Origin of the sequence: Streptomyces sp. NPDC014676, from assembly GCF_043084105.1 — a bacterium.
In the GTDB taxonomy this organism is placed as follows: domain Bacteria; phylum Actinomycetota; class Actinomycetes; order Streptomycetales; family Streptomycetaceae; genus Streptomyces.
In genome coordinates this window covers 55,529-168,741 of record NZ_JBIBZI010000009.1, presented here as the reverse complement: position 1 = coordinate 168,741, position 113,213 = coordinate 55,529, and the positions used below count along the sequence as shown (strand labels likewise).

Genomic DNA, 113,213 nt, shown 5'->3' with positions numbered 1-113,213 from the left:
GCGGCGGTGTGTGGGGGTGGACCTCGGGCCGGCTAGCGGACGGTGCCGATCCCGTCGGTGAGGGGACGGGGCGCGTCGGGGGACGCGGGGGTCCGGTCGAGGATCGAGTCCAGGATCTCGCCGACCCGGATCGCGATGTTCGACAGCAGGGACGAGGTGATGCCGTGGGTGTGTTCGGTGCCGCCCTGCAGATAGATGCCGCAGCGCACTGCGGGGCGGGTCGCCACGCGGTAGTCCCGCTCGACGCGGACGCGGCCCTCGTCGTCGCGGTGGCAGAGCCCGGCCGTCTCGCCGAGGAGGGCCAGTCCGTCGGCGGGCAGGTATCCCGTGCCGTACACGACGACGTCGGCGTCGAGGTCGGTCCGCTCGCCGGTGACCAGGGAGACGACGGTGGCGCGGACCCGCTCCGGGGTCTCGACGACTTCGGTGAGCCGGGACACGTTGTGGAAGTGGAGCCGCTCGGTGCCGAGCACCTTCTCCTGGTACACGCGCCGGTACAGGTCCTCGATGAGGTCCGTGTCGACCACGGAGTAGTTGGTGTTCCCGTGGTAGTCCATCAGCTTGCGCTTGACGTCCTCGGGGGCGGTGAAGTACTCGTCCACCGCCCCGGGGTCGAAGATGCGGTTGGCGAAGTTGCTGTCGTCGGCGGGGCTGTAGCCGTAGCGGGAGAAGACGGCGTGGACCTCGGCGCGGGGGAAGCGGCGGTGCAGGTAGGCGACGTTCTCGGCGGCGCTCTGGCCGGCGCCGACCACGACGAACCGGGAGGGATCCGTGTCCTCCAGGGCGTCCACCTTGGCCAGCAGGTCGGAGTTGTGCCAGATGCGTTCGGAGCGTTCGACCCCCTCCGGCATCCGCGGGCGCAGCCCGGTGCCGATGACCAGGTTGCGGGCCCGGTGGACCACCAGCCCGTCCCGTGAGCGGGCCGTCACGTCCAGGTACTCGACCGTCCCGTCACGCAGGACGGGTTCGACGGCGACGACCTCGTGGCCGTAGGAGACCATGTCGTCGACCTTCGCCGCCGCCCATTCGAAGTAGTCGTGGAACTCCGTCCGCAACGGGAAGAAGTTCTTGTGGTTGACGAAGTCGATCAGGCGTCCCTTGCTCTGCAGATAGCTCAGGAAGGTGTAGGCGCTGGTCGGGTTGCGGAGGGTCACCAGGTCCTTGAGGAAGGACACCTGCATCGTCGCGTCGTCGATCAGCATGCCCCGGTGCCAGCCGAACGCCGGCTGCCGCTCGAAGAAGTGGGCGGTGACCGTCTCCTGTCTGCCGACACGCGCGTTGTGCTCGCTGAGCGCGATCGCCATGGCCACATTGGACGGGCCGAAGCCGATGCCGATGAGGTCGTGGACCGGAGGTGGGTCGCCAGGAAGAACCTGAGCCATGTCACTCCCATCGTGCGGGCGGCCGGTTGTCCGGCGTCGGGATTACGGGAGGAGGGGCACGCCGGGGAACAGCGGCCCGCAAAACTTAGGGAAGCCTAAGCTTATGTTGTGAAGCTGTCGACTGGACAAAAGGGACAGTTCACGAGTTCGATTTTCTGACTGTCCATCAACCCGCTTTTCCTCAGGCGCCGTTGCAAGCTTAGGTAAGCCTTGCTTTACTGACGGCGGCCATTCCCTGCCCGAGGAGGAACCGCATGCGGGTCGTCATGTTCGGCTATCAGACCTGGGGCCACCGCACCCTTCGGGCCCTGCTGGATTCCGGGCACGACGTGGTGACGGTGGTGACCCATCCCAGGAGCGAGCACGTCTACGAGCGGATCTGGAGCGACTCGGTCGCCGAGCTCGCCGAGGAACACGGCATCCCCGTCCTCGTCCGCGACCGCCCCGACGACGAGGAACTGTTCGCACGGCTCAAGGACGCCGACCCGGACATCATCGTCGCCAACAACTGGCGCACCTGGATCCCCCCGCACCTCTACGGCCTGCCCCGGCACGGCACGCTGAACGTCCACGACTCGCTGCTGCCGAAGTACGCCGGCTTCTCCCCCCTGATCTGGGCCCTCATCAACGGCGAGTCCGAGGTCGGCGTCACCGCGCACCTGATGGACGAGGAACTCGACGCCGGGGACATCGTCCTGCAGCGGGCGGTCCCGGTCGGACCGACGGACACGGCCACCGACCTGTTCCACAAGACCGTCGACCTGATCGCCCCCGTCACCACGGGCGCCCTCGCCCTGATCGCCTCCGGCCGGACCGAGTTCACCCGGCAGGACCGCTCGCAGGCCAGCTTCTTCCACAAGCGGTCCCTCGAGGACAGCCGGATCGACTGGAACTGGCCTGCCGAGGACCTGGAGCGCCTCGTACGCGCCCAGTCGGACCCGTACCCGAGCGCCTTCACCTTCCACAAGGGCCGGCGCCTCGAGGTCCTGGCCGCCGTGGTGTCCCGGGGACGCTACGGCGGGACACCCGGCCGGATCTTCTACCGCGAGGGCGACGGCGTGGTGATCGTCGCCGGCGCCGACGCCCGTACCGGCCGCAACCACGGTCTGGCCCTCACCCGCGTACGCACCGAGGACGGCCGGGAGCTCGGCGCGACCGAGTACTTCACCTCGATGGGCGGCTACCTCACCGGCCGTCCCTGAGGATCCACGGGTGAACCGTCCCCGGGAATCCGCAGGCGGACCGTCTGCGAGAATGGGCGCCGACCGCTCGTCGCACCACGGGAGCCCGCACGGTGTCACCCCAGCACGAATCCCCCGCGCCCCCTTCGGCCCCCGGGGGCCGCGAGGACCTGCGGGCCGACTGCGCCAACTGCTTCGGCCTGTGCTGTGTGGCCCTGCCCTTCGCCCGCTCCGCCGACTTCGCCGTCGACAAGGCCGCCGGGCAGGCCTGCTCCCATCTCCGGTCGGACTTCCGCTGCGGCATCCACGAGCGGCTGCGCGACCGGGGCTACCCCGGCTGCACCGTCTTCGACTGCTTCGGGGCCGGACAGAAGGTGTCGCAGGTCACCTTCGGCGGCACCGACTGGCGTCGGGCACCGGAGACGGCGCGCGCCATGTTCGAGGTCTTCCCCGTGATGCGGCAACTGCACGAGCTGCTCCGGTACGTCGCCGAGGCCCTCGGCCTCGCGGCGGCCCGGCCCGTCCACAGGGAGCTGCGGCGGGCGCTGGCACGGATCGACGGTCTGACCCGCGGCAGCGCCGAGGAGGTCACCGCGCTGGACGTGAACGCGCTGCGCGGCGAGGTCAACCCGTTGCTGCTGCGCGCCAGTGAACTCGTCCGGGCCCGCGTCCCGGGCCGCGGGAAGGACCACCGCGGAGCCGATCTGATCGGCGCGAAGCTGTCCGGCGCCGGCCTGAGGGGAGCGAGCCTGCGCGGGGCCCTCCTCGTCGCCGCGGACCTGAGCGGGGCGGATCTGCGCGACGCCGACCTGATCGGCGCCGACCTGCGCGACGCCGACCTCGGCGGCGCCGATCTCACCGGCGTCCTCTTCCTCACCCAGGCGCAGCTCGACGCGGCCCGGGGCGACGCGGCCACCGTGCTGCCTCCCGGGCTCAGCCGCCCCGCCCACTGGTAGGCGCGGGCGGCCCCGCCAGCCCGGCGAGCACCTTGTCCGGGGTCAGCGGGAGGTCACGGAAGCGGACACCGGTGGCGTGGTGGACGGCGTTGCCGAGGGCGGCCGCACTGCCCACGTTGCCGATCTCGCCGATCCCCTTGCCGCCCGTCGGGTTGAGGTGGCCGTCCCGCTCGTCGATCCAGTGCGCCTCGACGGCGGGCACGTCGGCGTGCGCGGGCACGTGGTAGGAGGCCAGGTCGGACTCGGTGAAGTCGCCGAACGCGGCGTCCATCGTGCTGCCCTCGGTCAGCGCCATGCCCAGTCCCATGACCATGCCGCCGATGAACTGGGAGCGTGCGGTACGGGCGTTGAGGATCCGTCCGGCGGCGAAGACGCCGAGCATCCGGCGTACCCGCACCTCGCCGGTGACGGAGTCGACGGTGACCTCGGCGAAGTGCGCCCCGAAGGCGTGGCGGGCGTAGGGGCTCTCGGCGTCCGCCCGGCCCGCCGTGTCGGCGCGGGCGGCGACGCCCTCGTCGGGCAGCCGGCCGGTGAGGCCGCCCAGCCGGCCCGTGAGCCTGGCGCAGGCGTCGTGCACGGCCCATCCCCAGGAGGCGGTTCCGGAGGATCCCCCGGCCAGGGACGCGGACGGCAGGTCGCTGTCGCCGATCTCGGTCCGTACCCGGTCCAGCGGCACGCGGAGGGCGTCCGCCGCCACCTGGGCGAGCACGGTGCGGGCCCCGGTGCCGATGTCGGTGGCGTTGACGCGGACCACGAAGGTCCCGTCCGGCAGTGCGCGTGCCTCCGCGGTGGACGGCCGGACGAGGACGGGGTAGGTGGCCGCGGCGACGCCCGTGCCGACGAGCAGCGGTCCCTCCGCCCGGGAACGGGGGCGGGGGTCCCTGCGGTCCCAGCCGAAGCGGCGGGCGCCCTCGCGCAGACACTCCGTGAGATGCCTGCTGCTGAAGGGTTTGCCGCTGTCCGGTTCCCGCTCGGGTTCGTTGAGGACGCGCAGCCGTACCGGGTCCATGCCGAGGGCTGTGGCGAGTTCGTCCACCGCCGACTCCAGGGCGTACATGCCGGGGCATTCACCGGGGGCGCGCATCCAGGACGGGGTCGGCACGTCGAGCCGGACCACGCGGTGGAGCGTACGGCTGCTCGGGGTGGCGTACATGACGCGTGCGGGGACCGCCGCCTGCTCCACGAACTCCTTGACGCGGGAGGTGTGGGTGACGATCTCGTGGGTCAGGCCGGTCAGCCGGCCGTCGTCGTCGGCGCCGAGGCGGAGCCGGTGCAGGGTGGGGGCCCGGTGGCCGACGAGGGCGGGCATGTCACGGCGGGGCAGGGCGACGGTGACGGGCCGGCCGGTCTCCCGGGCGGCCATGACGGCGAGCACGACGTCGGGGCGCGGGGTGCCCTTGGAGCCGAAGCCGCCGCCCACATGGCCGGTGTCGACGGTGATCCGGTCCTCGGGCAGCCCGAACAGCGCCGCGAGCGTGGCGCGCACCGCGGTGCCGCCCTGGCTGGAGGTGTGCACGACGAGGCGGTCGTCTTCCCACCGTGCCGTACTGGTGTGGGGCTCCATGGGGTGGTTGTGCAGCGGCGGCACGCGGTAGGAGACGTCGACCCGGACGGGGGCGGAGGCGAGGGCGCCGTCGGGATCCCCGTACTCACGGCGGGCCGGGTGGCCGGCGTTGGCGGTCTCCGGCTCGTACGCCTCGGGATGGTCCGCGGCGAGCGTCACGTCGTACTCCTCCGCGGCGTACTCGATCCGGACGGCCCTGGCGGCGGCACGGGCCTCCTCCGGGGAGCGGGCGACGACGAGCGCGACGACCCAGCCGCGGTGCGGCACTCCGGGTTCCTGGAGCACGGCGAGGGTGGGGTCGTCGGGCTCGGCGAGCCGGGGGGCGTTCTCGTGGGTGAGCACGGTCAGGAAGCCGGGCGACTCCAGGGCGGCCGTGGTGTCGACGGCCGTCACCCGGCCGCGGGCGACGGTCGCGGGGACGGGCCAGGCGTGGGCTCGGTCCGGCAGGGGGTGTTCGGCGGCGTAGCGGGCGCCGCCGGTGACCTTCTGGCGTCCCTCGCGGCGTTCGGCCGGAGCGCCCAGCGCGGTACCGGTGCCGGTCATGAGTCCTCCGTGAGGTGCCAGGGGTGCCGGGCGGGTGGCGCGAGCCGGGTCAGGACGTCCACGGCGAGACCGCGGGCGAGGGGCACCTTGTGGCCGTTGTCGCGCAGCGGCCGGGCCGCCTCGAGTTCGAGGTCCACGGCGCGGGCGAAGGAGTCCGGGGTCGCCGGGGCGCCGCGCAGTGCCGCCTCGGCGCGTTCGGCCCGCCACGGCTTGTGGGCGAGCGCGCCGAAAGCGAGCCCCACATGGGCGATCGTGCCGTCGTCCGCCGTGGCCAGGACGGCGGCGACCGACGCCAGGGCGAAGGCGTACGAGGCGCGGTCGCGGGCCTTGCGGTAGGCGGAGGGCAGCGCCGCCGTGGCGGGCGGGAGCACCACGCCGGTGATCAGCTCGCCGGGCCGGATCCCGGTGTCCCGCTCCGGGTGGTCGCCGGGGAGACGGTGGAACCGGTCCGCCGGGACGTCCCGGGCGCCCTCGTCGCCGTACAGCTCCACGCGTGCGTCCAGGGCGGCCAGGGCGACGGCCATGTCGGAGGGGTGGGTGGCGACGCAGTGCTCGGAGTGGCCGAGGACCGCGTGGTCGCGGTGGGTGCCTTCCCGGGCGCCGCAGCCGCTGCCGGGCGCACGCTTGTTGCAGGGTTTGGACAGGTCCTGGAAGTGGGGGCAGCGGGTGCGCTGGAGGAGATTGCCGCCGGTGGTGGCGGCGTTGCGCAGCTGTCCGGAGGCGCCGGCGAGGAGCGCCTGGGACAGCGCGGGGTAGCGGTCGCGGACCAGGGGGTGGGCCGCGAGGTCGCTGTTGCGGACGGTGGCGCCGGCGCGCACGGAGCCGTCGGGCAGTTCCTCCACCGTGTCCAGCGGCAGCCGGCTGACGTCGACGAGGACGTCGGGGCGTTCCACGCCCAGCTTCATCAGGTCGACCAGGTTGGTGCCGCCGGCGAGGCAGCGGGCGCCGGGATGTGCGGCGAGCGCCTCGGCCGCCTCCTCGACGGTGCCGGCCCGCACGTATCCGAAGGGCTTCACTCAGATCACGTCCTCGACGGCCTCGACGATGTGCGGGTAGGCGCCGCAGCGGCACAGGTTGCCGCTGAGCCGCTCGCGGATCTCGGCGGCGTCCAGCGCGACGGGCCGGCCGGAGGGGGCGGCGGGGTCGGTGACGTGGGAGGGATGGCCCGCCTCGGCCTCGGCGAGGGCGCCGACGGCGGAGCAGATCTGTCCCGGTGTGCAGTACCCGCACTGGAAGGCGTCCCGGTCGAGGAAGGCCTGTTGCAGGGGGTGCAGACCGTCGCCGCCGTCGGTGAGGCCCTCGACCGTGGTGACGTCGCGGCCGTCCAGGGACACGGCCAGCAGCAGGCAGCCGTTGACGCGGCGGCCGTCGACCAGGACCGTGCAGGCCCCGCACTGGCCGTGGTCGCAGCCCTTCTTGGCCCCGGTGAGGCCGAGGTCCTCGCGCAGGACGTCCAGCAGGACCCGCCGGTGGTCGAGGCGGAGGGTGTGCGGCGTGCCGTTGACCCTGAGCGCGGTGTCCGAGCGGTGCTCGTGGGCGGGCTCACTGCTCATGGCGGGGTGGCCTTCCGGACGGGGCGGACGGTCAGCCGGCGGCGTTGTCGACACGGAGCCGTACCTGTTCCTCCAGGCGCCGGAGGCTGGAGTCCAGGGCGTCGCCGACGGCCTTCTCGCCCGGGTCGTGGCTGTCGTCGAAGAAGGAGAGGTGCACCGTGACCTCGCTGGCCCCGCTGCCGATGCCGGCGACCTGCAGCCAGCCGGTGTAACTTCCCTGCTCACGTGTGCCCCATTCGAGCCGCATCTGGTCCCGCTGGGCGCGGAGCAGCGCGGAGGTGTCCTCGTCGGAGCGGTCCTCGTGCACGGTGACGGCGGGCAGCTCCTCGGCGTGCACGTGCAGGGCCTCGGGCAGCCAGTCGCCCATCTGCTCGATGTTGGCGGCCTGGTCGAAGACGTGCTCGGGTGATGCGGGCATCGTGTGTGAACGCTCGTACTCGGTCATCGCGGTACCGTCTCTCGTCTCGGTTGTCCGGCGGGACCGGGGGCCGCCGTGCGGGCAGCCCCCGGACACGGCGCTATGCGTTGCCGAAGACCGCCTTCTGCACCTCGTCGGGGCCGTCGAACCGCTTGGTTCCGGTCCGGCCCAGCTTCTTGACGAGGGTGTCGTCCGCGCCGTTGCTCTTCGCCACGGAGACGAGGTCGTCCTGGCCGGCGGGGTATTCGGCGCCCTTGAGGGCCTTCTGCAGGTCGATCGGGCTGAGGTCGGCCATGGCAGCCTCCCGTGGTGGAGCGGCGCGGCGTGTCCGCGCGGGGACGGGGCGGGTACCCAGGGCGCCCGGGGGTGATTCAGCCCTGGTTCCCGGCCGCGGACCGAGTAGGGGGTGCCGCCGGTCCGAGTACGCGTACTCAGGCGCGGGGAGTCCGTCGTGCCCGAAGCTGACCGGCAGGAACCCCGTCTGCCGGAAGGACGTCCCTTGCTCAGCCGTGCCGCCGCCGTCCTGCTGCCGTTGTTCGGGCGGCTCACCGTCACCCGTGAGACCGACGGGCCGTTCCCCGCGGGCAGTGTCTTCGTCGCCAACCACGACTCGATGGCCGATCCGGCGCTCGTGCTGGCCGCCCTGCGCGGGGTGGGCGTGACACCGGTCGTCCTGGCGACGGCGGGGCTGTGGCGGGTGCCGGTGCTGGGGCGCGCCCTGTCGAAGGGCGGACACGTTCCCGTGCACCGGGGGTCGGCCCGCGCGGCGGACGCGCTTCAGGCCGCGGCGGAGGCGGTGCGGTCGGGACGCCATGTGCTCGTCTACGCGGAAGGGGGCCTGCCGTCGCGCCGGGACGCGGGGTGCGCCGCGCCCCGGCCGTTCCGTACGGGTCTGGCGCGGCTGTCGGCCGCGACCGGCGCGCCGGTCGTCCCCGTGGGCCAGGTGGGGGCCCGGCGGCTGGCCTCCGGGCCGGTCGCGAAGCAACTGGCCGGTGTGCTCACCGCCCCGGTGCGCCGTCCGCGTCTCCATGTCCACATCGGGCGTCCCGTGCACCTGCCGCCCGGCACGGCGGCCGGGACGGCGGCGGCGCACCGGGCGGTGAGTGACGCCTGGCGGCGGGCCGCCCGGGCCGTGGGCGAGCCGGCCCGCGACGGCTGACCGGGCGGCTACCGGTCGCCCGTGTCGGTGCGGCCGGCCAGGCGTTCGTAGCGCTGCCGGGCGGCCTGCGGGCTGCCCAGGCCGAGGCCGAAGGCGATCTCCGGCCAGGTCATGCCGCGTCCGCGCGCCATCTCCAGGAGTCCGGCCTCCAGTTCGTCCATCTCCGCGCGGGCACGCGGTACGAGGCTCAGCGCGGCGGTGATGTCCGCGTGGTCCACCTCGGGCTCACCGTCCTCGGGCAGCGCGGCGCCGCTGAGCAGGAAGGCCACGAGCCGGACCGCCTCGTGCGGACCGATCACGCCGGGGTGGATCTGGCGGCGGCGCTGCGCGTCCGTGGCCGCGTGCCGCTCGGCGATGCGGAACAGGGAGGCGTGCACCCGTTGGACGCGCGCCGTGTCGGGACTCGGCGGGACGAAGGGGTCGTCGGGTTGTGCGGGGGTGGTCGGCTGCATGGAACGAGCATCACAGGATGAACGGATTGTTGTCAACGAAAAACACCTTCCGACGGCCGGTGACTTCGCACGCCCCCGCACGTCCGCACCTGCGCAAGGCCCGCCCACCGAGACGCGGGGCGGAAGGGACGGCATCATGAGCGCCGGGCGGACCACCACCGACAGCGGCTTCTCGTACGGTCCGACCCGCACGCCGGACGCCCCTGTGGACCGGGGGCGGCGGGCGTGGACCACTGCCGGCCGGTACGCCCGGGAGGCCCGAGCCGTCGGTGACGGCTGTGGAACCCGGTGAGGACGGCGGCCGGACGCGGATCGCGCTCCGCCGGACGTGCGACACGGCGGAGGAACGCGACGCGGCCGAGCAGGGCGGCACATGCTCCTCGGCAGCCCGACCGCCTTCCTGGCCGAGCGCGCCCGGGCGCTCCGCCGGGGACGGCGATGTGCCGTCGGCCGTCCGCGGCGCCGTCGTGGCCGGCCGCGCCCGCACGGCGGCAGCCGCGCGTCGGCACGGTCCCGCGCCCCTTCGGACCGCTGCGGCCTCCGCCGGCCCCGCTCGGGCCACGGACCGGACTCGCGTGGTCGGACTCGCGTGGTCGGACTCGCCCGCTGGTGCGAGTCTGGGGTGGACAGGTTCCGAGGACGAGAGCCCTGGAGGGAGACCGATGGGACGGGACGTCCCGGCGCTCACCTTCACCCGCGAGGACCGCCGCCGCTACCGGATCAAGATGCAGGAGTGCCTGGAGACGTTCGCGCAGATGCTGCGCGAGTCGCGCTTCGAGGCCGAGCGGCCCCAGGTGGGGCTGGAGATCGAGCTGAACCTGGTCGACGACCGGGCCGAGCCCGCGATGCGCAACACCGATGTGCTGGAGGCGATCGCGGACCCGGCCTGGGCCACGGAGCTGGGCCGGTTCAACCTGGAGATCAACATCCCGCCGCGACGGCTCACGGCGGGCGGCCCCGACTCCTGGGAGTCCGAGATCCGCGACGCGCTGAACCACGCGGAGCGGCGCGCCGGGTCGATCGGCACCCGTCTGATCATGACGGGCATCCTCCCCACCCTGCGCCAGGAGGACGTCGGTGAGGGGGCGCTGTCGGAGAACCCGCGCTACCGGCTGCTCAACGACCAGATCTTCGCCGCGCGCGGGGAGGACCTGCACATCGAGGTGACCGGCATCGACCGGCTGCGCACCTACGCGGACACGATCACCCCGGAGGCCGCCTGCACCAGCACGCAGTTCCACCTCCAGGTGTCCCCGGAGCAGTTCGCCGGCTACTGGAACGCGGCGCAGGCGATCGCCGGCGTCCAGGTCGCGCTCGCCGCCAACTCCCCTTTCCTGTTCGGCAAGGAGTTGTGGCACGAGACCCGGATCCCGCTGTTCGAGCAGGCCACGGACACCCGCCCGCAGGAGATCAAGGTGCAGGGGGTGCGGCCCCGGGTGTGGTTCGGGGAGCGCTGGATCACCAGCGTCTTCGACCTCTTCGAGGAGAACCTGCGCTACTTCCCGGCTCTGCTCCCGCTGTGCGACGAACAGAACCCGGCGGAGACGCTGGAGCGCGGCGACATCCCCGAACTCGGGGAGCTGACCCTGCACAACGGCACCATCTACCGCTGGAACCGCCCGGTCTACGCCGTCGCCCAGGACAGACCGCACGTGCGGGTGGAGAACCGGGTGCTGCCCGCGGGACCGACCGTGGCCGACACCCTCGCCAACGGCGCCTTCTACTACGGGCTGACCCGCGCCCTGGTGGAGGAGGACCGCCCGGTGTGGTCACGGATGTCCTTCTCCGCCGCCGAGGACAATCTGCGGACGGCGGCGCGGTACGGCATCGACGCCCGGCTGTACTGGCCCGGGATGGGCGAGGTGCCCGCCTCCGAACTGGTCCTGCGGCGGCTGCTGCCGCTGGCGCACCGCGGGCTTGAGCGCTCCGGCATGGACGACGCCTGGCGGGAGCCGCTGCTCGGCGTCATCGAGCAGCGCTGTGTCACCGGCCGCAACGGGGCGGTGTGGCAGAAGGAGATGTTCCACCACATCGAGGCCTCGGCGCACTGCGGCCGGCACGAGGCGCTGCGGCGCATGACGCAGCAGTACATCGACTACATGCACCTCAACGCCCCGGTTCACACCTGGCCCGTCGACTGATCCGGGCGGGCGTCCGGACCGGACCCGGACGCCCGCTCGTCAGCCCGGCCGGCGTCCGGTGCCGGAGTCACCGGGGTCGACCCCGGTGAAGGCGGCCTCGTCCCCGGTGCCGCCGGGGCGTGCGGAGCGGCCCCGGCGGCCCGTGCCCCGCTTGCCCGCCTCACCCCGGTCCGCGTACTCCTCACCCCACCGCGCGTCGCCGCGCACGACGTCCCCCGGGACGGAGGTGCGCTCCTCCTCGACGTGCTTGCGGCCCGCTCCGCGCGACGGCACGTACTCCTCCGCGTGGAAGGAGCGGCGGGCGCTCGGGTTCTCCTCCTGCCGTGTCTCGTCGACGTCCGGGGACCAGCCGTGGTGCCCGCTCCCCCGGTGACGGCCGGCCCTGCGGCCCCGTGACGGCCTCGGCGACTTGCGATCCTCGGACATGTGTCGGCCCACCTGTCCACTCTCGTGGGGACACGCCTCTCGGTGCCCCGGCACCAAAAGCCTCCCACTCATCGTATTTCAGTTCATATCGGGTCGTCCGGGGCCGGTCGTACGGTCTGCCCTGCGGGCGGAAGCGCCACCCGCGAAGGTGAGGGACGGGATTCATGCCGACGCCCGCGGGCCGGTGCGCCCGGCCATCGCGGTCAGCCGGACCGCACCGGGTCCCGTCGCCCCTCCGGAAGGGCCGCCGCCCTGTGCGTCCTGCTCCTCGCCGGCGTCAGCGGCCGGTGGTGCGGTCCAGGAGCGCGGTCACCTCACGGCGCACCTCGTCCCGCGCCTCGGCGGGCAGTGATCCCAGGTCCGTACGGTCCAGGGCCCGCAGCACCTCCTCGGCTCCGGTGTCGCAGGGCGTGGTCCCGCTGACCACCTCGTAGCCGTCCCGGACGGCGACGAAGAGGCGGTGGGCGCCGTCGCCGTCGGTGTGCACGGCGGTGGCGACGACGAGGGGCGGCGGCCCGCCCGCCTCACCGTCCGCCTTGTGGTATCCGCTGGCCACGGGGTCGCGCCAGCGGATACCGAGCAGCAGAGGGCGCTTGGCCACCACTTCGGCCAGGTCGGTCTCGTAGGTGCCGTCCCGGTCCAGTACGGTCGCCCGCGCGTCCAGGACCAGCGCCGCGGGCAGCAGACAGCGCAGGGTGCTGCCCACGATGTTGCCGCCGACGGTGGCCGTCCGGCGTACGGCGCCGGTGCCCACGGTGGAGGCCGCTCGGCGCAGCACGTCCGGCACCCGGTCGTCCACCTGGTGCAGCAGGACGGCGGCGCCCAGCGCCTCGCGTTCTACGAGGGTGGCCTGGGGGAGCTTGCGCAGGGACATGGCCTGCTCGGGGAAGCCGTCGCGTTGCCAGAGGGCCCATACGAGGGTGGCTCCGCCGACGGGCACCGCTCCTTCGGCCAGATACCGCTGGGCTTCGGACAGGGATGTGGGAAGACGCAACAGCACGACGGTCGACCTGCTTTCCTGAACGGGGCCGGGAAACCACGGCGTTTCACGGGGTGATCACGAGCACTGCATTGTCCGTACCCATGCGGGGGCGCATACAGGGCTCACGGGTTCGCCGAGTGCGCCCGCCGGCGGTCACTGGAGCCGGCGGATCTCCCCGCGCACCCGGTAGAAGCCGCCGGCCGCCGGGTGCAGCGCGTCCACGACGTAGCGTGCGCCGGGCACCCGTATCGCCCGCGGGAACTGCACGTTCCAGGACCCGTCGTAGCCGTCGGAGACGACGTGGACGCGCAGCCGGCCGTTGTTCTGGACGCATTCGACGACAACGGCACCGGTGGGGGCCTGGGCGACGGTCGCCACCGCGGTCGCGGCCGTGGCCGGCGCGTAGGTCGGCAGGGCCGCGGCGAGCTTGACGTCCCGCGCGACCGGCACCGTGCCCTGCTGCGCCGCGGAGACGGCGGCCTCGCTCGCGTCCACGCACACCAGGGAACCGTCCGTGGTCACCAGGTAGAGCCGCTCGTTCCGGTACTGCATGGACAGCGCCGATCCGCCTCCCGTGCCGAGCTTCCACAGGCGCGTGCCGTCCCGGTCGAAGCAGTAGACGGACGACGCGGCGTCACCGGCGAAGACGAACCGTCCGCCCGGGGAGGTGGCGCAGGAGTACACGGCGCTGTCACAGGCGTAGGTGGCCTCGATGGCGCCGGTCGCCTTCGACAGCCGCTGCACCACGCGGTGTGCCGTGCCGGCGTAGACGGTGTCGTCCTCCTGCCAGCCGAACAGCACCCCGCCGCGGGTGGGGGTGTGCCACAGCTCGCCGCCGCCGTCGGGCGCGTAGGCCGTGACGCCTCTGTGGTGACCGTGGTAGACGGCCCGGTCGTCGGCGCGGACCATCCAGGCGTGCTCGCCCTGGCTGCGGCGGGTCCACTGGTGCTCGTCCTCGTGGTCGATGACGGTGAGACGGCCGTCGCGGTCCGAGACGTTCAGCACGCCCTCGTGGATGTCCAGCCAGAAGATGTCGACGTCCGCGGCGATGTCGTAGGCGGCGAACGGCAGCTTCGAGGAGAGGTCGTAGACCCGGCCGTCGTCACAGCCCGCGTAGATCCAGAAGTCGTCCGCGACCAGGCACTTCACCCCGTCCGGCAGGCTGAAGCGGGCCAGCACCTCGCCCTCGTGGTCCAGGGTGAAGACGTCACCGGACTGGTTGCCGACCCAGCAGCGGTCGTCGTCGACGTGGATGCCGAACGCCGAGGAGCCGGTGCCGAACCGCCACAGCACGGGGGCCACGGCACGCGCGGTGGACGGGGCCGAGGCCACCTGACGGCGGGTCACCGCGCGCGGGGCCCGCTGCCCCCGCACCGCCGGCTCGTAGCCCTTGCGGACCTTCTCCCCCACCTTCTTCGCCGCGGCGGCCTGCGCCTTCGCGACCGTGGGGAACGTCGTCGTCTGGGTCTGCCCCGCCGCGCCGATCCTTCCGTAGCGCACCGTCACCGTCTGGCCGTCGACCGTCACTTCGTAGAACTTGTGCGCGGCGCCGTCCTCCTGCGACAGCTCCAGATACGTCGTCGACGCCGTGGAACCAGCGGACATGGCACACCCCTCCCCAGACGGAACCCGCGGCCGTTCCGCCGGGTCCTACTGATCGAACCGTAGGCGCAGCCACTGACAATGGGGTCGGTCATCGCCGCCGACCGGCCGCCCGCGCACGAACGAACGGACCCATGAACGCCGTAACGCTGCTGGACGTCCTGCTGGACGCCGCCCGCCGTGCCCCCGACCAGGTGATCGTCCATGTCCGGGGGGACGGCGCGGAAACGCCCATCACCTTCCGGCGGCTGCTGGAGGACTCCCTGCGGGTCGCGGGCGGTTACCGTGACGCGGGAGTCGCGCCGAACACCTGCGTGCCGGTGGTCGCGGACCGCGGTGAGGACTTCCAGCCCCTGTTCTGGGGCGCGCTCGCGGCCGGTCTGGTGCCGGTGCCGCTGGCACCCGACGTGCGGCGGGTCCGTCCCGTGTGGGAGCACCTCGGGCGCCCCCCGGTCGCGGTGGACGAGGCCTGCGCGGACGTGGCCGGCCAACTCCCGGACGATGCCCGGGTCCTGCGGCTGGAGGAGCTGCGGACGTCCCGCGCCGTCGGGTCGCCCGCCACCGCCGCCCCGGACGACCTGGCGTTCCTGCAGTTCTCCTCCGGCAGCACCGGGGCGCCCAAGGGCGTGGAGCTGACCCACGCCGCCGTGCTGGCCAACCTGCGCCAGCTGACCGGGGCCGCCGCGCTCACCGACCGGGACGTGGTGGTGAGCTGGATGCCGTACTTCCACGACATGGGGCTCATCGGCACCCATCTGGCGCCGCTCGCCGCACGGGCCAGGCAGGTGCGGATCGCCCCGCTGTCGTTCGCGAAGAACCCCCGGCTGTGGTTCGAGGTGGCCGCCGCGCACCGGGCCACCCTGCTGTCCGCCGCGAACTTCGCCCTGGCGCTGACCGTCCGCCGGGTCCCCGAGGAGGTGTTCGCCGGGCTCGATCTGAGCACGGTGCGGCTGCTCCTGGTGGGCGCCGAGCCGATCTCGCCGGCGGTGTGGCGGGACTTCACCGCCCGGACCCGGCCGTCCGGGCTCGACCCCCGGGCGGCGACGCCCGTGTACGGGCTGGCCGAGGCGACCCTGGCCGTCACGTTCCCGCCGCCGGGAGAGGTGGCCGTGCCCGTCGCCCTGGAGCGTGCCGCGCTCAGCCGCGGGCTGGCGGTGGAGCGGGAACCGGGCGTCGACGCGGTGGAGTTGATGGACGTGGGGCTGCCGGTGCAGGGCTGCTCGGTGCGTGTCACCGACGACCGGGGCCGTCCGCTGGGCGACCGGCGGGTGGGGCACGTCGAGGTGCGCGGTCCGCAGGTGGCCCGCGGGTATCACGGTCTGCCGGAGGCGACGTCGGCCGCCTTCGCCGACGGCTGGCTGCGCACCGGTGACCTCGGTTTCCTGCGGGACGGCCGGCTGTGTGTCAGCGGCCGGCACAAGGACGTGCTCTTCGTCAACGGCCGTACGTTCCACGCCCCGGACATGGAGGAGGTCGCGGCGGCCACACCCGGTGTGCCGCCGGGGACGACGGTGGTGGTCGGGTCGACCGACCCGGTGACCGGCGGGGAGCGGGTGGTGGTGTTCGTGGCCTGGGCCCGGCCGCCGCGTTCGGCGGCCGGGGTGCTGGACCGGGTCGCGGGGCGGGTGCGGGCGGTGCTGGGCCACGACGACGTGCGGGTGTTCGCGCTGCCGCCGTCCTCCTTCCCGCGCACGACCAGCGGCAAGGTGCGGAGGCGGCGGATGCGGTCGCGGTTCGAGGAGGGGGCGTACCGGCCCACGGCCGCCTCCGGGACGGTCCCGGCGGGCCGGGAGCCGCTGCGGCCGTCCGGCGGCCCGGCGCCGGCGCCCCGCTCCCGCGCTCAGATGCGGCGCGTGGTGCGGGAGGTCTGGGCGAGGGTGCTGGGCATACCGGAGCCGTCGTTCGGGGACCGGGACCGGTTCGCCGAGCTGGGCGGCGGCTCGCTCAAGGCGATGGAGGCGCTCGCCGAGCTGGAACGGGCACTGGACATGACGCTCGGGCCGGCCGTGATGCGTAACGACACGGTGGCCGCCCTCACCGACCACCTCCTGGACGCGGCGGGGCGACAGGATTCCGGGCGGCGGGAGACCGGAGTCGGTACGTCGTCCCGGGGCCCGGGGACCGCCGTGGTGGGGCTGGCCTGCCGGTTCCCCGGCGCGGATGCGCCGGAGGAGTTCTGGGAGCTGCTCACCGCCGGCCGCGACGCCGTGACGGAGGTGCCCGCGGGCCGCTGGGGCACGGCCGGGGCGGCGGAGGAGGAAGGGCGGTGGGGTGCCTTCCTGGACGACCCCGCCGCCTTCGACGCCGGGCACTTCGGGATCGGCACCGAGGAGGCGCGCGCGCTCGACCCGCAGGCGCGGATCTTCCTCGAACTCGCCCACGAGGCGCTGGAACGCGCCGGATACGCCGGGCCGCGCCGCCGCGGCCTGCGGATCGGCGTCTTCGCCGCCGTCGGCGACAGCGGCTACCGGCAGGTCCTCGCCGAGGCCGCCCCCGGCGGTGCGCCGCCGGACGGGGCCACCCTGACCGGCAACCTCCCGAACCTCGTCGCCGCCCGCGTGGCGCACTGCCTCGACCTGGACGGCCCGGCACTGGCCGTGGACACCGCCTGCTCCTCGGGCCTGGTGGCCCTGCACCTGGCCCGGCGCAGCCTCGCGGACGGCGAGTGCGACCTCGCGGTCGTCGGCGGCGTCAACCTGCACCTGACCCCGGCCGCGCACCGCTCCCTGGAAGCGGCGCAGGCCCTGTCGCCGACCGGGCGCGGCCGCGCCTTCGGCTCGGCGGCCGACGGGTTCGTACCGGGCGAGGGCGGGGCGGCGCTCGTCGTACGACGCCTGGCGGAGGCCCACCGTGACGGTGACACGGTGCTCGCCGTCGTCCGCGGCACCGCCGTCAACAACGACGGCACGTCGCTGAGCCTGATGGCGCCCAATCCGCTGCGCCAGCGGGAGGTGATCACCCGGGCGTACGAGGACTGCGGCGTCGACCCGGCGTCGGTGACCTACGTCGAGGCGCACGGCACGGGCACGGCCGTCGGCGACCCGGTCGAACTGCGGTCCCTGGCCCACGCCTTCCCGCCCCGCCCGGACGGCCGGCCCCGGCTGCTCGGCTCGGTGAAGACCAACATCGGGCATCTGCTGAACGCGGCGGCGCTGCCCTCGCTGGTGAAGGTCGTCCTGGCCCTCGGCCACGGCCGGCTGCCCGCCTCGCTGCACCACACCCCGCCCTCCCCCGCGCTGGAACGGTCCGGGTTCGCCCTCGTCACCGGGGAGACCGACTGGGTGTCGGACGGGCCCCGCAGGGCGGGCGTCAACGCCTTCGGTTTCGGCGGCACCAACGCGCACGCCGTCCTGGAGGAGGCCCCGCCCGCGCCGGTGCGCCCCGCGCGCCGGGCGGGCGACGTCCCTCGTCTGCTGACTCTTTCGGCGGGCAGCGCGCAAGGGCTGGAGGCGTGGGCGTCGCGGCTCGCGGAGCATCTGCGCGCGCATCCGGAGCTCGACGAGGCCGACGTCTGCGCGACGGCCGGTGCGGCGCGGGACGAGCGGCCCCACCGGCTCGCGCTCGTCGCCGACGGCGACCTGCCGGAACGGCTCGCCACGGGGCAGGACGCGGTGACCGGGACGGTGACGCACCGGCCCCGGACCGTCTTCGTCCTGCCCGGTCAGGGCGGCCTGCGGCCGGGTCCGGGCGCGGCGCTGTACGCCACGGCGCCGGCGTACCGCGCCACGCTCGACGAGGCGTCGGCGGTCGTCGGAAGGGTGTGCGGGCGGGAGCTGACGGACTGGTGCGTCGACACGGACGTGACCGAGGACGACCTGGCCACGACGGAGGTGGCGCAGCCGTTGCTGGTCGCGCACGGGGTCGCCCTCGCCCGGCAGTTGACCGCCTGGGGCGTACGGCCCGACGCGGTCGTCGGGCACAGCGTCGGCGAACTCGCGGCCGCCTGCGTGGGCGGGACGCTGTCCCTGCGCGAGGCGGTCACGTTCGCGGCGGAACGGGGCCGGCTCATGGGCGGGTCGACCGCACCGGGCGCCATGGCGGCCGTACTGGGCGCCGGGGAGCGGGAGGTGGCCGCCCTGGTGGACGCCTCCGGGGGTGAGCTGGCGGTCGCGGCGTACAACGGGCCGGGGCGGCTGGTGATCTCCGGCGTCCCCGGCGCGGTCCGCGAGGCGTCGCGGCGGCTCACCGAACAGGGCGCGGTCGTACGTCCGTTGCGGGTGTCGCGCGCCTTCCACTCCCCGCTGATGGAGCCGGTCGCCCAGGCCCTGGCGGACGCGGCGCGCGGGCTGACGCCGACGGCGCCCACGACGCCGGTGATGAGCACGCTCACCGCCGCGTGGCAGCCCCCGATGACCCCGGACCACCTGCGCGAACACGCCCTGCGCCCGGTGCGGTTCGGCCGGGCGGTGGCACGTCTGGTGGAGGAGGGCTACGACACGTTCGTGGACCTCGGTCCGACCCGGACGGTCGCGGCGGACGGCGATGTCTTCGTGATGTCCGCGGTCGGAGCGGCGGGCGGGGCACGGGAGTTGCTGGAGACCGTGGCGCGACTGTGGACCCGGGGCGTACCGGTGGACCGCACGGCACTCGACGCGGGGCACCGACGGGTCCCGCTCCCGCCGTACCCGTACCGGCGACGCGCCTACTGGCCCGGGCCCTCAATGCAGGGCTTGCTGTACGACGTCGTGTGGAACAGCACGCCCACCGCGGGCAGTCGTGCCGCTGGGGTGGCAGGGGTGGGCGCGACCGCGCCTCGCAAGCGCCGAGCAGCGCCCCCTGACCCCCGGCCCGCCCCGAGGCACCCCGCCGTCATGGTGACCGGTGCGGATCCGGCAGCGGTACGCCGACTGGCGGACCGACTCGCCGCCCGAGGAGCGGATGACGCCGAGACCCCGGACACCGTGGTCCTGCTCGCCGAAACGGCCCGACCGCGAACGGCGGCGGACCTGACCCGGCACCAGCACAAGGCGGTCACGGCGCTACGTGAAGCACTCGCGCTGCTCGACCGAACCGGCGCCCGCCGCCTGCTGGTGGTGACCCGGGACGCACACGTCACGGGTCACGGCCCGGAGGACCCGGACCCCGCCCAGGCGATCCTCGGCGGGCTCGCCCTGGCCGTGCCCCAGGAATCCACGGGGGTGATCGCGAACTGGATCGACCTCTCCTCCCTCGACGACGAGGAACAGCACCTGCGGGCGCTGCTCGCCGAGGCGTCGGCGCCGCAGGCGGAGGGAGCCGTCGCCTGGCGGGCCGGGCAGCGCTCGGTGCGGGCCGTCGTGCCGCGCACCGGGGAACACACGGCCCGTACGGCCCCGTTGCCCGTCAACGGCACCTACCTCATCACGGGCGGCGCCGGAGGCATCGGCTCCGCACTGGCCCGGCACCTCGCGGACCGGGCCCGCCCCGTCCTCGTACTGGCAGGACGCTCCCCCCACCCGCCCCAGGGCCTGCTGGAAGAACTCACCGCGCTCGGCGCCGACGCCCGCTACGTCAGGGCCGACCTCACCGTCCCCGACGACGTCGAACGGCTCGTCGCCGGGCTGCCTCCGCTGGACGCCGTCTTCCACGCGGCCGGAGTCGCCCGGCCCGGCAGTCTGCGCGGCACGGACGTGCGGGAGACGGTCGACGCGCTGGGCGCGAAGACACTCGGCACCGTCCTGCTGGCCGAGGCGCTGGACCGGCACGGGCAGCGCCCCGGGGTGTGCGTCGCGTTCTCGTCGGTGTCGTCGGTGCTGCCCGGCCTGGCCGGCGCCCTGGGCGCGTACGCGGCGGCGAACGCCTTCCTCGACTCCTTCGCCGGCGCCGAGCGGCGGGCGGGCCGCCCGTGGCTGTCGGTGAACCTCGGTCCGTTCGGCGAGACGGGCCTCGCCGCCGGGGGCGCCGGCGGTCTCACGACCGCCGCGGGCCGGCCGCTGGCGACGGCGCCCGCACTGGCGGCCCTGCGGTCGGCCTGCGGCACGGACGTGGCGCAGCTGGTGCTCGCCGATCTGACGCCCGTGGCGCCTCCCGCCGTGCCGGTGCCGCCGCCCACGGCCGACGGGGCGGGCGGGCGGACCCCGGCCTCCTCCGGTACGGCCGCCGTGCTGCGGGAGCTGCTGGCGCGGTCCCTCGAGGTCCCGCCGACGGCGGTCGACGACGACACGCCGTTCCTGACCCTCGGCCTGGACTCGCTGGGCGCCGTCGACCTCGTCAAGCGGCTGGAGCGGGAGCTGGGGCGGTCCCTGCCCACCACGCTCTTCTTCGAGCACCGGACGGTGCGCGAACTCGCCGCCCACCTCGACGGCCGGGCCCCGGACCGCCCGGACGGCGAGCCCTTCGCGCTGACGCCCGTCCAGCTCGCGCTGCACACCAGCAGCCTGCTCCACCCGGACGTCCCGGCGCGCGGTCATCTGCGGCTGACGGTCCGCGGCCCGCTCGACACCGGCCTCCTCGGCCGGGCGCTGGCGCACCTGGCGGAGCGGCACGGCATGCTGCGGCTGCGGGTGGACGCCTCGGGCGTACGGCCGGCGCAGCGGGTGGCGGCGCCGGTTCCGGTGGCGGACTGGTACGAGGTGCTCGACTGCGCCGCCGAGGACGTGGCCGACGTCGAGTCCGCCGTGTGCAACCGGCCCTTCGACCTGACGGCGGGCCCGCCGGTGCGTGCCGTACTGCTCCGCCAGGAGCCGGAACTCGCGCATCTGCTGCTGGTCGTGCACCACGCGGCCGCCGACGGGTACAGCCTCAACGTCCTCGCCGAGGAACTGTGGGCCTCGTACACCGCGCTGTGGCACGGGGAGCCCGCACCGCGGCCGGTGCCGCCGGCGCCGGACTTCGCGCGGTACGCGGCGAGCGTCCGGCACTCCGGTGTGCCGGACGCCGTCCGGCACTACTGGGCGGAGCGTCTCGCCGCGCGCGGCGCGCCCCTGCGACTGCCCTACGACGGTGATCCCGACGCACCCGCGACCGGCCCGATCGTGCAGCACCACGGCGCGTTCGACGCGGAGTCGAGTGCCGGTCTCGAACGGCTCGCCGCCGCGCACGGTGTGTCCCTGTTCCACCTGCTCCTCGCCGCGTACGTGCGCTGCCTCGCCCGGTGGACGGGGCGCCGGGACGTCGCCGTGAACGTGGCCAGGGCGGGCCGCGACGACCGCTTCGAGGGGGTGGAGCGGCTCGTCGGTCCGCTCGCCGACACCCTGCCGCTGCTGTGCGAGGTGGACGACGGGGAGCCGGTCGTGGCGCTGGCGGAGCGGCTGCGCCGCCGGTGGCTGGAGAGCGAGCGGCACGCCGGGGTGAGCAGCCTGGACCTGGCCGGCATGCTGCCCGGCGACGGTGCCGGACCCCGCACGGTGAGCCCGGCGGGCTTCAGCTTCGCCCGGTTCCCGGCCGCGGCGGCCCCCGGCTGCCCGGTGGAGGTGGAGGCGACCGCGGCCGGCACCGGGTCGGCGACGACCCGGCTGTCCCTGCTCTGCTGGGCGGACGGTCCGGTGCTGCGCGTGTCGTGGAACTTCCCGGCGCCGCTGTTCGAGCGGGCCACCGTGGCCCGTCTGGACCGGGAGTTCCGCGGGGAGCTGGCGGCCGCCTCGCGCACTCCCGCCGCACCGGTGCCGTCCCCCCGGCCAGACGGACACGTTCCCCTGGTCACCCGGCTGCTCGACCGGTTCCGTGCGCGCTCCGGCGCGACCGCCGTCGACGCCGGGGAGGCGTCCCTCACCTACGGGGCGCTCGACCGCGCCTCCGCCGCTCTCGCGGCACGGCTGCATGCCGACGGTGTCCGTCCCGGCGACCTGGTCGGGCTGCTCACCGAACAGGGCGCGGACACGGTGGTGGGTGTGGTGGGCATCCTGCGGGCCGGGGCCGGCTGGGTCCCGCTGGATCCGGAGCACCCCCGGGCGCGGCTGGCCGATCAGCTGACCCGTACGGGTGCCTCCACGGTGGTGTGCCACTCCCCCACCCTGGGCCTCGCCCAGGTCCTGACCGGCGTACGGACGGTGGCGGTCGACCCCTCGTCCGCCGACGGCCCGTCGGACGACGACGGCCGCCCCGTCGCCGTCGCGCCGGATCCCGGGGCGGTCGCGTACGTCATCTTCACCTCCGGGTCGACGGGGCGCCCGAAGGGGGTGCCGGTCACCCACCGGGCGATGGAGAACTACCTCGACTGGGCCGTCGGCACCTTCGGCTACGGCCCCGGCGACCGTCTCGCGCAGACCGCGTCGCCGTGTTTCGACGCCTCGGTGCGCCAGTTGCTCGCGCCGCTGATGGCGGGCGGCACCGTGGTGACCGTGCCCAGGCACCTGCTGCGCGATCCCGAGCTGCTGCTGGCGCACGTGGAGCAGGCGCGGGTGACCGTGTGGAGTTCCGTTCCGACGCTGTGGGAGCAGCTGCTGTCCGCCGCCGAGGTACGGGCGGCGCGGGGCGTGGCGCCCGTGGACCTGTCGGCGCTGCGCTGGGTGCACGTCGGCGGTGAGGCGCTGCCCGTGGAGCACGTGCGGCGCTGGTTCGACCTGTTCGGCAGCGGCACGCGCATCGCGAATCTGTACGGGCCGACCGAGGCGACCGTCAACGCCACCTGTCACATCATCGAGGCACGCCCGGACGACGAGGCACGGCGGCTGCCGATCGGGCGGCCCGCGGCCGGTGCCCTGCTGGAGGTGGTCGACGACGGCGGTGCCGTGTGCGGGCCGGGTGAGGCCGGGGAGCTGCTCATCGCGGGCACCGGTCTGACCTCCGGCTATCTGGACGAACCGGAGCTGACCGCCCGGGCGTTCACGATGCGCGGGGGGCGGCGCTGGTACCGCAGCGGGGACCGGGTGCGCCGGTCGGCGGACGGCGTCCTGGAGTTCCTGGGGCGGCTCGACGACCAGGTGAAGATCCGCGGGAACCGGGTGGAGCCGGGAGAGGTGGAGGCGGCGCTGCAGACCTGTCCCGGTGTCGGGCGGGCCGTGGTGCTCGCGCACGAGGGGCGGCTGCTCGCCTTCGTCACCCCCCGGACGGGGGCCGAACCGCCGGTCGCCGGTGAGGTGCGCCGGCATGTGGCCGGGCTGCTGCCCTCGTACATGGTCCCGGCGCGGATCACGTGCGTCGACGCGCTGCCGCTGACCGGAACCGGCAAGGTGGACCGGTCGGCGCTGTCGGCGGCGGACGCCGGTCCGGGCACGCCGTCCGGTGACGGGAGGACTCCCCCGGCCACGGCGACCGAGCGGCGGCTGGCGGCGATCTGGTGCGAGGTGCTGCGGGTGAGTGCCGTGTGCCGGGAGGACGACTTCTTCGAACGGGGCGGTGATTCGCTGCTCGTCCTCCAGGTGTTCGCGCGGCTCGCGGAGCGGACGGGGCCACTGCCCCGGCCGACCGTGATCTACCGTCACCGCACCCTCGCCGCCCTGGCGGAGGCCGTGGACGCCGCCGCGGGAGGGGACTCCGTGGCCGCGAACTCCGCCACGGAAGGGAACTCCGGGGCCGCGAACTCCGCCACGGAAGAGGACTCCGGGGCCGTGAACTCCACGCCCGTCCCGGCCGGTGACCAGGACCCCGGCCCGTTCCCGGTCACTCCCGGTCAGCGCGGGTTCCTCCTCGCCGAGGCGCTCTCGCCGGGCGGCGGAACGTGGCTGGCGCGGCTCCGGCTGTCCGGGCCGCTGGATCCGGACCTCTTCCAGCGGGCGGTGGACGTGCTGGTGGAGCGCCACGGCATGCTGCGCACCGTCTTTCCCGCCGGTGCCCGGCCGCCCGTTCAGCAGGAGCTGCCCCGGTCGCTGCGGCTGCCGGTCGACTACGAGACGGTCGCCGGGCCCGCCGAGGTGGACGAGCGGGCCGCGACCGAGGCGGAGCGACGCCTGGAACCCTGGGCGTGGCCGTTGATACGCCTGCGGGTGCTCACCCTGGCGCCGCGGGAACACGTCCTGCTGGTGCACGCGCACCATCTCATCGGCGACGGCTACAGCTCGGCCCTGCTGGTACGGGAACTCACCGAGGTGTACGACCGGTTGGCGGGAGGCGCCGTGCCCGGCCCGCCCGCGCCGCGGGCCGGCTTCCGCGACCACGTTCTGGTGGCGGCCGGGTCCGGCGCCGGCGCACCGGCCGCGGCGGAACGCCGGGCCCGGGCCGGCCGGCTGAGCGCCCCGTACCGGCCGCCGGTGCTGCGCACCGCCGCCGTGGGCGGCGACCACCGTTTCGAGTCGGCCGGGTTCACGCTCGACGCGACACTGACGGCCGCCCTGCGCGAGGTCGCCTCGGCCGCGCGGACCACGCTGTACGCCCCGCTGCTGACCGCCTACTACCAGGAGCTGACGGCGGTGACGGGCCGGCCGGATCTGGTCGTGGGCCTGGCGGTCAGCGGCCGGGACGGTGCGCTGCCCGACGCGCACCGGATCTTCGGGCCGTTCGCCGGCGCCGTACCCGTGCGGCCGGCCGGCGCGGCCGACGCGCCCCTGACGGAAGGGGAGTTCGGTGACGCGCTGCGCCGGATCGTGGCGGAGGCGGAGGAGGCGCGCGCCCACGAGGACGTCGTTCCCCGGCACGCCGACGGTCTGCCCGTGACGTCGCAGTTCTTCTTCACCCACCTCGACTTCGCCGCACTGGCCCCGCGGGGCGACGGTGTGCTGCGGGCGGAGTGGGAGGCGGCGGACAGTATGTTCCTGCCGCCGTCGTCGGCGACGGACCTGTTCATGGCGGTACGGCCGGACGGCGACGGGCTGCGGGTCACGGTACGGGGCAGCGCCGCCGCGTTCTCGCCGGACGCGCTCGACGGCTTCGTCCGCTCGGTGCGCGGCCGTCTGGTGCGGGCGGCCGGGAACCGCCGGGTCGTGGTGCCCCCGCCGGGGAAGCGGCGGGGGACGATGGACGCGGCTCTCGTCGGTTATCTGCCGGCGCCGGAGCACCTCGCGCGGCTGGCCGGCCTGCCCGAGGCGGCGCTGCCCCGGGCCGAGGTGCGCGCCCTGCTGTTCCCCGGCGGCGGGCCGAGGCTGCTGGAGACGGTGCGCACGCCGCTGGGCCGGTCGGGTTTCGTGTGCGTGCCGCTGTTCGCGGACGAACTCGGGCGGGGGGCCTCTCTGGTGGACCACACCGCTCGCGCGGTGTCGCTGGCCGCCTCCCTCGGCGCGCGCTGTGTGTCCCTCGCCGGGATGATCCCGTCGCTGACCGGATACGGCTTCGACGTGCTGCGGCACCGGCGGTACCCGGCGGCGGTGACGACGGGACACGCGGCGACGGTGGTGTCGGTGGTCAGGACGGTGCACGCGGCGCTGGACGCGACCGGCCGGGACCTCGCGGACCTGGACGTGGCGTTCGCCGGGCTGGGTTCGATCGGCGCGTCCTCGCTCGAACTGCTGCTGTCACTGGCCGCCCGCCCGCCCCGGCGTCTGCTGCTGTGCGACGTGCGCGGCAGCGGGCCACGGCTGCGGGAGCTCGGTCGGCGGCTGCGGGAGCGCGGGCTGGCCGGCGAGGTGGAGGCCGTCGAGGCACAGAGGATGCTGCCGGACGCCGTGCACGCCGCGGATCTGCTGGTGACAGCGGTGAGCGGAGCGACGGCGGTGCTCGACGTCGACCGGCTCCGGCCCGGTGCCGTCGTGGTCGACGATTCCTTCCCGCACTGCTTCGACACCGGACGGGCCCTGGCCCGTATGCGGGAACGGGGCGACGTCCTGGTCGTGGGCGGCGGGCTGCTGCACGTCGGCAGCACCGGCCGGGAGGTCGCCGACGACCTCCCGGCCGCGGCGGCGGCCGGCTACCTCGCCCAGCCCTGGATCGAGGGAACCCTGGCCTCCTGCCGCACCGAGTCCCTGCTGCGCGCCTCGGACGACCGGCTGCCGCTGGTGCACGGCCTGGTGGACGCGGCGGTGGCACGGGCCCACTGGGACGCCACGGAGGAGGCCGGGGTCACGGCGGCACCGCTGCACCTGCTCGGTCACACCGTCGCCCCGGCGCCGGGCGCCGGTCTGCCCGAGCCGCCGTCAGATACCGAACTCCGCAGGTGACAGGCCGAGGGCCGAGCAGGCGTCGCGCACGGCGTACTGCTCGGCCGGCTCGAAGCTGCCGTCGGCCCCGGCGACGACCATGCCGGTCTGGACGACGGCCCGGGCCTCGGCCGGCTTCTTCGCCGCCTTGGCGATGTCCTCCAGCGCCCGGGCCTTGCCCAGCTCGAAGTTGGCCGTGAGCCGGTCCACGTGCTCGTTGAACCGCTTGCGGAGCTGGTCCGCCGGGAAGTTCTGCAACACCTCGTTGGAGACGATCAGTTCCTCCACGCGCTGCCGCTCGGCCGGGTCGACGCGTCCGTCGGCCGCGGCGACCAGCGCGCACATCGCCATGCTGGCGTCCCGGTAGGCGCCGCTCTTGAGCTCCGCCTTGGCCGACGCGAGCTGGGACTTGAACAGCCCCATCAGCTGGGCCTTGGAGCCACCGCCCGAGGAGGAGGAGCCGTGCCCGTGCTGCTGTCCGCTCCCCGTCCGTGCGCCCTGGGACTGCTGGAGGGCCCTGGCCTGTTCCTTGAGCCGGTCGAACATCGCCACTTGGTGCCACCTCTTCTGTCGCTGTCACGGTCCGTCCGGTCAAACGGACGCGGCCGCGACCATGTTCCCGGACGGCAAAAGAAAAGCAAAGCAACCCCGGAAACCGACGGCACCGGGCATCCCGGTCAGCGGCCGAGCGGATCGCAGGTCTGGCCACCCGCGGGACGGGTGAGGCGCCCGGGATGTCGTCGCCCGGCATCCCCGCCGCCGTCCCCCGCGCCGAACAGGACGACACGTCCCGGCGGGCGCCTCGGCGTGACGCGTTCTTCGACAACGCCAAGTACCTGGCGATCGTACTGGTCGCGGTGGGACACGCCTGGGAACCGCTGTGCGACGGCAGCCGGGCCGTCAGCGCGCTGTACATGCTCGTCTACGCGTTCCACATGCCCGCGTTCATCGTTCTCGCGGGCTACCACTCGCGCGGCTTCGACGGCAGCCCGGAGCGCGTCAAGCGCCTGGTCACCGGCGTCGCCCTGCCGTACCTCGTGTTCGAGACGGCGTACACCTTCTTCACCCGGTGGACGGACGGCGTCCCCGACCGGCCGGTCACGCTGCTGGAGCCGCTGTACCTGACGTGGTTCCTGGCCGCGTCGTTCGTGTGGCGGCTCACCACGCCGTTGTGGAAGCTCGTGCGGTGGCCGGTCCCCGTCGCGCTCGTCGTCGCCGTGCCGGCGACGGCGTCCCCGTCGCTCGGCGAGGACCTCGATGTGCAGCGCACGCTGCGGTTCCTGCCGCACTTCGTGCTCGGTCCCCACCTCCGCGCCGAGCACTTCCGGGCGGTGCGCCACCGCCGGGTGCGGATGCCGGCCGTGCCGGTGTTCGCCGGCGCACTGGCCGTGGCGTACCGGGCGGTCCCCCGGGTGACGTCCGCCTGGCTCTACCACGGGGACAGCGCGCAGGAACTGTCCGCCCCCGCCTGGTACGGCCCCGCCGTGACCCTGCTCCTGTTCGGCTGCTCGCTGCTCCTCGTCGCCTGCTTCCTCGCCTGGGTGCCGGGGCGGCGGACCTGGTCCACGGGGCTGGGCGCGGCCACGCTGTACGGCTACCTGCTGCACGGTTTCGTCGCGCAGGTCAGCAAGTACTGGGGCTGGTACGACCCGGGCCGGCTGTACCGTCCGCTCGGCGAGGTCACGGTCACCCTGGTCGCCGCCGTGTTCGTGACGGCGCTGTGCGCACCGCCGGTGCGACGGGTCTTCCGATGGGCGGTGGAGCCGAGGAGCGCCTGGGCGTTCAGGCGCTGACCGGACCGGAGACCTCCTTTCCCTGATCGTTCACGGCTGCTCCCCCCGCGTTCATCCGCGCCGCCCAGGATGCGCCATGGGCATGCCCGCATCAGCCGGTGTGCCCTTCACCGTGCGGCGAACAGGGAGGGCTGCTGCTGATGCGGACAGGACAGCGGCGAAGACGGCAGGGCGGCGGAACCGGAGCGCGGCGGCTCACGGGAGCGGCGCTCGCGGCGCTGCTCCTGGCGGGCGGCACCACGGCGGCACAGGCGGCCCCGAAGCCGCCCGCGGAGCAGGCGGGTCCGGCGGCGGAGTCGAGCCTGCCGGACCTGGTCCCGCCTGACGGGACCTATCTGGAGGGCACCGAACACCTCGCGGCCACACCGACACTGACCGGTGACTCCGTGACGAGGCTGGCGGTCGACGGGAAGCAGGTCGACGCGGAGCGCACGGTCGGGGTGTCCCGGCTCACCTTCGACGTCGGCTCCAACTCGACGGAGGCCCGCTACCACAACCACATCGTGGTCAACGGCGGCTACCGGGCCGGCATCGGCGACCTCGTCAACGAGCGGGGCACGATCGAGATACCCAACGAGCACCTGGTCAAGGGCGAGAACACGATCGAGGTCGTCGCCGGGACCGTCGAGAGCTCCTGCGGCACCAACCACGACGACTTCGTGCTCTCGGACATCGCCCTGGAGCTGCTCGGCGAGCGGGCCGACGGCGAGGAGAACGAGTACACCTACTCCTTCGGCGACGGCAGCTGCGGCACCAACACCAGCCTGCGGACGAAGGCGACCCTCACCTTCTTCGCCCTGTCCGACCCACGGGGCACCACCGGGCTGCGCGCCGACCTGGACACCACGAAGCTCCGCAACGGCGCCCACGTCCTCAGCGCGACCACCGCGTCGGGCAAGACGGTCGAGAACGACGTGACCGTCAACAACGCGCCCGCGGGCGCGCCCCGGCTGCTGCCCGAGGACGGCACGCTGGTGGCCGGCCGGCGGACGGTGTCCGCGAGCCTTCCGGCCGGAACCGACGGCGGCGTCGGGTCGCTGACCGTGGACGGTGCGGCGCCCGTCACCGAGGCGCACCTCGGCAGCGGCGCGGCCGTCTTCTCCTTCGACGTCGGGTCGAACTCGATCGACGACAAGTACGACAACCACCTGCTGGTCAACGGCAAGCGGATCGACCTGGGCGGCACCTGGGTGAGCCAGCGGGTGGAGATCGCGGTCCCGGCCCGCCATCTGGTGCCCGGGGACAACATCATCAAGGTCGTCACCAGCGCCTACCGGGAGAGCTGCGGCGACAACCGCGACGACTTCGACATCGCGCACCTCGAACTCGCCCTGGACGGCGGCACCGTCACGGGCCGGGACATCGCGGACTCCTACGCCCTGGGCGACGGTTCCTGCGGCGACAGCGACACCCGCCTGCGGGAGGCCGAGCTGCACTACTCGGTCGACGCCCCGGCCGTGCACGTCAGCGACACCCTCGGCGCCGGGACCGCGACCCTCGGCTTCACCGTGGGCGGCAACTCGATCGAGGCCCGCTACGGCAACCACGTCCTGGTGAACGGCCGCAAGCAGGTGCTGGAGAGCGACTTCGTCGAAGGCCACGTCGACCTGGCCTTCCCCAACGAGTGGCTCGAACCCGGCTGGAACACCGTCGACTTCGTCGCCGGCACGTTCCCCACCTCGTGCGGGGACAACCGCGACGACTTCGCCGTCTCCGGCATCACCCTCACCCCGGCGAACGGCACCGCCACCGGACGGATGCTCAAGGGCTCGTACAGCCTGGGTGACGGGAACTGCGGGGACAACGTCAACCCGCTGACCGAGATCGACCTCGAGTTCTTCGTCGAGGGCCCGGCCCAGGGCCTGCGCGCCGACCTCGACACCCGGCGGATCGACGACGGCGCGCACACCCTGGCCGCGGTCTCCCGGTCCGGTGAGAAGGCCACGCGCAGGCTGGTCACCGACAACTCGGCGCCCCGGGTCGCCACCAGTGTCCCGGCCGCCGGGCAGCGGATCACCGCGTCGGTCGTGCTCGACGTCCGGCTGGAGGACGCGTCCGGCGTGGTCGAAGGACCGTCGGTGAAGCTCGACGGCAAGCCGGTCGAACCCGGCACGGCCATCGGTCCCGGACTGTCCGCCGGCGCCCACACCCTGTCGGTGTCCGGCACCGACAGCCTCGGCAACACCGGTACCCGCGAGGTGACGTTCACCTCCGCCGGCATCCCGGACACGCCCGAGGGCCTCACCCCGAAGGCCGGCACGACCGACGCGGGACGCAGTGTCCGGCTGTCGGCCGAGGTGGCCGAGCCCGACGGGGGCACGGTGAGCGCCACGTTCTCCGAGGCCGAGATCCTCACGCCGCGGCAGGTGCACGAGGGGACCGCGGACGCCGTCCCCACGACGCTGCGGGTGCCGGGCGAGCGCCGGGTGAAGGCCACCGGCCTCGCGCCCGCCGACGGCAGGACCCTCGACGCGCCCGCCGCCCAGGAGGTCACCTACCAGCGCTTCGACGTCCCGGTGAAGGGCCGTACCGACGCGCCGGTGCTGCGCTGGGAGGGTGTCATCGACCCCGAACGGCTCGCCGCGCTGCGCGTGTGGAACACCGCGGCGAAGCGGTGGGACGTGCTGACGAGCGCCCGGGGCGCCGCCGGCGGGAACACCGTGCTGACGGCGGTCGTCGACCGCGCGTACGTCGACCGGCAGCGGGTGCACGTCATGGTGACCGGGGAGGACCCGTTCGCCGACGACATCGAGGCCGGTGACCCGGACCGGTTCGCCGACCCGGACTCCTACGACTTCTCGATCGTCCACTTCACCGACACGCAGTACCTCTCCGAGGGCGCGGTGGAGCAGGAGACGGCCGCGGAACGCGCGGTGTGGGAGAAGGCGTACGGGGACGTCACGCGCTGGATCGCCGCCAACAAGGACGAGCGGAAGATCGCGTACGTGGCCCACACCGGCGACATCATCGAGAACAACATCCGCAAGCCCGCCGACGAGGCCACCCAGCGGCAGGTCGTGGGCGAGATGGAGGTGTCCTCCCGGCAGCAGAGGATCCTCGACGACGCCAACGTCCCGAACGGTGTGATCGCGGGCAACCACGACAACCAGTCGGGCACCGAGAACGGACCGGACGCCCTCTACAACCGGTACTACGGGCCGGACCGCTACCAGGCGCTGTCCGACGGCTGGCGGCACGCCGAGTACGGCGGCCCCTGGAAGCCGGGCGACAACCAGAACCACTACGACCTGTTCTCCGCCGGCGGTGTCGACTTCGTCGTCGTGGGCCTGTCGTACGGCGTCACCAAGGAGGAGGCCGCGTGGGCCGCCTCCGTCTTCGCCCGCCACCCCGACCGCAACGGCATCCTGCTCTCGCACGACTACCTCGCGCCGAGCGACAGCCCGAACGGACGCGGCGCCCGGTTCTCCGCGCCCGACGGGGCGATGCTGTACAAGACGGTGGTGCAGGACAACCCGAACGTGTTCCTGATCCTCGCCGGTCACGAACACGGTGTCGGCACCAACGTGAAGCCGAAGGTGGGCGAGGTGTCCCACGGGGTCGTCGAACTGCTCGCGGACTACCAGTTCTACACCGTGTCCGCCGACCGGCTCGGACTGACCGAAGTGGGCGGCTACCAGCCCGACGACCAACTGCGGTTCGGTTCGAGCTTCTTCCGGATGCTGCAGTTCGACGTCGACCGGTCGGAGCTGACGGTGGACACCTACTCGCCGCTGCTCGACGAGTTCGGCGCCACCGAGTACGACGCGGACCACCGCTACGACGGCACCGAGGACAACATGGTGCTGCCGGTGGACCTCAACACCCGCACCACGTCGTTCAGGACGGACTCGCTGGCGCTGTACGACCCGGTGCGCGTCATCGGCCGGGACAGGGTCGGCTCCGGTGGGACCGCCTCGGTGACCTGGAGGAACCTCAAGCCGGGCACGGCCCACGCGTGGTTCGTCACGGCGCGTTCGGCCGGCGGCGGCGTGACCGCGTCCGAGCCGAGCGTCTTCGTGACGAAGGACGCGGGCGGCCGGCCCGGCAGCTGGGGTCCCGGCGTACCCGGTTACCCGTGGTTCACGTCCGCCGGAACCCGGCGGTGACCGGCTGAGACACACCGCTGCCCCGGACCGGCCGGTCCGGGGCAGCGGTGTGTCCGGCACCGTCGGTTCAGCCGACGGTCCACTTCTGGTTGGCGGCGCCGGTGCAGGTCCAGATCTGCAGCCGGGTGGCGTTGGCGGAGCTGTTGCCGGTCACGTCCAGGCACTTGTCGGCCTGCGGGTTGACGATGTCGCGGGCGGCGGTGACGACCCATTTCTGGGCGGCGCTGCCGTTGCAGTCCCACAGCTGGACGGGCGTGCCGTCGGCCGTGCCGCCCGAGGCGACGTCCAGACACTTGCCGAGCGCGCGGATCGTACCGTCGGAGCCCACGGTCCAGTTCTGCGCGGAGGTGCCGTTGCAGTCGTAGAGCTGTACGGCCGTGCCGTTGCAGTCGTAGAGCTGTACGGCCGTGCCGTTGGCCGTGTTCGCCCCGGCGACGTCGACGCACTTGCCGGCCAGGCCGCGGATCGCGCCGCCGGTGGACGAGTCGCTGGTCGTCACCGACACGTGGTCCACGACGAGTTGCTGCGGGAAGACGGTGGAGCCGTCCGGGTCGCCGGGCCAGTAGCCGCCCACCGCCAGGTTGAGGATCAGGAAGTACGGCTTGTTGAACACCCACTGCTTCCCGCCGAGGTCGGCGGGGGTGCGCCGCTGGTAGACGTTGCCGTCCACGGACCAGGTGATCGAGTCCGGTGCCCAGTCGACGGCGAAGGTGTGGAAGGCGTCCGCGAAGGCCTGGCCGCCCGGCAGGGTGTAGCCGGCGCCGATGCCGCCGGAGCCCGAGTAGCCGGGGCCGTGGATCGTGCCGTGGATCGTGGAGGGTTCGAAGCCGACGTTCTCCATGATGTCGATCTCGCCCGAGTCCGGCCAGTTGACCGGTGTGCCCAGCATCCAGAACGCGGGCCACATGCCCTGCCCGCGCGGGACCTTCATCCGCGCCTCGACGTGCCCGTACTGCGCGGTGAACTTGCCGGAGGTGTTGAGCCGGGCCGAGGTGTACTGGCAGGTGCCGTACCAGCACTGGTAGTTGGCCGGGTTCTCCTTGCGGGCGGTGATCACCAGGTGGCCCTGGCCGTCCAGGGCGGCGTTCTTGTTGCCGGACGTGTAGTACTGCCGCTCGTGGTTGTTGACGTTGTCGCCGGTCTCGATCTGCCACTTCGAGGAGTCGACCGCGGCGCCGGCGGGACCGTCGAAGGTGTCCGAGAAGGTCACGGCGGCCGCGGCGCCGGCATCGGCCGGTTCGGCCGTCGCGGTGCCCGCCGCACCGGAGGCGACGAGCGCGGCCGACATCGCGGCGATCAGCCATCTGCGGAGTCTGCGCGGAGAGGACATGGCCCTCCCTTTCCGTACGGCGACCCGGAAGGAGGGGTGCGCCGACCGTGGTTGTGGGGGTGGAGGTACAACCACTTGATTTAAGAAGTGAGATAAGACGGCGTCAAGAGTCTGGTCCAGACCAGAAATCGGAGGCGCGCGGGAGACCGCCGCCGGGCCCCGTTCAGGCCGTCGTGCCCCACGAGGTCCGGTGCGCGCAGGCGGGGTCGTGCTCGGTCGCGCACGACGTCCACCAGCGTTCGCAGCAGGCGGCCTCCACCTCGGCCTGCGCGACCGCGGCGGCCACCGCGTCGCGCCACGCGGCCCGGCGCCCCTGCCGTTCCCGGAGGACGGCGACGGCGCGGCGCTCGTCGGCGATGACCGTCTCCCGCACGATCCCGATCACGGGGGCGAGGGAGGCGACCGCCATCGCGAGGGTGGTCCACAGGGGGACGGCGCCCCAGGTGCGCACGGTGCAGAAGGAGAGCCAGAGGGCGACGGCGACGTACAGGGCGGTGAGGGTGCGGCTGCCGTTGCTCATGGCCGGTTCTCCTTCACGGTCCGTCCGGTGGAACACCGGATGCCCCGGATGCGCGCGGATATGACTCCCTGACGACGACTTCCCTCAAGTGCCTTTCTGTGCAGTCGAGTTGCTACTCCGCCGCCCTGCCATGGGCCACACTGTTCACGTGGGGACCGGCCGTTGGGGAGCGAGGGCGGGGCATGATCGCGCACAGACCGGTTGTGGCCGTGGTGGCGGGGACGCTGATGCTGGTGGGATGCACCGGTGGACCCGACGGGGACACCGGCACCCGGAAGCCGTCGGGGGGAGGCGGAAGCACGACGGGTGAACCGGGTTCCGGCCCGTCCTCCTCCGATCCGTACACCGTGGTGGAGGACCGGGCGCCCGGGACACGGGCCGAGGCGGTCGACTTCGTCCGCGGACTCACCGTGCGGCCCGACCACTTCGGCGTCGGGTTCCGCAGGCACCGGCCGTACGAGAGCGACCCGACCGAGTGGGCGGTGCTGGGCGAGGACTGTCTGTGGCGCCGAGGGCCGCTGCCGGACCGGGTACTGGCCAGCCTCACGCGCACGTTCGTCCTGCCGGCGGAGAAGGGCAGGGAAGCCGTGTACGTCTCCCTCACCGTCACGGTGCACGAGGACACCACGGCCGCGCGCCGTGACATGGCGGTCTCCCTGGAGGAGGCGCTGCGCTGTCCGGAGCAGCGGCTGAACGCCACGCAGCGGGTGCGGGGGCTGTACTCGCAGGCCAACCCGTTCGGCGAGGAGCGCAACGCCATCGCCGACGACGACCTCGCGGAGACCGGGGAGTACCTGGTGGACGGGGAGAAGCAGGCGCGTCCCTTCGACTGGTACAAGTACCGGCTCGGCCCGGTCACCGTGGCCGCGACCGCCCGGATCGGCGCCGGACGCACCGAGGAGGAACGGAACACCGTCTCGTCGGACGTGGCCAAGGGGGTCGGCTTCGTCGCCGCCGAGATCGACCGGCTGGCCGGCGCCGGCGAGCCGAGCGGGAAGGCGGCGTCGCGATGAGTGAGCCGCTGCGGTCGTCCGGCCCCTCCCGCATCGCGGGCTTCCGGCTGCTGCGGCGCCTCGGCGCGGGCGGCATGGGCGTGGTCTACCTGGGCCGCACCGACTCCGGACAGCTCGCCGCGGTCAAGGTGATCCATGCCGAGAGCGCCGCGGAGGAGGAGTTCCGGGCCCGGTTCGCGCGGGAGACGGAGCTGGCCCGGCGGGTCGACAACCCCTGGGTCGTCCCCGTGCTCGACGCGGACGCCGACGCGCGGACACCGTGGCTGGCCACCGCCTTCGTCCCCGGTCCCTCGCTCGCCGAGGCCGTGGCCGCGCACGGTCCGCTGCCCGCCCCGGCCGCCCGTGTGCTGGGCGGGCTGCTGGCCGGCGCGCTGGCCGCCGTGCACGCGGCGGGCCTGGTGCACCGTGACGTCAAACCCGGGAACATCCTGCTGGCGCCGGACGGGCCGCGGCTCATCGACTTCGGTATCGCCCGTGCCGTCGACGACACCGCGCTGACCGCGTCGGGCCTGGTGGTCGGCACCCCCGGCTTCCTCGCCCCGGAGCAGGCGCGCGGCGAGCCGGCCACGTCCGCGAGCGATGTCTTCGCGCTGGGCTGCGTCCTGGCGTACGCGATGTCCGGCCGGCCGCCTTTCGGCACGGGTGAACCGGACGCCCTGCTGTACCGCACGGTCCACGACGATCCCGACCTCGGCGGGGTGGACAGCACGCTCCGGCCGCTGGTGGCCCGCTGTCTCGACAAGGACCCGCGGACGCGCCCCACGGCGGCGGAGGCGGCGGGACAGCTCGCCGAGGACGTCCCGGACGGCCCCGGCCGGCTCCCCGACCCGGTGGCCCGGATGGTCGCCGTACGCTCCGCCGGGAGTCTCGCGCTGCCCGGTGTCGAGCCGACGGTCGTGGACGAGGGAGCGGAAGCCGACGCGCCGGACGCCCCCGAGGACGCCGTCCGGCGCCCGGCCCGGCGCCGGCTGCTGCTGGCGGGGCGCTGCTGCTGGCGGCGGGCGGCGCGACCACGGCGGCGGTGCTCGCCTCCCGCGACGACGAACCGGACGGCTCCGGCACGAAACGCCTCGTGTACACGCTCGGTGTGCACTCCACCAGCGGCGCCGGGACCGCCCCGTTCGACCAGGCGTGCGAGCGCGCGGCACGTCTCGCGGTCGCCGAGCACAACGCCGACCCGGGCCGCGCCTACGACCTGGCGGTACGGGTGGCGCGGGACCGGGGGGACGCCGGGAGCGCCCGGGAGGTGGCCCGTTCCCTCACCGCCGACCGGGACGTCGTCGCCGTCCTCGGGCCGGTCACCGAAATCGCGATGCGGACCGCGGCGAACGTCTACGGCGAGGCCGGGCTCACCCATGTGTCCAGCACCACGGGTCAGCAGGACTTCTTCCTGACGTCCCCGAAGTCCTCGTTCCAGAGCGGCGCGCCCCATTCGGCGCTGGGCACCTGGATCGCGCTGCACGCCCTGGTGACCAAGCGACTGGGCAGGATCGGCGTGCTGATCGACCGCTCGGGCGGGACGACCGTCCAGGACCAGGGCACCCTGCTGATCAGACAGTGGCGGGACACCCTCGGCGCCGAGGCCGTGCCCAGGGTGGTGGCCGAGGAGACGGACGACGCGCCCGCGGCCGTGCGCTCCCTGCTGGCGGCGGGCGTCGAGGCCTTCGCCTACTTCGGTCCGCCGGACGCCACCGTCCGGGCCGCCCGCGAGCTGGCCACGGCCGGATTCGACGGGCCGCGCTGGATGCAGCACCAGCTGTACGGCTCGGCCTTCCCGCAGCGGGCGGGCGCCGCCGGTGAGGGCTGGTACGTGGTGACGGCGGCCGTGGACGCCGAGGCGCTGCGCACCGAGCGTGCCAAGGCCTTCACCAAGGCGAGGCGCGACCTCCACGGCTCCGCTCCGGGGCCCTATGCGGCCGAGGCGTACGACACCGTACGGATGCTGCTGTCGGAGTTCGCGCGGACGGTCCCGGCCCGCGGCGGGCGCCGTCCGGCGCGGGCCGCGCTCGGCGCACGGATGGCGAAGGCCACGTACACGGGCCTCTCCCGCACCTATGCCTTCGGCGACTTCCACGAGTACAAGAGCGACAACCAGGGCTGGCTGGCCAGCACGTTCGTCCACCAGGTGCACGACGGGCGGTTCGTGCAACGGGGTTCGCTCGGCGACCTGCGGCGGGCGACGGAGACCTAGGGATATGGAACGGCTGCGGCCGACCGATCCGTCGGCCGTCGGCCGTCGGCGGTCACCGGCTGGCGGCCCGGCTCGGCTCGGGCGGCATGGGCGTCGTCTACCTCGCGCGTTCCCCGCTCGGCGTCTGGTGCGCGCTCAAGGTCATCAGGGCCGAGCACGCCGGCGACCCGGGCTTCCGGGCCCGGTTCCGGCGTGAGGCGGAGCTGGCGGCGCGGCTGGGCGGGCGGTGGACCGTGCCGGTCGTCGCGGCCGACGCGGACGCCGCCTCCCCGTGGCTGGCCACCGCCTATGTGCCGGGCCCGTCGCTCGCCGACGCGATCGCCCGGCACGGCGTCTGGCTCGAGGAACAACTCCGTTCCCTGGCGGCCACGTTGGCGGAGGCCCTGGACGAGGTGCACACGGCCGGGCTGGTCCACCGGGACGTGAAACCGGCGAACGTGCTGCTCACCGCGGACGGTCCCCGGCTGATCGACTTCGGGATCGCCCGGGCGGTCGGGGCGACCGCGCTCACCGCCGACGGCTCCGTGGTGGGCTCGCCCGGCTATCTCTCACCGGAACAGGCCAGGGGCCGCACGGTGGGCCCGGCGAGCGACGTCTTCTCCCTCGGCTGCGTCCTCGCCCACGCGGCCACCGGCCGGGCCGTGTTCGGCACCGGCGGGGCGGCGGCGGTGCTGTACCGGACCGTGCACGAGCCACCGGACCTGGACGGCGTACCGCCCGGACTCGCCCCGATCGTGCGGCGGTGTCTGGAGAAGGATCCGGAGCGGCGCCCCGGCGTCGCCGAACTGCGGGCGTTCTTGGGTGAGTTCAAGGCGGACGGCTGGCTGCCGGAGGGGCTCCCGGCGCTGATCGCGGCGCAGGCCACGCGCGTCGTCGGCCTGCCCGTGCCCGAGCCCACCGTCGTCGGCGGTGAGCCCGCCGGTCCCGGCCCGGCCGGCTCCTCCCTCACCCGGCGGCGTCTGCTCGCCACCGGGTCGGCGCTCGGCGTCACCGCCGCGGCGGCGGGCGCCTGGTGGCTCAGGTCCCGCGGCGCCCCCGCACGCCCCGCGTCCGGGGACCGGCCCACGTACGTCGTCGGGCTGCTCGGACACCGGGCGGACGGTGCCTTCACGGCTCAGGAGCGCGGTGCGCGTCTCGCCGTCGACGAGCACAACCGCACCCCCGTACGGACGTTCGACCTGGTGCTGCGCACCGCCGACGACGGGGGCACCGCGGAGGGCTCCGCGCGGGGCGCGGCCGGGCTGGTCGCCGAGCGGGACCTCGCCGTGGTGGTCTGTGCCGGGACCAACGCGACCGTCCCCGCGGCCGTGGAGGCCCTCACCCGCGCACGGACCACCGCGCTGGTGACCCGGGCCGACACCAGCCGGCTGGACAGCGCCGACCTCACCACCGCGCTGCTGCTGCGTCCGACCAGGACGGCGGGGCCGCCGGCGATCCTGCGCCACCTCAACCGCGTGGCGAAGCCGGAGCGGACCGTGATCGTGCACGATCTCACCGACACGGCCGAGACCTCCTCGTCCGTGCGCATCGTCACCGTGTTCGGGAAACTCGACGCCCCGGCGGTGGTGGAGGAGGTGGCGGCGGACGAGGGCTTCACCGCCGTGGCCGGGCGGGTGGCCGGCCGCCCGCGGGATGCGGTGATGTTCGCCGGTCTGCGCCCGGAGCGTGCCGCCCTGCTGGCCCGCGCGCTGCGGGAGGCGGGGCACCGCGGGGCCCGGGTGGCGGAGGAACCGGTGCTCGGCGGCCGGTTCCTCGCCGAGGCGGAGGACTGGATGGTGGGCACCGCCTACGCCGACGCCGACGCGGACCCGCGCCTGCGGACCTTCACCGCCGCCCACCGCGAACGCCACGGCGGCTCCCCCGCGCCCTGGGCGGCCGAGGCCTACGACGCCGTGCGGTTCGCCGCCCACGACCTGGCCGACGCCGGCACCGACGGCCCCTCCGCCCTCCGCTCCGAACTGCTGCGCGCCCCCTGGCAGGGCATCACCCGCCGGTTCTCCTACGATCCCGGCGGCCAGTTCTACGACGCCGACCGGGACGGCGGCGCCTTCCTCTACCGGATCGGCGGCGGCGCCGCGCACTTCGTCGCCCGCGCCGACGACATCGGCGCCGGAGGATGACGGGGCAGCAGGTCAAGGCGCCGAACGGGTGCGCTACATTTTGCTCGCCCTTGACCGCGATCACTCACCCTACGGAGCCGGCAACCCCATGAGCGACATCGTCAACGGACTCGGCCGGGCCACCGCCTACGGCGCACTCGGACTGGTCCTGCTGGTCCTCGGCATCGTCCTGGTCGACGTGCTGACGCCCGGAAAGCTCGGCCGGCAGATCTGGCAGGAGCGCAACCGCAACGCCGCGCTGGTGCTGAGCTCCGCGCTGCTCGGCATCGGCGGCATCGTGTTCACGTCGATCTGGACCACGTACGAGGACTTCGGCAAAGGGCTGGCGTCGACCGCCGCGTTCGGTGTGCTGGGGCTGGTGATGATGGCCGTGGCGTTCCTGGTGGTGGACCTCATCACCCCGGGACGGCTGGGTGCCACGCTGGTCGAGCCCGAACCCCACCCGGCGGTCTGGGTGACGGCGTCCTGCAACCTCGCGGTGTCCGCCGTCATTTCGGCGTCCATCGCCTGACCGGGGCTCCTCCGTACCGCCCGGTCTCCGCGTCCCGGGACGCGGAGACCGGGCGGTGACGTCTCACGGACGGCCGCAGGTGAGCGCGGTCGGCGGCGTCGAGGAACCGCCGGTGACCGTGAAGCCGAAGGTGGTCGTGGAGCCCGGCGCGACGGAGCCGTTCCAGTCGGTGTCACGCACCGTGACCGCCCCGCCGGTCCCGGTGTTCCGGCCGTTCCAGCGGCTGCTGATGGACTGGCCGGACGCGAGCGTCATACCGACGGTCCAGCCGTCGAGGGCGGCGCTGCCGTCGTTGCGTACGGTCACCTCGCCCTGGTAGCCGCCGGACCAGCTGTTGACCGTGCGGTAGGCGGCGGTGCAGCAGCCGTCCGGTGTGCCCGGACCGCCGCCCGTGTCACCGCCGCCGCCGGTACCGCCTCCGCTCGTGCCGCCGTCGGCGAGGCTCGGGGTCTGCCAGTCCCGCCAGGCGGAGAGGTCACCGGACGTGGCCGGGGAGATCCTGAACACCCCCGAGGAGCTGCCGGACCCCAGCAGGAACTTCTGGATGTCCTGCCGCAGCGGCGTGCGCCATTCCGGCCGGGCCGCGCAGTGGGTGCCGTCCTGTACGTCGGACCAGTAGCTGATGTTGCCGCCCGCGCCCAGCGCCTTGTAGACCTCGGCGCCGCCCAGCGCCGCCACGCTGCCCGACCGGGCACCCAGCCAGTCGACGTGCGGGTTCTCCATGACGAGCAGCCCGCGCGGCGCTACCATGCCGACGATCTCGTGGGTGTCCACGGGGAGGGTGGCGGGGCTGTTCGTGAAGGAGCCGAAGACATCACCCAGCCAGGGCTGTTCCGAGTAGGCGCTGCTCAGCGGCTGCGCGCCGCTCTCACCCGGGATGCCGCGGAAGATGCCGGTGCCGGCACTGCCCGACTCGATCGGCATGGTGAGCGCGACGCGCTGGTCGAAGGCGCCGGCCACGAAGGCGCCCTTGCCGAACCGTGAGCATCCGGTGACGCCGGTGGCGTCCGCGCGGAGCACGCTGCCGTCGGACTGCTCGATGACGTCGATGACCAGGCTCACCCCCCATGACCAGGCCATGAGCAGGCCGGTGCTGCTGGAGGAGCCGTAGAGGCTGTAGAACGCGCCCTGTTTGTCGCCGCGGGGTGTGCCCTCCTTGCCGAGCGCGTACGGGTCGAGGGAGATGACGGCCGCGCCCGCGCCCTTGATGGTGGCGGTGTCCGCGCCCAGCCCTCCGAGCACCACGACGGCGGGGAACGGGCCGGTGCCGCCCGGCAGGTCGACGCTCGCGGAGAAGCTCGCGCTCCGGCCCTGGTGCGTCACCCGCACCGTGATGCCGGTGCGGGACACCGTGCCCGTGACGCTCTCGGGCCTGGCGGGCTTCTGTCCGTAGACGTGCCTCTCCGCCGGCTCCCGGATCTCCGCACGTCGGCAGCGCCAGCCGGACCGGGTGGAGACGCGCGTGCCGTCCGGTTTCCGGAAGGGGTCGGGGAGCCTGGAGACGGAGGTGAGAGGTCCGGTGCCGGGGACGGCGCAGTCGGCGCCGTCGTCCTCGACGCCGGGTTCCGCCACGACGGGAACGAGGGCGTCGGCGGCGCCCGGCCGCGGGAGGAGAGCGGCGACGGCCAGGCTCACGGCCACCGCGAGGACCGCGGCGGCCCAGGCCCAGGCCTGGTGTCGGGGGAAGCGCATCGGCACCTCCAGAGGGGTGGGAGCACTCCCAGACTGGAAATCCTTTCAGGAACATGACAACGACACCGACGGACTCGTTTCAGATTGACTCTTTCGGACCCCTGCCGGAAGCCGGAAGACACACGCGATCTGCCCTGATGGCGAAGACCTCACCCCACAACACCCTGTCGGCGCCGAGTGCGGTGAGCGAAATTTTCGCCTGACTTGCGACCGCGCTGTCGACTCGATCGACAACGGAGCACGCATTCGGCCACGGACGCACGCCCGCGGCACAGCCTGACCGGGGCGCGGCGGCCCCGCGCCCCGGTCAGGCGACGCGGGCGCGCTCCCGTACCGGGCGGGCCGGCTCGGGCCGGGTCCGGGCGGCGGGTTCGGCACGCGTGGCCGACTGGGCGCGGGTGGCGGTGCGGACGCGGTACGTCGTGCGGTTGGGGTCCACGACGGGCTCGCCGAGGGTGATCCGCCCGGCCGCGTGCAGCGCGTCGCATTCGGCGGTGGGCAGGGCGGCGTAGCAACCCCCGGTGCCGGTGGCCGAGTCGAGCGGGCGCCAGTAGCTGTACCTGCGGCGGCCGTTGGCGTACTCGGTGACGTACGTGGGAGTGCGGGGGTCGGAGATGATGCGCAGCACGTCGGTGCGGGGGGTGCCGGCCGGAGGGCGCGGGCGGGAAGGGACGGCCGGGAACTCGGTCGTTATCGGTCCGCCGCGACGCTGGTCCGGTCGGCGGCGCGTGGTCGGCAGGGCGACGAGGGTGTGGGGACGGTCGACGGTGGCGAGCATCAGCAGGACCTTTCCGGAGCCGGGATACGAGACCGTCTACCCAGCGCGGCGCCGGAGTTGATCTCCTTTTCCGATCATTGTGCAACCTCACACCGACAACGCGCAGGCGCCACGCCCAGTTCCCGGCCGGCGTGTTCGTCCCGGCAGGTCAGGCGCCCGGTCCCGGATCCGGACGGACCGCCGCGTCGATGCCGGCGCGCGCCGCTTCGAGCTGGGCCGCGAACGCGATGCCGAGGAAGAGGGCGACGGCGGTGAGGTATGCCCACAGCAGCAGCGCGATGAACGCGGTGAGCGGCCCGTACAGGGCGCCGAACGCCCCGCTGCCCTCGACGTACAGGGCGAGCAGCCACGTCGCCGCGACCCACAGCAGGAGGTGCACGGCCGAGCCGAAGGCCAGCCAGGTGTAGCCGGGCTGGGTACGCCGGGGTGACCAGCGGAAGATCACCGCCGAGGCGACCCACGCCAGCGCCAGCCCCACCGGCAGCCGCAGCACGGTCCACCACCCCGAGCCGCCGCCGGATCCCCCGGCCACCCGGACCACCGCGTCGCCCACCGCGTCACCGGCGACGAGTACGACGAACCCGAGCACCAGCGACAGGCCCGCGGTGAGCGCGAGGAGGACGGCCCTGCCGTACTTGCGGGGGAAGGGGCGGTCGCGTTCGATCCCGTAGATGCGGTTGGCGCCCCGCTCGATCTGGCCCATGGCGGAGGCGAGGTTCAACAGGGCGAAGCCCAGGCCGAGCCAGAGCGCCAGCGTGCTCCCGATGTCGTGGGCGCTGCGCCGGGTCCCCTCGAAGGCGTCCTCGACGATGTCGGCGCTGGCGCCGGGCACGATCCGGCCGAGGGTGAGCTCGATGACCCGGCCCACGCTCTCGGTGTGCACGGAGGTCGCCAGGCCGACCAGCGCCACGGTGAACGGCACCAGACCGAGGACGACCTGGAAGGCGAGCGCCCGCGCGTTGGAGAAGCCGTCCGCGTAGCGGAAGCGGGCGAAGGAGTCGGTCAGCAGCCGCAGGCCCCCGTAGTGCCGCAGCGCGGCGAACGCCTCGTCTCCGGAGAGTTCCTCTCCGATCATGTCCCGGGTCTGCGGAACGTGGACGACGGTTCCCATACGCGGACACTCCTCGTGTCGAGTGGCTCTGCTCCCTTCATGTGATGGCCCGTTTCCCCGACGTCACACCTGCGGGGCCCACATGCGGCCGGCGAGGGCCGGGCGGACCGCCTCCGTGATGTCGTGCCCGTCCCACGAGCCGACCCGCGCGACGTCCTCCCGTGGGTCCGCTCCCGGTCCCTCCGATGACGTGCGCCGTGCCGGTGCGTCGCGCCGCTGCCGCCGGCCGCCGTACGCGGCGGTGGTCGCCGTGGCGAGTGCGGTGAGGACAACACGGCGACGGTGAACGGTGGTTGTGTTCACCGGCCGACCCCGGCGGGACGGATCCCGCACGGTGTACGGCCCTCCAGGGAGGTCCGTGGGCGGTGGTGTCAGGACGCGTCGTCGAGCGGGTCGTGGCCCCAGTTCATCAGCGAGTGGCGCCAGCGCGTGTCGCGTACGTCGCCGGACGGGCGCTGGGCGAGGTGGCGGCGGATGTAGCCGACGACCTTGCGCATGTGCGCGTAGTCGTCGTCGGAGAGGTCCTTCCTCGCGGTGCGGAGGATGCCGACGATGCGGCGGCCGGACGCGTGACCGGTCGACTCGCCGCCGTCCGCGTGCCGGCCCGCGCTGCGGGACTCCTCCGTGCCGAGCCACTTCTCGAGGCCGGCCGGCTTCATGTTGACCAGCTCGCGGAACTCGTCCCAGGTCTCGTCCTCGCGGTCCTCCTCCACGGCGCTCACTTCTTCTTCCTGAGCGCGGAGGGCTTGTGGACCGCCGGCCTGCCCGATTTCTCGCTGCGCACCTCGTACTGCGGTTCCTCCTCGGAGGCGGCGACCGTGCGCCCGGCCGCCTCGGTGCGCTCGGTGATCTTCTTCTCGACCTTGCCCGTCGCCTCGCCGCCGTGGCTGCTCCAGGCGACCTCGTCGCCCTTGTGGAGATCCTTGCCGCGGCCGGTGCCCTTGCCCATGTCCAGCGCCTCCTTCGGTGGCGGTCGGCTCGCTTCCACCCTGGTGGCACGGCGGCCCGCCCGCATCTCGGGGCCGGCGCACGTCCGGGCCGGCCCCGGAGGGCCGGCCCGGATCAGCGGGGCGGGGGGATCAGACGAGGTCGAACCGGTCGAGGTTCATGACCTTGTCCCACGCCTTGACGAAGTCCCGCACGAACTTCTCCTTGGCGTCGTCGCTCGCGTAGACCTCCGCGAGCGCGCGCAGCTCGGAGTTCGATCCGAACACGAGGTCGGCACGGGTGCCGGTCCACTTGACCTCGCCGGTGGCCGCGTCGCGGCCCTCGAACACGGTCTGGTCCTCGGACGTCGACTTCCACGTGGTGCCCAGGTCGAGCAGGTTGACGAAGAAGTCGTTGGTCAGGGTGCCGGGGGCCGTGGTGAACACGCCGTGCGACGTCTGCCGGTGGTTGGCGCCCAGCACCCGCAGGCCGCCGACCAGGACGGTCATCTCGGGGGCGCTCAGCGTCAGCAGGTTGGCCTTGTCGAGCAGCAGGAACTCGGCGGGCAGGCGGTTGCCCTTGCCGAGGTAGTTGCGGAAGCCGTCGGCGGTCGGCTCGAGCGCGGCGAAGGACTCCGTGTCCGTCTGCTCCTGCGCGGCGTCCACGCGGCCCGGCGTGAACGGGACCTCGATGTCGACGCCGCCGTCCTTGGCGGCCTTCTCGACGCCCGCGGCACCGGCCAGCACGATCAGGTCGGCGAGCGAGACCCGCTTGCCGCCGGTCTGCTCGGCGTTGAAGGACTCCTGGACGCCCTCCAGGGTGCGCAGCACCGTCGCCAGCCGGTCGGGGTCGTTGGCCTCCCAGCCGCGCTGCGGCTCCAGGCGGACGCGCGCGCCGTTGGCGCCGCCGCGCTTGTCGCTGCCGCGGAAGGACGAGGCCGACGCCCACGCCGTCGACACCAGCTCGGACACCGGCAGGCCCGAGGCGAGGATCCGCTCCTTGAGGGCGGCGACGTCCGCGGCGTCGATCAGGTCGTACGTGCGCTCCGGCAGCGGGTCCTGCCACAGCAGGGTCTCGGCGGGCACCTCCGGGCCGAGGTACAGCGACTTGGGACCCATGTCGCGGTGGGTGAGCTTGTACCAGGCGCGGGCGAAGGCGTCCGCGAACTCGTCCGGGTTCTCCAGGAAGCGCCGGGAGATCGGGCCGTAGACCGGGTCGAAGCGGAGCGCGAGGTCCGTGGTCAGCATCGTCGGCTGGTGGCTCTTCGACGGGTCGTGGGCGTCCGGCACGGTGCCCGCCCCCGCGCCGTCCTTCGGCCGCCACTGGTGGGCGCCCGCGGGGCTCTTGAACAGCTCCCACTCGTAGCCGAAGAGGATCTCGAAGAAGCTGTTGTCCCAGGTCGTCGGCGTGTTGGTCCACGTCACCTCGAGACCGCTGGTGATCGTGTCACCGCCCTTGCCGGTGCCGAAGGTGCTCTTCCAGCCCAGGCCCTGCTCCTCGAGGCCGGCGGCCTCGGGGTCGGCGCCGACGTGGTCGGCGGGGCCCGCGCCGTGGGTCTTGCCGAAGGTGTGGCCGCCCGCGATCAGGGCGACGGTCTCCTCGTCGTTCATCGCCATCCGGCGGAACGTCTCGCGGATGTCACGGGCCGAGGCGATCGGGTCCGGGTTGCCGTTGGGACCCTCCGGGTTGACGTAGATGAGGCCCATCTGGACGGCGCCGAGCGGGCTCTCCAGCTCCCGGTCGCCGGTGTAGCGCTCGTCACCGAGCCAGGTGGACTCGGGGCCCCAGTAGACGTCCTCCTCGGGCTCCCAGACGTCCTCGCGGCCGCCGGCGAAGCCGAAGGGGGTGAAGCCCATCGACTCCAGGGCGACGTTGCCGGAGAGGATCAGCAGGTCGGCCCAGGACAGGCTCTTGCCGTACTTCTTCTTGACGGGCCACAGCAGGCGGCGGGCCTTGTCGAGGTTGGCGTTGTCGGGCCAGCTGTTGAGCGGGGCGAAGCGCTGCTGGCCGGCCCCGGCGCCGCCGCGGCCGTCGCTGATGCGGTAGGTGCCGGCGCTGTGCCAGGCCATGCGGACGATGAGGGGGCCGTAGTGGCCGAAGTCGGCGGGCCACCAGTCCTGGGAGGTGGTCAGCACCTGGGCGATGTCCCGCTTCACCGCCGGGAGGTCGAGGGCCTGGAACGCCTCGGTGTAGTCGAAGTCCTCGCCGAGCGGGTTCGCCACGGCCGGGTTCTTGGCGAGGATCTTCAGGTTGAGGCGCTCGGGCCACCACTGGCGGTTTCCGCCGCCCTGGGTGGGGTGCGGGGCGCGCCCGTGCGCGACCGGGCAGCCACCCGCCTCCTCCGTCTTGGGATCGGTGACGATCGCGTCATGGTTCTCTGTCATGGGAGTCCTTCCGGGCGAAGAGCTTCGCGCAGTTCAGGTACGGCGGGAGGTGGAACAGTCGGGGCACAGGCCCCAGAAGACGACCTCGGCCTCGTCGATCACGAAACCGTGACCGCCGGACGCGGTCAGACAGGGCGCGTCACCGACCGCGCAGTCGACGTCGGCGACGACACCGCAGGAACGGCACACCACGTGGTGGTGGTTGTCCCCGACCCGGCCCTCGTAGCGGGCCGGGCTGCCGGCCGGCTCGACACGGCGCACGAGCCCCGCCCCGGTGAGCGCGTTCAGCGCCTCGTACACCGCCTGCAGGGAGACGTGCCCCGTGCGCCGGCGCACTTCGGAGGCGATCGCCTCGACTCCGAGGTGGCCGCCCTGGCGGACGGTTTCGAGGAGGGCGACGCGGGCCGCCGTCGCACGGAGCCCCGCACCGCGGAGCTCCTCGGCTGCGGTCGACGGCCGGGATGCGGTCATGCGCCGAACCTATAGGCCCAGACACGAATAATTCCAGAGAACGAACTGGTCCAGTCTTGGGGCGTGTCCGGTAACTGCGGGTGGCTCCCGGGTTGCGTGAGCCGTCTACGCCGACGCGGCGGCGGTGTCGTCGTAGACGAGCAGCCCGTCGCCGCGCAGGCGTGCGCCCGGCGTGGGGCTGTGCCACGTGTGGCGTCCGTCGTGCATCAGGTGACGCACCGGCACCTGGCGGGCGAGAAGGGCGAAGTCGGCGATGAGCCGCCGATGGCACCGCCACCACACGGATTCGCCGCACATCACCGCGGTCGGCTCGCGGGCGGCCTGATCCAGCAGGGTGTCCATCGCGGTGACGAACCCGGGGGTGCGGGTGTGGGCGGCGTAGCCGCGGAAGGAGGCGTTGCGCCAGACGGTGTCGGGCGAGTCGGGCGGGGGCTTGCGGAAGCCGCCCAGGTCCCGTTCCCAGCGGTAGGCGATGCCGGCCTCGGGGAGCCATGCGGCCAGCCGGGTCCGTGCCAGGTCGGGGTCGCGACGGCTGCCGGGGCCGATCCGCACGTCCACGACGGCGGAGATCCCCGCGTCGCGCAGCAGTGCGGTCAGTGCTTCCCGGTCCGCGGTGCCGTGGCCGAAGGTCGACAACTCGCGCGGGGTCATGGGGCTCCTCCTGGCGGCCGGGTCAGGCGGCGGGCTCCAGGCGGACGCAGCACCGGCCCGGTTCCGGCGCCAGACGGGCCTCGAACCCCGTTTCACCGAGCCCTTCGAGGACTCCGCGCATCAGGTGCAGGTTCATGCCGCACACCGTCTGCGTGTGCGCGCGGGCCAGCGCGTGGAAGGGACAGTTGCCCAGGACGACGGACCCGCCGTCGTGACGCGGCTCGAAGCCGTATCGCTCCAGTACACGGAGGACCTCCCTCCCGTCGCCGTCCGTCCCCAGCCGTACACCCAGTTCCCGCGCCCTGCGGTGCAGTACGTCGCGCACGGGTTCCCCGCCGGCGGCGGATTCCTCCACGGCCTGGGCCAGCAGCCGGCCGGCGAGTTCGTAGCGCCGGTCCGGGAGGCTGACGGCGATCTGCGCGGCCGAGCGGCGGTAGAGCTTGGCCGGGCGGCCCGCGCCCGGACCGCTGCGTCCGCTGCGCCGGACGTGGAGCACGTCGAGCAGGTGCTCCGCGGCCAGCCGGTCCAGGTGGAAGGCCGCGGTCTGCCGGGCCAGTCCGAGCGCCTCGGCCGCCTCGTCCCGGCCGACCGGGTGGCGCCGGCCCACCACGTAGTCGTAGAGCCGCCGGCGGGTGGGCTCGTCGAGAGCGGCGATGGCCGAGATCGCCGCGATGCCCCTGTCGCGTACTTCTTCCGTGTCATCCACGAACACCAGTGTAAAAGCAACAGCCATTGACTAAAGAGAGGATCGGCGCTTCTATCGTTAATGAGAGTTGTCTTTAGAAGAAGGGTGCAGGCCATGACCTCCACAACCACGAGCGGCACGTCGGTCACGCCTCGGCGGGCCGCCCTCACCGACCCCGGCTACCAGGCGTTCGCCGTCCTGCGCACGGGCTTCGCCCTGGCGCCGGTCCTGTTCGGACTGGACAAGTTCGCGAACCTCCTCGTCGACTGGCCCGTCTACCTCGCGCCGTGGATCGACGGCATCGTCCCGGGCAGCGCGCAGGCGGCGATGTACGCGGTGGGGGTGATCGAGATCGTGGCCGGCGTCGTCGTGGCCGTCGCGCCGCGCTTCGGGGGCTGGCTGGTCGCCGGGTGGCTCGCGGGGATCATCGTCAACCTGCTCACGCTGTCCGGCTACTACGACGTCGCACTGCGCGACTTCGGACTGCTGCTCGGCGCCGTGGCGCTCGCTCGGCTGGCCCGGCGCTACCACGGCACCCGGTCCTGAGCGGCGGTCAGTACAGGACGCGCAGGGCTCCGGGCAGGACCCTGACCGTGACGGGGAGGACGGCGTCGACCTCCCCGTCGGCGCCGTAGGGGATCTCCCGGTCGGCCTCGATGCGGATCTCCCTCCCCCGCAGGATCCGCACCTGGGGCCAGCGGACGTGGGTGCCGGCCTCGAGTTCGTTCATCAGGGCGAAGAACAGCCGCCGGGGCGCCTGGCGGATCATGACGACGTCCAGCAGTCCGTCGTCCACGCGGGCGTCGGGGGCGATGACGCGCCCTGAGCCGTAGTGGCCGGAGTTGGCGGCCACCACCGTGTACCCGGTGTGCGGGTGCTCCTCGCCGTCGACGGTGACCCGGTAGCGGGCGGGCCTCCAGGTGGCGACGGCCCGCAGGCCGCCCGCGTAGTAGGACGCGGAGCCCCGCAGCAGCCTGGACCGGTTGGCGTGGCGGTTGGCGAGCGCGTCCACCCCGGCGTACACGCCGCCGAGGACGACGGTGCGGTCGTGGACGGCCGAGGTGACCTCGACCGTGTCGACCTGCCGCGGCTCCGCGTGGAGCAGGACGCGGGCCAGGGCCGCCGGGTCCCGGGGCAGTCCCAGCGCGCGGGCGAAGTCGTTGCCCCGGCCGGCCGGGACGAGGCCGAGGGTCGCGCCCGTTCCGCTGAGGGCGCCGCCGACACCTCCCGCGATGCCGTCCCCGCCGACGGCGAGGACGATCCGCCCCTGCCGTCCGGCCTCGCGGGCCAGTTCCCGCGCGTGGGCCAGGCTGTGGCTGTACTCGGTCCGCAGGTCGGCGCCCTCCTCACGGAGGTGCCGGGCCAGGGCGAGCAGGGCCGCCGCTCCGGTGGCCGCGCCCGCGGTGGGGTTGACGACGGCGGTGAACTGGCGCATCGGGGTGCCTCCGGGCGGGCCGACGGGACGGGGAAGGACGGTCAGGGGGGCGGGTCAGTCGGCGGGCAGCAGGACGCCGGGGTTGAGCAGCCCCGCCGGGTCCAGTCGCCGCTTCACGGCGCGCAGGGCGTCGACGCCGAGCGGGCCCGCCTCGCGGACGTACCAGTCCCGGTGGTCGGTGCCCACCCCGTGGTGGTGGCTGATCGTGCCGCCGGCGGCGAGGATCGCCTCATTGGCGGCGTGCTTGGCACGCGTCCAGTGCGCCACGGGGTCCTCGCCCCGGGCGCAGACCACGGTGAAGTAGAGCGAGGCGCCGTTCTCGTAGACGTGGGAGATGTGGCACATGACCAGCGGTGGGGTGCCGGCCCCGGTGAGGGTGGCGGTGAGCGCCTCGCGGACGGAGGTGTACAGCCCGGGGAGGCGGGACCAGAAGGCCGCCGTCTCCAGCGTCTCCGCGAAGGCCCCGGCGTCCAGGAGCGCGTCGCGCAGGTACGGGGCCGAGTAGCGGCCGTGCGCCCAGCGCCGGCCCGGCTCCTCGCCCAGGGGGGTGCCGCCGCACGCGCGCAGGACGGCCGCGGCGCGCTCCCTGCGGTACTCCGTGTCCTCCTCCGTGCCCTCGTACCCCGCGATCGCCGTGCAGCCGGTGGTCTGTGGCGCGCCGGAGCCGATCGCGTCGGGGTTCGCCAGGCCGATGAGCGTCTCGGTCTCGTCGGACAGGCGCAGCACGGTGGGCCGCGGTCCGTCCTGGGCGAGCCGGCGCAGGGCGGTGGTCCCCTCCTCGAACGTGGGGAAGTGCCAGCCCTCGTGGACGCGGGCCCGCGGGACGGGCCGGACGCGTACGGTCACGGAGGTGATGACGCCGAACGCGCCCTCCGAGCCGAGGACGAGCTGGCGCAGGTCGGGTCCGGCGGCCGAGCGCGGGGCGCGGCCGGTGTCGAGGGTGCCCTCGGGGGTGGCGAGGGTGAGGGAGAGCACCATCTCGTCGAAGCGGCCGTAGCCGGCGGACGCCTGGCCGCTGGAGCGGGTGGCCGCGAAGCCTCCGATGGTGGCCCACTCGTAGGACTGGGGGAAGTGGCCGAGGGTGAAGCCGTGTCCGGCGAGCAGTTCCTCGGCCCGCGGGGCACGGAGGCCGGGCCCCAGGGTGGCGGTGCGGGAGACCGGGTCGAGGGCGAGCAGGCCGTCCATGCGCCGCAGGTCCAGGGCGACGAAGGCGCCGCGCGGTTCGGGGGCGAGGCCGCCGACGACGGAGGTGCCGCCGCCGAACGGCACCAGCGGCAGGCCGTGTTCGGCGCACACCCGCAGGACGGCGAGCACCTCGTCGTGGCCGCCGGGCAGGAGTACGGCGGCCGGGACCGCGGCGAGGTCGCCCTCGCGGATACGCAGCAGGTCGGGGGTGGATTTGCCGCGGGTGTGCCGGATGCGCGTCCCGGCGTCGGTGCGGACGTGGGCCTCGCCGCCCAGGGCCGCGATCAGGGCGCGGCGTGCGGCCGGTGCCAGCGGGCTCTCCGGGACGGTCAGGTCCTCGATGGCCACGGGTCCGGTCTCGCGCGGCTTCACGCCGAGCAGATCGCGCAACAGCCCGATCACCGTGTCGGGCAGCGGCCTCGCCTCGGCCGGGTCCCCCCAGCCGCTCCACAGCATGTCCATGGCTGTCGTCCTCACCGGTCGGTCGGAATGAACGGGGCCGTCGAGGTCGCCCGACGGCCGCCGTGGCGTTACACTGTGACACATGACGCCTATTCGTCACAACGGTTCCGGTGGTCCGGACAACGACGCGGTGCTCGACGCGGTGCGGGACTGCGTCCTGGCCGTCGGGGTCCGCCGCACCACGCTCACCGACGTGGCCCGCCGCGCCGGGGTCTCCCGGATGACGCTGTACCGGCGGTGGCCCGATGTGCGGTCGCTGGTCGGTGACCTGATGACCCGGGAGTGGATCGCGGTGGCCACCGGGGCGATCCCCGAGCCCGAACCGGGGGTGCCCGCCCGCGACGTGATCACCGAGGGGCTGGTGGCGGCGGTCCGCGCCTTCGGCGCCCATCCGCTCTTCCGGAAGATCCTCGACGTGGACCCCGAGCTGCTCCTGCCCTATGTGCTGGACCGTCGCGGGGCGAGCCAGGAGGCCCTGCTGGAACTGCTGGCCGGCTTCCTGCGCGAGGGGCACGCCGACGGCTCGGTGCGCGCCGCCCACCCCGAACGGCAGGCGCGGTCGGTGCTGCTGATCGTGCAGTCCTTCACCCTGTCCCTGCGGACCATGACCGACGAGGACGACCCCGAGCTCGCCCCCGAGGCGTTCCTCGGCGAGCTGCGCGACATCCTGGAGAGGACCCTCACCCCGTGAACTCCCCCGGTGGCCCCGCCTCCGCCTCCTCCCTGTCCGCCGGCCGGCGCGCGCGTGAACTGGCCGGCTCCGTCGGCGGCCCCGTCGTCGACGTGCTGGTCGTCGGCCTCGGCGCCACGGGCGCCGGGGCGGCGCTGGACGCCGCGGCGCGCGGGCTGGTCGTGGTCGCCGTCGACGCCCACGACCTGGCCTTCGGCACGTCCCGGTTCAGCAGCAAACTCATCCACGGCGGGCTGCGCTACCTCGCCTCCGGACGGCTCGGCGTCGCCCGCGAGAGCGCGGTCGAACGCGGGGTGCTGATGGAGCGCACCGCGCCCCACCTCGTAGCGGCCCAGCCGTTCGTGCTGCCCCTCGCCCCGCTGGTCTCGCGCGGTCAGGCCGCCCTGGCACGGGCGGGGTTCCGGGCCGGCGACACGCTGCGTCTGGCCGCCCGCACGGCACGGGCCACCCTGCCCCCGCCGCGCCGGCTCTCCGCGGTGGAGACCCTGCACCTCGCGCCCGCGCTGCGGCGCGACGGTCTGCGCGGCGGCCTGCTGTCCTGGGACGGCCGGCTCACCGACGACGCCCGTCTGGTGACCGCCCTCGCCCGTACGGCCGCGGGGCGCGGGGCGCGGATCCTGACCCGGGTCCGGGCCCTGGAGCTGACCTCGACGGGCGCCCGCGTCCGTGACGAACTCACCGGCGAGGAGGGCGAGATCCGCGCCCGCGCGGTGATCAACGCGTCCGGTGTCTGGGCGGGCGGCCTCGTCGACGGCGTCCGGATCCGGCCCTCCCGGGGCACCCACCTCGTCCTGCGCCCCGAGAGTCTCGGCCCCCTGACCGCGGGGCTGCACGTCCCTGTCCCCGGGGAGAGCGACCGCTTCGTCCTCGTGCTGCCCCAGGACGACGGCCGGGTCTACGTCGGCCTCACCGACGAACCCGTGGACGGCGACATCCCCGACGTCCCCGGGGCGCCCGAGACGGACATCGGCTTCCTCCTCGACGTCCTGTGCTCCGTCCTGCACGTGCCGGTCCGCCGCGCCGACGTGGCCGGCGCCTTCGCCGGACTGCGCCCGCTGCTGGACACGGCGGCACACTCCGGTACGGCGCCGAGGACCGCCGACCTCTCACGGCGCCACGCGGTGCTCACCTCGTCCGAGGGCGTCGTCACCGTCGTCGGCGGCAAGCTCACCACCTACCGGCGGATGGCCGAGGACGCCGTCGACACCGCCGTCCGTGTCCGGGGCCTGCCGGCCGGCCCGTCCCCCACCGCGTCCCTGCCCCTGGTGGGCGCCGCGCCGCCGCACGTCCTCGCCGGACTGCCCGCGCCCCGCCGTCTCGTCCGGCGCTACGGCACCGAGGCACCGGCCGTGCACGCGCTCGGCGCGCGGGACGCCCGGCTGGGCGAGCCGGTGCTGCCCGGGTATCCGGTCACCGGCGCCGAAGTGCTCTGGTCCCTGCGCCACGAGGGGGCGCTCGACGAGGAGGACGTGCTCGACCGCCGTACCCGCATCGGGCTCGTCCCCGCCGACCGGGCCACGGCGCTCGACGCGGTGCGCGAGATCGTCGACGGGGCTTTCACGCAGGGCGGTTGAGCTTCGCGTCAGCGGCCGTGGACGCCGGCCTCGCGGAGCGAGTACCCCCACTCGGTCCCCCGGTCCAGGAACCGCACACGGAGGTGACGGGCCGGCGCGGGGGTGAACACGGCCGTGTCCAGGCCGCCGTCGCCGGAGGCGGTGGACCAGACGGTGCGCCAGTCCACGCCGTCGGTGGAGAGGTCGACGCGGTACGACGTGCCGTACGCGCGTTCCCAGTCCAGGGTGACGCGCCCGACCTGGCGGGTGGCGCCGAGGTCGAGGCGCAGCCACTGGTCGTCGCTCCAGTCACTGGCCCAGCGGGTGCCCCGGTCACCGTCCACGGCCCGGCCGGGCGCGTAGCTGGTGAACGGGTTCCACTCCGCAGAACTGGCCGTGGCCGTCGCGCCGTCGGCGAGGTTCTCCCCGGCCCGGTGCCGTTCGGAGGCGCCCCAGGTGTCGAGGTAGGACTCGGCGCCCTTGAAGAGGTCGTCCACCACGTGCTGCCCGCCGACGCGCCGGATGTCCTCGATCCAGTCGGGGACCAGGCCGTAGTGCGCGGCTCCGTCGGTGTTCAGGTCCCAGGTGCGTTCGCCGGTGGTCTGCCGGTCGAGCACGGAGCCGCCGTCGACGCTGCGGAAGGGGTAGGTGACCGCGTCGGGCGCGTCCGCCCCGCGCGGGGCCGGCCAGCCGCCGACGCCGTTCATGTCTGTGCCGTAGCCGTAGCCCACGCCGTACTCGTCGCGCAGCGCCTCGGTGCGGTCCGCCTCGTCGACGAAGCCCTCCGAGCCGTGCATGTACTGGGCGGCGAACCCGCCGAGGCCGTAGACCCGCTCGGTCCAGTCCAGGTCCATCCAGCTGTGCGACGAGATCACGCCGGGGTAGGACGCGGCCTCGAAGATGTCGAGCACCCGCCCGGTGGCCTTGACGCTCATGTGGTCGATCTCGAGCATCATGTTGCGTTCCATCATGCCGCGCACGGCGTACTCGCCGAGTTCGGTGAGCCCGCGGACGTTGCACCGCGCGTCCTCGTCGTACGACGGGACCTCGACGCCCGCGGGGAGCTCCTTCTCGGCGCCGGGCGCGGAGGCGAGCCCGATCGGGTTGTCGGCCTGCGGCCCGGTGCACTTCTCGGTCCGCCAGAAGGTGCCGGTGGACAGGAACTGCCCGACGTTGATGGCGGTGCCGAGCGCGCCCTCGTCGAAGCGCACGCCGCACAGCGCGTTGTCGAACTTGTGGCACAGGAACATGCTGCGCACGCCGAGCGCGTACAGCTCGTCCAGTCCGGCGTCGATGTCGGCCCTGTCGCACTGCGCGACGTCCAGGACCTGCTTGCAGCCGAACGGTTCGGAGGTCTCGACGCCGAGGACGACCGCGAGCTTGCCCTGCGCGACGACGTCGCGGGCCTGCGCGCTGTCGGTGACGATCCGGAACCAGCCCTTGCCCGGCCCGCCGTACATCCCGTCGACGTAGGCCTGCATGTCGTACGTCAGCTTCGCCTGGAGACGGATGGAGGTCATCTCGTCGCAGCCGCGGTCCTTGAAGAAGTACACGGAGCAGATCACGCCGTTGGTGACGAGGTCGTTGACCATGACGCGCTGTCCGCCGCGCCAGGCGCGTTCGATCCAGGCGTAGTAGTTCTGCTGGTGGGTCAGGGAGTCGTGCGCGGGCCAGTCCTCGAAGGTGGGCCAGCCGACCGGGTCGTGCCTGCCGTCGCCGCCGCCTGTGATGAAGTCGAAGATCGCCAGCGAGCCGTCGGGGTAGTGCTCGGGGCAGTCCTTGAGCGCGTCGGCGATCCCCTTCGTGGAGAAGGCCTTGCCGCAGATGAGCCGGCCGCCGAACGCCTCGTTGGCCATGATGTGGTTGTGCGCGTCGACGAACCCGCGTACCTCACCCGCGGCGTTCGTGCCCTTGAACGGCTCCCCGGCGACACCGGTCCCGGAGTCGGGCGCGGGCCGGGCGACCGGATCCCACCAGTCGCCGTCGGCGGCGGAACCGGGCGTGGGCGCGAGGGCCGCGGCCAGCACGAGGAGGAGCAGCGATACGACCCCGAGGTGTCGTCGGGTGCGGTACGTGGTCATTACGCACGTCCCTCCGTCGCGGAGTTGTCATGACCGGTGCAAAGCCATGGGGGGAGAATCGCTACTGGCGCGTACGGCGTCAAGTGCCCGCGCGTCACCCGTCCGCTCCGGGCCCTCGCGAGAAGCCGCGGCCCGCGGCGTCACCCCATGGCTCCCGGCCACTTCGCCCCGGGGCTACCCCTTGCCGCCCGTCTCGTAGTGCAGGGAGATGGAGCGCAGGACGTCGGCGGAGGAGACGTCGGTGCGGCCCTCGTCGTGGATCTCGGCGAGCTGGACGAAGGCGAAGGTGAGCGCGGAGGTGATCTGCACGATGGCGGGGCCCAGCTTCTCGGTGACGATCTCCGCCACCTCGCGCGCGCTCGCGTCGGCCGGCAGCTGGATCCGCGGCAGCATCTCCTCCAGGAGCTGGGCGACGGCTCCGCTCCCCGACACGTCGGCGTCCGGGTCCGCGCGGAGCCGCCGCCGCATCTCGAGGGCCTCGGTCAGGATCCCCACAGCCCGCTGCATGATCTCCCGCTGCTCCATGGGCACAGCCTAGACCCGTACTTCGCGGGTCGTTCTTCGCACGGCGCGACTGTCCTGGGGGTGTGCCGCCGGCCTCGCCGGCGCCGCCGGTGCGCGTGGAGGACCGGGCCCGCTGCCGGGCGGTGGACACGGCCGGCACCACCGGCGCGTCGCCGCGCCCCTCTTCCCGGGCACCGGGCGAACCACCGTTCAACCAGCGGTTTCGCGTGCGCAAGGGTGCGTTCACCGTGACGGTGGCGGAGTCGCCCGGAACCGGTTCCGGTTCCCCGACCCGACTGACAACCGGGCGGCGAATCGACAGACTGACGACTGTTGTCGATCACACGGAAGGCATGAGATGTCCGACAGCACAGCGACCGGGGACGGCGGGAAAAGACGCCCGGCCCGAGCAGGCACACTTCTGACGGCCCTCCTGGCGGTTCTGGCGGTGCTCTGGGGAGGAGCCGCCCTGGGCACGGGCTCGCGCACGACGCCCGTCGAAACGGTGCCGGCCGGCGCCGTGCCGGGCGGGCACGGAACGGTCTTCGCGTCGGGCGAGTCGGGTTACTCCTGCTTCCGCGCCCCCGCCGTGGTCCGCACCGGCAGCGGAAAGCTCCTGGCCTTCGCCGAGGCGCGCAACGACGACTGCGGCGACAGCGGCCGCATCGACCTCGTCCTGAAACATTCCACCGACGGCGGCGCGACCTGGGGTCCGCTGACCGTGGTGACCGCGAGCAGACAGGAGGCGAGCGGCCTGGCCTTCCCGCACAACGCGACCCCGATCGTGAACACCGGGAACGGCGACATCGTCCTGCTGTACACCGAGAGTTACCGGCGCGTCCAGGTACGGACGAGCACGGACGACGGCCTGAGCTGGGAAGCGGCGAGGGACATCACGTCCGCCGTGTGGAAGCCGGAGTGGGGGGCGCTCGGCGAGGGGCGACTCGGCGTCGGTCCCTCGCACGGCATCATGCTGACGCGGGGCGCGCATGCCGGACGCCTGGTGGCCGGCATGGGCTACCGGATCGCGCCGGGCCGGCACCTGCAGGATCCGAAGGGCGGCGCCCTGATCCACAGCGACGACGGGGGCCGCACCTGGCAGTCCGGCGCCTCCTCCCACGGCGCCGAACCCGAGCTCGGCGTCCAGGAGCTGAGCGTCTTCGAGCGTGCGGACGGAAGCCTGATGGCAGTGGCCCGCAACGAGGAGGGCACCGACACCGTGCGGGCCGCGTACGCGGTCTCCCGCGACCAGGGACTGACCTTCGAGGCGGACTTCGCACCGCTGGAACCCCTGCAACTGCCCCGCATGGGTGTGCAGGCCTCCACACTGGCCGTACGCGCCGAGGACCGGGACGGTTACGACCGGGTGCTGCTGGCCGCGCCCGCCGACACCGACGAGCGCAGGGGCCTGACCATCCGCTCCTCCTTCGACGGTGGCCTCACCTGGCAGACCCCCGCCCAGGGCGCGCTGGTGACGGACGGCATCTCCGCCTACTCCGACATGGCCGATCTGACCGGCGGGCGGTACGGCATCCTGTACGAAGGGGGAACCACCGCCCAGCACCAGTTCATCAAGTGGGCGGTTTTCACCGAGGCGGACCTCGACCGGCCGGACGGCGCCGGCACCCTGACCGCCGGCCAGTACACCGGGGCGCTCCCCACCGGCTCGCCCGACCAGCTCCACCTGTTCGCCCCCACCCCGACCGGCGGTCTCGGCCACTGGTTCGAGGAGGCCGACGGCACGGTCAAGCGCGGCACCTGGGGCTCCGGCGTCGCCGGTGAGGCGGTGGCGTTCCCGTACGGGACCCAGCAGCACACACTGGTGCGGGGCACCGACGGCAGCCTGCAGCACCGCTTCTGGGACACGGCCGCCAAAGCGGTGGTCCAGGAGGCCTGGCTGCCGGCCGGCACGGTGGCCGGGGCACCCACGGCCCTGGTGACCCCCGGTCAGCAGCATGCGTTCGTACGGGCCGTCGACGGCAGACTGCTGCACAGCTTCTGGGACGAGGGCAGCGGCGAACTGCGCCGGCAGACCTGGGCGGCCCCCGGCTCCCTGGCCGGTGACCCGGTCGCCGTGGTGTACGGCACCCAGCAGCACGTGTGGGCGGCCGGTACCGACGGCGCGCTCCACCACTGGTGGTGGACGAAGGGGCCCGGGGTGCGGCACGAGTCCTGGGGAGGCACCGTACGGGGCACACCGACGGCGTTCGTTCACGAGGGGCAGCAGCACGTGTTCGCCGGTGACGCCGACGGCAGGCTCGCGCACTGGTCACGGGGGGCCGCCGCGCAGGTCGTCGAGCGGGAGACGTGGTCCACGCCGGAGCCCCTGGGCGGCCGTCCGGTCGCCTTCGTCCACGGCTCCCAGCGGCATGTCTTCGCGCGGACCGCGAAAGACACCCTCGCCCACTGGTGGTGGGACCCGTCCTACAGCGTGCGGTACGCGGTGCTGGCCGGGACGGTGCGCTCCGACCCGGTGGCACACGTGGTCGACGACGTACAGCACGTGTACGGGGCGGCGGCCGACGGAACGCTCGAGCACTGGTGGTGGGAGAGGACGGAAGGCAACCGCAGGGAATCCTGGGGAGGCCAGGTGGCGGCCACGCCCCCCTGGTGACCACCGCCGGTCACGGCTCCCGGTGTGCCGCGGTCCCGCGAGCGGGTGTGCTCGCGGGACCGCGGTCCCCGGCGTTCAGAGGCCGGGCGACCGGAGAGGGTGATTCGCCCGCGGTTCGGGACGCGCCTCGTGCGGACGACGCGGCCGGCCGCGATTCCGCCCGCTGCTTCCGGGCCACCGCCCGGACCGGCCGGCTCACGCCGGCACTTCCGCGCGTCCTCGCCCTGGAGACAGCCGACCACCCGATCAGCGCCGACCTCACCGCGAACGGCGCCACCACCACCGTCGGCGGCGCCCGCTCCGTACTCGTCGGGATCCGTGTCACCGGCTGACCGGCACTCCCCGGACGCCCGGCACCCCGGCCGGACCACCGCGCGTCCCACCGTACTCGCCCGCTCCTCCCCCTCCGGCAGAGCAGAACAGGGACCGCCGTGTCCCTCCCGTGCCGCCGCGAAGAACAGGCGGCGAACGAATCCGGCCGTCGCACAGGCGACGGCCGGTACCCCCGCCGGCACCGGGGAGAAGCCCCGCGTCGCGAAGATCGAGACGGGTGACACGGAGCGTTCCCGCTCCGGCGCGCTCATCGAGGCGCGGTGGGTCGTCACGGCGGGCCCCGCTCCCCTGCCCCTGGGCCGATCCCGCACCGCGCCCACCGCCCCTCCGGCGCCCGGCCGCACAGGTGACGGGGTGTGACGAGCGCGGAGGAACCGCCACGTTCGCCGCGGGCGTGACGGCCTCTCCGGGCACGGACTGGCCCGGCCGAACCGCTTCTGACTATCATCCTTTACATATATAAATGAGAGCTTTGTCCATCGAGGGCGGCCACCACGCGTACGGGTGCCCTCGCCCGAGTGAGTGATCCATGTCCCGCACCGGCTCCACGGACGACGGCGACGAGCTTCTGGTCAGGCTCGGGACGCTGACGGCACAGGCGCGTGCGCAGGCGGAGGTGCAGCGCTCCCGGGTCGAGCTGGCCATCGCCCTGCAGCGCGGCATGCTGCCGAGAGGGCTGCCCGTCGCCGACGGTGTGCGGCTGGCCGTGCGGTACTCGCCCGCGTACCAGGGTCTCAACGTCGGCGGTGACTGGTACGACGCCTTCACCATGCCCGACGGCCGGATCGGTCTGTCGATCGGCGACGTCCAGGGGCACAACATCGAGGCGGCCGCCTTCATGGGACAGGTCCGGGTCGGGCTCCGGGCGCTCGCCTCCGTCGACAGCGAACCGGGCGAGCTCCTCGCCCGGACCAACGAACTGCTGCTGTCCCTCAGCTCGGACCTCTTCGCCACCTGCACCTTCATGCGGCTCGATCCGGTCACCCGGCTGCTGGAGAGCGCACGGGCCGGGCATCTGCCGTGCGTGTGGGCCACCGCGGACGGCCGGTCCGGTGTGACCGAGGACGAGGGAGGCCCCCCGCTGGGGATCCTGTCCAAGGCGGCCTATCCCGTCACCCGGTACCGGCTGGACACGGGCGGGGTGTTCGTGATGCTCACCGACGGGGTGGTGGAGGGACCCTCCATGCACCTCGACGAGGGGCTGGACCAAGTGGTGCGGCTGGCGGGCATCGCCGCGGTCGCGCGCATGGACACGGACGCGCTCGCCGCCGCCGTGATCAAGCAGGCGGAGCGGGTGGGGCACGACGACGACGCGGCCGTCATGGTGCTCGGGCACGACGGACCGGCCACTCGGCCATAGGGGCGCAGGCCCGCGCGTCTCGCCTCGCCGACGCGGCGGCCCCGGTGTCTGATGGCTTGTGTGGTGGCTCGCCAGGACCTTCGCACACCGGCTGTCTTCGTGCTCGAGACGCTGGTCGTCGCCGCCTGCTACTACGCGGGGGGACGGCTGGGGCTGCTGCGCGAACTCCACGTCGGCGGTGCGGTGGTCTCACCCATCTGGTCGCCGACGGGAGTGGCCGTCGCCTGCCTGCTGATCTTCGGGCTGCGCTGCTGGGTGGGCATCGCACTCGGCGCCCTGCTGATCCTCATGCACCTCACCTCGCTGCGGCTGTCCTCGCTGGGCGTCCTCGTCGGCAGCACCGCCGCGCCGGTGTGCGGGTACCTCCTGCTCCGCAGGGTGGGCTTCCGCAACGATCTCACCCGATTACGGGACTGTCTTTATCTGGTGTTCCTCGGCGCCTTCCCGGCGATGCTGATCAGCGCGACCGCCGGCGCCGCTCTTCTCGTGGCCACGGGCGACCTCCCGCTGCGGAACCTCTGGGTGGTGTGGCTGGCGTGGTGGGTGGGTGACGCGATGGGCGTACTGCTCGTCGCCCCGGTGCTGCTCACGCTGTACCGGGTGCGTGCGCCGGTGCACTGGTCGAGGTGGAAGGAGGCGGTGGGGCTGGCGGTGATCGCGGGCGTCCTCGTCCCGCTGGCGACGCGCAGCCCGGCCAGTCTGCTGTTCACCGTCTACCCACTGCTGATCTGGACGGCCCTGCGGTTCCAGCTCGGAGGCAGCATGGTGTGTGCCCTGTTCGCGTCCGTCATGGCCACCATCGCGGCGACCGATCGTGTCGGACCCTTCAAACAGTTGACCGAGGTGGAGGTTCTGGCCAACCTTCACGCATTCAACGGGGCATTGGCGCTGACCGCGCTGTTGCTGTCGGCGGTGATCACCGAGCAGCGCAATACGCGGCGCTCCGTGGAGCGGGCCTGTCAGGAGCTGGTCGAGGTGCTGGAGCATCTGACGGCGGGGGAAGCGGCGGCCCGGCCCCCGCGGGACGAGGACGGCCCGCCGTGGGGCGAGGGCTGACTTTCCTCGCCCCCGCCGCCCCTTCCCGTCCCGGAACCGGGGCTCCGCCCCGGCCCCGCTCCTCACACGCCGGAGGGGCTGGTTCTCAGCCCCTCCGGCGTGTGAGGAGCGGGGGCGAACACTATGAACGCAAACACCGATTCCATGGCCCTCCCGGACCGGAGTTCCTAGCATCCGGGCCCATGCGCAACAGATCACGTCACGTCACCCGCGTCCCCCGACCGCCCCGTTCCCGCCGAGGCCGCCGACGGGCGGTGGGCCTGGGACTCGCCGCCGCCGTCCTCGGCGCACTCGTCCAGGCACCGGCCGCCCGGGCCGAGAGCACCGGCCCGTCCCCCGTCACCTGCCCCACCGGTCTGGCGGAGAAGGCCACCTGCTACACCGGCCGGGACACGAACGGCGCGTACTACGCGATCGCGATCCCCGAGCACTGGAACAAGAAACTCGTCGTCCACGCCCACGGCGGCCCCGATCTGGGTGACGGGTCCGACCCCGGGCGCGGTGTCGGGGACCTGGAGCGCTGGCAGGTCATGGTGGACCAGGGCTACGCCTGGGCCGGTTCGTCGTACCGCCGGGGCGGTTACGGCACACGGATGGCCGCGACCGACACCGAGAACCTCCGCCGCCTGTTCACCGAGGAGTTCGGCCGGCCGCGGCGGACGTACCTCCACGGCCAGTCCTGGGGCGGCAACGTGGCCGCCAAGACCGTCGAGATGTACGGCGGCGCGAGCGGCCCCTACGACGGCGCGCTGCTCACCAACGGCGTCCTCGGCGGCGGCTCACGGGGCTACGACTACCGGGTCGACCTGCGCGTCGTCTACCAGTACTACTGCCAGAACCTGCCGCGGCCGAGCGAGCCGCAGTACCCGCTGTGGCAGGGCCTGCGCCCCACCTCGACGCTGACGACCACCGGGATGCGCGCCCGGCTGCAGGAGTGCACCGGATACGCGTCCCCGCCCGAGGAGCGCACCGCGCTCCAGCAGCGCAACCTGGACGACATCCTCGCCGTCACGAAGATCCCCGAGCGCACCCTGGAGTCGCATCTGCGGTTCTCGGTCTTCACGTTCCGGGACATCGTGCACAAGCGGCTGGGTGACCGCAACCCGTTCACCAACGAGGGCGTACGGTACTCCGGTTCGCACGACGACGTGGCGCTCAACGCGGGCGTGGAACGGTTCACCGCCGATCCGACGGCCGAGCGCGACCTGTCCTACGACAGCGACCTCACCGGCAAGGTGAGGATCCCGGTGCTCACCCTGCACGCCGTCGACGACCCCACCGCGTTCGTCGAGCACGAGGCGGCCTACCGTGACACGCTCGCCGGCGCCCACCGGGACCGGCACCTGGTGCAGACGTTCACCGACGAGCACGAGCACAGCGCGCTGAGCACGTCCGAGTACGCCAACTCCATCGCCGCCCTGGACCGTTGGGTACGCACCGGTGACCGGCCGACACCGCGGTCGGTCGCCGCGTCCTGCGCCGCGTTCGACCGTACGTATGACACCGGGTGCTTCTACGAGCCGGAGTACCGGCCGTCGTCGTACGCCTCGCGTGTCGAACCGCGCCCGGGCGGTACGGCGTGGCCGGCCATGACGGCCGCGCGGGAGAAGGCGTGGAGCCGTGTCGAAGGGGTCGGCATCGCGCCCTGACCCGCGCGGCCGGGCGGGCCGTTCACCGGCTCAGCGAGTCGGCGTCGCCCATGACGATCACCGGGTGCCGGTCCGGGTCGAGGGTGCGCAGGAGTTCCTCCATGTGGCGCTCCGAGAGGCTGACGCAGCCCTGGGTGGGCCCCTGGTGGTCGACGTGCAGCCAGATGCCGCCGCCCCGGTCGGCACCGAGCGGACGGGTCGGGTCCAGCGGGGACGTGCCCGGCTCGCGGTTGTAGTCGATGGCGATGACGTAGTCGAAGGAGCCCTCCAGCGGCTCGCCCTCGAAGCCGGTGCCGCCGACCGCGAACCCCTCCGACCGGTCGTACGGCAGCTCGGTGCCGGGATCGGGCAGCAGCCCCCCGGCGTCGGTGAGGGTGAACACGCCGATGGGTGAGCGGAGGTCGCCCGCCCAGTGGTCGTCGGTCCAGCCCTTGAGGGCGTTGTGCGCGGGCCATGCCGGGCCGCCCTCCCATCCGGAACCGGTGTGCTGGTACAGCACGACCCTCGAGCGGTTGGCGTCCTTGCCGCGGCCGGTGACGACGACCACCTGGCGGGCGGTCGCGGGGATCCACGCCCGGGTCCGGGGGCCGAGGCCGGGGATCCGGGCGGGCGGTCGTGTCCGCGCTGCGGCGCCGGGCCGGCCCTGTGCGGGGCCGGCGGAGCCCGGCGTGGCGTCGGGCCGGCCCGGCGTGGCGCCGGCGGTGCCGGGCGCGGTGCGGGCCGTGCCCGGTGCGCCGCCCGCGGGTGCGGTGGCCGCCGGGGTGTCCCGCGCCGTGGCCCCGGTGTCCGCCCCGCATCCGCTCAGAACCGCCAGCACGGCGAGGGCGACGGCCGCCGGCACCGCCCGGCCACGCACACGGACGAGGGCACGGTACGGAGCACGGTGACGCGGACGGGGCGGGCAGTCGATCGATGAAGCCATGTCCTCAGCCTGACTTCGACTTCCCGGAATCGCGTCAGCTCCCCGCGCGAGTCCGCCGAAGTCCCCCATCTGCGCTGCCCGGGAGGAGCGCGGGAGGGGGGCCGTCCGGGTGACGGGCCCGCACTCCGAGTGGAGTAGGGGCCCGCCGGACGGAGTGGCGCGCGGGGGTGGCGCTACCGGTTGATCACGAACTGCGAGCCGGGTTCGATCAGCACGTCCCCTTCGGCCGAACCGGTGATGGTGACGTCCGTCAGGGTGGCGCTGCCGCGGGCCCCGCTCATGGCGAGGATGCCGGACCCGTTGTTGGACCTGTCGATGGTGACGTCGGTGATCCGGGCGTCCGGCACCGCTCCCCCGCCGGTCTTGAACTGGATGCCGTCGTAGGTGGAGTCGTGGATGTCGGTGTCGCGGATGACCACGCCGGGGATGTCCGGCCCCTGGGCGAACAAGGTGATCGCCCCGAACTCCTGGTCCTCGTTCCAGAAGGCGCCGCCGGTGCGGTACAGGCCGTTGTCGGCGATGAGGGTCTGTCCGGAGAAGGGCAGCGGGTCGTGGTCGGTCGCCAGCATGATGCCGGGGTAGTTCATCGTGTCGTACACGAGGTTGCTCTCGATGGTGTTGCCATAGCCGCCGTAGACGGCGATGCCGTTGGCACGCCAGGGCAGTTGGACGGTGTTGTTGCGGAAGTGGTTGTCATGGCCGATGTCGACCGACGGGTCCTTGACGTACTTGCTGGCCCACACCGCGAGCGCGTCGTCTCCGGTGTTGCGGAATGACGAGTTCTCCACCTCGGAATTACGTGTTCCGTTGGCGAAGTTGATGCCGTCCGCGTAGGTGTTGCGGATCCGCATGCCGCTGAATCTCAGTCCGTCGGCCGGACCCCACAGCTCGGGGATGTTGCTGTGGTCGCGACCCACCCAGACACCGACGTTGGCGTGTTCGATCCACACATTACTGATCTTCGTGTCCTTGCCGAACCGGCCGTTGAGGCCGACCCCGCCCTCGGCTCCGCCGTCGCCGCCGCGGATGGTGCCCGAGCCGAAGATCGCGATGTCCGAGATCGTGGTGTTGTCGTCGATGTCGAAGCCGAAGTTGCCCTCGTGGGGGTGGTTGATGCCGCCCGCCTGGTGCGGGGGTGTCAGCGTGTGGAGCTGGGAGTGCCACATGCCGGCGCCCCTGATGGTGACGTCGCGGATGCCGACCTGGTTGTACTGGCCGCGGTTCTGCGGGTCGTCGGTGAGGATCTTCTGTTCCTGGCGCCACTGGCCCGGCGGGATCCAGACACAGCCGATCTGTCCGTTCTGGTCGGCGGTCACGGCGCGCTGGAGGGCGTCGGTGTCGTCGATGCCGTCGTTGGGCACGGCGCCGTACTCCGTGATGGGGACGCATCCGGCGGGCTTCTCGGCGGGTGGGGCCACCTGCTCCAGGTCGACCAGGTCGACGACGTAGAAGGCGGCGGTGTCGCCGGCGTCGCGCTGGAGCCGGAAGACGGTGCCCGCCGGGTAGGTCGCGCCGAGCAGGGCGTGGGACTCGTCGAAGAGGCGGCGGGCGTCGCTCCGCGGGGTGTTGGTGAGCCCCTCGGGGTCGTCGGTGTCGCCGTACAGCCAGCTGTGCTTGGAGCTGAGGCCGATCTTCCGCACGAACTCGCCGTCGGCGTAGAGGCTGAGGGTGGCTTCGGTGCCGCCGCCCGCGGGGGCGTCGGGGATCGAGTTGCGTACGACGATCGAGTTGGCCGGGTTCGTGGAGCTGAACTGGACGTACTGGCCGGTGGAGTCGAGGCGGACCGACTCGCGTCCGGAGGACTCGGTGGCGAAGTTGGTGTGGCCGAAGGTCCGCTTGGCGTCGGCGGTGAGGAGGGTGCCCCGGTAGGTGCCGTCCTCGGCCTCGTACTCGGTGTACGGCACGGCGGCGCCGCGGCCGACCACGATCGAGCGGGTGAGGATGTTGTTGTTCTCGTCGGTCTCGTCGACGGTGTCCGTGGCGTCCGCGGTGGCGGTGAGGATGCTCGCGCCGCCGGTGGCGGTCCAGGTGCCGCTGATGCGGACCTCGGCGGTGGCGCCGGCGGCGATGGTGCCGGCGGTGCCGTCGAGGGCCCTGTCACCGACGGCGAGACGGGTCACGGAGCCGGCGGGGGCCGCGGAGGTACCCCGGTTGTGCACGGAGACGGTGAAGGAGACCGACGCGCCCGTGGCGGGGCTCGCCGGGTCGGTTCTGATGCCGGTCACCTCCAGATCGGGGCCCGGGCTCTGCGCGACGGCCAGTTCACCGGTGGCGGTACGGCTGTTGTTGGTGTCGTCCTGCTCGGGGACGGTGTCCGTGGGGTCGACCACGGCGGACACGGTGTAACTGCCCCGGGCGCGCCGGCCCACGTCCACGGAGACGGTCGTGGAGGCGCCCGCGGCGAGCGCGCCGACGGGGGCGCTGCCCGCGACGGTGCCCTCCAGGCTGACGTCGAGGGTGGCGGCGGCGGACGCGGCCGACCCGGCGTTGCGTACGGTCGCGCGCACGGTGACGGCGTCCGTCTCGGTGGGGGACGCCGGTGTCCAGGTGAGGTCGGAGACGACCAGGTCGGGGTGGGGTGCGGCGGTGCCCATGACCTGCAACTCGGCGACCTGGGCGCCGTATCCGGCGGAGTTGTGGGTGAAGTCCAGTCGTACGTCGGCGTAGCGGCCGGTGACCGGGATGGTGACGGTGTTGCCGCCGGTGCCGGGGTCGAAGGTGTAGTCGGCGCGGGCCTTCAGCGAGGTGAAGCCGTCCGACGCCTGTCGCCTGCCCAGGACTTCGATGCTCTGGGTCCGCTTCGCCCAGGCGGCGTCGGGGTTGAGCTTGACGACGACACCGCTGAGGTCCGCGTCGGCACCCAGTTCGACCGTGAGGGTGGCGGGGTGGCCGTTGGACTCCCAGTAGGTGCCCACCTGACCGTCGTTGGCGTTGGGCGCCACGAACGAGTGAATTGTGGAGGATGCTTCGATCGGCTTGCCGAGCGCCAGATCGGTGCCGTCGGCCGGTGGTTCCTCCGGATCGCCGCCGTCGTCGTCGCCGTAGACCTCGATCTCCGACAACTGTGCCGCGTTCCAGCCGGTGTTGGCGCTCACCCGGACGTGGACGTGGCGCACGTCGCGGGCGGGGAAGTCCACGGTGACCGTGTTGCCGCCGTCGGGGTCGAAGCGGTGGGCGGCGGAACCGGACAGCGCGGTGAAGGAGGAGCCGTCGGTGCTGCCCTCGACGGAGAGGGTCTGGGTACGGGCCTCCCAGCCGGTGGGCAGCTTGAGGACGACCTGCCCGGCCTTGACGGTGCCGCCCAGGTCAACGCGGATCCACTGCGGGAGGGCCCCCGTCGGGCCCTCCCAGTAGCTCAGCCGGCTGCCGTCGGTCACGTGGGCGGCGGGGTAGCCGGCGTGGGAGCCGCCGGCCGTGGCGCTCTTGCCGAGCGCCATGTTGGGGCCACGGGCCGCTGTCGACGCGGCGGCGGCCGTACCGGGTGGGAGGCCGACGGCGACCAGGCCGGCCAGGAGCAGGCCGGTGATCGTCCGCAGGCCGAAACGCTTCCGTCTCATGAGGTCCTCGTTCCGCGGCGGGTGCTGGGGCGGGTGGCCGACCAGGCAGTCGGCGCTCCTGCCATGGATTGCCATGGACAAGTACAGCTTTTGCGCTGGACAGTTGATTTCTTGCGGTATCCGGATTGAAGTTTCCGGCTCGCGCCCCTCTTGTCAATGGCGTGCGCACAACGTTCCTCGGGTCCGTGCCGTCCCTCGTGCCGCGTGAGAACGTCAACCGATGACCGCGCAGAAGAAACGGTCAACCGCGCTCGGCCGTACCATGGCTGGCCACCGAGGGAACCAACGGGCAGAAAGGGGCACCGCCATGTCCGAGAACTCGACCGCGGCCACCGACCTCACCTCGCAGTACTCCGCTCAGGTCGCGGGGGATCTGGAGCGCAACGTCAAGGAGCAGGAGCGGGTCACCGCGGAGATCGCCGCGCTGCAGGAGCGGTTGGCCGTGCTTCAGCACGACCACACCATCCTGGTGAACATGCAGCAGGCACTGGGGCTCGTCCAGGCGCCCGCCGAGGCCGTGGGCACGTCGCAGCCGGCGGACGCGCCGGAGGGCGTGGGCGCGCCGGAGGCCGACACGGTGCCGGACGGTGCGACCGTGCCGGCGCCGCGCAGGAAGGGTGGTGCCGAGTCCGGTACCGCGTCGCGGGCCACGTCGGTCACCGGGCCGGGCGCGAAGAAGCCGAAGCGGGCGAGGAGGACGGCCGCCGCGCGCACCGCGTCCGGGAAGTCCACCGCGTCGGGGGAGTCCACCACGTCCGGGAAGCCCGCCGCGTCCGGGAAGTCCACGCGCAAGCCGCCCGCCGCGAAGGCGGACGGGCCCAAGCTGGTCGAGCTCGTCCGCCGGCACCTGGAGGAGCAGAGCGAGCCCCGCTCGGCGGCGGAGGTCGCCGGCGCGCTCGAACAGGCCCACCCCGAGCGCTCCGTCAAGACCACGGTCGTGCGCAGCACCCTGGAGGGCCTGGTCGCCCGCAACCAGGCCCAGCGCACCAAGCAGGGTTCGTCGGTCTTCTACACCACGCCCGACAGCACCGAGCAGGCCCCGAAGAGCGACGACGACGCGCGGTCCTGACGTCGTCCCGGCTGCTCACCGCTCCGTGTGACGCACCTCCACCGGCTCGAAGGCGATCCGGGTACGGGCCGTGCCTCCGGCCCAGAGGACCTCGGCCGTCCCGCCGACCACCCGGACCTCCTCGACGGCCTCCGACAGGGGCGCGGCGTCCGGGTCCGCCGTGAGGGAGGCCAGAGCGATGTGCACGGAGGTGCCCGCACACCCGCCGGTGAGGCGCGGGACGTGGGCCCAGCGGGTCCAGGCCGTGCCCTGGGGGGCGCGGACCGGGGCGGGGGACGGGTCGTCCCAGCCGTACAGGCCGTACAGGGCGGAGGTCAGCGGCTCCTCGGGGCCGGTGGCCCAGCCGGTGTGGGTGACACGGGCTCCCTCCGGCGCCCCCACGACGCGGTGCACGCGCAGCTCGTGGCGGCCGCGCGCCACCGTCACGCTCTCCACCCGCAGGCCCGGGACCATCGGTGGACCGCCGGCGAACACGGGCCGGTGCCATGAGGCCGCCCAGCCCCAGTCGTCGCCGTGTCCCGCGCCCAGGGGGTGGATGCGGCGGCGCACACTGGACCGGCCGCCGGTCTCCACCGACAGGTGGTTGTCGGCGACGTTGCCGGGTGCGGTGGGGCCGGTGCGGGTGGAGTAGGCCTGGCGCCCGTAGTGCGGGTCGTCCCCGTCCGCCGTCTCGCCCTCGTGCGGGCGCACGTGGTCGCTGCCGTGGTTGTGCAGCCGTACGATCCCGTCGGCGCGGGTCGCCTGGACCAGCAGTCCCGGCGCCGGCAGCGCCAGCACGCGGTCGGACTCCTCCACCGGTGCCGGCTCCTCGCGGGCCGTCCAGAACGCGTGGCCGGCGGGGGCGAGCAGCGCGACGAACGCCTTCGAGGCCCAGTACGGTGACGCCGGGCCGGAGTAGCCCTGCAGACCGGCCTCGTGCGGGCCGTACCAGCCCAGGCTCAGCAGGCCGTCGGCGGTCAGCGCGCCCCGGTCCAGGAAGTGGCGCAGGCTGCCGCTGGCGATGCGCCGGGAGGCGCCCGGGGTCAGCGGGGTGTGGCCGGTGACGGCGCCCAGCGCGACGGCCGCCGAGGCGGCGAAGCGGTACGTCAGCGACCGGCCGAAGTGCAGCGGCGCCCCGTCCGCGCCGGACATCAGGGCGTAGCCCTCCAGATGGGCGCGCAGCCGTGCGCCGTGGTGGGCCGACGCCTCCTCGTCGCCCGCGAGACGGGCGTCGAGGACCGGGTACAGGTGCAGGGCCCAGCCGTTGTAGTGGTCGAAGGCGCGTCCGTCCCCGTCGGCGTACCAGCCGTCGCCCCGGTACCAGCTCTCCAGCAGGTCCAGCGCCCGCCGCCGGGCCGCAGCCGTCTCGGCGTCGCCGCGTCCGACGGACTCCAGGAACCCGGCGACCGTGTACGGGAAGAGGTACCAGTTGTTGGGCGCCGGGGTGTGCCGCAGCGCGCCCCGCAGCCATTCCTCCGCGCGGTCCTGCACACCGGGGTCGAGCCGCTTCCACAGCCAGGGCGCGGTGAGCCGCAGGCCGAGCGCGACGGACGCCGACTCGACCATGGGCTGGCCCTGCACGTCGTGGTCGAGGATCAGCGGCCAGGACTCGGTGTCGTCGCGGCCGGGGGTGCGGGTACCGGCGGCGAGTCCGCTCGCGTACCGCTCCAGCAGTCCGTGCGGGTCGTCCCCGTCCGCGCCCGCGACGCGGAAGGCGGCGGCGAGGAACGTCCTGGCGTAGCCCTCGAGTCCGTCGGAGCGCACTCCCGAGCGGGAGGGGCGTCCCGGCAGGTCCAGCAGCGCGCAGCCGGGGGTGCTCCAGCGCCAGGCCGCCGCGAGGAGCCCGTCGGCCACGGCCTCCCAGTGGGCGCGGGTGTAGCCGGTGCGGGGACTGACGTCGTGGTCGTCGGCGGGCAGTTCGAAGGGGATGCTCATGCCAGGAAGGCCAGCCTTTCGCGTCGTACGGGGTGGAGGAAGCCCTCGCCCGAGGTCCAGCGCGCGATCTCGGAGAGGGCGAGATCGGCCAGCCGGCGCCACTCGTTGCCCTGGGAGCCGGCGAGGTGGGGGGTGAGGAGGACGTTGTCGCACTCCCACAACGGGTGCTCGGGCGGCAGGACTTCGGGGTCGGTCACGTCGAGCACGGCGCGGACGCGGCCGGCCAGCGCGGCGTCGGCGAGCGCGTCCTGGTCGACGACCGCGCCGCGCGCGGTGTTGATCAGTACGGCGCCGGGGCGCATGGAGCCGATCAGTTCGCCGCTGACCAGTCCGCGGGTCTCGGGCAGCAGCGGGGTGTGCACGCTCACGGTGTCGCTGCGCCGGAACAGCTCGGTCAGGCCGACGCGTTCGACGCCGAGTTCCCTCGCCCCGGCCTCGTCGACGAACGGGTCGTACAGCAGCACGTCGACGTCGTGCGGGCGCAGCAGGCCGATGACCCGGCGGCCGATGAGGGAGGCGGACAGGATGCCGACGGTACGGCGGTGGTTGCCGACCGAGCGGGAGGTGCGCAGCCAGTCCGGCCGGGTGCGCGAGGCACGGTAGTCGCGCGCGCTCTCCAGGACCTGTTTCCCGGTGAGCAGGATCATGGCGAGGGTGTACTCGGCGACCGGGACGGCGTTGGCCGCGGCGGCGGAGGACACCTCGACGCCGCGGTCCCAGCAGGCGTCGGTGACATGGCCGCGTACGCTGCCCGCGGTGTGCACGACGGCCCGCAGCCGGGGCGCCGTCCGCAGCACGTCCGCGTCCAGGGGCGGACAGCCCCAGCCGGTGACCAGCAGGTCGACGCCTTCGAGCACGGTGCAGGCGCGGGGCGTGGTCAGGTCGTCCAGGACCGGGAGCGGTGCGAGGTCGCACAGCGCGGCGAGGGCCGCGAGCGACTCGTCGTCGAGGACCGCCGAGGCGACGTCCGGGGACATGGCCAGTGCGGCGCGGGGGCGGGGGCCGGGCGTGGACTCGGTCATGGTGGCGGTGGAACTCCTTGTGCGGGCGGAATCACTTCACGGCGCCGGCGGTCAGGCCGCTGCGCCAGAAGCGCTGGAGCAGGGTGAAGGCGAGGATGAGCGGCAGCACGGCGAGCAGGGACCCCATGATGACGACGGGGTAGTACTCCGGCGAGACGGACGCGGAGCTGTTCCACTGGTACAGGCCGAGGCTGACGGGGTACAGGTCCTGGTCGGACAGCATCACCATGGGCAGGAAGAAGTTGTTCCAGATCGCGGTGAGCTGGAAGAGGAAGACGGTGACCAGGCCGGGGCCGAGCATCCTGAGCGCCACCCGGACGTAGGTGGTCAGCTCGCCGGCGCCGTCCACCCGCGCGGCCTCCAGCACCTCGTCGGGCACGTAGCCCCGGCTGAAGATGCGGCCGAGATAGACGCCGAAAGGATTGAACAGCACCGGGACGAACACCGCCCAGAAGGTGTTGACCAGGCCGGTTTCGGAGGCCATCAGGTACAGCGGCAGCGCGAGCACCGTCTGCGGCACCATGACCGCCGCGAGGACCAGGCCGAACAGCTTCTCCTTGTGGCGGAAGCGGTACTTGTCGAAGGCGTAGCCGCAGGCGACGCTCACCAGCGCGCCGAGGGCGGCGCCGAGGACCGCGTACAGCAGGCTGTTGACGTACCAGCGGCCGTACAGCCCGCCGTCCATGGCGAACAGGTCCTTCAGGTTCCGCAGGAAGGAGAAGTCGCTCAGGGACAGCAGGTCGCTGCCGAACAGCGCGTCGCGGTTCTTCGAGGCGGCCAGCACCAGCCACAGCACCGGCAGCAGCGTGTAGAGCACGGAGACCGCGACGACCACGTTGACGGTGGCGCGGCCCAGCAGCCTCGGGCGGAGCGGGGAGCTGTCGGTGGCGCTCATCGGGCCTCCTCCGGGGCGTCGGCGCGGCTGGTGAAGCGGGTGACGCCGTAGGACAGGGCGATGGTGCAGACGAGCAGGACGACCGAGGCGGCCGCCGCGAGGCTGTAGTTGTTGCGGGTGAAGGCCGCGTCGTAGATGTACATGCTCGGTGAGAACCGGGCGCTGATCATCGGGGAGGACTGGCTGAGCAGCATGGGCTCGGTGAAGAGCTGGAGCGCCCAGATCAGGGTGAAGATCGCGACCATGACGATGGAGGCGCGTACCAGGGGCGTCTTGACCTGGAGCGCGGTGCGCACCGGTCCCGCGCCGTCCACCACGGAGGCCTCGATCACCTCGCGCGGCACGGCCTGCAACGCGGCGTAGAAGACCACCATGTTGTAGCCGAGGTTGCTCCACAGGGCGATGTTCACGATGGACGGGATCACCGTGTGCACGCCGAGGAAGTCGATCGTGATGTCGCCCTGGGCGAACAGTTCGATGACCGGGCTGATGCCGGGCGTGTAGAGGTACAGCCAGATCAGGGCCGCGATGATGCCGGGCACCGCGTGCGGCAGGAACAGGCCGAGCTGGGCGAAGGCGCGCAGCCTCACCACTCCGGAGTCCAGCAGCAGGGCGAGCGCGAGCGCGCCGACGACCATGAGCGGGATGTAGATCAGGCAGTACAGGGCGACCGTGCCGAGCCCGCCGAGGAAGGTCGGGTCGGTGAGCACGGCCGCGTAGGAGCGCAGCCCGACGAAGATCCGGCGCTCGGGGCCGAAGCCCAGGCCGGGCTGGTCGTCGCTGTAGAAGCTGAGGTATACGGCCGTGCCGACGGGGATCAGGAAGACGGTGACCAGCAGGGCGAAGAACGGCGTCATCAGGACGCCCGCGGCGGTCAGTTGACGGCGCCTGGCCGCTCTGCGGGCACGCGGGCCCGACGCGGAGGGGGCCGGGGCACCGGCGCGGGTGGCGCCGGCCGGCCCCCGGGTGCGGGTGGTCGTGGTCATGGGGTGTCACCTGCCTTTCGTCGGCTCAGGTGCTGTGCTGGGTGGTGGACAGGCCCAGGGCCCTGAGGTCGGGCATGGTGCCCTCCTGGGCGGTGCGCAGGGACTCGACGAGGGTGCCCTGACCGCCGCCGACGCGGGCGAAGGAGTCCTGCATGACCTTCTGCGTCGCGCTCATCCGCGGCCCCCAGAGCCAGTTCCCGCCGATCTTCCCGGCCTCCTGCTCGAACAGGGTGTAGATGTCCTGTCCGCCGTAGTACGAGCGGTCGAACGCGTCGCGGCCCACCGCGACCAGGCCGGGTGCGGCCGGGTACTGGCTGCTGGTGCCGCTGGACAGGCGGGCGCGCAGGGCGTCGGGGTGGGAGACCTGCCACTCGATGAACTCCATGGCGGCCTCGGGATGCCGGCTGTCCTTGGTGATCGCGAAGGTCGAGCCGCCGTGCGTGCCGACGGAGGGGCTGCCGGTGTCCCACTGTGGCAGCGGCGCGATCCGCCACTGCCCCTTCTGCCCTGGCCGCGCGTTCATCTGCGCGCCGGCGTCCCAGGCGCCGCTGAGCCGGGTGAGGACCAGGCCGCCTCCGATCTGGGCGTCGGACTGCCGGCTCTCGACGGCGTTCAGGAAGACGTCGTCGCGGTCGATGAGCCGCTGCCAGTAGGCGGCGACCTTCCGGGAGGGCGCGTCGGCGAGGGAGACGTTCCAGGCGCCGCCCGAGGTGTCGAACCACCGGGCGCCGGCCTGCCAGGCGTACGCGGCGAACTGGGTCATGCCGTCGGTGGGGAACAGCACCAGCCGCCGGCCGGGCGCCTTGCGGCGCACGGTGGCGGCCTGTTCGGCGAACTCGTCCCAGGTGCGGGCGGCCTTCAGTCCGTACCGGTCGAACAGGTCGGCGCGGTAGTGCATCACCATCGGCTCGACGTCCAGCGGCACGCTGAACACCCGGCCCTCGAAGGTGGTCAGCCCGAGCGCCTGCGGCAGCAGCCTGCGGCGCAGACCGTCACCGACCAGGTCGGTGATGTCGCGGGCCACGCCGTCGATGGCGTACCCGGGGACCTGCGGATACTCGATGGTGGCGATGTCGGGCGCGTTGCCGGCCCGGGCGGCGTTGCTGAGTTTGGCGTAGCCGCCCTGCCCGCCGGAGGGGATCTGCTGGAACTCCACCTGGACGGTCCGGTGGGTGCGGTTGAACGCGTCGACCACTTCCTGGCTGCCGCGCAGGGCGGACCAGAAGGTGATGCGCGTGGTGGATCCCGTGCGTGCCGGCGAGGCACCGTTGTCTCCGCTGCAGGCGCTCACGGCTCCTGTCAGGGGTACGGCGGCCATCGCGGCGAGCACGGACCGGCGGCTGGGTCGTCCGGGCATGGCGCCTCCCGCGGCTCCTGCGTGTCGGGGACACGCCTGTTCGGGACACGGGAATCCTCAACGCTTCACGACAAACGGTCAATAGACCGATCAGAAGAAAATGAAACGTTCAAACGCTCATCACGTTCACGCGTTCATCGCGTTCATCGCGCTCATCGCGCTCATCCGGTGACGCCGGTCCACGCCCGGGTGGAGCCGCGTACGCTCAGCGTCGGCAGCAGCTCCGTCCGTCGCACCGGTCCCCCGCCGCCGCGCGGGGTGCCGAGCCGCTGGAGCAGCAGCTCGGCCGCGGCCCGTCCGACCTCGGCCTTGGGCGGGGCGACGGCCGTCAGCGGTGTGGTCCCGAGTCCGGCCACCACGTCGTCGTACGCCACGACCGAGCAGTCCTCCGGCACCCGTACGCCGTTGTCCGCGAGCCGCTGGACGAGCATCAGCGCGTCCACGTCCCCGTGCAGCACCGCCGCCGTGGCCCCCACCTTGCGCAGCAGCGCGGACAGCTCCGCCGTCTCCTGTTCCGTGTACGGCCCGTCCTGGCCGGCCTCCGGGGCGCACAGCGTCCACGCCCACTCCTCCACCAGCGGATGCGCGTCGGCGATCCGGGCGCACGCGGAGCGCAGGGTGCGCGCGGTGGGGCTGTCGTCGCGGGTGGCGAACACGATCCGCCGGTGGCCGAGCCCCACCAGGTGCTGCACGGCGAGGTGGACACCGTAGGCGTGGTCGGAGCAGACCGAGTCCATCGCGTGCAGCGCGCCGCCCGGCCGGGGGCGCCGCTCCATCAGCACCGCGGGCACGTCCAGCGCGGCGAGCCAGCCGTAGTCGCCCTCCTCGTCGGCCCGGGTGCGCCAGCGCGGGGCGAGCAGCAGGCCCGTGGCGCCGTCCGCGAGGGCCCGCTCCACCAGCGGCCGTTCGGCGCCCGCCACCTGCGGCGCGATGTGCAGCGCGATCCGCTTCCCGGCCGCCTCCAGCACCGAGCGGGCGCCGTGCAGCGACTCGTACAGGTAGCTGTGCCGCTCCGGGACGACGACGGCCACCGCGTCGCCGTCCGGCACCGGGGCCGCCGGCAGGTCCTGGGCGGCGAGGGCGGAGCGCACGACACCGTGACCTCGCCGCAGCCGGCCCTCCCGCGCCAGCTCCTCCACGTCCCGCCGCACCGTCACCACCGACACCTGGAGTTCGGCGGCGAGGTCGCTCACCCGCGCCGAACCCCGGGACTCGACGGCCGCCAGGATCCGCTGCCTCCTGAGCTCGACCGGCTCCCGCATGAGGCCCCTCCCCGCACCTGAATGTTCGTTTGAACGATACGGGCATCATAACGATCGTCACAGGCGCGGGAACCCGCCGAGCCGCCCCGCGTCGGGCACGAGGACAGCGGCCCGTCGGATGTCCGGCCCGCGGGTGCCGCGGGCACTGCCGGGGCGGGACCTCGGACGGGAAGGGAGGACGGCCGTTCAGCCGAGGGCGGTCACCTCGACGGCGAGGTCGTTGTCGACGGTGTAGTAGGGGCGCACCGCGGACCCGCCCGTCGTGACCCGCGGGTACACGAACACCGCCTTGCGGTCCGCCACGTCGTCGAGGAGGCGGCCGACCCTGGTGAGCGGCGCGTCGGCGGCGGGGCGGAGGAAGACGTCCCAGATCCGGCTGTCGGAGGCCACGAGGTCCTCGCAGGCGACGGTGAAGGCGAAACCGCCGTCCTCGGCCGGCCGTACCGGGACGCCGTGCAGGGTGTCCTTGGTGCCCCGCAACCGCAGCACCGCCCGGGCCCCTTCGGAGAGTTCGGCTCCGTGCAGACGGGCACGGACCGTCATCGTCCCGTCGGTGATGTCCACGGGGCCCGCCTCCGCGTGGGCGGTGCGCAGCCAGGTCCGTATCGCGAGGAAGCCGTCCTTGGTGGTGTACGGCACCCGGACGGCCACCGGTGACGGCCACTGGCGCGAGCCGCCGTCGACGAGCGCCCGCAGGTCCCGCGGGCCGGGGCGCAGCCGCTCCCGTCCGGCGTCCTGACCGCTCAGCAGATATGTGTCCCAGCGGCCCTCCGCGAGCCGGGGCAGCGCCTCCAGCGCGGCCCGGAACTCGCCGTCGGCGCCGTGGGGTTCGAGGTCGAGGGTGCGGGTCGTCTCCTCGGGCCGGCCCTTTCCGGGGCGCAGCACCAGCAGCAGCCGGGGGCGCGCGGCCACCGGTGGCCGCAGGCGGAAGGTGATCCGGCCGTCGGCGTCGACGGAACAGTGAGTGCGCGGGGCCATGTTCATCGGCGTCCCTTCCGTACGGTGCGCAGCGCGTTCGACGCGGCGGCGCGGGCGAGGTCGCGGGCGGCGTGGCCCCGGCTGACGAGGGTGTGCTGTCTTCCGCCGTGCTCCGCCGTGCCGCGCCGTCCGCCGCCGCGGGCCTCGATCGCGTCCTGGAAGAGGCGCTCGGCGTGGGCGACGACCGGGCCGGGGGCGAACCGGTGCGCGTTGGCCACGGCCGCCTCGCCCATGCGGCGGCGGCGCTCGTCGTCGCGTACCAGGTCGAGGAGGGCCGCGGCGAAGGCCGCGCCGTCCCCGACCGGCACCAGCCGGCCGTCCTCGCCGTCCTTGATGATCTCGCCGGGCCCGTAGGGGCAGTCGGTGCTGACGAAGGGCAGTCCGCAGCGCATCGCCTCGACGAGGGTCATGCCGAACGGCTCGAAGTTCGAGGCGGCCACGCCGATCGAGCCCTTGACCCACTCGGCCTCCATGGGGATCGCCGCGCCCATCAGGAAGACGTTGTTCCACAGGCCGAGGCTCTCGATCAGGGCGCGCAGCCGGTCCTGTTCCTCGCCCTTCCCGTAGATGCGCAGCTGCCAGTCGGGGTGTTCGGCGGCCACCCGGGCGAACGCCTCGATGATCAGGTCGAACCGCTTGACGGGGACCAGCCGGCCGGCCGCCACCACGACCTTGGCGGTGCCGTCGGCGATGGGGAGCGCGGGGTCGGGGACGCTGTTGGGGAGGGCCTCCACCCGCACGCCGGGCAGCCGCATCTTGCGCCGGTAGGAGCCGGCGTCGGCCTCCGTGACGGTGGTGAGCACGTCGAGCCGGCGGTAGGCGCGGCGCAGCGCGGTGCGCAGCGCGGGCGGATGGTTGTCGAGGGTGAGGTGCTCCTGGCCGACGCGTACGACGTGCTCCGGGGCCTGGAGGGCGAGGTGCACGTTGAGTCCTGGCCGGGTGCCGACGACGACGTCGGCGTCGGTGTCCGCCAGGCACTCGGCGATCCGCTGGTCCGTCAGTTCGCTGTACTGGTGGTGGCGGTACTCGGCGGCGGGGAACACCTTGGCGGGTCTGCCGTGCAGCGGGTGGTCCTTCTCCCTCCGCAGATCCACCAGCGCCCGCAGCCGTATCCCGGGGTGCGGAGTGAGGTTGGGGTGCTCCCGGTGCCGTAACACCGAGACGATCTCCACGTCGTGCCGTTCGGCCAGCGCGGCCGCCAGGTTGAACGTGGTGGTGATCGTGCCTCCGATCCCATAGGCGTTGTGGATCAGAAAAGAGATCTTCATAGCGGTCCAGACCGCATGAGACGTTCAGGAGTTGTCTGCTGTTATCAGTTTGTTGCCTCGATGATCACTGTTGTTGAACTGCCGGATTCCCGCGCTGGATACGCATGCCGGGCCGGCGGCGGTGGACGGTGAGGTAGGTCAGCCCCTCGGGGCCGGCGGTGAGGCTTCGGGTGGACCCGTGCGGGAGCCAGGTCAGCGCGCCGGCGGAAAGGGTGAGGGGGCCGTCGGGGGCGGTGAGGGTGCCGTGGCCGGCGAGGACCAGCAGGAGGACGTCGAGGTCGGGCTCGCGGTGGGTGTCGACCCCGCGCCCGGGCGGGATGCGGACGACGTTGGCGTCGAGTTGGCGGCCCGGCTCGGCGAGCCGCCACAGGGCGCCGGCGGACGCGTCGTCGAGGGCGGCCAGGGCGGCCGTGTCGCACAGGACCCGCGGGAGCGGGAGGTCCTCGCCGGGGGTGTCGCTGCTGTCCGACGTCATGGGATGTCACCGTTCCGGGTGCGTGGACGCGCCGGCCGTCCCGGCCGCCCTTCAAATGCGAACCTAGCATGCGTATTTGGGTGGTGCCGGTCACGGCCCGCCGTCCACCGTCCACCCGAGCGGGTACGGCTGCGGCTCGGCGGCGGGGGGCTCGCCGCCGGCCTCGTTGAACGCGGTGAGGGCGCCGACCAGCGCCGCCCGCTGCGGCGGGGCCAGCCGCTCGACGATCGCGGCGATCTCGGCGCGGCGCCGTGCGGTGACGTCCTCGACCGTGCGCCGGCCCTCGCCGGTGAGCCGCAGCAGGGTCTCCCGGCGGTTGGCGGGGTTGGTCTGCCGGTCGGCCAGGCCGGCCGCGATCAGCCGGTCGACCATGCGCATCGTGGTCGACGGGGCGACGTGGAGCAGGTCGGCGAGCGTGACCAGTTTGGTGGCACCGCGGGTGGAGAGCACCATCAGCATCCGGAACTGCGGCAGCGTCACCCGGTCCTCGACCGCGGCAAGGGAGCGCGCGGACACCGCCACCAGCAGCCGTGAGGCGGTCAGCACCGCCCGGGTGACCGCCTCGACGTCGTCCCCGGCCCCGCCGGAGGGCTCGTCCCGATGCATGTGTCCTTTGTACCTCGCGGTGCTCACCGGCCGTTCACCCGGTGGGCGCGGGCTCCTCGTCCTGGTGGCGGTGGTGGCGCAGGAGGAGCATCGCGGCGTCGCCTCCGGGTGGTCCTCCCGCGTGCCGGACCGGGTCCTCGCGCAGGGCCTCCAGGGCGTGGTGCGCGTCGGGTTCCTTCCACCTTCGGACCATGCGAAGGCCGGCCGCTCTATGCTTCTCCCGGACGGACCCTTGTCCGACCGAGTCCGCACCCGGCCGCACCGTCTCAGCCATATGTTCGGTTCTGCGGGCCGCTGTTCCTTCGTTTTTGCGCTGTGCAATGATCCTGGCGGGATCTCCGAAAGGAATGAACGGACGTGACCGCGCAGAGGCCGGACGACGGCGGGACGCCGGAGGAGCGGGACGGTACGCCGGCGCTGCCCGAGGACGTCTGGCAGCGGTTCCTCACCGACAACGAGCGCGCCATCCGGGCCACCGCCCCCAGGGAGCCCTCCGCGCTGCAGCGGACCCGGCCGCACACCGGCGGCGCACCGCGGGAGGACGCCGGCGTCGAGGCGGTCGGTGATCTGTGGCAGCAGGACGATCCGTGGGACGGACCGTCCTGGCGGGAGATGGACGGGCGCGCCAGGCTGCGCCGCGTCGGCCACGTGGTGGGCACCGCCGCCGCGATCGCCCTGGCGCTGGGCGCGTGGTCGCAGCTGTCCACCGGTGCGGGCACACCGGCCGAGGCACCCGGCGACACCGTTCTGCAGCAGTCGGAGGAACTGCCTCAGGAACTGCCCACGGCGACGTCCCGGTCGCCGGAACTCACCTCCCCGGCCCCGTCCGCCCCCGGCGTCCGGACCGGCTGACGCGCCCCGGCCACCGTGGCGGGTGACCGGGGCGTGCCCGTCCGGGGTGCGGCTCAGTCGCTCAGTGCCGCGAGGACCACGGCCTTGGCCTCCTCCTGCACCCGGCGGAGGTGCTCGGGACCCTGGAACGACTCGGCGTAGATCTTGTACACGTCCTCGGTGCCGGAGGGGCGGGCGGCGAACCAGGCGCTGTCCGTGGCCACCTTGATGCCCCCGATGGACGCGCCGTTGCCCGGCGCCTCGGTGAGCACCGCGGTGACCGCCTCCCCGGCCAGGGTGTCCGCGGTGACCTGGGCGGGAGACAGCTTCGCCAGGCGGGCCTTCTCCTCACGGGTCGCCGGGGCGTCGATCCGCTCGTAGGCGGGCTCGCCGAAGCGGGAGGTGAGCGCGGCGTAGTGCGCGGAGGGCGTCTTCCCGGTGACGGCCGTGATCTCGGACGCGAGCAGCGCCAGGATGATGCCGTCCTTGTCGGTGGTCCACACCGAGCCGTCCCGGCGCAGGAAGGAGGCCCCGGCCGACTCCTCACCGCCGAAGCCGAGGGTGCCGCCGGCCAGTCCGTCCACGAACCACTTGAAACCGACGGGCACCTCGACGAGTTCGCGCTTCAGGTCGGCGGCGACCCGGTCGATCATCGCGGAGGAGACCAGGGTCTTGCCGACGCCGGCGGCGGACGGCCACTGCTCGCGGTGCGCGTAGAGGTAGCCGATCGCCGTGGCGAGGTAGTGGTTGGGGTTCATCAGCCCGGCGTCCGGGGTGACGATGCCGTGCCGGTCGGCGTCCGCGTCGTTGCCGGTGGCGATGTCGAAGCGGTCGCGCTGCCGGATGAGGGAGGCCATCGCGTGCGGCGAGGAGCAGTCCATCCGGATCTTCCCGTCCCAGTCCAGCGTCATGAACCGCCAGGTCGGGTCGGTGAGCGGGTTGACCACGGTGAGGTCGAGCCGGTGCTGTTCGGCGATCCGGCCCCAGTACGCGACGGACGCCCCGCCCAGCGGGTCGGCGCCGATCCGTACGCCGGCCGCGCGGATCGCGTCCAGGTCCAGCACGTTGGGCAGGTCCGCGACATAGGTGCCGAGGAAGTCGTACCGCCCGGTGCCGGGGGCGGCGAGGGCACGGGCGTACGGGATGCGGCGGACGTCCTTGAGGCCGCCGCGGATGATGTCGTTGGCCCGGTCCTGGATCCAGCCGGTGGCGTCCGAGCCCGCGGGGCCGCCGCTGGGCGGGTTGTACTTGAACCCGCCGTCGGCGGGCGGGTTGTGGGACGGGGTGACCACGACGCCGTCCGCGAGGCCCGTGGCGCGGCCCCGGTTGTGGGTGAGGATCGCGTGCGAGACCGCCGGGGTCGGGGTGTGGCCGTCGGCGCTGTCGATGAGCACCGTGACCCCGTTGGCCGCGAACACCTCCAGGGCGGTGACCCGGGCGGGCTCGGACAGCGCGTGGGTGTCGGCGCCGAGGAAGAGCGGCCCGTCGGTGCCCTGGCCGGCGCGGTACTCGCAGATGGCCTGGCTGGTCGCGGCGATGTGGTCCTCGTTGAACGCGGCCGTCAGGGACGAGCCGCGGTGCCCCGACGTTCCGAAGGCGACGCGCTGCCCCGGATCGTCGGGGTCGGGGTGCAGTGCGTAGTACGCCGTGACCAGCCGAGCGACGTCGACGAGATCCTCGGGGCCGGCCGGGCCGCCGGCTCGCTCGTGCTGCATGTGCCCACTCCTCCGCATGGGTCGATTCCTCGCTTGCGGAGACATCTTTCCTCTTCGGGGCCGCACCGCGCGAGTGGGACCCGGCTCCGCGCCGTCCCGCCCCGCCGCCCCGGTGTCAGATCCGGCCGCCGGTCATCCGGGTGAGGGGGCCGTGGGTGTGGCGTTCGGCGCGCCGGCCCACCGCGTAGGAGGCGGCGGTCAGCGCGGTCAGGCCGGCCGCGGCACCGGCGGCGACGAGCCTGCGGTTGGCTATCACCGTCCAGGCGGTCTTGGCGCCGGCGGCGACCTGGCCCGAGGTGGCGACGACCGCGCGGCGGCCCGCCTCGACCCCCTTGGCCGCGGTCTGCGCGGCGCCGCTCGCCGCCCGGGCCGCGCGCTCGGCGCCCGACGCGGCCGCTGACGCCGCGTCACCGGCCTTGCCCGCGGCGGGGGCGGTCGCCTTGCCCGCGGTCTCCCGGGCCTTGTCCGCGGTCTCCCGGGTCTTGGTCGCGGCGGACCGGGCGGACGTGGTCTTCTGATGCGCGTTCTTGTTCTGTTCACTCATGGACACCGACTTGCCGCTGGCTCCCGCGGCAAACACGTTCCCGCGTACGGGCCGCTACCCGGCCGGGGCCGGTATCCGTTCCAGCACACCGCCCGCGAACACGTCGTACAGCGGCAGCGTTTCGAGGTGGACGTAACCGATGTGGCAGTCGCAGGTGGTGAGGGGGCAGGGGCGGGGGCGCAGCGCCTCGCGGTAGCTGCCGTCGTAGAGGTTGCCGAGTTCGGCGCGGACGAAGTGGCAGCGGCGGACCGTGCCCTCGCCGTCGACCGAGATCACCGACTCCCCCGTGCGGCAGGGCAGGCCCGCGCTGGCGTGGGGGCGGCGGCTGTAGGGGAAGAGGGGGTCCAGCGCGGTCCACACGCCGGCCTCGGTGTCGTCGTAGGTGTGTCCCTCGGCGGCGTTGACCCACAGGTACACCTTCTCGGGCAGCTCGGAGCGCAGCCGCCGGGCCGCGTCGAGGTGCTCGGGCAGTCCGACGACGCCGACGCTGAACCGGACGCCGAGCCGGTCCAGTTCGCGGCACTTGGCCAGGAAGCGGTCGTAGGGGGTCTGGTCCGGGTGGTACGTGCACCACAGGGCGAGGGTGTCCAGGTCTGCGCCGGCGAGCCAGTCGGTGCGGCAGCTGAGGTTGGTCTGGATGGCGACGCGGCGGATGTGGGGTCGGTGGGACAGCCGGGTCAGGGTGCTGCGGTACCAGGAGCGGACCAGGCCCTCGCCCCAGGGGGTGAAGAGCAGGGAGAGGCGGTCGGTGGTCTGCGCCTCGGCCCAGCCGGCGAATCTCTCCAAGCGGGCGCGGTCGGTACGGAGTTGCTCGCGGCTGTCGCGCCGCTTGGCGAACGGGCAGTAGGGGCAGTCGTAGTCGCAGGAGGCCAGCGGGCCCCGGTAGAGGAGGGTCAGGTCCATCGGGCGGGTCTCACTTCCGCTCGTAGGCGGCCATGGCGGCCCGTACGGCCGGGGAGAACAGCTCCGGGCCGATGGCGTCGGAGTGGGCCAGCCCCTCGGGGGTCAGGCGCAGCAGCGTGGTGTCCTGCGTCAGCCAGCCGCGGCCGGCGAAGCGGGCGAGTTCCTCCGGGAAGTCGTCCGCCGGGGTGCGGCCGTCGAACCGGGCACGGTAGTCGGCGAGGCCGAGGCCGTCCGCCTGGAGCAGGGACTGCAGCAGATGCCGGCGGCGCGCCTCGTCGGTGTCGATGCGGCGGCCGTACTCGGCGTGGGCGAAGTCGGCGGCCGGGCGGGAGACGTAGTCGTCGACGATGCCGCGGATCTCGTGCATGCCGACGGCGTAGTCGAAGGAGTAGTGCAGGCCCGCGGTGTAGGAGCGGGCGCCGCAGCCGAGGCCGATCATGCCGTCGGTCTGGCAGGCGTAGTCGTCCGCGCCCTGCGGCGGGGCGTCCGCGCGGCGGAACATGCGCATGGACCGCTGCTCGTAGCCGTGGGCGAGGAGGTGGTCGCGGCCCAGGCGGTACAGGCGCAGCCGTTGTTCGTCCCAGGCCGGGTCCGCCTCGCCGGCGCGGCGGCCGAGGCCGGTGAGGGGGCGTATGTAGAGGGGGTAGAGGTAGAGCTCCTCGGGGTGCCAGGCGAGAGCGGCGTCCAGGGAGCGCAGCCAGGTGTGCTCCGTCTGGCCGTCGATGCCGTAGATGAGGTCGATGTTGAGGACGGGGATCCGGGCGTCGCGGACGCGGCCGAGGGCGGCTTCGACGTCGGCGCGGCGCTGGGGGCGTACGGCGGCGCGGGCCTCGGTGTCGTCGAAGCTCTGCACGCCCAGGCTGAGGCGGGTGGTGCCGCGCGCGGCCAGTACCTCGAGCCGGCCGGCGGTGGCCGTGGCGGGCGAGGCCTCCACGGACAGCGGGACCGCGCGCAGGTCGGCGCCCATGCGATGCTCCGCGATGTCGCACAGCCGCTCGAGTTCGGCGGCGGTGAGGAAGGTGGGGGTGCCGCCGCCGAAGGCCGCGGTGGCGAACCGTACGGGTGCCCGCTCCCCCAGGGCCTCGCGCACCGCCGTCGCCTGTCGTTCCAGGGCGTCCAGGTAGGCGCCGGTCAGGCCGTCGGGGGCGCCGATGCGGGTGAACAGGTTGCAGAAGCCGCAGCGGATTTCGCAGAACGGGATGTGCAGGTAGAGGGAGAGGGCGTCCTTGGGTTCGCCGGCCCACAGGGTGTCGAGGCGGGGGCGGTCGGCGAGCCGCCGGTAGGCGGTCTTGTGCGGGTAGGCGTAGACGTAGCTCTGGTACGGGCTCGCGGGCGTGTCGGTGCCGGCCGTCCGGGCGGGCGTGGCGGTGGTCATCGGGCGGCCTCGGCGGGGGTGGGGTCCAGGAGGAAGTGGGCGTAGGGCACGGTCCACACGGACTCGTGGCCGATGCGGTGGCCGGTGTAGCCGTCGTCGCCGTAGGCGGTGCCGTGGTCGGAGCAGACGACGGCGAAGCAGCGGCGCCGGCTGCTCGCGGCGGCGAACAGCCGGCCGATGTGGCGGTCCACGTACTCCAGGGCGGCGGCGTGGGTGGCGCGGGTGTCACCGTCCTCGCGGGTCGCGCCCGGCCGGTGGAACCAGTTGGGCTGGTGCAGTGCCGCGACGTTGACGAAGAGGAACAGGCGCTGTTCGTGGGGCAGTTCGCGGACGACGTGTTCCACGCGGGTCACCTGGGCCTCGAACGACGTGGGCGAGGCGACGCCGAACTCCGGCTCCCAGTGGGACTCCTGGAACAGGCCGGGCAGCACCGAGCCCAATGGACCCTGCCGGTTGAAGAAGCCGACGCCGCCGACGCACACCGTGCGGTAGCCCTCCTTCGCGAGGCCGGACACCAGGTCCGGGGTGTCGTACACGAAGGTGCGCGCGGCCGTGGTCTCGCTGCCGGCGAACCGGGCCGCGAACAGGCGCGGGTGCGGGCCGGGTGCGGCGGGTGTCGGCAGGAATCCGGCGAAGATCGCCTGGTGGGAGGCGTAGGTGAAGCTGCCGGGGGCGTGCCGCCGCTCCCAGCGGCCGCCGGGCAGGTGGCGGGCCAGGTTCGGGATGCGTCCCCCGGCGGCGAGTTCGGCGGCGACGTCGTAGCGGAGGGTGTCGAGGGTGACGAGGAGGATGTCGTGGCTGCCGACGATCTCGTTCATGTCCGGGTGGTCCGGTACGGCGGCCCCGTGGGGGCCGGGCACGGGCGTCGGTTCAGGCGCTGACATGGGTGGTTCCCGTTCTGTACTGGTGGTGCGGGCGGGACGGGCCGGTGGTGCGGCGCAGGACCGCCGCGACCTGGGCCGCGTAGGTGTCGAGGCCCTCCGCCCCGCTGCCCGGCAGTCCGGTGAGCCGGGGCAGCAGGTCGCCGAAGGCGTTGACCTCGCCGACGGCGAACCGGCGCCAGCCGACGGCCGGGAGCAGGTCGACGCCGACGCACAGGGTGCGCGGGAAGCAGGCCGCCGCACGCTCGCACACGGCGAGGACGTCCGGCCACCGGCCACCGGCCGTCCCGACGGCGTCGCGCACCGCGTCGAGGTCGCCGCGGGTGCCGCCGAGATGGAGGTTGGTCAGGGGGGTGGTGCTGGTGCGCACGACGGCGTGGGTGGCGCGGCCGGCCACCACCACGACCCGCAGATCGGCGGCGCGACCCCGCCGGGAGGCCTTGGGCAGCCAGCGCTCCAGGTGGAGGCCGTCGGGGGCGAGGGCGTCCACGACGGCGGCGATGTCCTGCTCCCGTTCGTAGCGGCGCACCGTCAGGGAGTTGAACAGCCTGCCTCCCCCGGTGAGTTCGACGGAGGTGGTGGCCCTGACGCGTCCGCTGCCCGACGCCTCGACGGCGAGCACCCCGGAGGCCGAGGAGCCGTGCGCGAGTTTGACGAAGAGTCTCGGCATGCGGTGCTCGCGCATGACGGTGCGTACGTCGTCCCAGCCGGTCACCCGTACGGCGTCCGGGCCGGAGGTGGGTGACCCGGGCACGGGGACGTCCGCCGCGTCGAGGACGGCGTGGCAGCGCCGTTTGTCGAACAGGACGGCCAGTTCGTCCACGTCGTCGAGGCGGACCCCGCCCCGCAGTCCTCGGACGGCCCCGGTGAACCGCTCGTACCAGCGTGCCGAGCCCTCCACGCGGGTGGGGTCGTCGACTCCCCTCAGCAACCGGTCGACCTCGGGATCCTCACCGGGCGAGTCGAGCCGGACGGTCTCGTCGGCCGCGAAGTCGGCTCCGCCCTCGCGCAGGACCCGCTCCCAGGGCACGACCCGCGGTGCGGGCAGTCCGGCGGCGCGGGCGGCGTCGGTGAAGAGGGCCGTCCTGCGGTTCTCGGGGTTGCCCACGAGGGCGAGGCGCACGGGTGCGCCGGCCCGCCCCGGGTCACTCCCCGACCGCGACATACCGGTCCTCCGGGCGGTGGGCCCTGCGGCGGGCGGGGGTGAGGCCGAGGGCCGGGATGTGCGGCCCCAGTGCTTCGCGGACCCGGCGGGTCATCTCCTCGCTCATGAAGTGGTGCCCGAGGTCGAGCGCCCGCAGATGGGTCAGCGGCTGCCCCGAGAGCAGCGCGGCTCCCCCGTCGTCGCTGAGCGTGCCCATGCTCAGGTCGAGGGAGTCCAGACCCGCGACCACGGGCGCGGCGGCCACGGCGGCGGCGATCTCGTCCTGGATGTCGCTGTTGCGCAGGGCCAGGTGCCGCAGCCGGGGCAGCCGGGCGCCGGAGAGGATCGGCTCCAGGTCGGCGGCCTCGGTGTCGGCGCCGTACCAGGAGGTGCCGAGCCACAGGTCGAGGTGTTCCAGCGCGGGCAGTTCACTGGCCCCGGCACCGCGGACGACGTCCACCGGGAGACCGCCGCTCTCCACGACCAGTTTCCGCAGCTTGTCGTGGCGCAGGGCGGGGAACGCCAGGCCCTGGCCCCCGCGCACACCGAACTCCTCCAGGTCCGGGAAGGCCGCCGGCAGGGGTGTCACGTCGGTCTGGGTGATCCAGGAGATCTCGCACTCCTCGAAGTGCATGTCCCCGAGGAACAGCGCCCGCAGGCCGGGCAGCCGGTCACGCGCCGCCACCAGCGCCTCGACGATGCCGGCGGAACTCCTCTCGTACGCGTCCTCCCAGGCGCCGACGACCAGGGCGCGGACCCGGGTGGTGTCGACCGCGGAGCAAAAACGGGCGAAGGCCTCGGTCCACTGCTCCTCGGCGTCGTAGGTGTCGGCGGTGATCCGCCAGGCCACGGCCTCGGGTCCGGGCAGCTCACGCGGTGTCTCGCCGGGCCCGGGAAAGGTGAAGGCGGGAAGGCCGTACAGCTCCTCGAGGTGGCCACCGATGGTCATACGGACTGCTCCTGTCGTGCGACGCGGGAAGGAAGGCGGTGCGTGGGCGAGGCCGTCACGGGGCACGGGGTGCGGGCCCTCCGGCGGTGCGTGCAGCAGTTCTACCAACAGGGACTGACAGCGCCCGGCGGAGGGTCCGGTGACGGTCCGTTGTCAGTCCCGGCCCCTACTGTCCGCACATGGACTCCGGAGCAGGGCGCGCCGGAGTGGAGGGGAGAGTCATGTACCGGCAGGGAGACGTGCTGATCGTGCCCGTCGCGGAGGAGGCCGTGCCGTCCCACGTCCCGGACGCGCCCAAGGAACCGCGTGACGCCAGGGGCCGGCTGGTGCTGGCGCTGGGGGAGGTCACCGGACACGCGCACGCGGTGCTCGGGAAGGGCGAACTCGTCCGTGAGCCGGGCCCGTCCGGTCCGTTCCTGCTGCACCTGCCCGAGGGCGGCCGGGTCGTCCACGAGGAACACGCGGCGATGACCCTGCCGAAGGGCTGGTACCGGGTGATCCGGCAGCGGGAGTACGTCCCCGGCTCGGTGCGGCTGGTGGCGGACTGACGGACACCGGCGACCGTACGGAACACCACACCACAGCAGGGAACAGGGGACGTTGACGATGACGATCGCGCAGGAGAGCGGGACGGCGGCCGTAGCCGAGGACTTCGCGGAGGAAACGGCGCGCTGGCGCGCGTGGGCCGCGGCCACCGGGCCCGCCGACCGGGCGGCGGCGGAGGAGGGTGTCCGGCTGGCCTACCGCAGCGCCGGGCTGGCCGAGCCGGAGCGCGTGATCTGGGCCGGATCACCGCGCGAGGGCGTGACGCTGGTCCGGGAGGGGACGGACTTCGGGGCGAGCGTGCGCGAGGCGGTGCGCAATGAACCGTGGGCGGCCGAACGCGCCCGGCTGTACGAGGAGTCGGGCGCCGCGGACTGGTCCCGGCGCTGGTCCCGGACCGGCGGCGCCCTGTGGGACACCACGCAGGCGCTGGTCGACCGGATCCGCACCGGAGTGCTCGACGAGCTCGCCCCCGGGGACTCCGCCGCGCGCACGGGGATACGGCTGGTCCTGCTGGACGCGCTGCTCGGGCAGCACGACGCGCCGTGGCTGGCGGCCCTGCACACCGAGGGGTCCGCGCTCGCCGGGCCGGCGCTGGTGTGCCGCAGCGCCGGCTGGTGGTGGCCGTTCGAGAAGGTGGCGGTGGTGTGCGAGCGTCCCGTCGCGCTGCACCGGGACGAGGCCGGCCGGCTCGACCACGGCGACGGTCCCGCGCTGGAGTTCCCCGACGGGTTCGCCCTGTGCGCCTGGCGCGGCATGCCGGTGACGCGCGCCTTCCTGGAGGAGCTGCGCACGCTCACCCCGGAGCGGATCCGGCAGGAGGAGAACGCCGAGCTGCGGCGGGTGATGCTCGAGTACTACGGCTACGACCGTTATCTCGCCGACTCGGGGGCGCGGCCCCTGCACCGGGACGGCACGGGCACGCTCTGGCGCGTCGAACTGGACGGCGACGAGCCGGTGGTCATGGTCGAGGTCCTCAACTCCACTCCCGAGCCGGACGGCACCCACCGCACGTACTGGCTCCGTGTGCCGCCGACGACCCGGACGGCCCGGGAGGGGGTGGCGTGGACGTTCGGCCTCGGAGCCGAGGCGTACCAGCCGCTGGAGGAGACGTGAGCCCGTCCGGCCGCCCGAGGGCTGACTCCGCCCGCAGGGGGTAGGCGGAGAACAGCAAGGACGAACCGGACCCGCGGAAGGGAGCACCCATGCCGAGCATGGTGGAGCGCATCAAACAGTTCGCCAGGAGCCCTCAGGGTCGGCGCACGGCCGAGCAGGTGCGGCGGGCGGCGGCCGACCCCCGGCGCCGGGCCCAGGCACAGCGTCTGCTGGGCCGGCTCCGCGGCGGCCACCGCTGAGCCGTTCCTCTTTCCGCTTCCGCGCGGTCCGGCACGTCCCCGTCCGGGCCGCGCGGCGACGATCTGGAAGGATCTCATGGACGAGTCGTCGGTCCGGACGGTGGGCTGGGCGCGCTCACTGCCGATGGACCACGAGGTGAAGGCGGCCCGCGAGTGGGCACGCGAGCACCTCGTCGCGCTGGGCTGGGACACGACCGCCCCCGAGACGGCGGACGACGTGCTGCTGACCGTTTCGGAACTGGTCACCAACGCGCACGTCCACGCCCGCAGCAGCGCGCAGCTGGTCATGTCGTGGGACGGCCGTTGTCTGCACATCTCGGTGCACGACAGGTCCGCGGCCCTGCCGACGCCCCGCGGACCGAGCGCCGAACGTGTCGGCGGACGCGGCATGCTGCTGGTCGACGCCCTGGCCGACACCTGGGAGGCCCGCCCCTGCCCCCACGGCAAGACCGTCACGGCCTGCTTCCGGCTGCCGGAGGGCACGGGGCACTGACCCGCCCCGTGCGCGGCGGGCGGCAGGCCCCGGGACCGGCCGGTCCGCCCGGAAGCGTGCCGGGAACCGGGGCGGGTCAAGAGCAGCGGTGGGAGGCCCGCCTCGGGGTACGCGGCCGCCCGGCGGGCACATCGTCACCCGGTCGGGTTGATTTCGGGGATACGGATGGGAGACCGTGGCAACGAATCCGGTTTCCCGGCAGAGAGGTGGTGGGGTGCGCACGACGCGTGCCTGCGCTTGTGATTCCTTCCCCCGGTTCACCCGCCCGCCCGCGTGACACGGACGTCCGTACCGGTCCGACGTGGAAGGACGCTCCCCACCCGGTCGTGGTCCTCGACGCGAAGGGCACGGTCGTGGACCTGAACCCGCCCGCCCGGCTGGTACTGACGGACCACCACGACGGAGACGGTCCACGGGACGTGGTGCCGTCCTGGCTGGCGGACGCGCACCGCCGTCTCGCCGACGAAGCGGACATCGCACCGGCGGCCCCGCCTGCCACCGGGGAGATCGGCGACCGGTTCTTCGAGGCGCGTCCCGGCCCGCTCGCGGACGGGGACGTCGTGTGGTGGCTGGTGGACCGCACCGGCCACCGCCGCGCGGAGGCGTCCCTGCGCAGCGCCCGGGAGCAGGCGGAGATCCGCGCCATGGTCGCCGGCACCCTGCTGGCGTCGTTGAACGTGCCGCGCTGCGCGGAGGTCGCGGCGCGACTGGCGGCCGAGCACCTCGCCGACGCCGCGCTGATCGTCCTGCCGCCCGTCGGCCGCCGCCACAGCGTCACCCACGCCCTGCGCGGCGGGCCCGCACAGCACGCTCCGCGCCAGTTCGACGCCCGTGACGTCCCGGGCCTGGACGAGGCCCTCCAGGGTTTCCCGCCGGTGCCCGCGCGCTGGATCGACCCCGGCGCCCTCCCCGAGTGGGTCGTCCCGGAGGGCTTCGGCGGGCCCGTCGGTTCCGTCATCGTCACGCCGCTTCCCGGGCACGGGGTGTCCGCCGGCGCGCTGGTCCTGCTCCGCGTCGGCACGGAGCGGGCCTTCACTCCGGACGAGGAGGCGTTCGCCCGGCTCTTCGCCGCACGCGCGGGCACCGCGCTGTCGGCCGCGCGCCTGTACAGCGAGCAGAGCTCGATCACCACCACGCTCATGCGGGAACTGCTGCCGCCGGTCCTGGAGAACCTGCACGGGGTGGACTACGCGGGGCGCTACCGCGCCGCCAGCGACCACGAACGGATCGGCGGTGACTTCTACGACGTCCACCCCGGGGCGGACGCCTCGCAGGAGACGTTCGTCGTGCTGGGCGACGTGGCCGGCAAGGGACTGGACGCGGCGGTCCTGACCGGGAAGATCCGCAACACGCTGCACGCGCTGCTGCCCCTGGCCTCCGACCACCAGCAGGTCCTCACCCTGCTCAACGGGGCCCTGCTCACCTCGCACCACACCCGCTTCGCCACCATGGCGCTGGCCTCCGTCGGACGCGAGGGCCGCCGGGTGCGTCTGAGGCTGACCAGCGCCGGGCACATGCCCCCGCTCATCGTCCGCGCCGACGGCCGGGTCGAGGAGGCGGCCACCCACGGCACCCTCGTCGGCGCGCTCCCCTCCGTCACGGTGCGGACGGCCGAGGAGGTGCTCGCGCCCGGGGAGACGTGCCTGCTCTACACCGACGGCATCACCGAGGCCCGCGGCGGACCGCTGGGGGACGAACTGTTCGGGGAACGCCGTCTGCGGCAGGCGCTGGTGGAATGCGCCGGCCTGCCGGGGGAAGCGGTCGTGGAGCGGGTGCAGATGCTGGCCGCCCAGTGGCTGGGCGGCGGCGGCCACGACGACATGGCCCTCCTCGCCATCAGCGCACCCCGCACGGCGCCGCCCACGGGCGTCGGCGAATCCCCGGGGAGGGACACGTGAGCACGAACCGCCCGTCGACCGCCGTCCTGCGCGACGCACTCTGGCGGGCGGTGCTCGAGGGCACCGAGTACGACGCCGTCGACGTGGTGCGCGCCGGGCTCGACGCGGGGTGGGAGGAGGAGACCCTGCTGCTCGACGTCGTCGCGGCGGTGCAGGAGAGGATCGGTGCCGAATGGGCCGCCGACCGCATCACCGTCGCCCAGGAGCACGCCGCCACGGCCGTCAACGAGCGCGTGATCGCCGCCCTCGTCCACCGTCCGGCGGCGGGCAGGCCCGTCCCCCCGCACCGCGGGCGGGTGACGGTCACCTGCGTCGACGGCGAGTGGCACGCCTTCCCGGCCCGGCTCGTCGCCGAGGTCCTGCGGCTGCGGGGCTGGCAGGTGGACTACCTGGGCGCCCAGACGCCCACGCCCCACCTCGTCGCCCACCAGCACCACACCGGCTCCGACGCCGTCCTGCTCTCCGGGTCGATCCCCACCCACCTGCCGGCCGCGCACGCGGCCATCACCGCCTGCCAGGCCGTCGGAGTGCCCGTGCTCGCCGGGGGCAGGGCCTTCGGCGAGGACGGCCGGTTCGCCCGGGCCCTGGGCGCCGACGGGTGGGCCCCGGACGCCCCCGGCGCGGCCGCCGCGCTGGAGGCCGGTCTGCCGCGCCCCACGGCGGTCCGGCAGGCGGTCGACGACCTGCCGCACCTGGCGGACCAGGAGTACACGATGGTGGTCCGGTCCCGCGGCCGGCTGGTCAAACAGGTGCTGACGGACCTGGAGAGCCGGTTCCCGGCCATGCGCGGGTACGACGACGCGGGGCGGGAGCGGACCGCGGAGGACCTGGTCCACATCCTCGACTTCCTGGCCACCGCCCTGTACATGGACGACGCGGGGGTGTTCACCGAATTCCTGGGGTGGACCTCCGAGGTGCTCGCGGCACGGAATGTTCCGGTGCACTCCCTGATCACCGGGCTGGACATCCTCGCGGAGCAGTTGCACGACTTCCCCCGCGGCCTGCGCATCGTCCGCGAGGGCGCGGCCGGTCTCCGCGACCGGTCCGCCGGGCCGGTGGTCCGCGGCACCCCCGTATGAGCGCGTCGCACCCCACCGGTGTCCCCCCCCCGGCGGACCCGCGGACCGCGACGCCGACCGTGCGCGTCGGGGCGAACTCGACGACGCCTGCGGTGCGGAGCCGACCGCCGTCGTGGTGGCGCACCTGACCGGGCCGGCCCCGCCGCGTGCCGTGCGGCTGGACTTCCGCGACCTGACGGGCATCGACCGGCCGGGCCCGGCCGCGCTGCTCATGGTCCGCCGGCACAGCAGTGCCGCCCGCGCCGTCCTGCACCTGGACAACCGGTCTCCCTTCCCGGAACGCCTGCCGCGGCAGACCGACGTCCTCGGACACCTCACCGCGGCGGGGACGGGAGCCGAGCGGTCCGGGCCCGGCCGCCGGTCCCCCGTCGGTCCGCGGGCCGCCGGCCCAGTGCGGCCAGGGACCGCAGCAGGGCGCCGCGTCCCCGGTCGGGCACCGTCCACAGGGTCTGTCCGCGTACCCCCCAGCGTTCCAGCAGGGCGTTGGCGGCGAGGAACCCGGTCGTCGCCGCGCGTTCCATCAGCGCGACGGGCAGGCCGGTGCGGACCAGGTCGCCGGCCATCGTCACGCCGGGCTCCGGGGTGCGTACCGTCGGCCGGCCGGTGTGGCCGTCCACGGGGAACAGGGGGCAGTCGGCCCGCCACTCGTGCCGGGCGTCGACGACCGTGGCCGCCCGGGTCTCCGGGTAGACGCGGTGCAGTTGTGCGATCAGCCGCTTCCGCTCGACGTCCCGGGACGCGTCCGGGTCCAGGGCGTACGCGTGGAGTTCGACCACGGAGCCCCCGGTGCGGGAGGCCCAGCGGGCCGCTTCGTCCTCGTAGCGGTCCAGCACGCTGATGTTGTCGAGGCCGGCGTATCCGCTCGTGCCCAGGAACGCGGGCCGGTCGGGTGCGACGGGCCGGTCCAGCCACAGCCGGCTGACCAGGAACGGCGGGGCGGTGCGCAGGCGGGCGATCCGTTCCCGCCACGGGCCGTCGCCCAGCCGGCCGGAGCGGGCGACCAGGGTGCGCAGCCCCGCGGCGTCGAGGGCGAGGACGACGGTGTCGTGACGGCTCTCCTCCCCGGTGGTGGCGACCTCGTAGCCGCCGTCGCCGGTGGGGGCGATGTGCTCGACGGCCGTGGCGGTGCGGATCCGGGCGCCGTGCCGGCGCAGGTAGCCGGCCAGGGGGTCCCACAGGGCGGCGGGGAAGGGCCCGTCGGGCACGTCGAACAGCAGCCCTTCGGCGGAGCCGAGGAAGTAGATGTGGAACATCAGGACCATCTCGGCGGCCGACAACTGCCGGGGGTCGGCGAAGAAGCTGCGGGAGAACACCTCGAAGGCCAGGTGGCGGGCGCTGTGCGGGAAGCGCACGGCGTCGAGGAAGTCGTGGGCGCTGACGCCGTCCAGGCGTTCGTACACCTCGGGCACGCGCACGTCGAGCAGGTCGAGGGCCGCGAGCGGTCTCATGCGGCGCAGGTCGCGTGCGCGGAAGGACGGGCTGAGGGCGACGAAGCCGAGCGCGCTCCACGGAGGGGTGCGCGGGACGTGGCGGAAGCCGTCCCGCAGTCCGTCGGCGTGCCGCAGCGGGTAGTCCGGCAGGCCGGTGAGCCGTTCCAGGCCGGGGTCGGTACGGCGCAGCAGGCCGCGCAGGTTGTAGTACTGGCGGAAGAAGGCGTGGAAGCCCCGGCTCATGGTCGCCGGGGTGCCGTCCGCCAGCCGGGTGGGCCAGCCGCCGACCCGTCCGCCCAGGAAGGGTTCGCGTTCGTAGAGCGTCACGGCCACGCCGCGCTCGGCCAGCGCGGTCGCCGCGGCCAGGCCGGCGATGCCGCCGCCGACGACGGCGGTCGTCGGGCGGGCGCCCTCGATCCGGCGTGTACCGGGCGGGGGCGTGAGCACCCGGGCGCGGCGGTCCCGGCCGTGCCGGGTGGCGTCCGGGCGGCGGGAGGGGGTCATCCCTCGGCCTCGCTCTCCGTGCGGGGCCGTCGGCCGACGAAGGTGTGGGTGATGCCCGTCTGCCATCCCGGCAGGGGCAGGGCGCGCACCGCTTCGAAGCCGGCCGCGCGCAGCCGGCCGGCGAAACGGCCGGCGGTGTCGAACTCCACGACGCTGCGCCGCAGGTGGCGGTAGAGCCCGGCGTCCCCGAGCACGCCGGCCGCCGGCTGGACGATGCCGCGGCACACCAGGTTCCAGACCACGCGGTCCGCGCGGCGTCCGCCGAGCGTGTACTCGTGCACGCCCAGTCTCCCCCCGGGGGCCAGCAGATCGCGCACGGTGGCGAGCACGGCGTCGGGATCGGAGACGTTGCGGAAGAGGTAGGCCGCGAACACCGCGTCGAACGGCCCTTTCACCCCGGCCTCCGCCAGCCCTTCCGCCGGTGCCCGGACGAAGCTCACCCCGTCCGGCCAGTTCTTGGCGGCGGCCCGTTCGAGCATGCCGGCGGAGGCGTCCACGCCGGTGATCCGCGCGCCCGGCAGCACGGTGGCGAGTGCGGCGGTCGACGCGCCGGTGCCGCAGCCGAGGTCCAGGACGCGCAGTCCCTCGCCCCGCCGCGGCAGTCCCAGCCGGCGTGCCGAGCGGCGGAGGTGGGCGTGGTAGCCGGGGTTGGCGGCCACCAGGGTGTCGTAGCCGCGGGCGGCGTGGTCGAACGCGGCGGCGAGCTTCTCGTCGCGCAGCAGGGTCATGCGGTCTCCTGGTGCAGAGGGGCCGGGTCAGGGGCCGTCGAAGGGGCGGCGGGGCAGGGCGGGCAGTTCCAGCGCCGAGCGGAGCATGGGGCCGATGGGGGCGCGCAGGCCGACGGCGAGGTCCTCGTGGAGCCGGGTGCGGCCGTCCAGGAAGCGCAGCAGGCGCCGCATGGGCACCCGGGTGAAGAGCCGGGAGAACAGCGCGGGCCCGTCGGCCCGGCCGCTGTCCAGGGCGCGCAGCAGGACGGCGTCCATGGCCCGGGAGCGGGCCGAATGGGCGGGGGGCGGCACGGGAACACGGCCCTGGCGGAGGGCGGCGGCGACCGCCCTGGTCTGCCGTTGGATCCCGGCGAAGGTGTAGCCGGTCGAGGGACGGGTGGCGCCGCCCGCGGCACCGATGCGGAAGACGGAGGCACCGACCCGGCGGGGGATCGGGGCGTCGGTCATCGGGATGACGCCCGTCTCGGTGGACAGGATCCGCAGTTCCCCCAGCCGGAGCACGTCCTCGGTGTACCGCCGTACCGCCGACTCGTAGCCGTCGGCGGTGAGGGGGCGCCGGGAGAACTCGGTGTACTCCACCAGCGCCTCGCGGGGGCCGACGGGCAGGACGTAGCCGAAGGACAGCCCGTCGGCCGGCTGGGGGGTGCGGAAGTCCATCAGGTCGGCGGTCCGGGGGTCGAAGACCGGGCGGGCGGTGCGGACGTACCAGCCGTGGAAGTGCTGCAGCAGGGTGGTGCGGGCGGCCGGCAGGCTGCCCGGGGGGCGTGAGTCGAACACCCAGCGGACCCGCAGAGTGCGGGCGCCGGTGTCCCGCAGCCGGACCAGGGCTCCCCCGGGCACGTCCTCCACGGTCTCGACGGTCGCCTCCAGCCGGCGGACGGCCGGGCTGCCGGCCAGGTCGTGACCGACCAGGTGCTCGAAGTCGTCGGACCGGATCATCTTGTAGCGCAGCGGCGCGATGTCCCCCTCGGCCGCCCGGCCGGAAGGGGGACGCACCCGCAGGTGCCGCCAGGTCGCCGTGACGGCAGCGTCGAAACGGCCCGCGCCCGCTTCCCAGAAGCACCAGGTGCGGCGCGGGGGACGCAGCGGGCCGGGCGGGGCGTCCACCAGGACGACCGACGGTGCGCGGGTCCCCGGCACGGTCCGTGACAGGCGGTGGGCCAGGGACAGTCCGGCGGCTCCCGCCCCGACGATCGCCACGTCGGCGTCCAGCACGACGGCACGCTCCTCCCGCTCCTCGGCACACGTGTCCAGCATTCCTGCCTGTGTGCCCGATCGGATGCGGGTCACTCGAAGGTGTGAGGAACCGCTTCCGGTGAGACAGGGCGCGCAGGGGGAAGGCATGCGGCGGTGGTTAGCCGGACCGTTCCCTCCGTACCGCGTCCGCACGCGGTGCGCGGGCGGAAAGGCACCGGGCACGGAACGATCGGCGTTCAGGACGAGAGGAACCGGGATGGGCCGTACACAGGCGCAGGATCACGACCCGGCAGGGCCGCGGCTCGTCGGGGAACCGATGCCGGTGTCGGCACCCGGCCCGCCCGGCGGCGCGCCGTACGGCACGGAGCACACCCTGCCGCCGCCGGGCACCGAGGACGCGTCCGCCGTGGACCGGGACGTGTCCGGCGCGGTCGGCCGTGTGCTCGACCACGTGCTGGCCGACCGGGTGGCCCGCGCACGGGACGTGGACCCGCTGTTCGGCGACGACGTGGCCGGACGCGTCGCGCACTTCACCCGTACGGGCGGCAAGCGCACCCGTTCGCGTTTCCTGTGGTGGGCGCTGCGCGCCTGTGGCGGCGAGGACGCCGACACGGTCGGGGCGGCCCTGCGGATCGGCGCGGCGCTCGAACTCCTGCAGACCTGCGCGCTGGTCCACGACGACGTGATGGACGGCTCCGCGCTGCGCCGTGCGCGGCCCACGCTCCACGTCGACGTCGCCGCCCAGTACGCGGACGCGGCACCGGCGGGACGGGCCGAACGCCTCGGCGACGGGACCGCGATCCTCGCCGGCGATCTGGCGCTCGTGTGGGCCGACGACCTCCTGGCCGAGACGCCGCTCGAAGGGGACGGCGGGCGGGCGGTGCGCCGGCTCTGGAGCGACATGCGCGCGGAGATGGTGGCCGGCCAGTACCTGGACCTGCACGGCCAGGCGACGGGGTCGCGGTCCCTGCCGCGCGCGCTGCGCGCCGCCCGGATCAAGAGCGCCCTGTACTCGGTCGAACGGCCGATCGCCCTCGGTGCCGCGCTCGCGGGCGCGGACGACGGCACCGCGGCGGCCCTGTGCGCGGCCGGGCGCTGTGTGGGCACGGCGTTCCAGCTCCGCGACGATCTCGACGACGTCTTCGGTGATCCGCGGCGCACCGGCAAGCCGACGGGCGGGGACATCGGCGAGGGGAAGCAGACCTGTCTGGTGGCGGTCGCCCACGCGCGGGCCGAGGCGGCCGGCGACCGCCGCGCCCTGGACGTGCTGGACCGCTCGCTCGGCCGCGGCACGCTCACCGAGGAGGGGCTGGAGGAGGTGCGGGAGGTGCTGACGGGCACCGGGGCGCGGAGCGCGGTCGAGGCGATGATCGACCGGCTGGTGGCCCGGGGGCTGCGGCACGTCGACGGTGCCCTCCTCGATCCGCACGGCGGGGAGCGGCTGCGGCTGCTGCTGGCCTCCGCGGCGGGTGAGGGGCCCGCACGGGACGCACACCCCCGCGGCACCCGGCCGCGGCCCGCACGGGCGGCCGGCGGCGGGGAGGCCGGCCGGTGACGCGCACCGTGACGGGCCGCACGGATCATGTCGTCGTCGTGGGGGCCGGGCTGGCCGGGCTGTCGGCGGCACTGCACCTGCTGGGCGCGGGCCGGCGGGTCACCGTCGTCGAGCGGGACGCGCTGCCTGGCGGGCGGGCCGGGCGGACGGTGCTCGACGGGTACCGGATCGACACCGGTCCCACCGTGCTGACCATGCCCGACCTGGCCGACGAGCCGTTCGCCGCGGTCGGTGACAGCCTGCGCGAGCGGGTGGAGCTGGTTCCGCTGCACCCGGCGTACCGGGCCCGCTTCGCCGACGGCAGCAGCCTCGACGTGCACACCGGGGCCGAGGCGATGGCCGCGGAGGTCGAGCGGTTCGCCGGCGCCCGTGAGGCCGCCGGCTATCTGCGGCTGCGCGACTGGCTGGAGCGGCTGCACCGCGTCCAGACGCACCGCTTCATCGACGCCAACTTCGACTCGCCGCTCGGCCTGCTGGGCGCCGACCTCGTACGGCTGGCGGCACTGGGCGGCTTCGGGCGGCTGGACGCGCGGATCGGGCGGTTCCTGCGGGACGAGCGGCTGCGCCGGGTCTTCTCCTTCCAGGCCCTGTACGCGGGCGTCCCGCCGGCCCGGGCGCTGGCCGCGTACGCGGTCATCGCCTACATGGACACCGTCGCCGGCGTGTACTTCCCGCGCGGCGGGATGCACGCGCTGCCGCGCGCCATGGCGGACGCCGCCGCCGACGCGGGCGCCGGCCTGCGGTTCGGCCACCGGGTGACCCGGCTGGAACGCTCCGGCGGGCGGATCACCGCCGTCGTCACCGACCAGGGCCGCATCCCCTGCGACGCGGTGGTCCTCACTCCCGACCTGCCCGTCGCCTACGCGCTCCTCGGCCGCGCGCCGCGGCGCCCCGTACGGCTGCGGCACTCCCCCTCCGCGGTCGTGCTGCACCTCGGCACCGACCGGACCTGGCCGCACCTGGCGCACCACACCCTCTCCTTCGGCGCCGCCTGGCACACCACCTTCGACGAGCTCACCCGCACCGGCCGGCTGATGAGCGACCCGTCGCTGCTCATCACCCGGCCCACCGCGACCGACCCGTCCCTCGCCCCGCCGGGACGCCATCTGCACTACGTCCTCGCCCCGTGCCCCAACACCGACATCGGGCCGGGTCCGGCCGCCTGGACGGACCTGGCGCCGGATTACCGGGACGCGCTGCTGCGGGAGCTGGAGCGGCGCGGGCTGGCCGGGCTCGGGGCCGCCGTGGAGGCGGAGTGCGTGGTGACGCCCGCGGACTGGCACGCGCAGGGGCACGCGGCCGGCACGCCGTTCGCCACGGCCCACACCTTCGCCCAGACGGGACCGTTCCGGCCCCGCAACCTGGTCCGCGGCACCGAGAACGCCGTACTGGCCGGCTGCGGCACCACCCCCGGTGTCGGCGTGCCGACCGTGCTGCTGTCCGGGAAGCTGGCCGCGGCACGGATCACCGGCGGCCCGCGACCGCCGCGTCGCCCTCTCACCCCCACGCAGGAGGTCCCCGTATGACCGACCGTGAACTCGACGCGGCCGGCGTCACCGATCCGGTGCTGCGCGAGGCCTACCGCCACTGCCGCGCGCTCAACGCCCGGCACGGCAGGACGTACTTCCTCGCCACCCGGCTGCTGCCCGTCGAGCGGCGCCCCGCCGTGCACGCCCTGTACGGCTTCGCCCGCTGGGCCGACGACATCGTCGACGCGCTCGGCACGGGGGCGGACACCGAGCGCCGGGACGCCGGGCTCTCCGCGCTCCAGCGGGAACTGGACAAGGGCCTGCGGGACGGGAACAGCACCGAACCGGTGGTGCGGGCGGTCGCCGACACGGCGCTCCGGTACGGCATCGACCACGGGCACTTCGCCGACTTCATGACCGCCATGCGCTCCGACCTGGTGGTCACCGACTACGCCGACTACGCGGCCCTGCGCCGGTACACGCACGGTTCGGCGGCGGTCATCGGGCTGCAGATGCTGCCCGTTCTCGGCACGGTCGCCCCGCGCGAGGCGGCCGCGCCGCACGCCGCGGCCCTCGGGGTCGCCTTCCAGCTCACCAACTTCCTGCGGGACGTGGGCGAGGACCTCGACCGGGGGCGGGTGTACCTGCCCGCGGACCTGCTCGCCGCGCACGGCGCCCACCGGGCGCTGCTGCGCTGGTGCCGGGACACCGGCCGCCGCGACCGGCGGGTCACCGCCGCGCTGAGGGAGTTCGAGGCGCTGACGCGAGGCGTGTACCGGGAGGCGGCACCGGGGCTCGCGATGCTGGAACTGGTGTCCCGGCCGTGCGTCCGCGCGGCGTTCGTGCTGTACGGCGGGATCCTGGAGGCGGTGGCGCGGGACGGCTGGTCGGTGCTGCACCGGCGGGCGGTGGTGTCGCGCCGGCGCCGTGCCGTGGTGGCCGCGGACGGGCTCGCCCGGGTGGCCGCCGCCCGGCTGCGGGCCCGCGGCGGCGGCCGGCGCCCGGACGTCCGGCCGCTCACCCCGTGCCCGCCGGTTCCCGGGGAGGCCGTATGAGCACCGGATCCGGGAGGGAGTGCCGGCGCCTGCCGCTGTCCCTGCGCCGGCGCCCGGTGCCGTGGGAGCGGCAGCGTCCCACCTGGCGCGAGGCCCGGCCCGCCGTCATCGCCGGGGCGCTGAAGCGGGCGCAGGCGCGTCCGTCCGGCAACTGGTACGTCGTCGGCGCCTCCCGCGACGTGGGCGGTGGCCGTCCGCTGGCACGGACCGTGGCGGGGCAGGAGGTGGTGGTGTGGCGGGACGCGGCCGGCCGTCCGGTCGCCGGGCCCGGGATCTGCCCGCATCTGGGCGCTCCGCTGCGGGACAGTCCGGTGCGCTGCGGCACGCTGGTGTGCCACTGGCACGGACTCGCCCTGGACGGCGGGCCCTTCGCGGGCTGGGAGCCGTTCCCGGCGTACGACGACGGCGTCCTGCTGTGGGTCCGGCTGGACGCGGTGGGCGGCGAGGCGCCGCTGGACGCGCCGGTGGTGCCGCGGCGGCCGGACCCGGCGCGTGCCCTGACGGCGGTGTACACCGGTGTGGGGGTCTGTGAGCCCGAGGATGTCGTGGCCAACCGTCTGGATCCCTGGCACGGGGCCTGGTTCCACCCCTACTCGTTCGTCGACCTCACCGTGGCCGGCGCTCCGGACGGGAGCGGGGACGGGGACGGCTTCACCGTGGACGTGTCCTTCAAGGTGGCGGGGCGGCTGGTGGTCCCGGTGCGGGCGGTGTTCACCGCTCCCGAACCGCGCACGGTCGTCATGCGCATCACCGAGGGCGAGGGGGCGGGGTCGGTGGTCGAGTCGCACGCCACTCCCCTGGGGGCCGATGACCGGGGGCGGCCCCGTACGGCGGTCGTCGAGGCGGTGGTGGCGGCGTCCGGCCGTCCGGGGTTCGCCCTGGCGCGCGGTGCGGCGCCGCTGCTGCGTCCGCTCGTACGGGCCGCCGCCGGACGGCTGTGGCGCGACGACCTGGCCTACGCGGAGCGCCGCTGGTCGTTGCGTTCCTCGGGGCGTTTCCCCGGCTGAGCGGACGGCCCGGTCAGGGGCGCGTCCCGGCCGCGGTCCGGTCGGCCTCGCCGCCGGCGCCGAGGAGCCCGGTGTGCCGCATCGGGTCCTCGGCCTCCAGCCGGGCCAGTTCCCGGCGGGCCACCCGCAGCACGACCGGGGGCAGCGCGGCACGCGCCGCCTGGGCCAGACGCAGCCAGCGGGGCACGTAGACGGCCGTGCTGCGGTGTTCCACCGCGTCGGCGAGCCGGGCGGCGACCTGGTCCGCCGGGTACAGGCGCCGGGCCGGCGGCGGCATGTGGCCGCGCAGCTCCCGCAGCACGGGGTGGCGGTCCGCGTCGCGGATCATGTCGGTGTCGGTCCAGTTCACGTAGCCGATGCCGACGGCGACGCCGTGGTGCGCCACTTCGGCGCGCAGGGAGTGGGCGAAGGCCTCCACGCCCGCCTTGGAGGCGCAGTAGGCGCTCATCATCGGGGCGGCGCCGATCGAGGCCAGCGAGGCGACCTGGAGGTGGTAGCCCCTCGTCGCCAGCAGGTCCGGCAGGAAGGCGCGGGCGGTGGCCGCGCTGCCGGTGAGGTTGACGTCGATCACGCGGCGCCACAGGGCCGGGTCCGAGGTGACGAACGGGCCGCCCTCCGCGACACCGGCGTTGGCGACGACGGCGGAGGGGGTGCCGAGGTGTGTCCTGACCTGTTCTGCGGCCCGCTCCAGCGCGGCGTCGTCGGTGATGTCGAGCTCGCCCGCCCACGTCCGCGTGGGCAGGCTCTCCGCCACCGCCTCCAGCCCGGACCTCTCGTGGCCGAGCAGCGCGATCCGGGCGCCGCGTCCGGCGAGGTCGCGGGCCAGGGCGGCGCCGATCCCGCGTGCGGCGCCCGTGACCACGACGGTACGGCCGCGCAGCGGGCCACCGCCGCTCACCGGCCTTCCCCTTCGCCGGGCCGCGGGCCGGTGCCGGGGCGGGCGGTGTGGTCGGGGTGGCCGGCGGTCCGGCGGGCCTCTTTCATCTCGGCCTCGTAGAGGTGGTCCCGGCCCTCGGCCAGTTCCTCGACGGCGGCCTGCTCGAGCTCCTTGAACGGGCGGTAGTACGTGGCGTCGTAGGCCTCGACGACCTGGAACGTCCAGTGCCCGGGGATCACGTTGCGGCCCAGCACCTGGGTGCGCACCGTCTCCGCCCAGTCCGGGTGCCCGGCCTTGCGCAGCAGTTCGACCGCCCGGTCGAGTTCGAGGTCGGCGGTGCCGGTGAGCTGGTGGAAGCTGTAGAGGTGGCCGCGGGCCCGCTCGGTCGTCTCCAGTGCCTTCGACAGCGAGCCGAGCGCCTCCACCGTCTCGTCGCTCACGCCTTCGGGGCGCAGGTGGGCGCGGTCGGGGCCGTCGTCGTGTGAGGTCATCGTCCCGTCTCCGTCGGTCGTGGTCGTGGTCGTGGGGGTCGTGCGCGCCGGTCATCCACCGCCGCTGCCGCCCGCGCCGGGTTGCCGGCGGCCGGTGCGGTCGCGGCGGGCCAGCAGCCGCTGCGCCCCGGCCAGGACCGGCGCGAGGGACCGGCGCAGCGCGGCGCGTGCGGCGTTGGCGCCCGGCGCGCCGTGCACGCCGCCGCCCGGGTGGGCGCCGGCGGATGCCAGGTACAGGCCCTTGACGTGGGTCTCGGGGCGCCCGGTGCCAGGGGTCGGGCGGAAGAAGAGCTGCTGGTGCATGGCCGTGGTGCCGCCGTTGATGGCGCCGCCGTACAGGTTCCGGTCGAGGGCCTGGAGGGTGGGCGGGGCGAGGACGCGCCGGGCCCTGATCGTGGACCGGAAGCCGGGCGCGAAGCGTTCCACCTGGCGCTCCACGCGGTCGGCCATGAGCTCCTGCTCCTTGGTGTCCCAGGCTCCCGTGAGCGAGTCCCCGCCCGCGTCGCCGGTGACGTCGTGGGGCACATGGGTGTAGGCCCACGCGGACTCGGTGCCCCGCGGGGAGCGGGACGGGTCGGAGGTCGTCATCTGGCCGAACAGGCAGAAGGGGCGGTCGGGGACGCTGCCGGTGGCGAGCTGGGCGGCGAAGCGGGTGAGTTCGTCGATGCCGTCCGCGAGATGGACGGTGCCGGCGCCCGCGGCCTGCTCGCAGCTCCAGGGCACCGGGCCGTCCAGCGCCCAGTCGACCTTGAAGGTGGCGAAGTCCCACTGGAAGCGCCGCAGGTCGTCCAGTATCTGGGCGGGAACGTCCTCGGGGCCGAGGAGTTCGCGGTACAGGGCGGGCACGGCCACGTCCGCGAGGACGGCGCGGCCGGCCGCGAACGTCTCGCCGTCGGCCGTGCGCACCCCCGTCGCCCGGCCGTCGCGTACGAGGATCCGGTCGACGCGCCTGCCGCAGCGCAGCACCCCGCCGCGCGACTCGAGACGGCGTGCCAGGGCCTCGGTGAGGGCTCCGGCGCCGCCGGCCGGCACGGGGAAGCCGTAGGTCTGTCCGAGCATCGACATCAGCCAGCCGAAGCCGCCGCTGCCCGCGGCCTCCGGTGCCAGGTCGGCGTGGAGTGCGTTCCCGGCCAGCAGCAGCCCTCCGCCCTCTCCCCGGAACTCCTCCTCCGCCATCCGGCGCACCGGCAGGACCAGGGTGCGCGCCATGCGCAGCCCGCCCGTGCCGCGCAGCCGGACGGCCAGCCGGAGCCCGGAACGGACGGGCGGGAAGGGGGTGAACAGGGCGTCCAGGAGGTCCGGCCTAAGGCCCTCCCACATGTCGTGCAGACGGTGCCAGGCGGCCCCGTCGCCCGGCGCGAAGGCCTCCAGGGAGTCGGCGGTGACGTCGACGCGACGGTCGAGGACCGCGCACCGGCCGTCGCTCAGGGGGTGCGCGACCACGTGCGGGGCGTGGCTCCAGCGCAGCCCGTGACGCTCCAGGCGCAGTCCGGAGACGACCGGGGAGGCGGCGGCGAGCGGGTAGAAGGAGCTGCAGAGATCGCTGACGAACTCGGGGTCGGTGCCCCGGTCGTGGCGTACGGCTCCGCCGGGCTCCGGCTGCTCCTCCAGCACCTCGACGCTCCAGCCGGCGTCGGCGAGCAGGTTGGCCGCGACCAGTCCGTTGGGGCCGGCCCCGATCACCACGGCGTCAGGCACGGGCGCCTCCCTCGCCGGGGGCCGGTGACACCACCTGGCCGAGGGGCCGGCGCCGCTCGGTCTCGGCCGCGTCGGTCTCACAGATCTTCGCCAGTCTGGCGAGCATGGCGCGGTGGCGGATCTGGATCAGGGCCTCCACGGCCACGTTGTGCACCGTGCCGCCGGCGCCCCGCAAGGGGTGTTCGTCCACGATGACCAGGCAGTGGTCGCCCCAGGGGCGCAGTTCGATGGCGATGCGGGCGGTGCCGAGAGGGCCGGCCTCGGCCTCGAGTTCCAGTGCCTCGCCGGGCACACAGCGTCGGACGACGGTCTCGTTGGTCAGGCGCAGGGGGCCGAGGCGGACCTCGTAGCCGATCGCCGAGCCGAGTTGCGGCCACTGTCCGCGCACCGGTTTCGACGAGGAGGTTCCCACGACCCAGTCCGCGTACCGGGTGCCGTCCTCCAGGACGGCCCAGACGGACTGCGGGCTCGTCCTGATCAGATGATGGCGGACCGCCACTTCGGCCTCCCGTGTCCGTGAGCGATGTCGGTCAGCACTGAGTGCCCCTCCTCGGCGAGGTCAACCGGCGGCGTGGTCGGTACTTGCGGGGTGCCCCGTGCTGGTGGGCCGGGGGGCGGTCGCACGGTCCGGCGTTCACGGGTGCCCCGTGTCGGTGTGGGCCGGGGGGGCGGTCGCGCGGCCCGGCGCTTGCGGGGTGCCTCCCCCAGGGGGGCACCTCCAGCCCACCCGTGCCGCCCTGCGGCACGACTGCCCGCGGCCGGCGCCGTGGGCGTGTTCGGGGTCAGGGGGTCGTGTCGCGGGCCGGGGTCAGGGCCCAGCGGATGACCGCGGTGACGGTGGTGCCGAGGGGGCGTACGCAGACACCCTCGGCCGGGGGTATGCGGGGCAGCCACAGCGCGCGGGAGGCCCAGACGGGGAGCAGGGAGACCGAGTTGGCGGCGAGGGCGCCGTACGGCAGTCTGGCCAGCAGGGGGACGGGCGGGCGGAGCAGCAGGAAGCGGGCGGTGCTGCGGGCCTCGGGGGTGGCGCGCAGCTCGCCGCGGTAGGCGGCCAGCCGCTCGGCGAGTCCGGCGCGGTCGACCGGCGGGTCGGGCACGCCGAGCGCGGTGGCGATCCGCGCCATGTCGGCGACGTACGCGTCGCAGCCCTCCTCGTCCAGGGGACGGGCTCCGTAGCGCTGGTGGGCGCGCAGGAACATGTCGACCTCGGCGATGTGCACCCAGCACAGCAGGCGGGGGTCGGACGCCCGGTACTCCTCGCCGTCGGCGGTGGTGCCGCGCACCGTCTCGTGGACCGCCCGCACCCGGTCGACGGCCCGCTGGGCGCTGTCGGCGGTGCCGTACGTGGTGACGGCGAGGAAGGTGCTGGTCCGCTGGAGGCGCCCCCAGGGGTCGCCGCGGAACCCGGAGTGCCCTGCGACGGCGGCCATGGCCAGCGGGTGGAGCGACTGCAGCAGCAGGGCCGACAGCCCGCCGATGAACATCGACGCGTCCCCGTGCACCCTCCTGACCGGCCGGTCGGGGCCGAACCAGCGCGGGCCGGGCGTGTCGTGGATGCGTGCGCGGTTGTCCGGGCCGTCCGGTCCGGCGACCCGGGAGAAGATCGCGTGACCGATCCGGTCGCGCAGCAGCGAGCCGCCTTCCGTCAGCAGTCCCATGGCCCGCTCCGTCTCCTCGCGTCCAGGACGCCCCGGGTACCCGGCCGGGTGGTCAGGGAACGTCGCCCCTCCAGTCGTACACCCGGGCGCCGGTGTCGCGGGGCGCGTACACCGCGCGTCCGCCCGCGCCGTAGCGGCCCATCTCGGTGGGCAGGCCGACGCCGTGCCTCAGTTCCGTCTCGCTGCGGCCGGTGACGTCCAGCAGCAGACCGTCCAGCGGGCCCCCGGCCAGCTCCACGTACGACCTCCCGTCGCGCGGGCCCGGATCGTCGTGGTCCGCGCCGTAGACCCTGCCGCGCATGAACTCCAGTTCGTCCATACCGGCAGGATGGCATCCGGTACTGACAACAGCCGGGCCTACGCCTCGTACGCGCCCGCCGCCCAGGGTTCCGGCGCCCGTCCCCCGCTCCAGGCGAGCAGGGCGTCGCGGTTCACGCACACGATGCCGCACTGCTCGGCGTACTCGACGGCCGGCGCGGTGAAGTCGCTGGTGGTGACGACGAGGGCGACGTCCGCCTCGTGGACGGTGAAGCAGGTGCCGCCGAAGCGCTGGAGGTCCTGCGAGCCCACCTTGTTGTCGTCGCCGTAGCGCTTGCACTGGACGACGAGGCGGCGGCCGTCGGGGGTCAGGGCCGTCACGTCGGCGCCCAGGTCCCCCGCTCCCCCGACGACCTCCACCCGCGTACAGCCGTCCCGCGCGCACAGGCCGGCTATCGCCGCCTCGAACTCATCGGGGTCCAGGAGGCCGTAGTCGTACGTCTCCCCGGGGTCCGGGACGCCGTCGTCGTACGCGCGGGCCGGCGCCGGCGCCGGTGTGTCCAGGGCGTCGAGCGCCGTCGTCGTGGCCTGTTCCAGGGCCTCGCCCGCCCGGCGGGCGATCCTCGCCGCGGACAGCCGCCGTCGTCTGCGTCCGTGGGCCAGCAGGGTCGCGACGGCCACGCACAGCAGGACGACGACCCACACCGGGCGCCGCTGCACGGCCGGGGCCAGCGCGCGCGCCGCGAAGCCGGCGGCGATCAGGGCCGTGGCGAGCAGGCCGAAGAACACGGCCGTCGCCCGCAGGTCGAAGCGCCGCCCGCGGTGTGTCGGACGCGTACGGCGCTGGGACATGGTCACCGTGGTGGTTCCTCTCTCTGGCGGCCGGCACGGAGTGCGCCCGGGGTCCCGCGGACCCGCGAAGATCACGTACGCCGTCTGCCCCGGATCGGGCCGTTCACCGGCGTGCCGCGCATCGGCACGGGGTAGGGGCGGTGTGTGCTGACTGCGGGAACCAGGGAGGCGGACGGTGGACTGGCGGAATTTCGCCCGGCAGATGGCCTCCATGGCGCGTGATCTCCTGGCCGAGCACACCCTCGACTCGACCCTGGAGCGGATCTCGCGCACAGCGGTGGAACTCGTCGACGGCTGCGACGCCTCCGGGATCCTCGTCCTGCGGGGGGACCGGGTGAGTTCGCTGGCACCGACCTCGCAGCTCGTGGCCGACAGCGACCGCCTCCAGGAGAGCCTGCGCGAAGGACCCTGCTTCGACGCGGCCCGGCCCGACCGGGCCGAACGCGTCTTCCGCATCCCCGACTTCACCGCGGACCCCGAACGCTGGACGTCCTTCGTGCCGCGCTGCCGGGAGCTCGGGGTGGGCAGCATGATGGGCTTCCTGCTGTACACCCGGGAGGAGGAGCTGGGGGCCCTCAACATGTACTCCCACAAGCCGGGGATGTTCACCGAGGACAGCGAGACGGCCGGCTGGCTGCTGGCCTCCCACGCGGCGGTCGCCTTCTCCACCGCCAGGACCGACGCCCAGCTTCAGGACGCCATCGCCACGCGGCATCTGATCGGCGAGGCGATGGGCATCCTGATGGGCCGCCACCAGGTGACGGAGGACCAGGCCTTCGACATCCTGCGCACCCGGTCCCAGCGCACCAACACCAAACTGCGCGAGGTGGCGCGCCAGGTCTGCGAGACGGGCGTCCCGGAGCGGTGACCGTCCGGCGGCAGGCGCTCAGCGGCCGCCGGTCCAGCCGTGGGCGACGTCGATCACGAGGTGGCCGTCGAGCCGCAGCACCCGGAACGGCAGCCGCGCCCGCGTCCCGAGACCGATCTGGGTCTCGCCCTCGAAGCTGCCGGCGAACCGCGCGTCCCTGAACGTGCGGTACCCGGCGAGGTCCACGCCCGGCAGGGGGCGTCCGGCGCGCGCGGGATAGGTGGGCTCGCCGGTCTCGGGGGCGTACGCGGGCGCGGCCACCCGCACCTCGAGGACGGCGCCGCCGGAGACGGGGATGTGCCGGCCCGATCCGTCCTGGTGGAGGCGGTCGACGTACCGGACCGAGTAGCCGATGCCGCCGCGGGCGGCGCCGGGCAGGTCGACGACCATGCGGTCGTAGCAGGCGTGCCGTCCGGTCCTGACGTCCCGTACCGGTGTGGCCGTGCTGTCGGAGCCGGCCTTGGGCAGGCTGCCCCAGCCGGTCGGGCACGCCGTGGCCCGGGCCGCCGTCGGCTGGCCGGCGGCGGCCGGAACGGCCGCCGTGGTCAGCGCGGCGCCCACGAGCACGAGAGTCGCACAGATTGTTCTCTTTCGAAGCATTTTCTGCCCCCTGGGCTCATATCCTTCTGGTATCGGGTGAGACGACCGGGATGACCCAAAGGTTGCGGCTCCGCCGCGCCGGACCGTCCGGCATGGCACATCCTGGTGGGAAGCGAACAGACGTCCCGTGCGTCCGCACCGGGAGGGCGCGACATGGATGATGCAGCCGCCGCACCGCGCGGGGAGCGGCCGGCGGACGTGCCCGGCCGCGGCGCCGGGGAGAGCGCGGGAGCGGACGAGCTCCGGACGGCGCATCCGGCGGGCCGGATCGAGGACGCGCTCGCGGAGCCCGTGGTGGCGGCGGTCCGGGACGTCGGCGGATACGGCGGACTGGTGTACCTGCGCTCGCGGGACCGGCGCTCGCTGGTGCTGTGCGTGGTGGCCGGCGTCCCGCGGTCGCTGCTGAGGACCTGGTGGCGGGTGCCCGTGGGCGGCGCGCTGCCCATGTCCGAGGCGTACCGCAGGGGCGAGAGCATGTGGCTGCCGGACGAGCGGGCCATGATGCTGCGCTTCCCGCATTTCACCGCCGCGCTGCCGTACTCGTTCGGCTCCGCCTTCCACCCGGTGCGCGTCGACGGCGAACCCGTGGGCGTCCTGTCCGTCCTGCGGTCGGCCGCCCGGGAGCCGGTGGACGAGCGGGCGGTGCGGGCGGCGCTGCACGGCGCGGGGCGGGACATGGAGGAGCGCCTCACCGCGTTCGCCCGCCGGATGCCCGGCAGGGAGGGCGCGGACGCCGTGGCGTACGGCATCGACTACGACGACCAGCCGGTCAGCGTGCGGCTGCCCACGCCGCCCGCCCGGGCCGTGTCGGTCGGCATGGTCGAGTGGGACCTGGACAGCGACCGGTGGTCGGGGGACGACGACGCGCTGGCCCTGCTGGGGGTCGGCCGGGAGGAGTTCGGCGGCAGCATGGCGGAGGTCGAGGGCCGGATGTCCCCCGAGGACCTGTACGAACTGCGGGCGGGCCGGCGGGAGGCGGCGGACACCGGGCAGATCAGGGGCCGGCGCTTCAGGGTGCTGGACGAGGCCGGGGAGGACGGGCGGATCCGCTACCGGCCGGTCGAACTGTGGGGGCACGTCGTGCGGGCGGAGGGGGCCGCCCGGCTCCTGGTGGGCGCCCTCGTCGACGCGGCCGGCGGGGTCACCGCGGCGGAGGCCGCCGAGCGGCTGCCCGACGGCGTGTTCTCCCTGGACCAGGACGGCCGGGTCGTCTACGCCAACCGCCGCTGCCAGGAACTGCTGGGCTGCGACGTGGAACACATGCTCGGCCACTATCCGTGGGAGGTGCTCACCTGGCTGCGCGATCCGGCCTACGAGGACCGCTACCGGGCGGCGATGCTGTCGCAGGAGCCGGTGTCGTACCTGGTGCAGGACCCGGACGGCGTCTGGCTGGGGTTCGTGCTCTATCCCGAGGTGCACGGGCTGACCGGCCGCGTGTTCCGCACCGGCGCCCCCGCCGGGGCCGAGCCGGGCCGGTCCCTGGCGCCGGCCGGCGGGGACGGCGCGGCGGCGCCTTCGGAACTGGTCGCGACGGCCCGCGCGGGAGCCCTCTACCACGTCGTGCAGATGGCCAGCGTACTGACCGAGGCCGTCACCGTCAGGGACGTCTGCCTGGCCGTCGCCGAGCAGCTGCTGCCCGCGTTCGGCGCGCAGGAGATCGCCCTGTACACGATCCACGACAACCGGATGCACCTGCTGTGGGAGTCCGGTTATCCGGAGCACTTCCTCGACAGTTTCGAAGGGGTGCCGCTCAACGCGAACCTGCCCGGTGTGCACGCCCTGACCACCCGGCTCCCGCTCTTCTTCGAGTCACCGGAGGCTCTGGTCAACGCCTACCCGCAGCTTCTCCTGGACCCGATGAGCGCCTGGGCGTTCCTGCCGCTGATCGCCTCCGGCCATCCGGTCGGCTCCTGCATCCTCGGCTGGACCGCACCGCACCGGTTCACCCCCGAGGAGCGCACCGCGCTGACCGCGCTGGGCGGTCTGACCGCGCAGGCGCTGGAGCGGGCCCGGCTCTACGACGCGGAGTCCGCCGTCGCGCGGGGGCTGCAGGAGGGGCTGCTGCCGCACCGGCTGCCCGCCATCGACCGGATGCTCACCACCGGCCGCTATCTGCCCGGCACCCAGGGCATGGCCATCGGGGGCGACTGGTACGACGTGATCAGGACCGGGCGGGGGGTGGCGCTGGTCATCGGTGACGTCGAGGGGCACAGCGTCGGGGCCGCCGCCGTCATGGGACAGCTGCGCAGCGCGGTGCACGCCTTCGCCGCCAGCGGCCGGCCGCCGCAGGAGGTCATCACCCACACCAACCGGCTGCTGGTGGAGCTGGAGACGGACGTCTTCGCGACCTGCTGCTACATCGAGCTCGACCCGGCCACCGGCCGCGCCCTGGCCGTCCGGGCGGGTCATCCCCCGCCCCTGCTGCGCCACCCCGACGGACACACGGAGAGCCTGGACCTGCCCGGTGGCGTGCTGCTCGGGGTGCAGCCGGATGCCGTCTACCCGGTCACGGAACTCACCCTGGCGCCCGGCAGCGTTCTCGCGCTGTACACGGACGGGCTGGTGGAGGTCCCCGGCGGTGACATCGAGACGGGCATCGAGGTGATCCGCCGCTGTCTGGCGCGCAGCCGCGCCGACTCGGTCGAGGAGCTCGCCGACCGGCTGGTCAGAACGGCCCGCCGGACCGAGGACCGCCCGGACGACGTGGCGCTGCTGCTGACGGCGTACGACCGGCGGCCCGGCCACTGACCGGCGGCCCGGCCACTGACCGCCGCCCGGCCACCGGTCGCCGGACGGGCGTGCGCGCGGGGCGCGAAGCGGGAGGACGGTGATGTCGTCGGCCTGCCGCACCCGGCGGCGGGCCCCGCCGACGGGGTACGCGCACGCCTCCCGTACCGGCGGAGGCGTACGGCGCTCCCACCTCGTACGAGGACGCGGCGGCGGTCTCACAGGCAGTAGCGCACCAGCCACTCGTCCGCGTCGTAGGCGTTGCGGGCCGGGTCCGGCGCGGCGGCCGGGCGCTCCTCGACCATGTCCTCCACCCGGACCGGCTCCGGGAGGCGTCCGAAGCGGGCGTGACGTATGGTCGCCGCCCCGTCCGTGTCCTCGTGCGTGCCCACTGTCCCCTCGTCCACGGCGACTCCCCTCTCGCGGCCTCGGCGTCAAGTGTCACACACCGGTGGCCAAAAGCGTGGCTTCCGTCACAGCCGACCGCGACCGGCACCGGCCGGCTCCTCGTACGGCTGCTGGTGCCGGCCGTGATGACCCTGCTGGGGCGGCACGCCTGGTGGACACCGCGGTGGCTGGACCGGGTGATGCCGCACATCGACGCGGAGGGGGAGGGAAACGCGAGGCGGCAGGCCCCGTGAGGGGTCCTGCCGCCGTTCACGTGTCGCGGGGGGTCGGGCCCCCGCCGCGGGGGATCAGGCCGCGCCGCGCCGCACGCTGCGCAGAACG

At 74.0% G+C, this 113,213-nt stretch carries 93 protein-coding genes and 1 pseudogene (1 of these 94 cut by a window edge); 34 read left to right on the top strand and 60 right to left on the bottom strand.

Annotated features, from left to right (window positions below; translation table 11 throughout):
• Nucleotides 1-32 precede the first annotated feature (32 nt).
• Nucleotides 33-1,382, bottom strand: a complete 1,350-nt coding sequence (locus ACF1DX_RS25175) for a lysine N(6)-hydroxylase/L-ornithine N(5)-oxygenase family protein (RefSeq protein WP_391793389.1) — start codon at nucleotides 1,380-1,382, stop codon at nucleotides 33-35.
• 254 nt (nucleotides 1,383-1,636) lie between these two features.
• Here ACF1DX_RS25175 and ACF1DX_RS25170 point away from each other — a divergent pair, with 254 nt between their 5' ends.
• Nucleotides 1,637-2,584 (top strand): methionyl-tRNA formyltransferase, encoded by a 948-nt coding sequence (locus ACF1DX_RS25170; RefSeq protein ID WP_391793388.1) that lies wholly within the window; start codon nucleotides 1,637-1,639, stop codon nucleotides 2,582-2,584.
• Nucleotides 2,585-2,676: 92 nt separating this feature from the next.
• Entirely contained in the window at nucleotides 2,677-3,519 is an 843-nt protein-coding gene (locus ACF1DX_RS25165) for a pentapeptide repeat-containing protein (RefSeq protein ID WP_391793387.1), read from the top strand.
• On the opposite strand, the gene ACF1DX_RS25160 is transcribed toward ACF1DX_RS25165, so the two are convergent.
• The 5 genes from ACF1DX_RS25160 to ACF1DX_RS25140 all read right to left on the bottom strand — a co-directional run bounded on the left by ACF1DX_RS25160 (nucleotide 3,497) and on the right by ACF1DX_RS25140 (nucleotide 7,892).
• Complete coding sequence (locus ACF1DX_RS25160; RefSeq protein WP_391793386.1) at nucleotides 3,497-5,626, bottom strand: xanthine dehydrogenase family protein molybdopterin-binding subunit; 2,130 nt, start codon at nucleotides 5,624-5,626, stop codon at nucleotides 3,497-3,499. The two genes, ACF1DX_RS25165 and ACF1DX_RS25160, sit on opposite strands and share 23 nt — an antisense overlap.
• A complete protein-coding gene (locus ACF1DX_RS25155) occupies nucleotides 5,623-6,642 on the bottom strand; it encodes an FAD binding domain-containing protein (protein ID WP_391793385.1) in 1,020 nt (339 codons plus the stop codon). Before ACF1DX_RS25155 ends, ACF1DX_RS25160 begins: the two co-directional genes overlap by 4 nt.
• A complete protein-coding gene (locus ACF1DX_RS25150) occupies nucleotides 6,643-7,179 on the bottom strand; it encodes a (2Fe-2S)-binding protein (protein ID WP_391793384.1) in 537 nt (178 codons plus the stop codon).
• Between the two features lie 31 nt (nucleotides 7,180-7,210).
• Nucleotides 7,211-7,624 (bottom strand): SRPBCC family protein, encoded by a 414-nt coding sequence (locus ACF1DX_RS25145; protein ID WP_391793383.1) that lies wholly within the window; start codon nucleotides 7,622-7,624, stop codon nucleotides 7,211-7,213.
• Nucleotides 7,625-7,697: 73 nt separating this feature from the next.
• On the bottom strand, nucleotides 7,698-7,892 hold the full coding sequence (locus ACF1DX_RS25140; RefSeq protein WP_391793382.1) for a DUF2795 domain-containing protein: 195 nt from the start codon (nucleotides 7,890-7,892) through the stop codon (nucleotides 7,698-7,700).
• Nucleotides 7,893-8,096: 204 nt separating this feature from the next.
• On the opposite strand from ACF1DX_RS25140, the gene ACF1DX_RS25135 reads away from it, so the two are divergent.
• Complete coding sequence (locus tag ACF1DX_RS25135) at nucleotides 8,097-8,756, top strand: lysophospholipid acyltransferase family protein (RefSeq protein ID WP_391793381.1); 660 nt, start codon at nucleotides 8,097-8,099, stop codon at nucleotides 8,754-8,756.
• Nucleotides 8,757-8,764: 8 nt separating this feature from the next.
• On the opposite strand, the gene ACF1DX_RS25130 is transcribed toward ACF1DX_RS25135, so the two are convergent.
• Complete coding sequence (locus ACF1DX_RS25130; protein WP_391793380.1) at nucleotides 8,765-9,208, bottom strand: DNA-binding protein; 444 nt, start codon at nucleotides 9,206-9,208, stop codon at nucleotides 8,765-8,767.
• A 662-nt stretch (nucleotides 9,209-9,870) separates the two neighbouring features.
• On the opposite strand from ACF1DX_RS25130, the gene ACF1DX_RS25125 reads away from it, so the two are divergent.
• Nucleotides 9,871-11,349, top strand: a complete 1,479-nt coding sequence (locus ACF1DX_RS25125; RefSeq protein ID WP_391793379.1) for a glutamate-cysteine ligase family protein — start codon at nucleotides 9,871-9,873, stop codon at nucleotides 11,347-11,349.
• Nucleotides 11,350-11,388: 39 nt separating this feature from the next.
• On the opposite strand, the gene ACF1DX_RS25120 is transcribed toward ACF1DX_RS25125, so the two are convergent.
• From ACF1DX_RS25120 to ACF1DX_RS25110, 3 genes are all read right to left on the bottom strand, one after another.
• On the bottom strand, nucleotides 11,389-11,775 hold the full coding sequence (locus ACF1DX_RS25120; protein ID WP_391793378.1) for a hypothetical protein: 387 nt from the start codon (nucleotides 11,773-11,775) through the stop codon (nucleotides 11,389-11,391).
• A gap of 277 nt (nucleotides 11,776-12,052) precedes the next feature.
• Entirely contained in the window at nucleotides 12,053-12,775 is a 723-nt protein-coding gene (locus ACF1DX_RS25115; RefSeq protein ID WP_391793377.1) for an FAD binding domain-containing protein, read from the bottom strand.
• A gap of 135 nt (nucleotides 12,776-12,910) precedes the next feature.
• Nucleotides 12,911-14,362, bottom strand: coding sequence for a WGR domain-containing protein (locus tag ACF1DX_RS25110; protein ID WP_391793376.1), 1,452 nt, complete (start codon nucleotides 14,360-14,362; stop codon nucleotides 12,911-12,913).
• Nucleotides 14,363-14,493: 131 nt separating this feature from the next.
• Between ACF1DX_RS25110 and ACF1DX_RS25105 the strand changes: the two genes are divergently transcribed.
• The gene (locus tag ACF1DX_RS25105) at nucleotides 14,494-26,304 is read left to right on the top strand and encodes an amino acid adenylation domain-containing protein (protein WP_391793375.1); all 11,811 of its coding nucleotides are present in this window, start codon (nucleotides 14,494-14,496) and stop codon (nucleotides 26,302-26,304) included.
• Here the strand turns inward: ACF1DX_RS25105 and ACF1DX_RS25100 are convergent.
• On the bottom strand, nucleotides 26,281-26,835 hold the full coding sequence (locus tag ACF1DX_RS25100; protein WP_391793374.1) for a tellurite resistance TerB family protein: 555 nt from the start codon (nucleotides 26,833-26,835) through the stop codon (nucleotides 26,281-26,283). The two genes, ACF1DX_RS25105 and ACF1DX_RS25100, sit on opposite strands and share 24 nt — an antisense overlap.
• A gap of 182 nt (nucleotides 26,836-27,017) precedes the next feature.
• Here ACF1DX_RS25100 and ACF1DX_RS25095 point away from each other — a divergent pair, with 182 nt between their 5' ends.
• Together ACF1DX_RS25095 and ACF1DX_RS25090 are read left to right on the top strand one after the other, a co-directional pair.
• Nucleotides 27,018-28,076, top strand: a complete 1,059-nt coding sequence (locus ACF1DX_RS25095) for an acyltransferase family protein (protein ID WP_391793373.1) — start codon at nucleotides 27,018-27,020, stop codon at nucleotides 28,074-28,076.
• Nucleotides 28,077-28,216: 140 nt separating this feature from the next.
• Nucleotides 28,217-32,182 (top strand): metallophosphoesterase, encoded by a 3,966-nt coding sequence (locus ACF1DX_RS25090; RefSeq protein ID WP_391793372.1) that lies wholly within the window; start codon nucleotides 28,217-28,219, stop codon nucleotides 32,180-32,182.
• Nucleotides 32,183-32,249: 67 nt separating this feature from the next.
• On the opposite strand, the gene ACF1DX_RS25085 is transcribed toward ACF1DX_RS25090, so the two are convergent.
• Nucleotides 32,250-33,512: a ricin-type beta-trefoil lectin domain protein gene (locus tag ACF1DX_RS25085; RefSeq protein ID WP_391793371.1), complete on the bottom strand. Its 1,263-nt coding sequence runs from the start codon at nucleotides 33,510-33,512 to the stop codon at nucleotides 32,250-32,252.
• A 163-nt stretch (nucleotides 33,513-33,675) separates the two neighbouring features.
• Nucleotides 33,676-34,032 carry a hypothetical protein gene (locus ACF1DX_RS25080; RefSeq protein ID WP_391793370.1) on the bottom strand — a complete coding sequence of 119 codons (357 nt, stop codon included), beginning with the start codon at nucleotides 34,030-34,032 and terminating at the stop codon, nucleotides 33,676-33,678.
• A 182-nt stretch (nucleotides 34,033-34,214) separates the two neighbouring features.
• Here ACF1DX_RS25080 and ACF1DX_RS25075 point away from each other — a divergent pair, with 182 nt between their 5' ends.
• The 5 genes and pseudogenes from ACF1DX_RS25075 (at nucleotide 34,215) to ACF1DX_RS25055 (ending at nucleotide 39,867) form a co-directional block, all read left to right on the top strand.
• Nucleotides 34,215-35,045 (top strand): hypothetical protein, encoded by an 831-nt coding sequence (locus ACF1DX_RS25075; RefSeq protein WP_391793369.1) that lies wholly within the window; start codon nucleotides 34,215-34,217, stop codon nucleotides 35,043-35,045.
• A pseudogene (locus ACF1DX_RS25070) lies at nucleotides 35,042-35,761 on the top strand (serine/threonine-protein kinase); the annotation flags it as partial. The gene ACF1DX_RS25075 and the pseudogene ACF1DX_RS25070, both read left to right, overlap by 4 nt.
• A 305-nt stretch (nucleotides 35,762-36,066) precedes the next feature.
• The gene (locus ACF1DX_RS25065; RefSeq protein WP_391793368.1) at nucleotides 36,067-37,236 is read left to right on the top strand and encodes an ABC transporter substrate-binding protein; all 1,170 of its coding nucleotides are present in this window, start codon (nucleotides 36,067-36,069) and stop codon (nucleotides 37,234-37,236) included.
• Between the two features lie 86 nt (nucleotides 37,237-37,322).
• Entirely contained in the window at nucleotides 37,323-39,356 is a 2,034-nt protein-coding gene (locus ACF1DX_RS25060) for a bifunctional serine/threonine-protein kinase/ABC transporter substrate-binding protein (protein WP_391793367.1), read from the top strand.
• Between the two features lie 88 nt (nucleotides 39,357-39,444).
• Complete coding sequence (locus ACF1DX_RS25055) at nucleotides 39,445-39,867, top strand: DUF350 domain-containing protein (protein ID WP_030866814.1); 423 nt, start codon at nucleotides 39,445-39,447, stop codon at nucleotides 39,865-39,867.
• A 63-nt stretch (nucleotides 39,868-39,930) separates the two neighbouring features.
• On the opposite strand, the gene ACF1DX_RS25050 is transcribed toward ACF1DX_RS25055, so the two are convergent.
• From ACF1DX_RS25050 to ACF1DX_RS25005, 10 genes are all read right to left on the bottom strand, one after another.
• A complete protein-coding gene (locus ACF1DX_RS25050) occupies nucleotides 39,931-41,559 on the bottom strand; it encodes a cellulose binding domain-containing protein (RefSeq protein WP_391793366.1) in 1,629 nt (542 codons plus the stop codon).
• Between the two features lie 307 nt (nucleotides 41,560-41,866).
• Nucleotides 41,867-42,337 (bottom strand): hypothetical protein, encoded by a 471-nt coding sequence (locus ACF1DX_RS25045; RefSeq protein ID WP_391793365.1) that lies wholly within the window; start codon nucleotides 42,335-42,337, stop codon nucleotides 41,867-41,869.
• A 148-nt stretch (nucleotides 42,338-42,485) separates the two neighbouring features.
• Nucleotides 42,486-43,448 (bottom strand): YihY/virulence factor BrkB family protein, encoded by a 963-nt coding sequence (locus ACF1DX_RS25040; protein WP_391793364.1) that lies wholly within the window; start codon nucleotides 43,446-43,448, stop codon nucleotides 42,486-42,488.
• Between the two features lie 63 nt (nucleotides 43,449-43,511).
• Nucleotides 43,512-43,751 (bottom strand): hypothetical protein, encoded by a 240-nt coding sequence (locus tag ACF1DX_RS25035; protein WP_391793363.1) that lies wholly within the window; start codon nucleotides 43,749-43,751, stop codon nucleotides 43,512-43,514.
• A 68-nt stretch (nucleotides 43,752-43,819) separates the two neighbouring features.
• Entirely contained in the window at nucleotides 43,820-44,170 is a 351-nt protein-coding gene (locus tag ACF1DX_RS25030; protein ID WP_391793362.1) for a DUF3140 domain-containing protein, read from the bottom strand.
• Complete coding sequence (locus ACF1DX_RS25025; RefSeq protein WP_391793361.1) at nucleotides 44,167-44,397, bottom strand: DUF2945 domain-containing protein; 231 nt, start codon at nucleotides 44,395-44,397, stop codon at nucleotides 44,167-44,169. The genes ACF1DX_RS25030 and ACF1DX_RS25025 overlap by 4 nt, the downstream gene beginning before the upstream one ends.
• Before the next feature lie 130 nt (nucleotides 44,398-44,527).
• A complete protein-coding gene (katG, locus tag ACF1DX_RS25020) occupies nucleotides 44,528-46,759 on the bottom strand; it encodes a catalase/peroxidase HPI (protein ID WP_391793360.1) in 2,232 nt (743 codons plus the stop codon).
• 33 nt (nucleotides 46,760-46,792) lie between these two features.
• Nucleotides 46,793-47,230: a Fur family transcriptional regulator gene (locus ACF1DX_RS25015; RefSeq protein ID WP_391793359.1), complete on the bottom strand. Its 438-nt coding sequence runs from the start codon at nucleotides 47,228-47,230 to the stop codon at nucleotides 46,793-46,795.
• Between the two features lie 105 nt (nucleotides 47,231-47,335).
• Nucleotides 47,336-47,881 (bottom strand): DUF488 family protein, encoded by a 546-nt coding sequence (locus ACF1DX_RS25010; RefSeq protein WP_391793358.1) that lies wholly within the window; start codon nucleotides 47,879-47,881, stop codon nucleotides 47,336-47,338.
• Between the two features lie 22 nt (nucleotides 47,882-47,903).
• Nucleotides 47,904-48,593: a helix-turn-helix transcriptional regulator gene (locus tag ACF1DX_RS25005; RefSeq protein ID WP_391793524.1), complete on the bottom strand. Its 690-nt coding sequence runs from the start codon at nucleotides 48,591-48,593 to the stop codon at nucleotides 47,904-47,906.
• A gap of 87 nt (nucleotides 48,594-48,680) precedes the next feature.
• On the opposite strand from ACF1DX_RS25005, the gene ACF1DX_RS25000 reads away from it, so the two are divergent.
• The gene (locus tag ACF1DX_RS25000) at nucleotides 48,681-49,112 is read left to right on the top strand and encodes a hypothetical protein (RefSeq protein ID WP_391793357.1); all 432 of its coding nucleotides are present in this window, start codon (nucleotides 48,681-48,683) and stop codon (nucleotides 49,110-49,112) included.
• A gap of 7 nt (nucleotides 49,113-49,119) precedes the next feature.
• On the opposite strand, the gene ACF1DX_RS24995 is transcribed toward ACF1DX_RS25000, so the two are convergent.
• Nucleotides 49,120-50,001 (bottom strand): YegS/Rv2252/BmrU family lipid kinase, encoded by an 882-nt coding sequence (locus ACF1DX_RS24995; RefSeq protein ID WP_391793356.1) that lies wholly within the window; start codon nucleotides 49,999-50,001, stop codon nucleotides 49,120-49,122.
• 54 nt (nucleotides 50,002-50,055) lie between these two features.
• On the bottom strand, nucleotides 50,056-51,648 hold the full coding sequence (locus tag ACF1DX_RS24990) for an FAD-binding oxidoreductase (protein WP_391793355.1): 1,593 nt from the start codon (nucleotides 51,646-51,648) through the stop codon (nucleotides 50,056-50,058).
• An 82-nt stretch (nucleotides 51,649-51,730) separates the two neighbouring features.
• Between ACF1DX_RS24990 and ACF1DX_RS24985 the strand changes: the two genes are divergently transcribed.
• The gene (locus ACF1DX_RS24985) at nucleotides 51,731-52,339 is read left to right on the top strand and encodes a TetR/AcrR family transcriptional regulator (RefSeq protein ID WP_391793354.1); all 609 of its coding nucleotides are present in this window, start codon (nucleotides 51,731-51,733) and stop codon (nucleotides 52,337-52,339) included.
• Nucleotides 52,336-53,913 carry a glycerol-3-phosphate dehydrogenase/oxidase gene (locus ACF1DX_RS24980; RefSeq protein WP_391793353.1) on the top strand — a complete coding sequence of 526 codons (1,578 nt, stop codon included), beginning with the start codon at nucleotides 52,336-52,338 and terminating at the stop codon, nucleotides 53,911-53,913. The genes ACF1DX_RS24985 and ACF1DX_RS24980 overlap by 4 nt, the downstream gene beginning before the upstream one ends.
• An 8-nt stretch (nucleotides 53,914-53,921) precedes the next feature.
• On the opposite strand, the gene ACF1DX_RS24975 is transcribed toward ACF1DX_RS24980, so the two are convergent.
• Entirely contained in the window at nucleotides 53,922-55,973 is a 2,052-nt protein-coding gene (locus ACF1DX_RS24975; RefSeq protein WP_391793352.1) for a discoidin domain-containing protein, read from the bottom strand.
• Between the two features lie 174 nt (nucleotides 55,974-56,147).
• A complete protein-coding gene (locus tag ACF1DX_RS24970; protein ID WP_391793351.1) occupies nucleotides 56,148-56,498 on the bottom strand; it encodes a hypothetical protein in 351 nt (116 codons plus the stop codon).
• A 337-nt stretch (nucleotides 56,499-56,835) separates the two neighbouring features.
• Here ACF1DX_RS24970 and ACF1DX_RS24965 point away from each other — a divergent pair, with 337 nt between their 5' ends.
• From ACF1DX_RS24965 to ACF1DX_RS24945, 5 genes are all read left to right on the top strand, one after another.
• On the top strand, nucleotides 56,836-59,091 hold the full coding sequence (locus ACF1DX_RS24965; RefSeq protein ID WP_391793350.1) for an exo-alpha-sialidase: 2,256 nt from the start codon (nucleotides 56,836-56,838) through the stop codon (nucleotides 59,089-59,091).
• Complete coding sequence (locus tag ACF1DX_RS24960) at nucleotides 59,088-59,423, top strand: hypothetical protein (protein WP_391793349.1); 336 nt, start codon at nucleotides 59,088-59,090, stop codon at nucleotides 59,421-59,423. The genes ACF1DX_RS24965 and ACF1DX_RS24960 overlap by 4 nt, the downstream gene beginning before the upstream one ends.
• 530 nt (nucleotides 59,424-59,953) lie before the next feature.
• Nucleotides 59,954-60,784, top strand: coding sequence for a PP2C family protein-serine/threonine phosphatase (locus tag ACF1DX_RS24955; protein WP_391793348.1), 831 nt, complete (start codon nucleotides 59,954-59,956; stop codon nucleotides 60,782-60,784).
• 51 nt (nucleotides 60,785-60,835) lie between these two features.
• Entirely contained in the window at nucleotides 60,836-61,840 is a 1,005-nt protein-coding gene (locus tag ACF1DX_RS24950; RefSeq protein WP_391793347.1) for an MASE1 domain-containing protein, read from the top strand.
• 182 nt (nucleotides 61,841-62,022) lie between these two features.
• Nucleotides 62,023-63,489, top strand: a complete 1,467-nt coding sequence (locus ACF1DX_RS24945; protein ID WP_391793346.1) for a hypothetical protein — start codon at nucleotides 62,023-62,025, stop codon at nucleotides 63,487-63,489.
• A 22-nt stretch (nucleotides 63,490-63,511) separates the two neighbouring features.
• Here ACF1DX_RS24945 and ACF1DX_RS24940 read toward each other — a convergent pair whose 3' ends face one another.
• Nucleotides 63,512-64,411, bottom strand: a complete 900-nt coding sequence (locus tag ACF1DX_RS24940; RefSeq protein ID WP_391793345.1) for a L,D-transpeptidase family protein — start codon at nucleotides 64,409-64,411, stop codon at nucleotides 63,512-63,514.
• A 173-nt stretch (nucleotides 64,412-64,584) separates the two neighbouring features.
• Complete coding sequence (locus ACF1DX_RS24935) at nucleotides 64,585-67,968, bottom strand: CARDB domain-containing protein (protein ID WP_391793344.1); 3,384 nt, start codon at nucleotides 67,966-67,968, stop codon at nucleotides 64,585-64,587.
• A 307-nt stretch (nucleotides 67,969-68,275) separates the two neighbouring features.
• On the opposite strand from ACF1DX_RS24935, the gene ACF1DX_RS24930 reads away from it, so the two are divergent.
• Complete coding sequence (locus tag ACF1DX_RS24930) at nucleotides 68,276-69,037, top strand: hypothetical protein (protein ID WP_391793343.1); 762 nt, start codon at nucleotides 68,276-68,278, stop codon at nucleotides 69,035-69,037.
• 15 nt (nucleotides 69,038-69,052) lie between these two features.
• On the opposite strand, the gene ACF1DX_RS24925 is transcribed toward ACF1DX_RS24930, so the two are convergent.
• From ACF1DX_RS24925 to ACF1DX_RS24875, 11 genes are all read right to left on the bottom strand, one after another.
• Nucleotides 69,053-70,951: a DUF2264 domain-containing protein gene (locus ACF1DX_RS24925; protein WP_391793342.1), complete on the bottom strand. Its 1,899-nt coding sequence runs from the start codon at nucleotides 70,949-70,951 to the stop codon at nucleotides 69,053-69,055.
• Complete coding sequence (locus tag ACF1DX_RS24920; RefSeq protein WP_391793341.1) at nucleotides 70,948-71,973, bottom strand: hydroxyacid dehydrogenase; 1,026 nt, start codon at nucleotides 71,971-71,973, stop codon at nucleotides 70,948-70,950. Before ACF1DX_RS24920 ends, ACF1DX_RS24925 begins: the two co-directional genes overlap by 4 nt.
• A 31-nt stretch (nucleotides 71,974-72,004) precedes the next feature.
• On the bottom strand, nucleotides 72,005-72,868 hold the full coding sequence (locus ACF1DX_RS24915; RefSeq protein ID WP_391793340.1) for a carbohydrate ABC transporter permease: 864 nt from the start codon (nucleotides 72,866-72,868) through the stop codon (nucleotides 72,005-72,007).
• Nucleotides 72,865-73,854 (bottom strand): carbohydrate ABC transporter permease, encoded by a 990-nt coding sequence (locus ACF1DX_RS24910; protein ID WP_391793339.1) that lies wholly within the window; start codon nucleotides 73,852-73,854, stop codon nucleotides 72,865-72,867. Before ACF1DX_RS24910 ends, ACF1DX_RS24915 begins: the two co-directional genes overlap by 4 nt.
• Nucleotides 73,855-73,879: 25 nt before the next feature.
• Nucleotides 73,880-75,211: an ABC transporter substrate-binding protein gene (locus tag ACF1DX_RS24905; protein ID WP_391793338.1), complete on the bottom strand. Its 1,332-nt coding sequence runs from the start codon at nucleotides 75,209-75,211 to the stop codon at nucleotides 73,880-73,882.
• 161 nt (nucleotides 75,212-75,372) lie between these two features.
• Nucleotides 75,373-76,473 carry a substrate-binding domain-containing protein gene (locus ACF1DX_RS24900; protein ID WP_391793337.1) on the bottom strand — a complete coding sequence of 367 codons (1,101 nt, stop codon included), beginning with the start codon at nucleotides 76,471-76,473 and terminating at the stop codon, nucleotides 75,373-75,375.
• Between the two features lie 186 nt (nucleotides 76,474-76,659).
• Nucleotides 76,660-77,451, bottom strand: coding sequence for a transferase (locus tag ACF1DX_RS24895; protein WP_391793336.1), 792 nt, complete (start codon nucleotides 77,449-77,451; stop codon nucleotides 76,660-76,662).
• Between the two features lie 2 nt (nucleotides 77,452-77,453).
• Nucleotides 77,454-78,719 carry a glycosyltransferase family 4 protein gene (locus tag ACF1DX_RS24890; protein ID WP_391793335.1) on the bottom strand — a complete coding sequence of 422 codons (1,266 nt, stop codon included), beginning with the start codon at nucleotides 78,717-78,719 and terminating at the stop codon, nucleotides 77,454-77,456.
• Between the two features lie 64 nt (nucleotides 78,720-78,783).
• Nucleotides 78,784-79,194: a hypothetical protein gene (locus ACF1DX_RS24885; RefSeq protein ID WP_391793334.1), complete on the bottom strand. Its 411-nt coding sequence runs from the start codon at nucleotides 79,192-79,194 to the stop codon at nucleotides 78,784-78,786.
• Between the two features lie 90 nt (nucleotides 79,195-79,284).
• Nucleotides 79,285-79,800, bottom strand: coding sequence for a MarR family winged helix-turn-helix transcriptional regulator (locus ACF1DX_RS24880; protein ID WP_391793333.1), 516 nt, complete (start codon nucleotides 79,798-79,800; stop codon nucleotides 79,285-79,287).
• A 34-nt stretch (nucleotides 79,801-79,834) separates the two neighbouring features.
• A complete protein-coding gene (locus ACF1DX_RS24875) occupies nucleotides 79,835-79,993 on the bottom strand; it encodes a hypothetical protein (protein ID WP_391793332.1) in 159 nt (52 codons plus the stop codon).
• Between the two features lie 164 nt (nucleotides 79,994-80,157).
• Here ACF1DX_RS24875 and ACF1DX_RS24870 point away from each other — a divergent pair, with 164 nt between their 5' ends.
• Nucleotides 80,158-80,652: a hypothetical protein gene (locus ACF1DX_RS24870; protein ID WP_391793331.1), complete on the top strand. Its 495-nt coding sequence runs from the start codon at nucleotides 80,158-80,160 to the stop codon at nucleotides 80,650-80,652.
• A 53-nt stretch (nucleotides 80,653-80,705) separates the two neighbouring features.
• Here ACF1DX_RS24870 and pgm read toward each other — a convergent pair whose 3' ends face one another.
• From pgm to ACF1DX_RS24835, 7 genes are all read right to left on the bottom strand, one after another.
• Nucleotides 80,706-82,346, bottom strand: a complete 1,641-nt coding sequence (pgm, locus tag ACF1DX_RS24865; RefSeq protein ID WP_391793330.1) for a phosphoglucomutase (alpha-D-glucose-1,6-bisphosphate-dependent) — start codon at nucleotides 82,344-82,346, stop codon at nucleotides 80,706-80,708.
• 115 nt (nucleotides 82,347-82,461) lie between these two features.
• Nucleotides 82,462-82,890, bottom strand: a complete 429-nt coding sequence (locus ACF1DX_RS24860; protein WP_391793329.1) for a hypothetical protein — start codon at nucleotides 82,888-82,890, stop codon at nucleotides 82,462-82,464.
• 54 nt (nucleotides 82,891-82,944) lie between these two features.
• A complete protein-coding gene (locus tag ACF1DX_RS24855; RefSeq protein ID WP_391793328.1) occupies nucleotides 82,945-83,793 on the bottom strand; it encodes an STM4011 family radical SAM protein in 849 nt (282 codons plus the stop codon).
• A 10-nt stretch (nucleotides 83,794-83,803) separates the two neighbouring features.
• The gene (locus tag ACF1DX_RS24850) at nucleotides 83,804-85,168 is read right to left on the bottom strand and encodes an STM4012 family radical SAM protein (RefSeq protein ID WP_391793327.1); all 1,365 of its coding nucleotides are present in this window, start codon (nucleotides 85,166-85,168) and stop codon (nucleotides 83,804-83,806) included.
• A complete protein-coding gene (locus ACF1DX_RS24845; RefSeq protein ID WP_391793523.1) occupies nucleotides 85,165-85,986 on the bottom strand; it encodes an STM4013/SEN3800 family hydrolase in 822 nt (273 codons plus the stop codon). Before ACF1DX_RS24845 ends, ACF1DX_RS24850 begins: the two co-directional genes overlap by 4 nt.
• 52 nt (nucleotides 85,987-86,038) lie before the next feature.
• Complete coding sequence (locus tag ACF1DX_RS24840) at nucleotides 86,039-87,214, bottom strand: STM4014 family protein (protein WP_391793326.1); 1,176 nt, start codon at nucleotides 87,212-87,214, stop codon at nucleotides 86,039-86,041.
• Nucleotides 87,195-88,142, bottom strand: a complete 948-nt coding sequence (locus ACF1DX_RS24835) for an STM4015 family protein (RefSeq protein ID WP_391793325.1) — start codon at nucleotides 88,140-88,142, stop codon at nucleotides 87,195-87,197. Before ACF1DX_RS24835 ends, ACF1DX_RS24840 begins: the two co-directional genes overlap by 20 nt.
• Before the next feature lie 221 nt (nucleotides 88,143-88,363).
• Between ACF1DX_RS24835 and ACF1DX_RS24830 the strand changes: the two genes are divergently transcribed.
• The 6 genes from ACF1DX_RS24830 to ACF1DX_RS24805 all read left to right on the top strand — a co-directional run bounded on the left by ACF1DX_RS24830 (nucleotide 88,364) and on the right by ACF1DX_RS24805 (nucleotide 93,510).
• On the top strand, nucleotides 88,364-88,690 hold the full coding sequence (locus ACF1DX_RS24830) for a hypothetical protein (protein ID WP_391793522.1): 327 nt from the start codon (nucleotides 88,364-88,366) through the stop codon (nucleotides 88,688-88,690).
• A gap of 58 nt (nucleotides 88,691-88,748) precedes the next feature.
• The gene (locus ACF1DX_RS24825) at nucleotides 88,749-89,801 is read left to right on the top strand and encodes a DUF6745 domain-containing protein (protein ID WP_391793324.1); all 1,053 of its coding nucleotides are present in this window, start codon (nucleotides 88,749-88,751) and stop codon (nucleotides 89,799-89,801) included.
• A gap of 89 nt (nucleotides 89,802-89,890) precedes the next feature.
• Complete coding sequence (locus tag ACF1DX_RS24820) at nucleotides 89,891-90,040, top strand: hypothetical protein (RefSeq protein ID WP_179167355.1); 150 nt, start codon at nucleotides 89,891-89,893, stop codon at nucleotides 90,038-90,040.
• A gap of 76 nt (nucleotides 90,041-90,116) precedes the next feature.
• Entirely contained in the window at nucleotides 90,117-90,533 is a 417-nt protein-coding gene (locus tag ACF1DX_RS24815) for an ATP-binding protein (RefSeq protein ID WP_391793323.1), read from the top strand.
• 326 nt (nucleotides 90,534-90,859) lie between these two features.
• Nucleotides 90,860-92,431, top strand: coding sequence for a PP2C family protein-serine/threonine phosphatase (locus ACF1DX_RS24810; protein WP_391793322.1), 1,572 nt, complete (start codon nucleotides 90,860-90,862; stop codon nucleotides 92,429-92,431).
• A complete protein-coding gene (locus ACF1DX_RS24805) occupies nucleotides 92,428-93,510 on the top strand; it encodes a B12-binding domain-containing protein (RefSeq protein ID WP_391793321.1) in 1,083 nt (360 codons plus the stop codon). Before ACF1DX_RS24810 ends, ACF1DX_RS24805 begins: the two co-directional genes overlap by 4 nt.
• Nucleotides 93,511-93,824: 314 nt before the next feature.
• Here the strand turns inward: ACF1DX_RS24805 and ACF1DX_RS24800 are convergent, their stop codons facing one another.
• The 3 genes from ACF1DX_RS24800 to ACF1DX_RS24790 are packed head-to-tail and all read right to left on the bottom strand — an operon-like array spanning nucleotide 93,825 to nucleotide 97,429.
• The gene (locus tag ACF1DX_RS24800; RefSeq protein WP_391793320.1) at nucleotides 93,825-95,444 is read right to left on the bottom strand and encodes an FAD-dependent oxidoreductase; all 1,620 of its coding nucleotides are present in this window, start codon (nucleotides 95,442-95,444) and stop codon (nucleotides 93,825-93,827) included.
• Nucleotides 95,441-96,172 carry a class I SAM-dependent methyltransferase gene (locus ACF1DX_RS24795; RefSeq protein ID WP_391793319.1) on the bottom strand — a complete coding sequence of 244 codons (732 nt, stop codon included), beginning with the start codon at nucleotides 96,170-96,172 and terminating at the stop codon, nucleotides 95,441-95,443. The genes ACF1DX_RS24800 and ACF1DX_RS24795 overlap by 4 nt, the downstream gene beginning before the upstream one ends.
• A gap of 27 nt (nucleotides 96,173-96,199) precedes the next feature.
• The gene (locus tag ACF1DX_RS24790) at nucleotides 96,200-97,429 is read right to left on the bottom strand and encodes a lycopene cyclase family protein (RefSeq protein WP_391793318.1); all 1,230 of its coding nucleotides are present in this window, start codon (nucleotides 97,427-97,429) and stop codon (nucleotides 96,200-96,202) included.
• Between the two features lie 196 nt (nucleotides 97,430-97,625).
• On the opposite strand from ACF1DX_RS24790, the gene ACF1DX_RS24785 reads away from it, so the two are divergent.
• The 4 genes from ACF1DX_RS24785 to ACF1DX_RS24770 are packed head-to-tail and all read left to right on the top strand — an operon-like array spanning nucleotide 97,626 to nucleotide 102,455.
• Nucleotides 97,626-98,924: a polyprenyl synthetase family protein gene (locus tag ACF1DX_RS24785; RefSeq protein ID WP_391793317.1), complete on the top strand. Its 1,299-nt coding sequence runs from the start codon at nucleotides 97,626-97,628 to the stop codon at nucleotides 98,922-98,924.
• Nucleotides 98,921-100,450 carry a phytoene desaturase family protein gene (gene crtI / locus ACF1DX_RS24780; RefSeq protein ID WP_391793316.1) on the top strand — a complete coding sequence of 510 codons (1,530 nt, stop codon included), beginning with the start codon at nucleotides 98,921-98,923 and terminating at the stop codon, nucleotides 100,448-100,450. Before ACF1DX_RS24785 ends, crtI begins: the two co-directional genes overlap by 4 nt.
• The gene (locus tag ACF1DX_RS24775) at nucleotides 100,447-101,448 is read left to right on the top strand and encodes a phytoene/squalene synthase family protein (protein WP_391793315.1); all 1,002 of its coding nucleotides are present in this window, start codon (nucleotides 100,447-100,449) and stop codon (nucleotides 101,446-101,448) included. Before crtI ends, ACF1DX_RS24775 begins: the two co-directional genes overlap by 4 nt.
• Nucleotides 101,445-102,455: a DUF5914 domain-containing protein gene (locus ACF1DX_RS24770; protein ID WP_391793314.1), complete on the top strand. Its 1,011-nt coding sequence runs from the start codon at nucleotides 101,445-101,447 to the stop codon at nucleotides 102,453-102,455. Before ACF1DX_RS24775 ends, ACF1DX_RS24770 begins: the two co-directional genes overlap by 4 nt.
• Nucleotides 102,456-102,468: 13 nt before the next feature.
• Here ACF1DX_RS24770 and ACF1DX_RS24765 read toward each other — a convergent pair whose 3' ends face one another.
• From ACF1DX_RS24765 to ACF1DX_RS24735, 7 genes are all read right to left on the bottom strand, one after another.
• Nucleotides 102,469-103,353: an SDR family oxidoreductase gene (locus tag ACF1DX_RS24765; RefSeq protein ID WP_391793313.1), complete on the bottom strand. Its 885-nt coding sequence runs from the start codon at nucleotides 103,351-103,353 to the stop codon at nucleotides 102,469-102,471.
• On the bottom strand, nucleotides 103,350-103,823 hold the full coding sequence (locus ACF1DX_RS24760) for a hypothetical protein (protein ID WP_391793312.1): 474 nt from the start codon (nucleotides 103,821-103,823) through the stop codon (nucleotides 103,350-103,352). The genes ACF1DX_RS24765 and ACF1DX_RS24760 overlap by 4 nt, the downstream gene beginning before the upstream one ends.
• Nucleotides 103,824-103,874: 51 nt before the next feature.
• Complete coding sequence (locus ACF1DX_RS24755; protein WP_391793311.1) at nucleotides 103,875-105,521, bottom strand: phytoene desaturase family protein; 1,647 nt, start codon at nucleotides 105,519-105,521, stop codon at nucleotides 103,875-103,877.
• A complete protein-coding gene (locus tag ACF1DX_RS24750) occupies nucleotides 105,514-106,020 on the bottom strand; it encodes an SRPBCC family protein (protein ID WP_391793310.1) in 507 nt (168 codons plus the stop codon). Before ACF1DX_RS24750 ends, ACF1DX_RS24755 begins: the two co-directional genes overlap by 8 nt.
• Before the next feature lie 283 nt (nucleotides 106,021-106,303).
• Nucleotides 106,304-107,179, bottom strand: a complete 876-nt coding sequence (locus ACF1DX_RS24745; RefSeq protein WP_391793309.1) for an oxygenase MpaB family protein — start codon at nucleotides 107,177-107,179, stop codon at nucleotides 106,304-106,306.
• Between the two features lie 52 nt (nucleotides 107,180-107,231).
• Complete coding sequence (locus ACF1DX_RS24740; protein WP_073935895.1) at nucleotides 107,232-107,498, bottom strand: hypothetical protein; 267 nt, start codon at nucleotides 107,496-107,498, stop codon at nucleotides 107,232-107,234.
• Between the two features lie 38 nt (nucleotides 107,499-107,536).
• On the bottom strand, nucleotides 107,537-108,295 hold the full coding sequence (locus ACF1DX_RS24735; RefSeq protein WP_391793308.1) for a restriction endonuclease: 759 nt from the start codon (nucleotides 108,293-108,295) through the stop codon (nucleotides 107,537-107,539).
• A gap of 169 nt (nucleotides 108,296-108,464) precedes the next feature.
• On the opposite strand from ACF1DX_RS24735, the gene ACF1DX_RS24730 reads away from it, so the two are divergent.
• On the top strand, nucleotides 108,465-109,157 hold the full coding sequence (locus ACF1DX_RS24730; protein WP_391793307.1) for a GAF and ANTAR domain-containing protein: 693 nt from the start codon (nucleotides 108,465-108,467) through the stop codon (nucleotides 109,155-109,157).
• Between the two features lie 18 nt (nucleotides 109,158-109,175).
• Here the strand turns inward: ACF1DX_RS24730 and ACF1DX_RS24725 are convergent, their stop codons facing one another.
• On the bottom strand, nucleotides 109,176-109,757 hold the full coding sequence (locus tag ACF1DX_RS24725; RefSeq protein ID WP_391793306.1) for a hypothetical protein: 582 nt from the start codon (nucleotides 109,755-109,757) through the stop codon (nucleotides 109,176-109,178).
• Nucleotides 109,758-109,910: 153 nt separating this feature from the next.
• On the opposite strand from ACF1DX_RS24725, the gene ACF1DX_RS24720 reads away from it, so the two are divergent.
• Nucleotides 109,911-112,505 (top strand): SpoIIE family protein phosphatase, encoded by a 2,595-nt coding sequence (locus ACF1DX_RS24720; protein ID WP_391793305.1) that lies wholly within the window; start codon nucleotides 109,911-109,913, stop codon nucleotides 112,503-112,505.
• Between the two features lie 197 nt (nucleotides 112,506-112,702).
• On the opposite strand, the gene ACF1DX_RS24715 is transcribed toward ACF1DX_RS24720, so the two are convergent.
• Together ACF1DX_RS24715 and ACF1DX_RS24710 are read right to left on the bottom strand one after the other, a co-directional pair.
• Complete coding sequence (locus tag ACF1DX_RS24715; RefSeq protein ID WP_391793304.1) at nucleotides 112,703-112,891, bottom strand: hypothetical protein; 189 nt, start codon at nucleotides 112,889-112,891, stop codon at nucleotides 112,703-112,705.
• A gap of 288 nt (nucleotides 112,892-113,179) precedes the next feature.
• Nucleotides 113,180-113,213, bottom strand: the end of a protein-coding gene (locus ACF1DX_RS24710; protein ID WP_391793521.1) for a DUF1996 domain-containing protein. Its footprint extends 1,976 nt past the window's final position; 34 of the gene's 2,010 nt are visible here — the last part of the coding sequence; the start codon falls outside the window, past its right edge; it ends in the stop codon at nucleotides 113,180-113,182.

What these genes read in the sequence shown, in the direction of transcription:
- ACF1DX_RS25175 (WP_391793389.1), bottom strand. Translation starts at nt 1,382, where the DNA reads ATGGCTCAGGTTCTTCCTGGCGACCCACCTCCGGTCCACGACCTCATC.
- ACF1DX_RS25170 (WP_391793388.1), top strand. Translation starts at nt 1,637, where the DNA reads ATGCGGGTCGTCATGTTCGGCTATCAGACCTGGGGCCACCGCACCCTT.
- ACF1DX_RS25160 (WP_391793386.1), bottom strand. Translation starts at nt 5,626, where the DNA reads ATGACCGGCACCGGTACCGCGCTGGGCGCTCCGGCCGAACGCCGCGAG.
- ACF1DX_RS25150 (WP_391793384.1), bottom strand. Translation starts at nt 7,179, where the DNA reads ATGAGCAGTGAGCCCGCCCACGAGCACCGCTCGGACACCGCGCTCAGG.
- ACF1DX_RS25145 (WP_391793383.1), bottom strand. Translation starts at nt 7,624, where the DNA reads ATGACCGAGTACGAGCGTTCACACACGATGCCCGCATCACCCGAGCAC.
- ACF1DX_RS25140 (WP_391793382.1), bottom strand. Translation starts at nt 7,892, where the DNA reads ATGGCCGACCTCAGCCCGATCGACCTGCAGAAGGCCCTCAAGGGCGCC.
- ACF1DX_RS25130 (WP_391793380.1), bottom strand. Translation starts at nt 9,208, where the DNA reads ATGCAGCCGACCACCCCCGCACAACCCGACGACCCCTTCGTCCCGCCG.
- ACF1DX_RS25125 (WP_391793379.1), top strand. Translation starts at nt 9,871, where the DNA reads ATGGGACGGGACGTCCCGGCGCTCACCTTCACCCGCGAGGACCGCCGC.
- ACF1DX_RS25120 (WP_391793378.1), bottom strand. Translation starts at nt 11,775, where the DNA reads ATGTCCGAGGATCGCAAGTCGCCGAGGCCGTCACGGGGCCGCAGGGCC.
- ACF1DX_RS25110 (WP_391793376.1), bottom strand. Translation starts at nt 14,362, where the DNA reads ATGTCCGCTGGTTCCACGGCGTCGACGACGTATCTGGAGCTGTCGCAG.
- ACF1DX_RS25105 (WP_391793375.1), top strand. Translation starts at nt 14,494, where the DNA reads ATGAACGCCGTAACGCTGCTGGACGTCCTGCTGGACGCCGCCCGCCGT.
- ACF1DX_RS25095 (WP_391793373.1), top strand. Translation starts at nt 27,018, where the DNA reads ATGTCGTCGCCCGGCATCCCCGCCGCCGTCCCCCGCGCCGAACAGGAC.
- ACF1DX_RS25090 (WP_391793372.1), top strand. Translation starts at nt 28,217, where the DNA reads ATGCGGACAGGACAGCGGCGAAGACGGCAGGGCGGCGGAACCGGAGCG.
- ACF1DX_RS25085 (WP_391793371.1), bottom strand. Translation starts at nt 33,512, where the DNA reads ATGTCCTCTCCGCGCAGACTCCGCAGATGGCTGATCGCCGCGATGTCG.
- ACF1DX_RS25080 (WP_391793370.1), bottom strand. Translation starts at nt 34,032, where the DNA reads ATGAGCAACGGCAGCCGCACCCTCACCGCCCTGTACGTCGCCGTCGCC.
- ACF1DX_RS25075 (WP_391793369.1), top strand. Translation starts at nt 34,215, where the DNA reads ATGATCGCGCACAGACCGGTTGTGGCCGTGGTGGCGGGGACGCTGATG.
- ACF1DX_RS25060 (WP_391793367.1), top strand. Translation starts at nt 37,323, where the DNA reads ATGGGCGTCGTCTACCTCGCGCGTTCCCCGCTCGGCGTCTGGTGCGCG.
- ACF1DX_RS25055 (WP_030866814.1), top strand. Translation starts at nt 39,445, where the DNA reads ATGAGCGACATCGTCAACGGACTCGGCCGGGCCACCGCCTACGGCGCA.
- ACF1DX_RS25050 (WP_391793366.1), bottom strand. Translation starts at nt 41,559, where the DNA reads ATGCGCTTCCCCCGACACCAGGCCTGGGCCTGGGCCGCCGCGGTCCTC.
- ACF1DX_RS25045 (WP_391793365.1), bottom strand. Translation starts at nt 42,337, where the DNA reads ATGCTCGCCACCGTCGACCGTCCCCACACCCTCGTCGCCCTGCCGACC.
- ACF1DX_RS25040 (WP_391793364.1), bottom strand. Translation starts at nt 43,448, where the DNA reads ATGGGAACCGTCGTCCACGTTCCGCAGACCCGGGACATGATCGGAGAG.
- ACF1DX_RS25025 (WP_391793361.1), bottom strand. Translation starts at nt 44,397, where the DNA reads ATGGGCAAGGGCACCGGCCGCGGCAAGGATCTCCACAAGGGCGACGAG.
- katG (WP_391793360.1), bottom strand. Translation starts at nt 46,759, where the DNA reads ATGACAGAGAACCATGACGCGATCGTCACCGATCCCAAGACGGAGGAG.
- ACF1DX_RS25015 (WP_391793359.1), bottom strand. Translation starts at nt 47,230, where the DNA reads ATGACCGCATCCCGGCCGTCGACCGCAGCCGAGGAGCTCCGCGGTGCG.
- ACF1DX_RS25010 (WP_391793358.1), bottom strand. Translation starts at nt 47,881, where the DNA reads ATGACCCCGCGCGAGTTGTCGACCTTCGGCCACGGCACCGCGGACCGG.
- ACF1DX_RS25000 (WP_391793357.1), top strand. Translation starts at nt 48,681, where the DNA reads ATGACCTCCACAACCACGAGCGGCACGTCGGTCACGCCTCGGCGGGCC.
- ACF1DX_RS24995 (WP_391793356.1), bottom strand. Translation starts at nt 50,001, where the DNA reads ATGCGCCAGTTCACCGCCGTCGTCAACCCCACCGCGGGCGCGGCCACC.
- ACF1DX_RS24990 (WP_391793355.1), bottom strand. Translation starts at nt 51,648, where the DNA reads ATGGACATGCTGTGGAGCGGCTGGGGGGACCCGGCCGAGGCGAGGCCG.
- ACF1DX_RS24985 (WP_391793354.1), top strand. Translation starts at nt 51,731, where the DNA reads ATGACGCCTATTCGTCACAACGGTTCCGGTGGTCCGGACAACGACGCG.
- ACF1DX_RS24975 (WP_391793352.1), bottom strand. Translation starts at nt 55,973, where the DNA reads ATGACCACGTACCGCACCCGACGACACCTCGGGGTCGTATCGCTGCTC.
- ACF1DX_RS24970 (WP_391793351.1), bottom strand. Translation starts at nt 56,498, where the DNA reads ATGGAGCAGCGGGAGATCATGCAGCGGGCTGTGGGGATCCTGACCGAG.
- ACF1DX_RS24965 (WP_391793350.1), top strand. Translation starts at nt 56,836, where the DNA reads ATGTCCGACAGCACAGCGACCGGGGACGGCGGGAAAAGACGCCCGGCC.
- ACF1DX_RS24955 (WP_391793348.1), top strand. Translation starts at nt 59,954, where the DNA reads ATGTCCCGCACCGGCTCCACGGACGACGGCGACGAGCTTCTGGTCAGG.
- ACF1DX_RS24950 (WP_391793347.1), top strand. Translation starts at nt 60,836, where the DNA reads ATGGCTTGTGTGGTGGCTCGCCAGGACCTTCGCACACCGGCTGTCTTC.
- ACF1DX_RS24945 (WP_391793346.1), top strand. Translation starts at nt 62,023, where the DNA reads ATGCGCAACAGATCACGTCACGTCACCCGCGTCCCCCGACCGCCCCGT.
- ACF1DX_RS24940 (WP_391793345.1), bottom strand. Translation starts at nt 64,411, where the DNA reads ATGGCTTCATCGATCGACTGCCCGCCCCGTCCGCGTCACCGTGCTCCG.
- ACF1DX_RS24935 (WP_391793344.1), bottom strand. Translation starts at nt 67,968, where the DNA reads ATGAGACGGAAGCGTTTCGGCCTGCGGACGATCACCGGCCTGCTCCTG.
- ACF1DX_RS24930 (WP_391793343.1), top strand. Translation starts at nt 68,276, where the DNA reads ATGTCCGAGAACTCGACCGCGGCCACCGACCTCACCTCGCAGTACTCC.
- ACF1DX_RS24925 (WP_391793342.1), bottom strand. Translation starts at nt 70,951, where the DNA reads ATGAGCATCCCCTTCGAACTGCCCGCCGACGACCACGACGTCAGTCCC.
- ACF1DX_RS24920 (WP_391793341.1), bottom strand. Translation starts at nt 71,973, where the DNA reads ATGACCGAGTCCACGCCCGGCCCCCGCCCCCGCGCCGCACTGGCCATG.
- ACF1DX_RS24915 (WP_391793340.1), bottom strand. Translation starts at nt 72,868, where the DNA reads ATGAGCGCCACCGACAGCTCCCCGCTCCGCCCGAGGCTGCTGGGCCGC.
- ACF1DX_RS24910 (WP_391793339.1), bottom strand. Translation starts at nt 73,854, where the DNA reads ATGACCACGACCACCCGCACCCGGGGGCCGGCCGGCGCCACCCGCGCC.
- ACF1DX_RS24905 (WP_391793338.1), bottom strand. Translation starts at nt 75,211, where the DNA reads ATGCCCGGACGACCCAGCCGCCGGTCCGTGCTCGCCGCGATGGCCGCC.
- ACF1DX_RS24900 (WP_391793337.1), bottom strand. Translation starts at nt 76,473, where the DNA reads ATGCGGGAGCCGGTCGAGCTCAGGAGGCAGCGGATCCTGGCGGCCGTC.
- ACF1DX_RS24895 (WP_391793336.1), bottom strand. Translation starts at nt 77,451, where the DNA reads ATGGCCCCGCGCACTCACTGTTCCGTCGACGCCGACGGCCGGATCACC.
- ACF1DX_RS24890 (WP_391793335.1), bottom strand. Translation starts at nt 78,719, where the DNA reads ATGAAGATCTCTTTTCTGATCCACAACGCCTATGGGATCGGAGGCACG.
- ACF1DX_RS24885 (WP_391793334.1), bottom strand. Translation starts at nt 79,194, where the DNA reads ATGACGTCGGACAGCAGCGACACCCCCGGCGAGGACCTCCCGCTCCCG.
- ACF1DX_RS24880 (WP_391793333.1), bottom strand. Translation starts at nt 79,800, where the DNA reads ATGCATCGGGACGAGCCCTCCGGCGGGGCCGGGGACGACGTCGAGGCG.
- ACF1DX_RS24875 (WP_391793332.1), bottom strand. Translation starts at nt 79,993, where the DNA reads ATGGTCCGAAGGTGGAAGGAACCCGACGCGCACCACGCCCTGGAGGCC.
- pgm (WP_391793330.1), bottom strand. Translation starts at nt 82,346, where the DNA reads ATGCAGCACGAGCGAGCCGGCGGCCCGGCCGGCCCCGAGGATCTCGTC.
- ACF1DX_RS24860 (WP_391793329.1), bottom strand. Translation starts at nt 82,890, where the DNA reads ATGAGTGAACAGAACAAGAACGCGCATCAGAAGACCACGTCCGCCCGG.
- ACF1DX_RS24855 (WP_391793328.1), bottom strand. Translation starts at nt 83,793, where the DNA reads ATGGACCTGACCCTCCTCTACCGGGGCCCGCTGGCCTCCTGCGACTAC.
- ACF1DX_RS24850 (WP_391793327.1), bottom strand. Translation starts at nt 85,168, where the DNA reads ATGACCACCGCCACGCCCGCCCGGACGGCCGGCACCGACACGCCCGCG.
- ACF1DX_RS24845 (WP_391793523.1), bottom strand. Translation starts at nt 85,986, where the DNA reads ATGAACGAGATCGTCGGCAGCCACGACATCCTCCTCGTCACCCTCGAC.
- ACF1DX_RS24840 (WP_391793326.1), bottom strand. Translation starts at nt 87,214, where the DNA reads ATGTCGCGGTCGGGGAGTGACCCGGGGCGGGCCGGCGCACCCGTGCGC.
- ACF1DX_RS24835 (WP_391793325.1), bottom strand. Translation starts at nt 88,142, where the DNA reads ATGACCATCGGTGGCCACCTCGAGGAGCTGTACGGCCTTCCCGCCTTC.
- ACF1DX_RS24830 (WP_391793522.1), top strand. Translation starts at nt 88,364, where the DNA reads ATGTACCGGCAGGGAGACGTGCTGATCGTGCCCGTCGCGGAGGAGGCC.
- ACF1DX_RS24825 (WP_391793324.1), top strand. Translation starts at nt 88,749, where the DNA reads ATGACGATCGCGCAGGAGAGCGGGACGGCGGCCGTAGCCGAGGACTTC.
- ACF1DX_RS24820 (WP_179167355.1), top strand. Translation starts at nt 89,891, where the DNA reads ATGCCGAGCATGGTGGAGCGCATCAAACAGTTCGCCAGGAGCCCTCAG.
- ACF1DX_RS24815 (WP_391793323.1), top strand. Translation starts at nt 90,117, where the DNA reads ATGGACGAGTCGTCGGTCCGGACGGTGGGCTGGGCGCGCTCACTGCCG.
- ACF1DX_RS24800 (WP_391793320.1), bottom strand. Translation starts at nt 95,444, where the DNA reads ATGACCCCCTCCCGCCGCCCGGACGCCACCCGGCACGGCCGGGACCGC.
- ACF1DX_RS24795 (WP_391793319.1), bottom strand. Translation starts at nt 96,172, where the DNA reads ATGACCCTGCTGCGCGACGAGAAGCTCGCCGCCGCGTTCGACCACGCC.
- ACF1DX_RS24790 (WP_391793318.1), bottom strand. Translation starts at nt 97,429, where the DNA reads ATGCTGGACACGTGTGCCGAGGAGCGGGAGGAGCGTGCCGTCGTGCTG.
- ACF1DX_RS24785 (WP_391793317.1), top strand. Translation starts at nt 97,626, where the DNA reads ATGGGCCGTACACAGGCGCAGGATCACGACCCGGCAGGGCCGCGGCTC.
- ACF1DX_RS24775 (WP_391793315.1), top strand. Translation starts at nt 100,447, where the DNA reads ATGACCGACCGTGAACTCGACGCGGCCGGCGTCACCGATCCGGTGCTG.
- ACF1DX_RS24770 (WP_391793314.1), top strand. Translation starts at nt 101,445, where the DNA reads ATGAGCACCGGATCCGGGAGGGAGTGCCGGCGCCTGCCGCTGTCCCTG.
- ACF1DX_RS24760 (WP_391793312.1), bottom strand. Translation starts at nt 103,823, where the DNA reads ATGACCTCACACGACGACGGCCCCGACCGCGCCCACCTGCGCCCCGAA.
- ACF1DX_RS24745 (WP_391793309.1), bottom strand. Translation starts at nt 107,179, where the DNA reads ATGGGACTGCTGACGGAAGGCGGCTCGCTGCTGCGCGACCGGATCGGT.
- ACF1DX_RS24740 (WP_073935895.1), bottom strand. Translation starts at nt 107,498, where the DNA reads ATGGACGAACTGGAGTTCATGCGCGGCAGGGTCTACGGCGCGGACCAC.
- ACF1DX_RS24725 (WP_391793306.1), bottom strand. Translation starts at nt 109,757, where the DNA reads ATGCTTCGAAAGAGAACAATCTGTGCGACTCTCGTGCTCGTGGGCGCC.
- ACF1DX_RS24720 (WP_391793305.1), top strand. Translation starts at nt 109,911, where the DNA reads ATGGATGATGCAGCCGCCGCACCGCGCGGGGAGCGGCCGGCGGACGTG.